Annotated in this window: 97 protein-coding genes, 3 tRNA genes and 2 other RNA genes (1 of these 102 running past the window's edge); 12 read left to right on the plus strand and 90 right to left on the minus strand. The window is 38.9% G+C overall.

Translation table 11 applies throughout. From position 1 onward, the window contains the following. Positions 1-160: 160 nt before the first annotated feature. The 8 genes from ACFW0C_RS04920 to hisS all read right to left on the minus strand — a co-directional run bounded on the left by ACFW0C_RS04920 (position 161) and on the right by hisS (position 9,140). The gene (locus ACFW0C_RS04920) at positions 161-1,084 is read right to left on the minus strand and encodes a dihydroorotate dehydrogenase (protein ID WP_378105902.1); all 924 of its coding nucleotides are present in this window, start codon (positions 1,082-1,084) and stop codon (positions 161-163) included. A gap of 30 nt (positions 1,085-1,114) precedes the next feature. Further along, complete coding sequence (locus ACFW0C_RS04925; RefSeq protein WP_378106128.1) at positions 1,115-2,392, minus strand: dihydroorotase; 1,278 nt, start codon at positions 2,390-2,392, stop codon at positions 1,115-1,117. Continuing rightward, positions 2,367-3,278, minus strand: a complete 912-nt coding sequence (locus ACFW0C_RS04930; protein WP_378105904.1) for an aspartate carbamoyltransferase catalytic subunit — start codon at positions 3,276-3,278, stop codon at positions 2,367-2,369. The genes ACFW0C_RS04925 and ACFW0C_RS04930 overlap by 26 nt, the downstream gene beginning before the upstream one ends. Positions 3,279-3,425: 147 nt before the next feature. After that, a complete protein-coding gene (gene pyrR, locus ACFW0C_RS04935) occupies positions 3,426-3,932 on the minus strand; it encodes a bifunctional pyr operon transcriptional regulator/uracil phosphoribosyltransferase PyrR (RefSeq protein WP_290490206.1) in 507 nt (168 codons plus the stop codon). Positions 3,933-4,210: 278 nt separating this feature from the next. Next, positions 4,211-4,864, minus strand: a complete 654-nt coding sequence (locus ACFW0C_RS04940) for an RDD family protein (protein ID WP_378105905.1) — start codon at positions 4,862-4,864, stop codon at positions 4,211-4,213. Position 4,865: 1 nt separating this feature from the next. Then, positions 4,866-5,891: a signal peptide peptidase SppA gene (gene sppA, locus ACFW0C_RS04945; protein WP_378105906.1), complete on the minus strand. Its 1,026-nt coding sequence runs from the start codon at positions 5,889-5,891 to the stop codon at positions 4,866-4,868. Positions 5,892-6,015: 124 nt separating this feature from the next. Continuing rightward, positions 6,016-7,788, minus strand: coding sequence for an aspartate--tRNA ligase (aspS, locus tag ACFW0C_RS04950; RefSeq protein WP_378106130.1), 1,773 nt, complete (start codon positions 7,786-7,788; stop codon positions 6,016-6,018). 59 nt (positions 7,789-7,847) lie between these two features. Continuing rightward, positions 7,848-9,140, minus strand: a complete 1,293-nt coding sequence (gene hisS, locus ACFW0C_RS04955; RefSeq protein ID WP_378106132.1) for a histidine--tRNA ligase — start codon at positions 9,138-9,140, stop codon at positions 7,848-7,850. A 425-nt stretch (positions 9,141-9,565) separates the two neighbouring features. Here hisS and ACFW0C_RS04960 point away from each other — a divergent pair, with 425 nt between their 5' ends. Further along, complete coding sequence (locus tag ACFW0C_RS04960) at positions 9,566-10,921, plus strand: N-acetylmuramoyl-L-alanine amidase (RefSeq protein WP_378105908.1); 1,356 nt, start codon at positions 9,566-9,568, stop codon at positions 10,919-10,921. A gap of 101 nt (positions 10,922-11,022) precedes the next feature. On the opposite strand, the gene dtd is transcribed toward ACFW0C_RS04960, so the two are convergent. The 5 genes from dtd to ACFW0C_RS04985 form a co-directional block, all read right to left on the minus strand. After that, positions 11,023-11,472 (minus strand): D-aminoacyl-tRNA deacylase, encoded by a 450-nt coding sequence (gene dtd / locus ACFW0C_RS04965; protein WP_378105910.1) that lies wholly within the window; start codon positions 11,470-11,472, stop codon positions 11,023-11,025. Positions 11,473-11,514: 42 nt separating this feature from the next. Then, entirely contained in the window at positions 11,515-13,770 is a 2,256-nt protein-coding gene (locus ACFW0C_RS04970) for a RelA/SpoT family protein (protein WP_378105911.1), read from the minus strand. Positions 13,771-13,880: 110 nt separating this feature from the next. Next, positions 13,881-14,645 carry a 16S rRNA (uracil(1498)-N(3))-methyltransferase gene (locus tag ACFW0C_RS04975; RefSeq protein ID WP_378105913.1) on the minus strand — a complete coding sequence of 255 codons (765 nt, stop codon included), beginning with the start codon at positions 14,643-14,645 and terminating at the stop codon, positions 13,881-13,883. Between the two features lies 1 nt (position 14,646). Beyond that, on the minus strand, positions 14,647-15,606 hold the full coding sequence (prmA, locus tag ACFW0C_RS04980; protein ID WP_378105915.1) for a 50S ribosomal protein L11 methyltransferase: 960 nt from the start codon (positions 15,604-15,606) through the stop codon (positions 14,647-14,649). Then, positions 15,593-16,084: a hypothetical protein gene (locus ACFW0C_RS04985; protein WP_378105918.1), complete on the minus strand. Its 492-nt coding sequence runs from the start codon at positions 16,082-16,084 to the stop codon at positions 15,593-15,595. Before ACFW0C_RS04985 ends, prmA begins: the two co-directional genes overlap by 14 nt. Before the next feature lie 211 nt (positions 16,085-16,295). Between ACFW0C_RS04985 and gpsB the strand changes: the two genes are divergently transcribed. The 3 genes from gpsB to ACFW0C_RS05000 all read left to right on the plus strand — a co-directional run bounded on the left by gpsB (position 16,296) and on the right by ACFW0C_RS05000 (position 18,366). Then, entirely contained in the window at positions 16,296-16,697 is a 402-nt protein-coding gene (gene gpsB, locus ACFW0C_RS04990) for a cell division regulator GpsB (protein ID WP_003142755.1), read from the plus strand. Positions 16,698-16,734: 37 nt separating this feature from the next. Then, positions 16,735-17,096: RNase P RNA component class B (rnpB, locus tag ACFW0C_RS04995), an RNA gene on the plus strand. A 115-nt stretch (positions 17,097-17,211) separates the two neighbouring features. After that, positions 17,212-18,366: a class I SAM-dependent RNA methyltransferase gene (locus tag ACFW0C_RS05000; RefSeq protein WP_378105920.1), complete on the plus strand. Its 1,155-nt coding sequence runs from the start codon at positions 17,212-17,214 to the stop codon at positions 18,364-18,366. 132 nt (positions 18,367-18,498) lie between these two features. Here ACFW0C_RS05000 and ACFW0C_RS05005 read toward each other — a convergent pair whose 3' ends face one another. The 21 genes from ACFW0C_RS05005 to ssrA all read right to left on the minus strand — a co-directional run bounded on the left by ACFW0C_RS05005 (position 18,499) and on the right by ssrA (position 39,813). Continuing rightward, positions 18,499-18,912: a ribonuclease HI family protein gene (locus ACFW0C_RS05005; RefSeq protein ID WP_378105921.1), complete on the minus strand. Its 414-nt coding sequence runs from the start codon at positions 18,910-18,912 to the stop codon at positions 18,499-18,501. A gap of 32 nt (positions 18,913-18,944) precedes the next feature. Next, entirely contained in the window at positions 18,945-19,955 is a 1,011-nt protein-coding gene (locus ACFW0C_RS05010) for a hypothetical protein (protein ID WP_378105923.1), read from the minus strand. 184 nt (positions 19,956-20,139) lie between these two features. Then, entirely contained in the window at positions 20,140-20,970 is an 831-nt protein-coding gene (gene accA / locus ACFW0C_RS05015; protein WP_378106134.1) for a carboxyltransferase subunit alpha, read from the minus strand. 1 nt (position 20,971) lies between these two features. Then, on the minus strand, positions 20,972-21,871 hold the full coding sequence (gene accD / locus ACFW0C_RS05020; RefSeq protein WP_378105926.1) for an acetyl-CoA carboxylase, carboxyltransferase subunit beta: 900 nt from the start codon (positions 21,869-21,871) through the stop codon (positions 20,972-20,974). Between the two features lie 27 nt (positions 21,872-21,898). Further along, positions 21,899-23,269 carry an acetyl-CoA carboxylase biotin carboxylase subunit gene (accC, locus tag ACFW0C_RS05025; RefSeq protein WP_378105928.1) on the minus strand — a complete coding sequence of 457 codons (1,371 nt, stop codon included), beginning with the start codon at positions 23,267-23,269 and terminating at the stop codon, positions 21,899-21,901. Positions 23,270-23,321: 52 nt separating this feature from the next. After that, a complete protein-coding gene (gene fabZ / locus ACFW0C_RS05030; protein WP_003142766.1) occupies positions 23,322-23,795 on the minus strand; it encodes a 3-hydroxyacyl-ACP dehydratase FabZ in 474 nt (157 codons plus the stop codon). 23 nt (positions 23,796-23,818) lie between these two features. Then, the gene (gene accB / locus ACFW0C_RS05035; protein ID WP_378105929.1) at positions 23,819-24,328 is read right to left on the minus strand and encodes an acetyl-CoA carboxylase biotin carboxyl carrier protein; all 510 of its coding nucleotides are present in this window, start codon (positions 24,326-24,328) and stop codon (positions 23,819-23,821) included. A gap of 3 nt (positions 24,329-24,331) precedes the next feature. Then, complete coding sequence (gene fabF, locus ACFW0C_RS05040) at positions 24,332-25,573, minus strand: beta-ketoacyl-ACP synthase II (protein WP_378105931.1); 1,242 nt, start codon at positions 25,571-25,573, stop codon at positions 24,332-24,334. A 12-nt stretch (positions 25,574-25,585) separates the two neighbouring features. Beyond that, positions 25,586-26,332, minus strand: coding sequence for a 3-oxoacyl-[acyl-carrier-protein] reductase (gene fabG, locus ACFW0C_RS05045; RefSeq protein WP_378105933.1), 747 nt, complete (start codon positions 26,330-26,332; stop codon positions 25,586-25,588). A 3-nt stretch (positions 26,333-26,335) separates the two neighbouring features. After that, on the minus strand, positions 26,336-27,268 hold the full coding sequence (fabD, locus tag ACFW0C_RS05050) for an ACP S-malonyltransferase (protein WP_378105935.1): 933 nt from the start codon (positions 27,266-27,268) through the stop codon (positions 26,336-26,338). 79 nt (positions 27,269-27,347) lie between these two features. Beyond that, on the minus strand, positions 27,348-28,304 hold the full coding sequence (gene fabK, locus ACFW0C_RS05055; protein ID WP_378105938.1) for an enoyl-[acyl-carrier-protein] reductase FabK: 957 nt from the start codon (positions 28,302-28,304) through the stop codon (positions 27,348-27,350). A gap of 45 nt (positions 28,305-28,349) precedes the next feature. Further along, entirely contained in the window at positions 28,350-28,574 is a 225-nt protein-coding gene (locus ACFW0C_RS05060) for an acyl carrier protein (RefSeq protein ID WP_003142776.1), read from the minus strand. A 1,084-nt stretch (positions 28,575-29,658) separates the two neighbouring features. Beyond that, entirely contained in the window at positions 29,659-30,003 is a 345-nt protein-coding gene (locus ACFW0C_RS05065; RefSeq protein ID WP_003142778.1) for a hypothetical protein, read from the minus strand. 98 nt (positions 30,004-30,101) lie between these two features. Then, positions 30,102-30,812, minus strand: a complete 711-nt coding sequence (locus ACFW0C_RS05070; RefSeq protein WP_378105940.1) for a DNA alkylation repair protein — start codon at positions 30,810-30,812, stop codon at positions 30,102-30,104. 10 nt (positions 30,813-30,822) lie between these two features. Beyond that, entirely contained in the window at positions 30,823-31,770 is a 948-nt protein-coding gene (locus ACFW0C_RS05075) for a nucleoside hydrolase (protein ID WP_378105943.1), read from the minus strand. 287 nt (positions 31,771-32,057) lie between these two features. After that, positions 32,058-32,387 carry a nucleotide pyrophosphohydrolase gene (locus tag ACFW0C_RS05080; RefSeq protein ID WP_149256478.1) on the minus strand — a complete coding sequence of 110 codons (330 nt, stop codon included), beginning with the start codon at positions 32,385-32,387 and terminating at the stop codon, positions 32,058-32,060. Continuing rightward, a complete protein-coding gene (locus tag ACFW0C_RS05085; RefSeq protein WP_378105945.1) occupies positions 32,380-34,146 on the minus strand; it encodes a DUF2075 domain-containing protein in 1,767 nt (588 codons plus the stop codon). The genes ACFW0C_RS05080 and ACFW0C_RS05085 overlap by 8 nt, the downstream gene beginning before the upstream one ends. Positions 34,147-34,669: 523 nt before the next feature. After that, positions 34,670-38,179, minus strand: coding sequence for a hypothetical protein (locus tag ACFW0C_RS05090; RefSeq protein WP_378105947.1), 3,510 nt, complete (start codon positions 38,177-38,179; stop codon positions 34,670-34,672). A 63-nt stretch (positions 38,180-38,242) separates the two neighbouring features. Then, entirely contained in the window at positions 38,243-38,818 is a 576-nt protein-coding gene (locus ACFW0C_RS05095) for a hypothetical protein (RefSeq protein WP_149256481.1), read from the minus strand. A gap of 294 nt (positions 38,819-39,112) precedes the next feature. Further along, the gene (locus ACFW0C_RS05100) at positions 39,113-39,307 is read right to left on the minus strand and encodes a hypothetical protein (RefSeq protein ID WP_378105950.1); all 195 of its coding nucleotides are present in this window, start codon (positions 39,305-39,307) and stop codon (positions 39,113-39,115) included. A gap of 141 nt (positions 39,308-39,448) precedes the next feature. Beyond that, positions 39,449-39,813: a transfer-messenger RNA gene (gene ssrA, locus ACFW0C_RS05105) on the minus strand. Positions 39,814-39,984: 171 nt separating this feature from the next. Here ssrA and ACFW0C_RS05110 point away from each other — a divergent pair. Further along, positions 39,985-40,209: a CsbD family protein gene (locus ACFW0C_RS05110; RefSeq protein WP_069286054.1), complete on the plus strand. Its 225-nt coding sequence runs from the start codon at positions 39,985-39,987 to the stop codon at positions 40,207-40,209. Between the two features lie 186 nt (positions 40,210-40,395). On the opposite strand, the gene ACFW0C_RS05115 is transcribed toward ACFW0C_RS05110, so the two are convergent. The 12 genes from ACFW0C_RS05115 to opp3b all read right to left on the minus strand — a co-directional run bounded on the left by ACFW0C_RS05115 (position 40,396) and on the right by opp3b (position 53,047). Continuing rightward, the gene (locus ACFW0C_RS05115) at positions 40,396-40,548 is read right to left on the minus strand and encodes a hypothetical protein (protein WP_371430046.1); all 153 of its coding nucleotides are present in this window, start codon (positions 40,546-40,548) and stop codon (positions 40,396-40,398) included. 548 nt (positions 40,549-41,096) lie between these two features. Beyond that, positions 41,097-41,627 (minus strand): NRDE family protein, encoded by a 531-nt coding sequence (locus ACFW0C_RS05120; RefSeq protein WP_378105952.1) that lies wholly within the window; start codon positions 41,625-41,627, stop codon positions 41,097-41,099. Positions 41,628-41,704: 77 nt separating this feature from the next. Further along, positions 41,705-42,433, minus strand: coding sequence for a histidine phosphatase family protein (locus ACFW0C_RS05125; protein WP_378105953.1), 729 nt, complete (start codon positions 42,431-42,433; stop codon positions 41,705-41,707). A gap of 19 nt (positions 42,434-42,452) precedes the next feature. Beyond that, positions 42,453-44,423 carry a fructose-1,6-bisphosphatase gene (locus tag ACFW0C_RS05130; RefSeq protein WP_378106135.1) on the minus strand — a complete coding sequence of 657 codons (1,971 nt, stop codon included), beginning with the start codon at positions 44,421-44,423 and terminating at the stop codon, positions 42,453-42,455. A 241-nt stretch (positions 44,424-44,664) separates the two neighbouring features. After that, positions 44,665-45,138, minus strand: coding sequence for an SsrA-binding protein SmpB (gene smpB / locus ACFW0C_RS05135; RefSeq protein WP_378105955.1), 474 nt, complete (start codon positions 45,136-45,138; stop codon positions 44,665-44,667). A 28-nt stretch (positions 45,139-45,166) separates the two neighbouring features. Next, positions 45,167-47,683: a ribonuclease R gene (gene rnr / locus ACFW0C_RS05140; protein ID WP_378105957.1), complete on the minus strand. Its 2,517-nt coding sequence runs from the start codon at positions 47,681-47,683 to the stop codon at positions 45,167-45,169. A 4-nt stretch (positions 47,684-47,687) separates the two neighbouring features. After that, complete coding sequence (locus ACFW0C_RS05145) at positions 47,688-48,446, minus strand: alpha/beta hydrolase (RefSeq protein WP_378105959.1); 759 nt, start codon at positions 48,444-48,446, stop codon at positions 47,688-47,690. Positions 48,447-48,604: 158 nt separating this feature from the next. Further along, on the minus strand, positions 48,605-48,838 hold the full coding sequence (gene secG / locus ACFW0C_RS05150; RefSeq protein WP_290489741.1) for a preprotein translocase subunit SecG: 234 nt from the start codon (positions 48,836-48,838) through the stop codon (positions 48,605-48,607). 104 nt (positions 48,839-48,942) lie between these two features. Continuing rightward, positions 48,943-49,884, minus strand: coding sequence for an ABC transporter ATP-binding protein (locus ACFW0C_RS05155; RefSeq protein WP_378105962.1), 942 nt, complete (start codon positions 49,882-49,884; stop codon positions 48,943-48,945). Beyond that, positions 49,877-51,046, minus strand: coding sequence for an ABC transporter ATP-binding protein (locus tag ACFW0C_RS05160; protein WP_378105965.1), 1,170 nt, complete (start codon positions 51,044-51,046; stop codon positions 49,877-49,879). Before ACFW0C_RS05160 ends, ACFW0C_RS05155 begins: the two co-directional genes overlap by 8 nt. Positions 51,047-51,060: 14 nt before the next feature. After that, positions 51,061-52,101: an oligopeptide ABC transporter permease gene (opp3C, locus tag ACFW0C_RS05165; RefSeq protein ID WP_290489744.1), complete on the minus strand. Its 1,041-nt coding sequence runs from the start codon at positions 52,099-52,101 to the stop codon at positions 51,061-51,063. A 1-nt stretch (position 52,102) separates the two neighbouring features. Beyond that, positions 52,103-53,047, minus strand: a complete 945-nt coding sequence (gene opp3b / locus ACFW0C_RS05170; RefSeq protein WP_378105967.1) for an oligopeptide ABC transporter permease — start codon at positions 53,045-53,047, stop codon at positions 52,103-52,105. A gap of 61 nt (positions 53,048-53,108) precedes the next feature. On the opposite strand from opp3b, the gene ACFW0C_RS05175 reads away from it, so the two are divergent. Further along, positions 53,109-53,483, plus strand: coding sequence for a DUF3899 domain-containing protein (locus ACFW0C_RS05175; RefSeq protein ID WP_378105969.1), 375 nt, complete (start codon positions 53,109-53,111; stop codon positions 53,481-53,483). A gap of 415 nt (positions 53,484-53,898) precedes the next feature. On the opposite strand, the gene ACFW0C_RS05180 is transcribed toward ACFW0C_RS05175, so the two are convergent. From ACFW0C_RS05180 to clpP, 9 genes are all read right to left on the minus strand, one after another. Continuing rightward, entirely contained in the window at positions 53,899-55,572 is a 1,674-nt protein-coding gene (locus tag ACFW0C_RS05180; RefSeq protein ID WP_378105971.1) for a peptide ABC transporter substrate-binding protein, read from the minus strand. Positions 55,573-55,768: 196 nt separating this feature from the next. Next, entirely contained in the window at positions 55,769-57,409 is a 1,641-nt protein-coding gene (locus ACFW0C_RS05185) for a peptide ABC transporter substrate-binding protein (RefSeq protein ID WP_378105973.1), read from the minus strand. A gap of 287 nt (positions 57,410-57,696) precedes the next feature. Next, on the minus strand, positions 57,697-58,998 hold the full coding sequence (gene eno / locus ACFW0C_RS05190) for a phosphopyruvate hydratase (RefSeq protein WP_378105975.1): 1,302 nt from the start codon (positions 58,996-58,998) through the stop codon (positions 57,697-57,699). Positions 58,999-59,090: 92 nt separating this feature from the next. Next, a complete protein-coding gene (gene gpmI, locus ACFW0C_RS05195) occupies positions 59,091-60,623 on the minus strand; it encodes a 2,3-bisphosphoglycerate-independent phosphoglycerate mutase (RefSeq protein ID WP_378105977.1) in 1,533 nt (510 codons plus the stop codon). A gap of 3 nt (positions 60,624-60,626) precedes the next feature. Continuing rightward, a complete protein-coding gene (gene tpiA / locus ACFW0C_RS05200; RefSeq protein ID WP_003143084.1) occupies positions 60,627-61,379 on the minus strand; it encodes a triose-phosphate isomerase in 753 nt (250 codons plus the stop codon). Positions 61,380-61,428: 49 nt separating this feature from the next. Continuing rightward, on the minus strand, positions 61,429-62,622 hold the full coding sequence (locus ACFW0C_RS05205; protein ID WP_378105980.1) for a phosphoglycerate kinase: 1,194 nt from the start codon (positions 62,620-62,622) through the stop codon (positions 61,429-61,431). A 101-nt stretch (positions 62,623-62,723) separates the two neighbouring features. Then, positions 62,724-63,737 carry a type I glyceraldehyde-3-phosphate dehydrogenase gene (gap, locus tag ACFW0C_RS05210; protein ID WP_290489752.1) on the minus strand — a complete coding sequence of 338 codons (1,014 nt, stop codon included), beginning with the start codon at positions 63,735-63,737 and terminating at the stop codon, positions 62,724-62,726. 37 nt (positions 63,738-63,774) lie between these two features. Next, positions 63,775-64,812: a sugar-binding domain-containing protein gene (locus tag ACFW0C_RS05215; protein WP_338191302.1), complete on the minus strand. Its 1,038-nt coding sequence runs from the start codon at positions 64,810-64,812 to the stop codon at positions 63,775-63,777. Between the two features lie 313 nt (positions 64,813-65,125). Further along, a complete protein-coding gene (gene clpP, locus ACFW0C_RS05220) occupies positions 65,126-65,722 on the minus strand; it encodes an ATP-dependent Clp endopeptidase proteolytic subunit ClpP (RefSeq protein ID WP_003140760.1) in 597 nt (198 codons plus the stop codon). Positions 65,723-66,015: 293 nt separating this feature from the next. Between clpP and ACFW0C_RS05225 the strand changes: the two genes are divergently transcribed. Further along, positions 66,016-66,087 (plus strand) — tRNA-Arg (locus tag ACFW0C_RS05225). Positions 66,088-66,289: 202 nt separating this feature from the next. Then, a complete protein-coding gene (locus ACFW0C_RS05230; protein WP_338191303.1) occupies positions 66,290-66,649 on the plus strand; it encodes a DUF1304 domain-containing protein in 360 nt (119 codons plus the stop codon). 226 nt (positions 66,650-66,875) lie between these two features. Here ACFW0C_RS05230 and ACFW0C_RS05235 read toward each other — a convergent pair whose 3' ends face one another. The 16 genes from ACFW0C_RS05235 to ACFW0C_RS05310 form a co-directional block, all read right to left on the minus strand. Further along, positions 66,876-67,700 (minus strand): cell wall hydrolase, encoded by an 825-nt coding sequence (locus tag ACFW0C_RS05235; protein WP_378105984.1) that lies wholly within the window; start codon positions 67,698-67,700, stop codon positions 66,876-66,878. Between the two features lie 439 nt (positions 67,701-68,139). Next, the gene (gene rbfA / locus ACFW0C_RS05240) at positions 68,140-68,535 is read right to left on the minus strand and encodes a 30S ribosome-binding factor RbfA (protein ID WP_378105987.1); all 396 of its coding nucleotides are present in this window, start codon (positions 68,533-68,535) and stop codon (positions 68,140-68,142) included. 12 nt (positions 68,536-68,547) lie between these two features. Further along, positions 68,548-70,809, minus strand: coding sequence for a translation initiation factor IF-2 (gene infB / locus ACFW0C_RS05245; protein ID WP_378105990.1), 2,262 nt, complete (start codon positions 70,807-70,809; stop codon positions 68,548-68,550). An 80-nt stretch (positions 70,810-70,889) separates the two neighbouring features. Then, positions 70,890-71,177, minus strand: coding sequence for a ribosomal L7Ae/L30e/S12e/Gadd45 family protein (locus ACFW0C_RS05250; protein ID WP_290489851.1), 288 nt, complete (start codon positions 71,175-71,177; stop codon positions 70,890-70,892). Beyond that, positions 71,167-71,466: an RNase P modulator RnpM gene (gene rnpM, locus ACFW0C_RS05255; protein WP_003141014.1), complete on the minus strand. Its 300-nt coding sequence runs from the start codon at positions 71,464-71,466 to the stop codon at positions 71,167-71,169. Before rnpM ends, ACFW0C_RS05250 begins: the two co-directional genes overlap by 11 nt. An 18-nt stretch (positions 71,467-71,484) precedes the next feature. Beyond that, a complete protein-coding gene (nusA, locus tag ACFW0C_RS05260; RefSeq protein WP_378105993.1) occupies positions 71,485-72,828 on the minus strand; it encodes a transcription termination factor NusA in 1,344 nt (447 codons plus the stop codon). Positions 72,829-72,858: 30 nt separating this feature from the next. Then, on the minus strand, positions 72,859-73,335 hold the full coding sequence (gene rimP, locus ACFW0C_RS05265; RefSeq protein ID WP_111856981.1) for a ribosome maturation factor RimP: 477 nt from the start codon (positions 73,333-73,335) through the stop codon (positions 72,859-72,861). A gap of 143 nt (positions 73,336-73,478) precedes the next feature. Then, positions 73,479-74,132: a P-II family nitrogen regulator gene (locus tag ACFW0C_RS05270; RefSeq protein WP_378105996.1), complete on the minus strand. Its 654-nt coding sequence runs from the start codon at positions 74,130-74,132 to the stop codon at positions 73,479-73,481. A 12-nt stretch (positions 74,133-74,144) separates the two neighbouring features. After that, on the minus strand, positions 74,145-75,620 hold the full coding sequence (locus tag ACFW0C_RS05275; protein ID WP_378105997.1) for a DUF1538 domain-containing protein: 1,476 nt from the start codon (positions 75,618-75,620) through the stop codon (positions 74,145-74,147). A 226-nt stretch (positions 75,621-75,846) separates the two neighbouring features. Next, on the minus strand, positions 75,847-80,166 hold the full coding sequence (locus ACFW0C_RS05280; RefSeq protein ID WP_378106000.1) for a PolC-type DNA polymerase III: 4,320 nt from the start codon (positions 80,164-80,166) through the stop codon (positions 75,847-75,849). 90 nt (positions 80,167-80,256) lie between these two features. After that, positions 80,257-81,522, minus strand: coding sequence for an RIP metalloprotease RseP (rseP, locus tag ACFW0C_RS05285; RefSeq protein WP_378106002.1), 1,266 nt, complete (start codon positions 81,520-81,522; stop codon positions 80,257-80,259). Positions 81,523-81,569: 47 nt separating this feature from the next. Further along, positions 81,570-82,367: a phosphatidate cytidylyltransferase gene (locus ACFW0C_RS05290; RefSeq protein ID WP_378106005.1), complete on the minus strand. Its 798-nt coding sequence runs from the start codon at positions 82,365-82,367 to the stop codon at positions 81,570-81,572. Between the two features lie 14 nt (positions 82,368-82,381). After that, positions 82,382-83,128 (minus strand): isoprenyl transferase, encoded by a 747-nt coding sequence (locus ACFW0C_RS05295; protein ID WP_378106008.1) that lies wholly within the window; start codon positions 83,126-83,128, stop codon positions 82,382-82,384. Between the two features lie 310 nt (positions 83,129-83,438). Then, positions 83,439-85,340, minus strand: coding sequence for a carbohydrate-binding domain-containing protein (locus tag ACFW0C_RS05300; protein WP_378106010.1), 1,902 nt, complete (start codon positions 85,338-85,340; stop codon positions 83,439-83,441). A gap of 84 nt (positions 85,341-85,424) precedes the next feature. Next, positions 85,425-86,102, minus strand: coding sequence for a DUF4956 domain-containing protein (locus ACFW0C_RS05305; protein ID WP_378106012.1), 678 nt, complete (start codon positions 86,100-86,102; stop codon positions 85,425-85,427). Continuing rightward, a complete protein-coding gene (locus tag ACFW0C_RS05310; RefSeq protein WP_378106014.1) occupies positions 86,092-86,832 on the minus strand; it encodes a polyphosphate polymerase domain-containing protein in 741 nt (246 codons plus the stop codon). Before ACFW0C_RS05310 ends, ACFW0C_RS05305 begins: the two co-directional genes overlap by 11 nt. Before the next feature lie 205 nt (positions 86,833-87,037). On the opposite strand from ACFW0C_RS05310, the gene ACFW0C_RS05315 reads away from it, so the two are divergent. Both ACFW0C_RS05315 and ACFW0C_RS05320 read left to right on the plus strand, forming a co-directional pair. Further along, positions 87,038-87,727 (plus strand): response regulator transcription factor, encoded by a 690-nt coding sequence (locus ACFW0C_RS05315; protein ID WP_378106015.1) that lies wholly within the window; start codon positions 87,038-87,040, stop codon positions 87,725-87,727. 3 nt (positions 87,728-87,730) lie between these two features. Next, on the plus strand, positions 87,731-89,086 hold the full coding sequence (locus ACFW0C_RS05320) for a sensor histidine kinase (RefSeq protein WP_378106016.1): 1,356 nt from the start codon (positions 87,731-87,733) through the stop codon (positions 89,084-89,086). Positions 89,087-89,221: 135 nt separating this feature from the next. Here the strand turns inward: ACFW0C_RS05320 and frr are convergent, their stop codons facing one another. The 19 genes from frr to ACFW0C_RS05415 all read right to left on the minus strand — a co-directional run bounded on the left by frr (position 89,222) and on the right by ACFW0C_RS05415 (position 114,383). Next, complete coding sequence (gene frr, locus ACFW0C_RS05325) at positions 89,222-89,782, minus strand: ribosome recycling factor (RefSeq protein ID WP_378106017.1); 561 nt, start codon at positions 89,780-89,782, stop codon at positions 89,222-89,224. A gap of 13 nt (positions 89,783-89,795) precedes the next feature. Next, the gene (gene pyrH / locus ACFW0C_RS05330; protein WP_016897476.1) at positions 89,796-90,515 is read right to left on the minus strand and encodes a UMP kinase; all 720 of its coding nucleotides are present in this window, start codon (positions 90,513-90,515) and stop codon (positions 89,796-89,798) included. A 119-nt stretch (positions 90,516-90,634) separates the two neighbouring features. Beyond that, positions 90,635-91,513 carry a translation elongation factor Ts gene (tsf, locus tag ACFW0C_RS05335; RefSeq protein ID WP_003141035.1) on the minus strand — a complete coding sequence of 293 codons (879 nt, stop codon included), beginning with the start codon at positions 91,511-91,513 and terminating at the stop codon, positions 90,635-90,637. A 153-nt stretch (positions 91,514-91,666) separates the two neighbouring features. After that, positions 91,667-92,425: a 30S ribosomal protein S2 gene (gene rpsB, locus ACFW0C_RS05340; protein WP_039934631.1), complete on the minus strand. Its 759-nt coding sequence runs from the start codon at positions 92,423-92,425 to the stop codon at positions 91,667-91,669. Positions 92,426-92,621: 196 nt separating this feature from the next. Then, on the minus strand, positions 92,622-95,822 hold the full coding sequence (locus tag ACFW0C_RS05345; RefSeq protein ID WP_378106020.1) for an SNF2-related protein: 3,201 nt from the start codon (positions 95,820-95,822) through the stop codon (positions 92,622-92,624). Between the two features lie 327 nt (positions 95,823-96,149). Next, positions 96,150-96,641 (minus strand): AI-2E family transporter, encoded by a 492-nt coding sequence (locus ACFW0C_RS05350; protein WP_378106023.1) that lies wholly within the window; start codon positions 96,639-96,641, stop codon positions 96,150-96,152. A gap of 61 nt (positions 96,642-96,702) precedes the next feature. Next, the gene (locus tag ACFW0C_RS05355) at positions 96,703-97,368 is read right to left on the minus strand and encodes a lysophospholipid acyltransferase family protein (protein WP_378106025.1); all 666 of its coding nucleotides are present in this window, start codon (positions 97,366-97,368) and stop codon (positions 96,703-96,705) included. After that, positions 97,358-99,169, minus strand: a complete 1,812-nt coding sequence (locus tag ACFW0C_RS05360; protein WP_378106136.1) for an ABC transporter ATP-binding protein — start codon at positions 99,167-99,169, stop codon at positions 97,358-97,360. The genes ACFW0C_RS05355 and ACFW0C_RS05360 overlap by 11 nt, the downstream gene beginning before the upstream one ends. After that, positions 99,156-100,925, minus strand: coding sequence for an ABC transporter ATP-binding protein (locus ACFW0C_RS05365; protein ID WP_378106027.1), 1,770 nt, complete (start codon positions 100,923-100,925; stop codon positions 99,156-99,158). Before ACFW0C_RS05365 ends, ACFW0C_RS05360 begins: the two co-directional genes overlap by 14 nt. Before the next feature lie 173 nt (positions 100,926-101,098). Beyond that, positions 101,099-101,329 carry a YneF family protein gene (locus ACFW0C_RS05370; RefSeq protein ID WP_378106030.1) on the minus strand — a complete coding sequence of 77 codons (231 nt, stop codon included), beginning with the start codon at positions 101,327-101,329 and terminating at the stop codon, positions 101,099-101,101. A 78-nt stretch (positions 101,330-101,407) separates the two neighbouring features. Then, entirely contained in the window at positions 101,408-102,361 is a 954-nt protein-coding gene (locus ACFW0C_RS05375; protein ID WP_378106033.1) for an RluA family pseudouridine synthase, read from the minus strand. Positions 102,362-102,379: 18 nt separating this feature from the next. Further along, the gene (gene lspA / locus ACFW0C_RS05380) at positions 102,380-102,847 is read right to left on the minus strand and encodes a signal peptidase II (protein WP_378106035.1); all 468 of its coding nucleotides are present in this window, start codon (positions 102,845-102,847) and stop codon (positions 102,380-102,382) included. Positions 102,848-102,905: 58 nt separating this feature from the next. After that, positions 102,906-103,568 carry a viroplasmin family protein gene (locus ACFW0C_RS05385; protein WP_378106038.1) on the minus strand — a complete coding sequence of 221 codons (663 nt, stop codon included), beginning with the start codon at positions 103,566-103,568 and terminating at the stop codon, positions 102,906-102,908. Positions 103,569-103,749: 181 nt separating this feature from the next. Further along, positions 103,750-103,820: transfer RNA gene (locus tag ACFW0C_RS05390), tRNA-Gly, on the minus strand. Between the two features lie 58 nt (positions 103,821-103,878). After that, positions 103,879-107,733 (minus strand): helicase-exonuclease AddAB subunit AddA, encoded by a 3,855-nt coding sequence (gene addA, locus ACFW0C_RS05395; RefSeq protein WP_378106041.1) that lies wholly within the window; start codon positions 107,731-107,733, stop codon positions 103,879-103,881. Further along, the gene (locus tag ACFW0C_RS05400) at positions 107,723-111,451 is read right to left on the minus strand and encodes a PD-(D/E)XK nuclease family protein (protein ID WP_378106042.1); all 3,729 of its coding nucleotides are present in this window, start codon (positions 111,449-111,451) and stop codon (positions 107,723-107,725) included. Before ACFW0C_RS05400 ends, addA begins: the two co-directional genes overlap by 11 nt. A gap of 129 nt (positions 111,452-111,580) precedes the next feature. Continuing rightward, positions 111,581-112,837, minus strand: coding sequence for a peptidase T (gene pepT, locus ACFW0C_RS05405; RefSeq protein ID WP_378106044.1), 1,257 nt, complete (start codon positions 112,835-112,837; stop codon positions 111,581-111,583). Positions 112,838-112,850: 13 nt separating this feature from the next. Further along, positions 112,851-113,666 (minus strand): Nif3-like dinuclear metal center hexameric protein, encoded by an 816-nt coding sequence (locus ACFW0C_RS05410; RefSeq protein ID WP_378106047.1) that lies wholly within the window; start codon positions 113,664-113,666, stop codon positions 112,851-112,853. Between the two features lie 12 nt (positions 113,667-113,678). Next, positions 113,679-114,383, minus strand: a complete 705-nt coding sequence (locus ACFW0C_RS05415) for a tRNA (adenine(22)-N(1))-methyltransferase (RefSeq protein ID WP_378106048.1) — start codon at positions 114,381-114,383, stop codon at positions 113,679-113,681. Positions 114,384-114,547: 164 nt separating this feature from the next. Between ACFW0C_RS05415 and ACFW0C_RS05420 the strand changes: the two genes are divergently transcribed. Both ACFW0C_RS05420 and ACFW0C_RS05425 read left to right on the plus strand, forming a co-directional pair. After that, a tRNA-Thr gene (locus tag ACFW0C_RS05420) sits at positions 114,548-114,620 on the plus strand. 496 nt (positions 114,621-115,116) lie between these two features. After that, on the plus strand, positions 115,117-115,343 hold the 5' portion of the coding sequence (locus tag ACFW0C_RS05425) for a DUF924 family protein (protein WP_378106050.1). The gene runs 325 nt beyond the window's last position; 227 of the gene's 552 nt are visible here — the first part of the coding sequence; the start codon lies at positions 115,117-115,119; the stop codon falls past the right edge of the window.

Consider the following 115,343-nt stretch of genomic DNA (forward strand, 5'->3'; position numbering starts at 1 on the left):
TTAACTTTATGATAATGGAGATTCCTCTTTTTTTGTAAAAAAAATATAGAACCAATGACTTTTTTGAAGTCATCAGTCCTATATATTGTAGAGCCTTAGATTTTTGGTCTAACTTTTGGGGGCCTCTACAGTTCCTCATGAGCGCTGTTTTTCAATCTATTTATTGTTTGATCATCATTTTCATTTCTTGTACTAATTTTTCAATAGATTCAATATTTAATTCATCCATGCGTGCTGGTAAACCTTCGATGATTTCCTTGCAGACCATGGGGTTGGCGTAGTTAGCTGAACCAACTTGGACGGCTGTTGCACCAGCGATAATCATTTCTAAAACATCGTCGATAGTTTCAATCCCACCTACCCCAATAATTGGAATATCTACTACTTGAGCAACTTGACGAACCATCCGTAGAGCTACATATTTCACTGAAGCACCAGATAAACCGCCTGTTACGCCACCTAAAATAGGTTGTCTTGTTTCCAAATCAAATGTTTGACCAGTAATCGTATTAATCATGACGATAGCATCTGCACCTGCAGCTTCTACTGCTTTGGCAATCTCCGTAATGTCCGTTACATTTGGTGTTAATTTTACGTATACAGGTAAGTCGGTTGCCGCTTTCACTTGTCTGGTTAAATCTGCAGCTACTTCTGGATTAGTCCCGAATTGTAGACCACCTAATTTAACATTCGGGCAAGAGATATTTAATTCGATAGCTTTAACATTTTCAGGCTGTGATAATGCTCTTGCAGCTTCCACATAGTCTTCTACAGTTGAACCTGCCACACTTTGGATGATAGGCACATCAAATTGGGCTAAATAGGGTAACTTTTCCGCTAAGACGCCTTCAACACCTGGGTTCTTTAAGCCAACTGAATTTAAAATTCGTTCGCCAGAGTGGAAGTAGCGTGGATCTGGATTCCCTTTTCGCACTTCAACCGTTGTCGATTTATCCACTAGAGCCCCTAAGATACTTAAGTCATATTTGTCCGCGAACCCTTCACCGTAGCCGAAACAGCCTGATGCCGGCATAATTGGATTCTTCAATTCTAAACCTGGTAATTTTACACTTAAACGTGACATAATAGCCTCCTTCAATAAGCTTTACTTTGATTATTTTTGCTCGTAAACAACTTCCCCTTGGAAAACGGTCAAGGCACACATACCGTACACTTCTTCACCGTTGAATGGTGTCACTTGTGATTTTGACAAGTAGTCAGCAGGATCAATTGTATAAGCTTGGTCTAAGTCGAAAACGGCAATATCTGCTGGACTGCCAACTGCGAGTACAGCTGGTGTTAACCCGAAAACTGCTGTCGGGGCAGTTGCCATTTTTTCTAATAAAAATGCTAGCGACATTACACCAGTTTTCACAAAATTTGTGTACATGACTGCGAAGGCCGTTTCAATACCCACAATCCCAAATGGTGAATGCATAAAGCCGTTGGCCTTCTCTTCTAAGGTATGGGGGGCGTGGTCAGTTGCGACCATGTCTAAAGTCCCATCTAATAACCCTTCTAATAATGCTGCTTGATCTTCTTCACCGCGTAAAGGTGGGTTCATCTTGTAAGTTGCGTCATCTGAAGGAATATCTAATTCATTTAAGATTAAGTGATGAGGCGCCACTTCGGCTGTCACATGTACACCGCGCGCTTTACCGTCGCGAATGGCAGCAACAGATGCCTTTGTTGACACATGACAAACGTGGTAATGAACGCCAGTTTCTTCTGCTAAATGGATATCACGAGCGATTTGGCTGGATTCAGTTGCATTCAAGATACCAGGTAACCCTAACTCCTTGTTTTTAATCCCTTCATGCATCACGCCACCGAACAATAGACTTTCGTCTTCCGTATGGGCAACGATTGGCTTACCTACTCGGGCCGCTTCTTTCATAGCTAGATACATAGTACCTGCTGTTTGAACCCCAAACCCATCATTGGTAAAGGCAAAGGCTTCTGGCATATGCTCCATGTCAACTAAGTCATCTGATTTTAGGTTACCTGTAATTGGTGCATATTGTAAGACCTCAACAACTGCATCTTGGTCAATCAATTCTTGGATTGCTGTTAATTTTTCTGGTGTATCAGGTGCTGGATTCAAGTTAGGCATGGCCGCAACGCGAGTAAATCCACCGCGTGCTGCTGCCTGACTACCAGTTAAAATGGTTTCTTTATCTTCAAAACCTGGTTGGCGGAAGTGGACGTGCACATCTGTCAATCCTGGTGTGACTAATTTCCCAGCCACATCAATCACTTGGTCCGTATCCGCAACGTCGAAATCTAATTGTGCGCTAACTGCGACAATCTTTTGGCCGTCAATTTTTAAATGAACATCTACTAGTTGGTTATCTTTTGTAACCTGTTTACCATTTGTGATTATTAAGCTCATCATATCTTCCTTTCAATACCCATTCCAAAATTGCAATACGTGCATAAACCCCGTTTGACATTTGTGACACAATCCGACTCTTCTCGCATTCGATCAATTCATCCGCAATCTCAACATCCCGGTTAACTGGCGCCGGGTGCATGATAATGGCATGGTCTTTCATGGTTTGGAATCGTTCACGCGTTAAACCGAATTGTTCATGATAGTCGGCCTTTTCAAAAGGCTTGTCCCCGTTTGGATGGCGTTCCAATTGAACCCTTAGCATCATCACGACATCTGCCGTTTTTACAGCATCGTCAACTGTCATCCACTCACCATATTTTTCATAACGTTTATCAAAGTATTGGTCTGGACCGGCGAAAATGACATTGGCCCCTAGTTTATTCAACATCATCATATTGGAAACTGCTACCCTTGAGTACAGGATATCACCAATAATAGCGATATTTAAGTCTCTAAAGTCACCAAATTCTTCATAAATGGTCATGATATCTAGTAAAGATTGGGATGGATGCTGACCAGCACCTGAACCCGCGTTTACAACTTGGACATCAAGGTTGACCAGTTGGTCCGGATAGTCAGCGTCAGGATGGCGGATAACCACAACGTCGGCCCCAATTGCTTGCATGGTTAAGACTGAGTCGTATAAAGACTCCCCTTTATTGATTGAAGAAGTCGTCACGTCAAAGTTCATCTGATGCATGCCAATTTTGTGTTCAGCCATCTCAAAACTCATTTTGGTTCGCGTTGAATTTTCAAAGAACATATTGACGATTGTCCGGTCACTCTTAAAACTATCCCGTCCATGTTTAAAGTCAGACGCTCGCCTCACTAACACCATAAATTCTTCGTTGGTAAATTGTTCTACAGATAAGAAATGTCGCATTCATATACCTACTTTCATCGAAAAAAGTGCTTGCAGATTTAAGTCTACAAGCACTTCGCTAGGTGAATACACTGGTTCCACAAAAACCAGTTCACATAGAAAAATCACTTGTAGCCTCTCGGACCCACTTAAAGTAATACACTACGTCTATTTAATTAAAACCTCGTCTTTATCATCTACTTCATTTAAAGCCACAACCACATCTTCTTCGCGAGCAGTTGGGATATTTTTACCGACGAAATCTGCACGGATTGGGAATTCTCTATGTCCACGGTCAACTAAAACTGCTAAGGCAATCTCAGCTGGACGACCTAGGTCAACACAAGCATCTAAAGCAGCACGCGTTGTTCGACCAGTGTATAAAACATCATCCACCAAGATGACCTTTTTACCCGTTAAATCTGTCCCATTTTTTGCCACTTGAATAGCTTCTTCTGCGTCATCACGGTAACCATCGATATTGATTTTTTCGACAGGAATAACACCTTCAATTTCTTCAATTTTAGCAGCAAGACGTTCAGCTAAAGGAACTCCTCTCGTTTCAATCCCAACGAGTACTAAATTATCGATTCCTTTATACCTTTCGATAATTTCATGCGATAAACGTGTTAAAGCGCGGCTAATCTCTTTTTCATTCATAATCACTTTTACCATGGTATGACCTCCATTATTTGCTTAAGTAAGAAAAAAGACTACTTCCCTACTTGCGTGCGCAAAAAGAAGTAGTCTTTCCCCGTTCGGTTAAAAACTAGACGTGTCATGCCTTCTTCGCCTCTCTGGACGCAAGTTAAAGGATCTTATTTATTTTTCATTATTATAACGCAACTAACAAAAAAATCAAGCGTTATTCGATGGGTGCGAGAGCGACGTGGTTTTCACTAACCAAAGTGCCACAAAAGGTGTAGCGTTTCAGCTACACCTTTTGTCAATTATTAGATCGCATTTTCTTCAAATAACATGGCAAATTGTCCTAATGAAATGACATTTGTATCTGTAAAGTAATCCATGAAATTTTGACGTTTGTTTGAAAAGACAACCATCAAACCTAAAAATGGCAGCGTCGTTAAAACCACTTTTCCTAAACCTTCACGAAATAAACATGTCATAAAGGATAATTTGTATTGTTTGTTGGTTACAACTTGAAGGCCTAGTAACCCTTTTCCAAGCGTCTGGCCATTGGTCCAGAATGTTGACAAGGTAAAGTAGGCAATTAAGACGAATTGATCGACTAGGAAAGTCACTGCAGCAGGCAAGGTGCTATAAGCGCCTTGTGTCACTGCATTTAAGACACCAGTAACTAGTAAACGTAAGGCATATACCATCAGTAAATCAATTAAGAAGGCAATTAAACGAATCCAGAAACCACCATATAAATTACGAGCATAGCCTGAAGCAATATCTGCTTCTAGGTTACGGCGATAATTTGAAAAGATTTCTTGCGGTGAAGCTTGCAAAGATTTAATTTTGCGTTCATGACGTTTTTCTTTAAATTCTGTTTCTACTGACCCTTCATAAAGACGTTCATTTAGCTTTGGTAATTCAACACTTTTTTGATTATCCTTAGCTTTTTTACGGCGTTTAAACATCTTATTCACCTCCGTACATGTAATAAAATTGAGGTGTTGAGGTATCTTCTAACACCTCTAAAATTTGCGTCATTTCTTCCGCCGTATTGGTGTCTGATTGACCAGTGAATAAATTTTTCTCAGCTAATAATGACATAAAATCAGTCATCCATGAAGTAGCAGATGTAGGTGTATAGTTCACAACAGTAGCTGTTTCCAGATTTTTATCAGCTCTTAAGGCTGCTAAAGCATCTTCCTCATAGCCAATTTGATCAGCTAAGCCATTTTCCACGGCTTGACTTCCTGAATAAATACGACCATCAGCTAACTTTTTCACGTCATCAGTCGACATACCGCGCCCATTCGCTACGATTTCAACAAAACGGTTGTATTTCTCTTGAATGAAAGCATTTAAGACGTCTTTTTCTTCATTAGAAGCGCCTCTAAATGATGAACCCATATCTTTCAATGCGCCTGATTTATAAGTATCCATAGATAACCCATGCTCTTCCATAAAGCCTGAGAAGTTCGGCACTTGCATGATGACACCAATTGAACCGGTAGTTGTTTCACTATCCGTATAGATTTGGTCACCGACCATTGAAATCATATAACCACCAGAAGCAGCCATTTGCCCCATAGAAACATAAATTGGGATTTCACGGCTTTCTTTTAAGTCAAGTAAGGCATTATATAATTCTGTACTTTCATATACCCCACCACCTGGTGAATTGACGGTTAACAAGAGTGCTTGAACGTCATCATTTTCTTTAATTTCTTCAATAGCATCTAGGATACCTTGGTAATCCATCCCTTCAGAAAAAGCACCCGACCCAGAGTTGTCCGCAATCGTTCCATCGACTGCTAACACCGCCACCTGACGGTTTGCATCCCCTGCTTCAATTATATTTTGCGCGCTTGAAAAAGCATTTGATCCTTCAGAAAGCAAATTATTGACATTAGTTTGGCTAGTCAATTGACTACCAAATGCACCCAGTGCGAGGATAATAACAGCAACAATTGCTAATATCCATGATTTTTTACTCATTAACTTAATCCTCCTCCAAATAAAAAGTAAATATATGTCTAAGTATATTCTACCATATGACATATATATACACTTCAAGTTTCCTGTGAATATAAAAAAATGGCCCTGAGGCCATTTTTTTAACTTAATCAAAATCAATTGTAGTGATTGATAATGATAATTCTTCTAATTGTTGTTCTGATACTTGGCTTGGGGCTTCTGTTAGTGGGTCAAATGCACGACCATTTTTAGGGAAGGCAATCACTTCACGGATGTTTTCTTCACCAGCTAATAACATGACTAAACGGTCTAGACCTAAAGCTAATCCGCCGTGTGGTGGGAAACCATAGTCTAAAGCATTTAATAAAAAGCCAAATTGAGAAGTTGCAGATTCTTCTGTAAAGCCTAAAGCTTTGAACATTTGCATTTGCATGTCTTTTTGGTAGATACGTAATGATCCACCCCCGATTTCGTAACCATTTAAAACGATATCGTAAGCTTGTGCGTATACGTCTTCTGGGTTTTCAGCTAATTTATCCACGTCTTCCTCGTTAGGCATAGTGAATGGGTGGTGCATTGCATTGAATCGTTTTGTATCTTCATCATACTCAAGCAATGGCCAGTTTGTTACCCATAGGAAGTTGAATTGGTTTTTGTCCATTAAGTCTAATTCGCGACCGAATTTCAAGCGGATTTCAGATAATGATTGGTTAACTACAGATTCTTTGTCTGCAACGAATACTAAGACATCACCCGTTTCAGCTTGTAAACGGTCCATCAATGGTGCAGGATTGTCTTTAAAGAATTTACCAATAGGACCTGATAAACCTTCGTCAGTCACTTTGATCCAAGCCACTCCTTTAGCACCGTATGTAGATGCAAATGGTGTTAAGTTGTCCAAGTCTTTACGAGAGTAGTTGTCACCAGCACCTTTGATATTGATGGCTTTAACGATGCCACCTTTTTCAATTGCTTGGTTGAATACTTTGAATTCGTATTGGTCAACGATATCAGATATTTCCACTAATTCTAAACCAAAACGAGTATCTGGTTTGTCGTTACCGTAACGTGCCATTGCATCGTCATAAGTAATGATTGGGAAGTTTTCAGTGATATCAATATTTTTAGTACGTTTCACGACTGTTTTCAACATACCTTCTACTAAATCACGAATTTCTTCTTGTGTTAAGAAAGTTGTTTCTAAGTCGATTTGCGTAAATTCTGGTTGACGGTCTCCACGTAAATCTTCATCACGGAAACAACGAACAACTTGGTAGTAACGATCCATACCAGCAGACATCAACAATTGTTTGAATAATTGTGGTGATTGTGGTAATGCATAGAATTCACCTGGATGTACACGAGATGGTACTAAGTAGTCACGCGCACCCTCTGGCGTAGATTTTGTTAAGTAAGGTGTTTCTACTTCGATAAATTCTTGATCATCTAAGTAACGATGGATTGTTGATACTACTTGATGACGTAATTTCATGTTGTTCGCCATTTTTGGACGACGTAAATCTACGTAACGGTACTTCATACGAATTTCATCGTTTACATCAATGTCATCTTCAACCGGGAATGGTGGTGTTTTTGAAATATTTAAGATTGTTAAATCAGAAACCATGACTTCAATGTCACCAGTTTTAATTTTCGGGTTCGCTAATCCTTCACCACGTAACACAACTTCACCAGTTACTTCAATCACGTATTCAGAACGTAAACGTTCAGCTTCAGCAAATTGGTCCCCTAAGTTTTCAACGTTGAATACAGCTTGAACGATACCTTCGCGGTCGCGTAAGTCAACAAAGATTACCCCACCTAGATCGCGACGTTTTTGAACCCATCCTTTTAATGTTACAGTTTGTCCAACAAATTCGTTAGACACATTTCCACAATACACACTACGTTGCATTATATGCAGCTCCTTTTATTTTAAATCTCTTTTATTTCATTTCTCTATTATAAAAATAATTACTATTGGTTTAATTCCTGGTAAATGCTTGCAAAATCATCCGCAAATTTTTCTAGCGGGTAGGCTGCTTCTTTACCAGAGGCCATATGTTTGATAGTAATTTGGTTATTTTGCAATTCAGACTCCCCAATAGTAACAACCAAGTCTGCACCTAGTTTATTGGCATCTTTAAATTGTTTTTTAGGTTTGGCACCAGAGAAGTTTCGGTCAGCTGAAAAACCAGCGTGACGCACGTGTTGCAAGACTTTCATTGCTGCTTCATCCGTACCGTCTCCTATATTCACCACATAGACGTCAAGTTCATGCATGTCCGGTACTTGGACTTCTTGCGCCTTCATCAATAAGATTAAACGCTCGATTCCTAAACCGAAACCAAAGCCTGGAACAGACTCTTTACCATCTGAAATTTCTTGAACGAGACCATCATAGTTACCCCCACCACAAATTGTTGTTTGGGCACCAAAAACTTTATCTTCAGACATGATTTCAAAGATTGTGTCTTTATAGTAGTCTAAACCACGCACCATATTTGGATCGATTTCAAAATCAATACCAAAGGCTGTCAATAAAGATTGCACTTCATTAAATCGTTTAGTTGATTCTTCAGAAAGGTAATCCAAGATTGATGGCGCGTTGGCCACGATTTCGATATCTTTTTTATCTTTTGAATCCAATACACGTAACGGATTTTTATGTAAACGTGTTTTTGAATCTTCAGATAATTCATCCGTAAACGGTGTTAGGTAGTCAATTAGGGCTTGACGGTATGCAAGACGTGAACTTGTGTCCCCTAATGAATTGATCACTAGTTTGATATGTTGGACATTTAGCGCTTTAAATAAGTCCATAGCTAAAGCAATCGTTTCTACATCTTTGGCAGCATTTGCTTCACCAAACACTTCAACACCGATTTGGTGGAATTGGCGTAAACGGCCGCTTTGTGGTCTTTCATAACGGAACATTGGTCCCATATAATAGACTTTATAAGGCTTCACCTGTTCAGGTGCGTATAATTTATTTTCCACATATGCCCGGACGATTGGTGCCGTCCCCTCAGGTTTCAAGGCAATATGACGGTCACCCTTGTCATAAAAATCATACATTTCTTTAGATACTACATCTGTTGTTTCTCCTACACCGCGGGAAAATAATTCATAACTTTCAAACATGGGTGTACGAATCTCAAAATAACGATATTGGTTTAGAATTCTTCTGGCAGTTTCTTCTATATAATGCCATAGATTCATATCTTCAGGTAAGATGTCTGCAGTCCCTTTTGGTCGTTGAATCACAATACCCCTCCTTTAAAAATAAAAATAAAAATAAAAAAAATCGCCCTTACATTCCAACAATAGGAATATAAGGACGAGTTAACTTCGTGGTACCACCTTAATTTCAACAGCTATGGCTGTTGCTTGCCGCGTAACGTGCGTGACGGAATAGCTTTGCACTATTCTCCTCCAGAGTGTTTGCAAATAAATGACATTGAGCATTCTCACCCGTTAGCTCTCTCTAGAAATGTCGACAATTATTCTTGCTCTTTCATTGGATTATTCGTTCCTTATATTATATCAAAACAAAAAAAGTGTCAAGATAGTATATTTTCTAGTTGTTCATTTATCACAAGAAAGGTAAACTGATTTATATCAATGCCAAATTTTAGCAAAAATATTAACTTTTTCTACCGGAATTTCCGGTGAACTACTGAGGTGTACGCGAATTGACAGATCATTCTGAGAACCACTTCCGAGAAAATAAAGTAGTCTATCTACTCTACCTTATTTTTGTAACAGGGATCGTTGGTTTCTCCTCATTACAATTATATCAATACAACAAAGCATCCTATAAAGAACTATCTACCAATGTTGTCAACCTTCGTGAAGGACCTGGGATCACTTATGATATTAAAGACCAACTTGACGGCAGTAATCCTTATCGAATACTTAGACAAGAAAATAATTGGTACTATGTCTTACTAGATAACAATGAAATAGGTTGGATACCCACTTGGTTAGCTGATAACCAAGATATCGATTCCTCTGATTTCATTGCCACAACCTTAGTGGATGATATTCAAATCTACGAAGAAAATACAGAGGACGCAACAGTCTTAACATCTGCAGAAAAGAATTCAAAATACCAAATCTTACACCAAGCGGATGGTTGGGCTCAAATTCAACTTTCTGGTGAAATTGGTTGGGTGAAACAAACAGCAATCGATGTAACACCAGGAACAATTGCCTACGAGGAAGATACCGAAATCACAGAAGAAGAACAATCAACTTTCGATGAATTTCTATCTGATTACAACTTTACTGTCAAGGCAACTGCTGATGGGGTAAATATTCGTAGCGAAGCCAATAAAGACTCTGAAATCTTAGCTAAGGGTACCTTAAACGAACAGTTTGCCTACCTTGGTCAAGAAAATGAATACTACCATGTACGTTCAGTCGATGGTACTGAGGGGTATATCGTTAACTGGTTATCAGAAAGTGATTCAACTGCCATGGCGGATAAAGCAAAAGCAGCGGAAGCAACCAGTACATTAGCTGGCCGTACCATTGTATTAGACCCAGGTCACGGTGGTATCGATCCAGGTGCTATAACAGACGGTTTATATGAAAAAGAAGTCACCTTACAAACTGCCCTAACCGTTAAGGAAAAACTTGAAGCAGCAGGCGTAAATGTGATTTTAACCCGAGATGATGATTCAGATGTTGCTTTAGCTGATATTCCATATACAGCCAACCAAGCAGACGCTGACCTATTGATTTCCTTCCACTATGATGCAATTGAATCAACAGGTGCATCCGGCACAACAGCTTACTACTACGGCGACGATTCCATCCCAGTAGCCCATGAGATTCAAGCCCAATTAATGGAACAATTACCATTAGAATCTAACGGCGTTAAATTCGGTGACTTCCAGGTTATCCGAGAATTAGCTGGCGAAGGTGTCCTACTAGAACTTGGATACATGTCAACACCAAGTGACGTGGCCATATTCAGTCAAGAAGAATACTGGAACCAAGTTGCCGACGCCATTTACAACGCATTAGTGATTTACTATCAATAATTGATTTTTAGTCACTGCTGCCAAAACAAGAAAAATACCGATTGCCGGAAATTCTCTAGCAATCGGTATTTTTTTATGTTTGGTCTATCTTAATCTTCATGCTAACCTTCATCCGAGTCTAATATGATGATAACTGGACCGTCATTGATGAGTGATACCTGCATATCGGCACCAAATTCACCCTCTGCAACCTTTAACCCATATTCATTACGTAATGTTTCATTTAATAATTGATACATTTTATCGCCGTGGTTTGGTTTGGCAGCATCGATAAATGATGGTCGGTTGCCTTTTTTAGTTCTAGCATAAAGGGTAAATTGCGAAATAGATAATATTGCACCAGACACCTGGTCGATGTTCAGGTTCAACTTATCATCCTCGTCAGCGAAAATCCGCATATTTGCAATCTTTCTAGCCATATATGCCACAGTTTCCGCCGTGTCATCATCATGAACGCCGACTAAAAGTACAAACCCTTTACTAATCTCACCGACAACTTTTTCATCAATGGCAACGTTAGCTTGACTAACTCTTTGCACGATAATTCGCATTCAAACCCTCCAATAAATTTTTCATTACGATCAATTCTTACTTTATTCCTTAGCACGGGCAACCGTATAAACATCCGGAATATTCTTCACCCGGTCGATAATCTTATCCAGTTGATTGACGTTTTGAATGACAAAACGAAGTCTCACTTTGACAGAATTATCGTCATGGTTGACGTTACCATTAATATTGGTAACTGATCCAGCAATCGGCGTGATGATCTGTAACACCTCATTCAAGAAGCCAGACCGGTCTTCACCTTCAACCACAATTTCCACTTCATATTGGTTATCCACATTCTTGCTGGCATCTTCCCACTCAACTGGAATCAAGCGGTCTTGTTCGTTCTCAGGGACTTGCACATTCTTACAGTCTCTGCGGTGGACGGAAACCCCTCTCCCTTTAGTGATATAACCCACAATATCGTCTCCTGGTACAGGATTACAACAATGCGCTAGACGGACTAGGAGTGAATCCAAACCTTCAACAATCACACCCGAACTAGATTTAGACGCTTTCCGTCGTACATGACTAGATTGTTTTTGTGTCTTGCTGAGTTTCTTCTGTTCGCCTGATTCTTTCAGGGTCTCTTCAACAGATTCTCGGTTCTTCTCAGCAGCGCGTAATCGGCGTTCTCGTTCAGTTAACCGGTTAGCGACTGCAGTTGATGATAGTTCACCAAAGCCAATCGCCGCGAACAAGTCTTCTTCAGTCGAAAAGTTGAACCGATCTAGGGTTTTACTGATATCTTCTTTTTTGTAAACATCTTTTAATTTGAAACCTAGATTTTCAAGGGTTTCTTCAAGGGCATGACGACCTTGTTCTACCGCTTGGTCACGGTCTTGCAATTTAAAGAATCGCTTGATTCGGTTGCGGGCCCGCGAGGTTTTCACCAAGTTTACCCAGTCACGCGATGGTCCTGCCGAATTTGGTGATGTCAGAATTTCCACGATGTCCCCATTTTTCAATTGGTAGTTCAGAGGCTCAATCTTGCCGTTGACCTTAGCACCAATCGTCTTATTCCCCACTTCTGAGTGAATTGAGTAGGCGAAGTCTAATGGGTAGGAACCCGCTGGTAATTCGGTCACATCGCCAGTTGGGGTGAATACGTATACATTGTCCTGGAAAATGTCTTCTTTCACGCTTTCCATGAAATCTGTTGCATCTTTAGAGTCGTCCTGCAACTCCGCAATTTGGTTAAACCAATCTAGCTGGGCATCTAATGGCGACGCCTCGACCTTTTCATGGTTACCCATTTTATAAGCCCAATGCGCAGCAACCCCGTACTCAGCAACCTCGTGCATTTCGTAGGTTCTAATTTGCACTTCTACTGGACTTGGCTGGTTACCAACTACGGTCGTATGGATTGACTGGTACATGTTGGCTTTTGGCATGGCAATGTAGTCTTTAAACCGGCCTGGTAATGGCTTCCAGTTGGTATGAACAATCCCAAGTACCGCATAACAGTCACGAACAGATTCCACTAAAACCCGAATAGCTTGTAAATCAAAAATCTGGTCGAACTCCTTACCTTGGTCTTTCATCTTCCGGTAAATAGAATAGATGTGTTTAGGCCGGCCGTAAATTTCAAATTTACCAGTAATAGCGCCCTTTACTTGTGATTCTAATTCATCAATAGTCGTTTGTATAAATTCAGCCCGCTCATCGCGTTTTGAATCTACCAACTGAACAATTGAATAATACGATTCTGGATCTATATAGCGAAGCGCTGTATCTTCTAGTTCCCATTTAATCTGGTTCATACCTAAACGATCAGCTAGAGGAGCATATATTTCTAAGGTTTCTGTAGAAATAATCACTTGCTTCTCTGGCTTATGCCATTTTAGGGTCCGCATATTATGCAAACGGTCGGCTAATTTCACCATGATGACCCGTAAATCGTTGGCCATGGCTAACAACATTTTACGGTGGTTCTCAGCTAATTGCTCTTCATGTGATTTATATTTAAATTTCCCTAATTTAGTGACACCATCTACTAGGGTGGCAATTGTTGGTGAGAAGAAGTAGGCGATATCGTCTAATGAGATACCGGTATCCTCCACAACATCATGCAAGAACCCAGTAATAACTGTATCCGGGTCCATTTTCAATTCAGCTAAAATACTTGCTACTTGAACTGGATGGACAAAGTAAGGCTCGCCTGATTTTCTGATCTGCTCTATATGCGCGCGTTCAGCAAAGTCTGCCGCCTTTTGGACATAGTCCACCTTTGCTTCAGACATGTAGCTAGCACATAGGGCTAAAACTTCTGCTTTTGTATAATTCTTTTTATTTGGCATGTTACCACCTACTTTCCTTGAAATAATTTATATGGTTATCATAAATATTTAGATTGTATATTTCTCCTATTTTACCATATAAATGGACTAGAAACCCTATCAAACCTTTCTTAGTCACCTAATAATTCTGTTGCAAATGATAGACTTGATAATAAATATAAGGGTGCTGTTTCAGTCCGTAAAATCCGTGGCCCTAACCCGCACAAGTGCACATGGTCCAACCCATCGCTAAAGGCGGCAATTTCATCTGGATGAATGCCCCCTTCAGGTCCCGTAATGAAGGCAATTCGGTCTTTTGCTTTTAGTAATCCATATGTCTTTGCCAGAAGGGACGCTTCACCCGACTTGGCAACCTCTTCATAAGCCACACAAACTTGGTCAAATTCGCTTAGTCTTTTTTTCACCATGCTGACACTATGCAAGTCTGCGATAGTTGGGACAAAGGTTCTATGTGATTGCTCAGCAGCCTCCTTGGCAATCTTTTTCAAACGATCAATTTTCTTGCCCGCTTTCTTTTGATCCCATTTCGTAACGGAATACCGCATGGCAACTGGCACAATATGACGGGCCCCTAATTCGGTGGCCTTTTGTACGATTAGATCTAGCTTGTCGCCTTTAGGTAGGCCGACAAATAGTGTGGCATCGACAGGGATTTCTTTAATTTCTTCCCGCAATTCAACTAGGCGAAGGACTGCCTTTTTCCCTTCATCAGAAATAAGTTCGCCGATAAATACCTGTTCAGTTTGGGTGACAACAATGACCTGGTCGCCAATCTGCATCCGCATAACGTTGAGCATATGATGGCCGGCGTCCTTGTCCATCTCAATTTGATCATTTAATTGAGCGGTTTCCTCTTCGATAAAATATCTTTGCATCTTAATCTTGTCCTTTGTGGGCTAAAATACCATACCACTCACCCATGTTCATGACGATCTCAACGGTAAAATCATTGGCCGCTAATAAAGCCAACATATCGTCTTTCTTGTCATGGAAAATCCCTGATAAGACTAATTGTCCGTCTGGCTTAAGGTTGCTGTATGCTTGCGGAATAAGAGGCTCTAGGATTTCAAATAGAATATTGGCTGTGATGATATCCACTTGGGTATCGATGTCATTTAGAATATTGTTTTGAGCTACAGAAATAACGTTTTCTACATCATTTAAAGCGAAATTATTGCGAGTAATATCTAAAATTGACCCGTCATAATCATAAGCAGCAACGTCATTAGCGCCTAATTTCTTCGCAGCAATGGCTAAGACACCAGAACCAGTCCCCACATCAATGACATCTTCACCGCCTGTCATAGCAATTTCCAGTAGACGTAATGCCAGTTTGGTGGTTTCATGCGACCCGGTTCCAAAGGCCATACCTGGATCTAAGAATAAAGTGGTTTTCTTCGGATCAGCTACTTGGTCATCTTTCTCCCAAATTGGGACGATATCCATAAAGCGTGACACGTGGATTGGCTCGTAGTAGGACTGCCAAGCTGTTTCCCAGTCCTTATCTTCTAAGGGACTATAGCGGATATCATGGATGACAATTTGTTGGTCCGCTGATAATTCCTTATTGTAGTTTGTTTGGTAAGTTTTGATTTCAGAGATGATATCTTCAATATCTTTATCAGCTGAAAAGTAACCTAAAACAACCGGGTTAACTTCATAAGTTCCTGGTGCTGGTTGGTCGTTCTTTACTGAACCAAAGCCGTCATCTGACCAGTCGATGTAGTCTTGCTCGTCTTTGATGGACACGCCAGCAGAGTCTAAGCCCCACAAAATTTCGGTTAATAGATTTTCACTTTTATTGTCTGTTTCAATGGTTAACTCATACCAAGTCATTCGTATCATCTCCTAAATATAATAAACTGTCATCATAGCGCTTAATGGCTCTTCTTGTTGTGATCATTTGGTCGACTTCTTCTGCTGGCCATTTCAAATCAACCGCCATTCTTTCCCCTTTAATTAATTCTTTAATTTGCAAGCGGGCTTCATATAAAAGATGGCTAATTTCTTGGGCTAAAATATCTAAGTGCCCTTTTTGAAAGTGTTCAGTGTCTTTTGGTTGAATGATAAAAATCCCGTTCTCTGTTTCATTAACACGGTGGTCAGCTGTAAAAATAAACTTCAATTCTAAGTAATCGATGCCTTCTAAAGGTTGGTTATTTTTGTCTAAAAAAGTGATTTCATCACTGGCAACCACTGGCAGATAAGTTTGTAATACCACCTGTTTGGCTACTGATACATAGGATAAGCGCCAAGGAATATCAATGTGGCTATTCTCTAACGTTTCTTCAAGAAAAGTGTATACGGTGTGCATGTGTTGATTCCTCACTTTCGTCTTTTTTAATTATTATAATATACCCACACGAAAATAACTACCGCGCCAATGTTCTGACGGATTCAATTAAGCTATTGCTTTTTGCTGAATTTGATAGAATCTTAAACTATTATTATATTACATTTATTACAAATAATGAAAGCTGTGCTATAATAGAAGTTAGAAATATAAATGATGAGGTGTTATTTAAATGGCCGATCGTAATTTGACGACAAAAGATATTTTACAGAAAGAATTTAAACCTGCTCTTCGTGGATTCAACACAGAGGAAGTAGACGAATTCTTAGACTTAATCATTCGTGACTATGAGTCATATGAAAAAGAAATTGCCTCACTTAAAAATGAGTTAGAGCGTGCAAAACACTCAACCGGTCTAAGTGAAAGTGGCCGCCAAGCTGCTAACCAACGCTCAAAATCTACAACAGTACCTCAATCAAAAGGGACAACCAACTATGACATTCTACGTCGCTTGTCTAAGTTAGAAAAAGCTGTATTCGGTGGCCAAAACGCCAAAGCCGAAAATACAGTAGATGCTAGTGAAGAGAACAAAGGCGATACGAAAGATCATACTATTATTTTTGAAAATAACTAGTCATTTGATCACTTTCGTGTTATCATTAGGAGTTGTAAATTTCAGGTAATCGCGGGTATATACTTATACCTGAGGAAAGTCCATGCTCGCACAAGCTGAAACGCTTGTAGTGTTCGTGTTTAGCGAAAAAATAAGCTAAAGCATTAATTTGACGGCAACAGAACCCACTAAGGTCTTTGGACTATGTGCTAGTAAGTTTGAAAGTGCCACAGAGACGAGTCAACTATGAAAGTAGTTGAATGGAACGCGGTAAACCCCTCGAGCGAGCAACCCAAACATTGGTAGGGGCGCTCTTTGACTGGAAACAAACGGAATAAGAGACTAATTATTTAGTAGACAGATGATTACCGAACCGGTATTAAACCTGTAATATCGGGGAACAGAACATGGCTTATCGAAATTTACAAACAGGCAAAAGGTTGGATTCTTTTCCAACCTTTTTTTATTGAGATGAAATCATGGTAAAATAGACTTAAATATAAGACGAAGCTTTACCACCCAAAAGGAGTACAATATGACAACATATCCACTTATCGCAACAGCTGCCGCAGGGATTGAAGCCCTAGTCGGTAAAGAATTACGTGACATGGGTTACGAGGTCCAAGTAGAAAACGGCCGTGCCCGCTTTGAAGGCAGTCTTGATGACGTAGCCCGCACAAATATCAACTTACGGACTGCGGACCGTATCAAAATCGTCATGGGCGATTTCAAAGCCATCACCTTCGACCAATTATTTGAATCAACTAAGGCCATCCCTTGGGAAGATATTCTACCAATGGACGCAGAATTCCCAGTATCAGGTAAATCAGTCAATTCAAAATTGCATTCTGTTCCTAACGTGCAAAAAATCGTGAAAAAAGCGATCGTTAACCGTCTAAGCGACCACTACCACCGTCGCGGTATGCTACCTGAAACAGGCGCTAAATACCCTATCGAAGTGAGCATCCACAAGGACGAAGCCTTGATTACTATTGATACGTCTGGCTCTTCCCTATTTAAACGCGGTTACCGTACTGAAAAAGGTGGCGCACCACTTAAAGAAAACATGGCTGCAGCCCTAGTTAAATTAACTAACTGGTTTCCTGACAAGCCATTTTACGATCCAACATGTGGTTCAGGTACCCTAGCCATTGAAGCTGCATTAATCGGGAAAAATATCGCCCCAGGGATTAACCGTGCCTTCATTTCTGAAGAATGGGATATCTTCAATAACCGGGAATATTCAAAAGCCCGTGAAGCGGCTAAGGCGGCTATCCGCCATGATACTCAATTAGATATCATGGGATCAGATATTGACCACCGGATGATTGAAATCGCAAAAGCCAATGCAGAAGCAGCTGGTGTCGGCGATCAAATTGAATTCAAGCAAATGCAATTATCCGACTTTACAACGAATAAAGAATACGGGGTAATCGTAGCCAACCCACCATACGGTGAGCGTTTGAATGACGAAGATTATGTGCATAAGTTATACCGACAAATGGGTGACCTTTACCGTCCAATGAAAACTTGGAGTAAATACATCCTGACCTCTGACTTAGCTTTTGAAGAATACTACGGTGAGAAAGCGACTAAGAAACGTAAATTATACAATGGTGCTATCCGTACTGACCTATTCCAATACTGGGGCGCGCGCAAACCTCGCCCGAAAAAAGTAGACACAGAATAAGTTAATTACAATCATAATAAATAAACCAGGTAAACGGCTTTAACCGCCCGCTACCTGGTTTTTTCGTGTCTGCTATTTTAATTTGTATCCAGATTTGTGCGATTGACGGTCTGAATTGATCCCTTAATTAGCCTACTGTTTGCTTAAGTTCTTGGCCTGGTGCATGGCTTGGCGGGCTAAGTTATCCGCCCCTCTATTGTCCTGATCCGGCACCCATTTTAAATTAAACATGGGAAAATGGTCTAGTTTATTTAAAATGATCTTTAACAAACTTTTATAGGGGTCGCGTTTATGAAATCTCTTATTAACCGCATCAAAGACGATCTTAGAGTCTGTTTGACACAGGATCCACTCACTTTCTAGTCCTTCAGCCTGCAATTTTTCTAATAATAATAGCAAGGCACGAAATTCGGCCTCATGATTGTCCATTTCCCCACTTAAAGGGTATTTCTCTTGTTGCTGTTGCCCGTCATGGACAATGACCATACCAACGCCTGCCGGCCCAAATTGCCCGTCCACTGACCCATCTATGGCTATTTTTAACATCCGATCACCCTTTAATCATCCATTAGATCTTCTTATTCAAAACTCGCAAAGTTCTGCATATATTCATAAAACCAATATTGGTAAATATCTTGTACGACTTGATTGTCAATTGCAAGTGGGTCGCCATTTTCCATTAATTGCCCAATGGCTTCTACCATATCCTCTGGATCAATCTGGTTTAAATCATCGACAAATGGGTACATGACGGTGTATATATCATAAATATTCTCCATCAGATAGGCCACGCGATAGGGTTCGTGGATATAAACTTCCTCCACATAGGAAACCAAATCTAAGAAGTGGCTATTGGTTTCAATCTCAAATAAATCACTGAGTGAAATGGTCGTCGTCTCATCGTAGATATTGGTTAAGGTAATTTCTTGGTCCTCGTGTGGATGGTGGAAAATATAAAGCAAAATATCCGATTGGAAGACAAAATCCCGGTCCCGATTTAATAGATTTAACAATTTATCGATGGATACCTTGTCGCTCAATTCCAGCAGATGGTTGACCTGGGCCTTCTCAAGGATAGTCAAGGGTTTATCTCTAGCCACTAACTGGTCGAATAACTTTTGTAGGCCTTGTAAAACCTCCACATTACTAGCATCATCATCTGAAGTCGCCTCAAATTGGGCCAACTTTTCCATCATTTCTGGCACAATGATAATTTGCATAATGGGTGACATTTGACCATGTTGAGGGAGATTCAATTTAACTTGTCCTTGAATAGCTTTTTGCACAAACTGGTAGAAAGACTTCCAGTCAATTTCTGCCTCGACATCAATTAAATCAGGATTAGCCATTACACCTTCCCCATAAAATTCAATCAATAATGAGAAAATATCCACTAAATCATTTTCTAATTCTTCTTCATATAAAACGCCGATGATATAATTTCTAAAATCAACGACACTCTTTCTTTTCTTACGGGCAATCAGCAATAATTTCAGCGATCCACTCATTTCGCCCGCTTTAATAAGCTGAACCGCTTCTTCAATATCTAATTTAAATGATCGTTCAAAATCATTGTCTTGGTTTCTCATTATACGTCCTCTTAAATCTTATTTTCCGTTGGAAATGCAGGCTGTAAACGCCCTTCCTTCTAAGCTTATCTTATCACAATATCATATCCATGAATATTTTTATCCAATAATTTAAAAAAAGAAGGTGCGACCTTAGGCCACACCTTCCTTCAAAAGTGGTCATTATTTTCAAACTGTCAGTTGATTAGAATTGATTAAAGCGTGCTTCTTTGGCAGCGATTAAATCTGCTTTTGACATAGCCAATTGCTGGTCAATTTCTTTCAAGACCATTTCTTTAATCAATTGTGCTTGAACATCGTGATCTAAGGCCTTTTTCCCGTAATGCTCTGGGATAATTTGATCAATGACCTTAAAATCCAACAAGTCAGGCGCCGTGAATTTCATATATTCAGCAGCTTCTGGTACACGACTGGGGTCTTTCCATAAAATCGTTGCAAACCCTTCTGGCGATAAGACTGAATACATGGCATTCTCCATCATCCACACCTTATTTGAGACAGCCAAGGCTAACGCCCCACCAGACCCACCTTCACCCATTAAAATCGTGATAGTTGGTACAGTTAAACCAGCCATTGTTTGCATGGATTCAGCGATTGCTTGTCCAATCCCCCGGTCTTCTGCTTCAACGTCACAGAAGGCGCCTGAAGTATTGACAATGGTAATTACTGGACGGTTGAACTTTTCTGCTTGTTCAAACAAACGAATGGCTTTACGATAACCCTCAGCATGAGGCGATCCAAAGTTACGCTTGATATTTTCTTGAACTGTGTGACCTTTTTCAGTACCAACAATTGTAACTGCGTGGCCATTAATTTGTCCAACACCACCAACAATCGCGCCGTCGTCACCATAACGACGGTCACCATGCATCTCAAAAAAGACGTCACAGATTTTCTTAGCCAATTCAGACGTTGTTAATCGGTTGATATCACGAGAAGCTGTTACCACGTCTGCAGGAATCTTTTGGGTAATTTTCGCATTAGGTTGCTCAACGGTTTTTAATAATTGTTTCATACTAACGCTCAAATCGAGCACCTCCTTTAGCGGCACCGTGCATTTGTAATAGTTCAGCAATCACGATTTTTTGCCGCCAACGTTCAACGATCATATCGATAAAACCGTGTTGCAGTTGGTGTTCTGCCGTTTGGAATCCTTCAGGCAATTGTTGCCTAATCGTCTGTTCAATTACCCGTTTACCAGCGAAACCAATTAAGGCCCCTGGTTCAGCAATGGTAATATCCCCTTCCATAGCAAATGATGCCGTTACACCACCCGTTGTTGGGTCAGTTAATACTGGAATATATAATAAACCGGCCTTAGAATGATTTTGAACAGCGATGGAAATCTTAGCCATTTGCATTAAAGACAGTGTACCTTCTTGCATCCGGGCACCACCAGAAGCCGTAAACAAGACGACTGGCAACTGGTGTTCAGTTGCATAATTGAACAAGTTTTTAATTTTTTCACCTAAACCAGTTCCCATAGACCCCATCATGAAAAATGAGTCCATCACGCCGATGGCAGTACGGTAGCCAAATATCTCGCCCACACCAGTTACGACAGCTTCGTCTAAACCAGTTGTAGCACGGGCTTGTTCTTTCTTTTCTAAATACTTTGGAAAATCAAGAGGATTTTCATTACGATTATCTTTTAGTTGGAACATCTCAACAAAAGTCCCTTTATCCACAACGTTTGCTAACCGCTCACTAGATGAAATCCTAAAGTGGTATTGACAATGCGGACAGATTTTTTCAGCACCCAAGTCATCCGTTAAAATTGTTTGGTGACATTGCGGGCACTTTTGCCACATGCCATCTGGCACAAAGGCTTGGTTATTGGGATCTGTAGGCAAGCTCGATTTCGCTTGATCTTCCTCTGGCATAGGAATATATGCTTTTCTGCGTTTTAATGCCATAATTCATCTACTTTCTTTCGTGCTCATTTATGCTTGATGACTCTTAGCCCATTCAGGTAAGAAGGTAGCCTCTAAGTAATCATTTGTATAATTCCCTTTTACAAAGGCCTCATCAAATAATAGGTCGTACTGGAATTGTTGGTTTGTCGCAACACCCTTAATGGTCATTTCTGATACCGCACGTAACATACGGTTGATGGCTTGCGGTCGATTATCGCCATGCGTAATCAGTTTCGCTACCATAGAATCATAGTAAGGTGGCAACTTGTAGCCGGCATAAATACCAGAATCCACACGAATACCTAAACCACCCGCTGGAAAATGTGCAAAATCAAATGTTCCTGAAGATGGCATAAAGTTTTTCTCTGGCATTTCCGCATTGATCCGGCACTCCAAGGCATGACCAGTAAAGGTAATATCTTTTTGTTCGTAGGCTAAAGGTAAGCCAGAAGCAATGCGTAGCTGTTGAGCCACAATATCAACGCCCGTGACCATCTCCGTTATTGGATGTTCAACCTGAATACGCGTATTCATCTCCATGAAATAGTAATTTTGGTTTGCATCCACTAAAAACTCAATAGTACCAGCAGATTCATAATTTAATTGCTCAGCCGCACGAATCGCTGCTTGGGTAACTTGGGCCCGCGTCTTTTCAGTAATAAAGGGGCTTGGCGTTTCTTCAATCACCTTTTGATGGTTTCGTTGCATTGAACACTCACGTTCACCTAAATGGATGACATTACCGAATTTATCCCCTAAGATTTGAACCTCGATATGGTGGGCCGGGAAAATAACTTTCTCCATGTATAAACGGTCATCACCAAAAGCATTTTTCGCTTCCCGTGATGCTTCATAGTAAGCATCTTGGAAGTGGCTTTCCTCATGTACCATTCGCATCCCTTTACCACCACCACCAGAAGTAGCTTTCAGTAATACAGGGTAACCAACTTTTTTGGCAATCTCCACGCCAGCTTCTGGACTTTCCAGGATACCATCAGAACCTGGTACAGTTTGTACTTTGGCTGCATTCATGGTATCTCTAGCATTTTGCTTGTCACCCATCAAGTCAATTACCTCTGGGCTTGGCCCGATAAACTCGATATTCATTTCCGCACATAATTTAGCAAATTTGCTATTTTCTGCTAAGAAACCAAAACCCGGATGGATAGCTTGCACGTTCGTCACAACAGCTGCAGAAAGGATAGCTTGCATATTCAAATAAGAATCGACTGATTTTGGCCCTCCGATGCAGACTGCTTCATCAGCCAATTTCACATGTAGGGCGTCCTTATCAGCGGTTGAATACACAGCCACTGTTTCGATTCCCAATTCAATACATGTACGAATAATGCGGACGGCAATTTCGCCCCTATTCGCTATTAATACTTTATTAATCATCAAATACCTCGTATTCTATGCCGTTCGCCCTATTTCAGGCTGGACCAGCAAACTAATCGACTTTATCTACGTTAGAAATGATAAAGGTCATTTCAGCTTCTGAACAAACCTCGCCGTATTCATTACGGATTGTCCCTTTACCGATACCCATACGTTTCTTCAATTTCACAATTTCAACTGTGATTTCAAGTACGTCACCAGGTACAACGTTTTTACGGAATTTCACGTTGTTTAAGCCAGCTAAATAAGCGATTTTATTTTTAAAGTCTGGTTGAGACAATAATGGAATTGAGCCCACTTGTGCCATTGTTTCCACTTGTAAAACACCCGGCATAACAGGGTTTCCTGGGAAGTGACCAACGAAGAATTCTTCGTTAATCGTCACGTTTTTACGGGCAACAACTTTTTCACCAGGGATAATTTCATCCACGCGATCCACAAATGAAATTGGGAAACGGTTAGGGATAATTTCTTGCACCTGCATTGCTGTTAAAACAGGTTCTTTACGTTCTGCATATTCAGTCATTTTTTAATACTCCTTAAGTATAATTATTCGCTAACTTCAAATAATGGTTGGCCGAATTCAACAACTTGGCCGTCTTCAACTAAAACGTTCACGACTGTTCCAGAAATATCAGCTGGAATTTCGTTCATTACTTTCATCGCTTCAACGATACAAACAGTTTCGCCTGCTTCAACGCTGTCGCCCACTTTTTTGAAGGCTGGTTGATCAGGGTTCTTGGCTAGATAGACAACACCAACTAAAGGACTGTCTATCGTTTTGCCAGTTGGCGCGGCCGGTGCACTAGGCGCTGCTTCTTCTGTGGCAGGCGCTGTGGTTTCTTGACCAGTCGTCTCTTGGGCTACTCCAGTTGTTGTAGCTTCTGTGTTCGTGATAGCTTGTTGATTAGCGCTTGTGTTTTTAGTGTTTTCAGTTTGTGTTTGGCGTTCTTTAATTTTTGAAATATATAAAGAATCCGCTTGTGTTTGGAATGAAAACTCTTGAATCGTAGAAGAATCAATTTGGCTGATTAAATCTTTAATTTCTTCGTGTTTCAACCCTTATTCACCAACCTTTTTAAAAGCAATAACTGTGTTGTGTCCACCAAAACCTAAAGTGTTGCTGACAACAACATTTACTTCTTGTTCGCGTCCAACATTTGGTACGATATCTAAATCACATAATGGATCTGGATTCTTGTAGCCTAGTGTAGCTGGAATAAATGAGTCTTGGATAGCCATGATACTTGCGATCGCTTCAACCGCACCAGCAGCACCTAGTAAGTGCCCAACTGATGATTTTGTAGAAGAAACTGGAATTTTATAAGCCAATTCTTCACCAAAGGCACGTTTAATCGCAACTGTTTCAGAAGAATCATTTGCTGGGGTACTTGTACCATGGGCATTGATGTATGAAACTTCTTCTTTAGCGATGTTACCTTCTTCTAAAGCGTATAACATCGCTTTCGCTGCACCAGAACCATCTTCCGATGGCGCAGTTAAGTGGTAAGCATCTGAAGTAGAACCATATCCACCGATTTCAGCATAGATTTTAGCGCCACGAGCTTGCGCTGATTCTAAAGATTCTAATACCAAGATACCAGCACCTTCACCCATTACAAAACCATTACGGTCTTTATCGAATGGGATTGAAGCGCGGTCTGGATCAGTTGAATCACTTGTCGCCGTCAGGTTGTCAAAACCTCCTAAACCGATTTCGTTAATCGCACCTTCAGCACCGCCAGCAATCATGATATCTGCATAACCATGTTTGATATAACGGAAAGCTTCCCCAATTGCATTGTTAGCAGATGCACATGCTGTAACCATTGTTAAAGCTGGCCCTTTTAAGCCAAAGTGCATTGAGATGTTGGCAGCACCCATATTAGAGATAGAAACAGGTACGAATAAAGGATTCACACGTTTGATCCCTTTATCTTGCATTTTTAATACACCTTTTTCGATTTCTTGAATACCACCGATACCAGTACCTAGATAAACCCCGATACGATCAACGTCAGCATTTTCTACGTCTAGATTTGCGTCTGCAACAGCTTCGACGGCTGCAGCTACAGCGTACTGACTATATAGATCCATACGTTTCGCTTCTTTACGGTCCATGAAATCTTTTGGATTAAAGTCTTTTACTTCAGCAACTAATTTCGCGTTTAAGTCTTTGGCATCAAATTTTGTGATTGGTCCAAAACCATGCTCTCCAGCTTTTAAATTGGTCCAAAATGTTTTTGCGTCATTTCCGATAGGTGTAATAGCACCCATACCTGTTACGACTACTCTGTTTGTCATATTTATTGCCTCCTAATTCATATACAAGCCACCGTTGACATCAAGCGTTGTACCTGTGATATAGCTTTGGCTAGCTAAGAAGTACACGGCTTCAGCGATGTCCGATGGTTGTCCAAGTTTCTGTAAAGGAATATTTTCCAGCATAGCTGCTTTTGCTTTTTCTGGCATTTCATCTGTCATTTCTGTTTCAATGTAGCCTGGTGCAATGGCATTAACTGTAACACCACGCATACCTAATTCACGCGCAGCAGCCTTCGTTAAACCAAGAATCCCAGCTTTTGAAGCGGCATAGTTTGCTTGACCAACGTTACCCATTTGACCAATCACTGACGCGATATTGATAATGGCACCTTGACGTTGCTTCATCATTAGTTTGCTAGCTGCTTGAATGAAATTGAAAGTCCCTTTTAAGTTAATATCGATCACTGCATCGAAATCCGTTTCTTTCATACGCATTAGTAAAGTATCACGGGTAATGCCAGCGTTATTGACTAATACATCGATGGTTTGGAAATTTGTCTTAATAAAAGTCATGATTTCTTTGGCAAAATCGGCATCTGTCACGTCACCCTTGAAATCTTTCACAGCGACATCCTTGCTTTCTAAAGCCCGGATATGGTCTTCAGTTGAACCCGAACGGGAAACAATGACAATATTGTATCCTTGGTCGGCAAACTTGTGAGCGATGCTTGCCCCAATACCACGGCTACCGCCTGTGACAAGGGCTGTTTTCTTTAATTCTTGTGTATTCTCAGTCATAGCTTATCCTTTCAATCCTGCGATGGTTGCTTGCAGGGTTTCTTCGTCTTCAACTCGGTAAACCTTGATGTCTTTATTAATTTGTTTCATAAATGAAGACAAGGTTTTACCAGGGCCAATTTCAACGACCGTATCTACCCCTTGTTCAATTAAGTATTCAATTGAATCTGACCATTTAACTGGCTTCATCACTTGTTGGATTAACAAGTCTTTTACTTGTCCGTCCTGATGCGCTATAGCTGTCGTATTTGAAATCACTGGCATATTTTGTGGTTTAAAATCAAATTTGTCTAAATAATCAGCTAATTGATCACTTGCTTGTGATAATAATGCAGTATGGAAAGGACCAGAAACATTTAATTCCACCATTTTCTTAACGCCTGCTTGAGTTAACTTAGCGACTGCAGTATCTACTGCTTCAGCGTCACCACCGATTACGATTTGTTTTGGTGTATTATAGTTAGCTGGTGCAACGTATTGACCAGAAGCTTCGCGCACTTGCTGGCAGACATCCTCTATCAACGCACGTTCAGCTTTCATCACGGCGACCATTTTGCCGGCACCTGCAGGCGCAGCTGCTTGCATGAAACGGCCACGATGGCTCACCAAATCAACCGCATCTTCAAAGGACAATACGCCCGCTTCAACAAGGGCAGTGTACTCGCCTAAGCTCAGTCCAGCTAGGTAGTCGGCTGTAATGCCTGCCTCGTTTAAAAGGGATGTAAAGGCTGTTGATACGGTTAAAATAGCGGGTTGTGTGTATTCTGTTTGGTTTAATTGTGTATCCTCTTGAAAGCATAGGTCTTCCATTGAATAGCCTAAAACTTCTGAGGCCTTGTCAAAGTAAGATGCAATCTCAGGATGATGGTTGAGTAAGTCTTGCCCCATCCCTGTATACTGTGCGCCTTGACCAGCGTATAAAAAAGCTATTGCCATGTTCGTCTCCTCTTAATAGAAAAGCAGTGAAATGCACAAACCATCCCACTGCTCACATATGTCAATTTAATTCTCAGCTTTAAAGCCATTCACTTGCTCGAGCAGCAATTGTTTCTTTACATTCCGTCATATATGATTGAATAATTTCTGAAACTGTTTCACGTTTATCAACCAATCCGGCAATTTGGCCGGCCATAAATGAACCAGTGTCTAAATTTCCTTCAACAACAGCTCGACGTAAAGCCCCTGATCCAAGCGCTTCAAGTCTGTCCCAATCAGGATTAGCCTTACTTGCTTCTTCTTTTTCTACTTTAAGATATTCTTTGGTCAATTTGTTCCGTAATACACGGACTGGATGGCCAGTAGATTCACCTGTCAGTACAGTATCAATATCCTTCGCCTTAATAATTCTTTCTTTAAAATTATCATGGGCATTTGATTCGTCTGCAACAACAAAACGTGTCCCTACTTGAATACCTACTGCACCTAACATAAGTGCTGCTGCCATTCCACGACCGTCACCAATACCACCAGCCGCAATGACTGGGATATCCAAAGCTTTTGTAACTTGTGGTAATAAAGCCATAGTAGTTTGTCGACCCACGTGACCACCTGATTCCATCCCCTCAACAATTACGGCATGCACGCCTTCACGTTCCATCCGTTTTGCAAGTCCGACAGAAGCGACCACTGGAATGACTGAAATACCAGCTGCATTGAATCTATCCATATATTTACCTGGAGATCCAGCACCAGTTGTAATTGTCTTCACACCAGATTGACAGATGTAATCCACCACTTCCTCGACATGTTCATTCAACAACATGACATTTACAGCGAATGGTTTATCTGTTAATTGTTGCATCTTTTCAACCTTGGCTTGTACTACGTCTACAGGATCATGTCCAGTACCAATTACACCAAGTCCACCAGCATTGGAAACTGCTGATGCTAAATCCGCATCGGCAACCCAAGCCATAGCACCTTGGATAATTGGGTATTCAACACCTATGCGTTCCCAAAAATCTGTTTTCACTTAAGGATTACTTCCTCTCTTAATCGACTAATTTATAAGCAAAAATTATTTGTTTGCTTCTACGTAGTCAACTAAATCTTGAACAGTGTTAATTTTTTCTTCATCCTCAATTTCGATATCGAATTCATCTTCGATGTCATTGATGATTTGGAATAAGTCTAAAGAGTCAGCGTCAATATCTTCACGAATATTTGTAGTAGCTTTTACTTCGCCAGCCTCTAAGTCTAATTGTTCAGTGATTAATTCTTGGATTTTTTCAAAAGTAGTCATTATTTTATATTCCTCCATAATTTGCGTAATCATATATTTAGGTCACCTATCCCTATAAAAAGGATATCGATTTATGAATACGATAAAATTTAATTTTGTTTGACATCTAATAAAGTCAATAACGAGATATTAAATTATATATATAACTTTGTCAACTAGTTATCGAAACTAGTTTATTCATTTTTAAGAAACAAATTCGTTGTAAGCGTTACAAAACTTGCATTCAAGCCTTTAAGATTATGACAGGCGCTTAAAAACTTGATTTTTTGTGAAACAAAAATTGTATTTTGACTATTTATTCTAATGATTTGATGGTAATCGGATGGTTGCTTGCCCTGGCAAATAAACTGGGATTTTCTTGCTATCATCAGCTTTAAAAATACTGTTATCTATAACGGACAAGAAGATAGAAGATTCTTTCACGCAAAAGTCTAGTTAGCTTTTCTAGTAAAGAACTAAATACGTAAAAAAGCTCTAAGACAAAAAAATGTTTGTCTTAGAGCCTTTAAAATCCCTGTTGTTATTTCAATATTCTCTAGTATATTATTGGTTGCTTACAAGGCAATCAACTGGCCTTATTTAGATGGCAAACAAACTACCTATTGCCTCAAAGGCAAAATGGAGGAAAAGCTGCACCAGAATAATCATCACAACAAATTTTTGTTGCGGATTTTTTGCTAAAAAGATCTTGCTGATAGAATAGATGACCAGTACAGATATACGATATAAAAGCAGTGATATGCTCACTGGCGAAAGGTTGACCTTGTGAATTGGTTACCCATACAGCTGATAAAATGATAAGCAAGATATATGCCAATAACAATAGCGACGTATACATTTTTATTTTGTAGTCAACAATCTTTCCATTTTTTTCCCTCGTAAAAGTTTACCCAGAATTTTGCTAAATTGCTATTTCTATTAGCAAGTCACCTAACTTATAGAAATATAGATAGTAAACAGAAAACTATATATACCCATTGCATCACATATGCGTCATCATTTTAGTGATGGTCATTGGACAAAAAAAAGAAAAAGCCGAGATTTTCACCCCGACTCTCTTTCTTACTATTTATACGTGTATGTATTAGCTAGAAGGCACTTTAACATACTCATCGATGTCTTTAAAATTGACAATTGTTTTTGATTCGCAAATTTCTCGCATCTCTTCATCAGAATAATCCCAATAAATTTTAACAACTGCTGAGTTTGTTAATAATTTTTCAATTCTCCCTACCATGTTGCGTTCACGGAAGGTGAAGCGTATTTCATCTCCTATATCTGGTCGTACAGACTCTTTTACAGTATTAATAACTTCTACTGCCTCATCGTAGGGTAAATCCAGTAATGATGCAATTCTCGACTTACTTGTACCACGACGTAATTCAGTTCCAACTAGTTCTTGCATTTCATCTGTGACTTTAATACTCATATATAGCCTCCTAGTTAACCATGCGCCTTCTAATCACCATTGTACCATATTTTGTATTTTAATAATAATTTAAAGGCTTACCCCGTTGAAAAATCGCATTATATCTGGTTTTTTTCTAAGTAAAAGTATTTTGTGGCCTCGCGCCAGGTTAAGTTAGATAAGTCACTCTCATGGTTTTTTAAGAAATTTTCCACCCAATTTTGGTTGGTTTTCGCATAATCACGCAAGATCCAACCCATCCCCTTATTAATAAAAAATTCATCTGTATGCAAGCAATTTTCACAAGTTTCAGCTAATAAAATAGTATCTGTTTGCCCCTTCATCCCCAGTTGATGGATCATTGAAGTCCGCTTCAACCAGATATTATCCGACGAGCTCCACGCCGCCATTTCCGACTTCAAATCAGGATTCTTATGGACTACATAACCGATTGTTTTAACCAAGGCATCCACCGAATCCCACCACGATTTTTGGACAATCAATGTTTTTAATCTAGGTAAATCATCCGGCTGCAAATATTTCTTCATTTCTTTCAAATAATCACAAACAATATATTGAAATTCTCTTTCGGATAATGACCAAAATTCGCCAACAAAAGCCCAGTCAATGATTGCTTGATTAGGATTTTCCATGAAGCGCAACTTTGCTTCTGCTTTCGCTTCCTTTAGGTAGGGTTTAAAAATATCCCGGCGCGTTTGGCTTTTGATACCAAGAAATGGAAACTGGTTACGTTGGTACTTGGCCATCGGTTCAGCATCATAGCTTGCATGATCATACATTTCTTCAATTAAGTACTGCCAATTCACCATCGAATTCTCCCTATTGAATTTCCGCTAACAAGCTCACCAATTGGTCTTTAAATCCTTGGCTAGAAATCCTCTCTGCAACTCGGCAATTCGGCGCACGTTTGAATTCCTCTTCCCAGTCTACAATGTTATAGCCACGGGCAAATTGACCTTGAGTTTCAACATCCACGTAATATTCAGTCGCTTGAAGCATCAATTCTGGTACCGCAGCAACTGCAACCAATAATGAGTCTGTACAAGTAATCCCGTCGATGCCTCGTTTTGCCAATTCAAATTCACGGACAAACATATTAATATCTAAGAAGAATTTTGAACCTTTCGTATTTAAAGCTTGAATTTCTTCAATATCTTCTTCATACATGACACCAAAGTCTAAAGAAGCATCCCAAGTAACCATAGTCTTCGGTGTAGTCGCATTTAGGACGATACGGGCTGCTTCTGGATCTACATAGAAGTTATATTCTGCAGATACGTTCATGTTCCCGAGACGGTTGTTGACACCACCCATAATCCAAATATGCTTGATATCCTTCATAATTTCTGGGGCTTTCTTAATTGCCATTGCAATATTGGTTAAAGGTGCTAAGGCTAAAATTTCAATCTCTCCTGGATTTGCCTTCACTGTTTCAATAATAAAATCAATGGCATGCCCGTCTTCAACTATTTGCGTTGGTTTAGGGAATACAGCATCGCCCATCCCGTTGCCACCTTGAATCTCCTCCACAGTATCGTGAGTTTCATTTGGCAAGGCCGTCATCGGATTTTGATAACCCTTGTAAACAGGAATCTTATAATCCGGTTGGTAAGTTTCAATTGTCGTTAAGGCATTATCAACCTCTTGGTCAAAAGCCACATTCCCTGCAACAATGGTGATTCCTTCTACCTTAAAGTATTTCATCGCCATCAGAATGGCCGTTGTATCGTCTCCAGCTGTATCTGAATCAATAATTACACGTCTCATGTTAAATCCTCCAATAAGCTTATTTATTTTCATTATAGCCTATCTTGATAGGTGGAGATATAAGAAAGTGATGGTTGTAATTTACAGGGAGATTTTGGGCATAGAAAAAGCCACTCATCTGGGTGGCTTGGTGGTAATTATGATATTTTTGGAAAGATTAATATTAATGGTGTAGGAATATTACAACTTAATCAAGTGGCTAGTCTTTATCAATAACAGTTCTCATTCAAAGAATAATACCTCTAAACAAGTCTTATACTATTAAAAGATATAATGGAACAAATATTTTATAACTCGGTATATTTTTGTTTATTCCCTTTACTCTTTCCTATAGGATACTTTTCATTGTTCTTTTTGAGTTTATTTAAAATAATTTCTTCGATATTTAAATTTAGATTTGAAGACAGCATTATTGAATAAATCAATACATCTGCCAATTCATCTTCAATCTCACTTCGCTTCGTTTGAACCGTTTCCTCACTCGACTTCCATTGGAATAATTCCAACAACTCTGAAGCTTCAAGAGAAATAGAAATAGCTAAATCTTTTTCATTATGAAATTGTCGCCAATCTCTTTCGTCTCTAAATTCGTTAATTATTTTTTCTAATTCATCCAAGTTCAATCTCTCCTCGTTGAGCTTTTAGTAATGCTTCCTGCAATTCAGCATCTACGGCGTATAGATATAAGCCGTGTATCCCTCTAGTCAGAAGAACGTTTAATTCATTTTTTAATAAAAACTCTGCCAAATATTCTTTACTACCATTTTTTAAAGTTCTACGTTGTTTTGCTTTCTTATTCTCACTTTCATCTTTATCAAAGATTATTTTTCCATTTCTCAGTTTAACAGATGGGCCAATTATTACTCCTACATAATTCAAATCAAACCCTTGAACCGTATATGTAGATCCCGCTTCGTTAATTGTATGTGGCTGTTCTGCCCAAGACAAGTTTCTATATTTTACACTCCTGTCGTCGGGCTTTAGTTGATAATTCCAAGGAATTTTAAAATCTCCGTCTTTTACCATCCAATAGTTTTCGTTTTCTGGTTTCCGCTTATCTACATACTCCCAGTCAAATGTAGCCACAATCCTTGATATTCCCTTGTTTTGATCTTTTGATTTTTCTTTTATGGCTTTATGCATTTGATTCGCATCTTCAAATACTTTAATTTCATAGCTTTTTTTATCTTTTGGGATATTTAAAACAGTTTGTTTATCAATTAAATGTCTAATCCAATCAATCGTCTGGTCTTCAGCTTCAATCCGCATTTGATTTGTTAGGAAAATATAGTTATCATTTTCTTTTGACATGGCCTTAATTTTTTCTAGTTCATCTTGTTCCCAATACTGTTCAGTCGTTAAAATCTGATTGACATCAAATACTGCAATAACTACCCTAGCTCTTTCTAATAAATCATGAAGCTGATTTTTTCCTCGATAAGCTTGCTTTCCTTGCGTCCATAGTAAATGTGCCTCATCAACAATCAAAACATCAATGGGCTCATCAGGTGAAACTTTATTAATAAATCGTGTAGGTTTCAGAATTGTTTCAAGTTCTTCATTTGTTGTAAGCCCTAGTTTATCTGCAATTTGCTTATAAACAATTAGTTGTGCATCATGGTTCACCATCATATGCACTTTTAATTCTTTGTTATCTGACAATTCTTCAGCTAATTCTGTTTTCAAATCGTAAAATAAACTGCTCATTAAGACTGTTTTACCTGATCCGGCTTCTCCGGAAACTAAAATAAGTTTTCCTGCTTCATTTTCTTCCAAAGTTTTGACTACTTTACTATAAATTTTCTCTTTTGCATCTATCTGTTCAGGAGTAAGTTTATGGAATGGTGATGCTTTGAATAAAGCAGAGTCTTCAATGATACTTTTTAAAGGAAAGAGCGACTTGTTCTTTTTCCTTAATTCTTGCCAAACTTTTGAAAATATTTCTTCAAAGTATTTTGAAGTAAAATACTTATTCTGTTGATTAGTACGTCTATTGTGAACAACATCAACTTGAGGAACGGTTGATAAATAATGCATTAATTTATTTTCAATATCCAAAGTTAAAGACTTATTAAAGTATTCATGTCCTATTACATACATTAGACGCGACTTGGGATTAGACAAACTTTCTGTATCTTTGTTTATGGGATTTCTGTTTAAATGTTGATTCGTTCGTACTTTTATATTAGATGTCTCACCGACATATACATTATATGTATCATTCTTAGTTTCCTTATTAATGATATATACCGTTGGGTAGTCGATTAAGTATTCCCTATTTTTCTTATTGAAATTTACTGAAGAGTCACTAAAATCTTTCAATCCATCTTCTGTATAATTCATTTCGTAAATAATAGGACTAGGTATTTTCTCCATAGCTCTTCACTCCCTTAGAACTTTCTAATTAATTTATCTAAGATAACTTTAATACATATTAACATAAATATTTACTAATCTTATTTTTCCATTGTCTATATTCATTAACTATTTGCTTAAATAAAACTGCTTTATCTTGTTGGATACAATCAAATCATGTTACTTAGATAGAATCGTCAATAAGCGATGAAATTCTAGATTTTATTATACTTTAGGTTAGTATAGATATCTTAAAGGAGTGAATTTATAAGTTTATCGCTTCAAAATCTTCCATATATCTTTAAATTGCTTACCAAAGTCAATACTTTTTTCTGAATACAAAAGAAAGACTCCCTAACAGCCTTTACAACTGTTAGGAAGCCTTTGTTGAATATTATGGAGGTGAGGGGATTTGAACCCCTTTACCTCAACGTTTAAAGTGATATAGTAATGGTTTGAACCAAATTTTCACGCATACGCCTATGTTTTATAAAATTCTTAATAAATTATTTTACACCTATTTTTCTTGAAATTACATTACTAATTAATTGTTTGTAAAGTAAGTTTCCTTAAATTCATTAAAACTAACCACTTTAAATGGATACTCTTTAAAGAAAGAACGTATATTTTTATTTGTTAAAAAATATTTCTTTATTTTAAAATCTCCTTCCAGGCCAATATTATTTACTATTTTATCAACATTTTCTTCAAAGTAAGTAACTCTTCTTTCAAATTGTTTTGCTTTCGCCTTTTTATTTAAAAAATATTTACCTTGGTCTCCTAAAAAATCTTTCATGGTTTGGCTTAACCGCATATACTTTACTTCAAACAATAATATTTCTTGATCCTCATTATTCACTGCAATTAAATCATAATCTCCAATATTTCGAGGATGATTTCCTTTTGGATCAAGTTTATACAACTCTTTGTCGGTATAAACATCATAAATTGAATCATCAAACAATGATGCTAAATCTATTACTATTTTATGCTCATAATAAGTTTTCCATTTATCAATAGAACTAGTTAGCTTTTCCAAGCCATTATTATAAGGAAGTATAAAATTTGTTATTCCCGTATACCAAGTTTTTTCCAATTCGTAAAGAGTAATTGGGGAAAAAATTAAAAAGCATTTTTTAACCAACACTGGTTGAGCAGAAAGCTTATTTTTTCTTTTTTTCTTTTCCCAAATTGGTATTACACCATTTTCATCAGAGATTTCGTCAACTTTTAAATTAATGAAATCAATAACTTTATAAAAATCTTCCAGTGGAAGATCTGTTTCTTCTAAGAATAAATTAGCAACTGTTTCAATTGGAGCCATTACGACATTACTAGTAACTGTAACATCTTCTAAATCAGCTAAAATAGATATTGTTGAATGAGAATAAAGTTGTGATAATGTTGCAAATAATGACTGCAAGGACACACCAGTATCTTGTAAGAAAGCACTAGATATTTCATTTGATAACATTGTTTTATCATAAGATTGATCTCTAATAGAATAGTCTCCGAAATTGTAGCGGAGAGTTTTTATCAGATTAGCGTCTTTAATATACTTGTTGGTTTCTTCAATCTCTACTACGTAATCTTCTCGAATACCAAGTTGATTCCAACCCGCAGCTCCATAATTGACTGAATCAGACATATTTTGAAAACCAATTATCCATTTTCCATAGGCTATAATGTTATTTAAATCAATATCTGAAGGAATAGACATATCGGATTGATCTTCACGTATTAAATTTTCTTCAATTACATATTCTAAGACTTGTTTATATACTTTAGACTCTTCGCGTAAGTCGATTGCATCGTCGCGAAACTGGTGTAAAGTTTCCTCTTCTAGATGAGTAGTTGAATTAAAAACACTTAATCTCTTTTGGTGTATATCAATTTGAAAAATTATGGAAGAATAAATGTTAAGCAATTTTGTATGCAATTCAAATTTATCAATTTTTTCAATTCTTTGTATGAAGTTTCGACGTATTTCATTTCTAAATTGTTTTATAACACCAAGAATTTCAGTTTCTTCGTAATTTTTGGCTTCTAATCCAATATCTTTTATTATTTGAGCCAAAATTTTTCTAACGAGTTTAAAAGAAGACAATTTCGGTGATTCAAATCTTAAGTGAGTATTAATGTAGTAAGGTACTTCTATTCGACTAATTGATGAAGTTCTTCCATCATCATCAGTTTTTCTAATCTCTAATTCCAACGATTCTTTATTATTAAAACTCACTCCGTTAATGAAGCTTACTAATAAGTCATTTTCAAAAGATTTCGTTTTAGAAAGAACATTGTCACTAGCTATCTTTTCCCAATAAGGATTAATTAATAACTTTTGTATGCTTTTTTCTGAATTTATTATAACTGTACTATTATACTTATTTGTCATTATAGGTACGCCAGTTGCGTATTTGTTCAATATTCTTTCCGATATTAAACTGATCTCTAAGAAATCTTTTTTGAAGAATGAGAGTATTCTCTCTTTGTATTCATCAAAAGCATTTGTAATAATCTCATGAAATGAATCAATCGTTTCAATAGTTTCTTCATCCATATCTTCTAAAATATAATGTAATTCTCTATATATTATTTTTTTTCCGTTAGAAACAAAAATATCAACAGAACCTTCTCCATCTTTTCCTAGCAGTGATAAATCAGCTGTAGTATCTGAAATTACACTCCAACGATGAATATTTGAGAAAGCAAGTCCTGCATTAAAAGGATAGTTTATTAAGTCATTACTATAAAGCTCTACAGTTCGCTCAACTGATTGATATGGTGGAACAAATACTAAATCAGTTGTCACTCCTTCAACTATGACGTTATCTAAGTCTTGCCATGTTTGGAAATAAGATGTTATACCTGACATATTCATAGTTCTTTCAGATATATTTTTATCTTTAAAATATTTGATGAACTCGATTATTTCTTCTATATCTGATGCGAAGTTAATAATTCCCATCATCCCTTTAATATCAATTAGTGCTTCATCTTTAGAAACTAACATGAGTTTCATTATATTAGGTGAAAGTTCAGTATCATCCACTTTTTGAATAATTAAATTAAGGTTACTGTTAAAAGTTATTTCTAGAGCTTTTCTATTAACAGTAGCACCTACAATGGTATTCTTTTCTTGTTTAAAATCAGTTATTAATTTATCTATGAGTTCTGCGTCTAATTCATTAGGTATGAAAATAAGCAAATCATTTTTATGTAATAGTGCAAAAGAATTTTCAATAATAAAATCTTTTTCTTCAGCTTTATTGGTAAAAGCAAGTGAAATGAAAGTTTTTAAACTACGGTTGGTACTTATTTGGTAATTATTCACAAATTGGTTGATGATGGCATTCCAAGAACTATGTTGAATATCATCTATAGTAAGGTTTTGCTCAATTTTTTCTAGAAAACTTTCTTTTAACATGGGTAAAAATATTGGTAGTTCGTTTATTGGTGTGAAAAACTCATATAATTCTTCATTTGAACTTCTAAAATCTCTAAAGAACGAAGCTAACTTTGGATTTTTTAAACTATCATATTCTTTAAATACTGAATTAAAATATTCTTCAGGCGGGCATTCAAATTCATTATTTTGAGGAATTCTCATAGTATACAAATTAGATAAAATATAGTCTTCATAATATAATATTTCTTGCCATATGTCTTTTAGATATTCATCATTTTGAACAATGCTTTCTATAAAAAAACACGCTTCATACGTATCTTCAGAGCCATTACCTAATATAATTTTATGAAATTTTCCTTCTGAGTAAAATTTCACCTCTCCAGTATCGCAATAGAAATTCTCTTGAGCAATAAAAGATTTATTTAACTTTTTTGCAATGATTTTGAATAAATTTTGGAAATCTTTATACGTAATAATTTTATGTGGTCCACTATTTTCTTCATTTTCAATAAATGTTTTATTTAAAGTGTCTGATGCTCCTATGTATTGTCTGTTTGAACCCCATGAAGTTATAGTATATATTGCTTTTCCTAAAGACACAGTTTCATATTGTTCAAAAATGTCTGGTAAGGTTTTATCTTCCATTTATTTAACTCCTAACAATTGAAATTTGACAAGCGTTTTTTTGTATAGCATTCTCGTTATACTTTAAAAATTCTTCCTTATTATTTCTTCAGTGGTCTGGGATAGTACCTGTTGAACAGTACTATTTTTACTAGGTTTAGTTTTAGAAAACCGCATGTCTTTTACTAGATTTTGATTTAAGTTAAATGTATCACTATATTGTTGGATACTATCGTGGTAATTTATTTTGACATTAATATTTTGTTCAGCTTGTTGGGAATCAAATACATCTACTCTCAAAACAGTTGAAAAACTCTGTTTAGGAGCTAGAATAAATGGAACAGACTGAGTAAAAATTTCTCCATCTTTTATTATATTTATTTTTGTATCTAATTCTACTAAATCAATAGTTGCAGGTGTATTCCCAAAGTTTTTAATAACTAAATACTCCTTCGGTGTACTGATTACTTGAGAATATTCAAGGTACACTGCTACAACTGGTCTATTTGCTTCTCTTATAGATTTTTCAGTCAACTTTATAGATTTTTTTGACTGCCATAATGCAATTAAACTAGCTATTATCCCAATAGTAGCAGCAAAAGCTTGAATAACATCTGTTATAGTAATTCCTGTAAGCAATAATCTGAGAGATTCATCCATTGTCACACTCCACCTTTTTCATAGCATAATTATTTCGATTACATTTTACCAAGATTGTTTTTATCGTGAATTTTTTCACTGAGTATCCTAAATTTCTCTAAATCATCATTATAGTCATTTATGATGTTTCAAAAGTTTAGTCTACTATTCTTAGAATCTCGATTTTCCAACGAATATTCATTATAAAACAGTGTGCAATTATATGCAGTTCCGCATATTCCATTCAATTGATTTATCCACTCTGTCATGTGTGCATCCTCGGAGAATCCCAGATTTCCTGCTTCTGTATATAATCTATATATCTTCTTCTAAAGATGATAATACATGAATAAACTCATCCTCAGAGATTTCAGTACTGCTATATCTTGTAAATCCTTCATTTACTCTATTCATCACATTAATTATATCTTTTCCAATCTCTGATCCATTTTGTATTATCTCTTCATCAGACTGATAATATTCTTTAATTATATTCCAATTAGAAAACACTGTAAAATTTATTTAATTGCATAGAATTATCTCTGTTTGACTAAAAATTTACTCTAATTTCACTTTCAACATGTTGAGTGATTAAACTAAAAAAAGACTCCCTAACAGCCTTTACAACTGTTAGGGAGCCTTTTTTGAATATTATGGAGGTGAGGGGATTTGAACCCCTGTCCAAACACTCCGATTATACAACTTTTACCACTATAGTTCATTCTCGGATTCGCGCACTAATGGTGAATAAACAAACCACTTAGATTGCTAGTCTGATTAATCTCTTTTCCTTGCTCCAGACGGAAGCTTAGAACGTAACCTACTATAATAGGACTCGGAACCAACGCATAGGTGACGCCGGGCGAATCTTAGCTAGCTGTTATTAGGCAGCGAAAGCTAAAGTGTTTGTTTCTTGTTTGTCAGTTATATTTAAACTGGTAACGTTGTTGCGAAGCCGTAACCTCCGAGCAGTAGTCATACACCGGGCTATGCCTGTCGAATCCAATAACACCCCCGTAAATGTACTCTTTATAATATCACGAATTATACAAGAATGTCAAAAAATATGAGTCAGTATAATCTGGTTAGATGCTTTTGAGTATTTTATCATTAATAAGGGCTTTCATTTGAGCGTAAACACTTATATGTTATAATGTTTATATAATTTAAAGAAAGAGGATGATATCATGTCAAATGAAAACAAAGGTACTTTCGATAAAATTAAAGGTTCAGTAAATGAAGCAGTCGGTAAAGTTACTGGCGATAAAGAGCAAGAAGGTAAAGGTAAAGCCCAACAAGCTCGTGGTGAAGTAGAAGAAAAAATTAATGATGCAAGAAAATCTTTTGATGATGCCAAAGATGATGTTAATGGTCGCTTAGACGGCTTTACTAACAACGATGACGAAAAATAATTTTACTAGTTATTAGATTGAAAGGTGTGGCTTAATGGCTACATCTTTTTTATTCTTTCTTTTATATAATCTAATTGTTCAAATTTATACTATTTTTGATCAATATATACATCAATCCATTCTCGCTGAATGGCCTTCTTTTCTATATTTATTTGATTTAAACTTCTTCATCATCTACTTCAATATCTACTTTGGCTTTTTCTTTTTGTCAACAGCAGCAGTACACATAGCGACACCAATAGCTATCCCAAATGAGATACCTAAGAATATATTATTCATGGCAAGACCAAATATGAGACCGAATAACACGACAGATAAAATTGCGGTTTTCAGGTCCACTATATCTCCCCTTTTCTATCATGCCTGATTCAATCACCTAAATCTGTTTTTGATCTTATCGTCTTTTGCTTTTCTCTCCGCATAACGTCAGCGCTTGACCAGACCACAAGTCCAGCAGCAATTCCCACAGATACCCAACGCCCTATTTGACCTATGGCTATACCCAACGCAGCTCCGATTGCTACTCCAACACAAACGCTCATGTTCATAACTATCGACTCCATATCATTTCCCCATATATGATTCTTTAATTATATTTTATTGAGGAATTTTGGCAAAATAGTAATGATGTCTCCATATTGGCTTAATTAAGTAAAATTGAATTTTATTTCTATCTCTTCTTGGCTAAGTTCTCTCGTATAACGAACCTCCTTCATGGACAATTGGCCTGATTTATCCAAGGCGATAGCGGTTGTAGAAACTGTCCCAAAGTCTCCTTGGCCTTCGATAAAAATGCCTGATGCCTTTTTGGCCTAGTCTAGGATCAAAAAGCTAGGAAAATCTGTTAAATGAGGATTCGAATCGGTATTTTGAAAGTTTTTTAGTATTTAATTTAAATCAATTTCACCTTGCATTAAATGCGTTAAATCTTTCACCGACTGACTTTTCCGGTAGGCTGACAAATCATCGTAGGTGTTAGATATTGAATGAATACCTGCTGCATAATTAGTCAAGCTATCATCTACATTATTGTACATTTTAAGTTCTATTTTAGGATGAATTCGACCCAATAATAGATGATACCCTTCAAATTGGTTGCTATGTTGTCGTAAATTAGATACATAGTCAATTGCACTGATTTCCGACTCAAGATAGTCCGTAATTAGGAAACCCCGGCTAATTGGGTCAACTACATGGCGGTCTACAAAGGGGTAATTGGTTAAAGCTGCAAATTTCCCCGACTTAGAGAAGGCTAACCAAGTCCCGCCATGTTTCAAGTCACGGCCGCCAATAATGTCAGTAGATTCCGTCCATTCATGAATAGGTAAACTCGCCCTTGAATAAGCTTCATCGCGGTTTGCGGTCAGAACGAAAGGGTATTCAGCATCCGTTTGAATAGAAAAAGTAATTAAACACATAGGTAACCTCTCAATCCTTAAAATAAAAGCATGCCAAAGTAGGCGCACTCGCCTATTTTGTCATGCTTTTTATTGTTTTATGAAATATCTGAATGATCCAAATCTGTTTCTTGGTCATTGATTTCTTTACGGGCAAAGTGATCTGTCTGGTTAAAAGCTTCTAGGTGATATAAACCGTCTTGATATCTAACCACGGACACACTCGCATTATCTAGCATTGAATCAATTTCAAATTGTGGAATTAATTCATGAATCATATTACGGATAGTCATCCCATGACTCACAATTAAAATCGTTTGATCAGTTTCTCTGTGTTTTGTAATCACATCAATCAAACCTAACTCCACTCGCATCCAAAATTCCATAAAGTTTTCAGCATCGTGGTAAGGATCCATTTCTTTGAAGGCATTCAATTCTAAACGAACACTTTCATCTGAAGTTGCGCCAGTATAGGAACCATCTTTACCAGTAGCAATCTCTGTTACTTCATCCCATAACCCTCTTGCGTCTAAACCTTCAAAAGAACCAAAGAAAACTTCTCTAAACTCTGGGCGCTTCTCAATTTCAATACCTTTAGCAGTTGCCTTATTTTCATCTAGAATAAGTTCTGCTGTTTTCACCGTACGTTGTAAATCACTGGTATATACTGCAGAAAACTCAATATCGGCCAATCCACGACCACTGCTACGTACATCCTCTTCTCCGCGTGGCGTTAGTGGTGCATCAGCCCACCCCTGCATACGTCCATAATAGTTTAGATACGTTTCTCCATGACGCATGAAGTAAATCGTCACACCTTTTGACATGAATAAATTCCTCCTCAAATTACACTACTCTGGGTCTTATTGTACCATTTCTATAAGCCTGAAGTAATTTTTTTAACTGGGCAACTTGGTCTTCCAGTTTAACCCCTACATCGGTTTGGCGCACTTGTAATCGTTCTAGCTCTTTATCGATAATTCGGCGTGTAGATACGATATCCGTTTCATGTTCTACTGCATCCTCTATACTTGAAAATGGCTGATGGCTCACTAATAACATACCAAACGAATTGTATAATAAGGTATAACCCGCTAGACCTGTAGTTGGCTGATAGGCTTTTGAAAAACCACCGTCAATCACTAAGAGTTTACCGTCCGCTTTAACTGGGTCTTCACCCTTACGCTCTTTAACCGGTGTATGCCCGTTTACAATATGCCCTCGATCTGGACGAATACCAAACTCGGTTAAAATCAATTCAGCACACTTTTTGTCATTACGTAAAGTATAGTAAATATTTTTGGGCTCATGATGTGTTTCAGCATCGTCGATATAGTAACGCTCAAATGTCGTCATCTTTGTCTTTCCAAATAGAGACGACCCTTCACCTTGCCAGATATACCACATGTAATCCAAATCAGGGTTTTCATCCTCATTTGGTCCTTTAGCAGCAAAAGCTTGACGCATAGACGTTTCAAATTGATCCAACAATTCCCGTCCTGCGTATGAACGTCCGTGAATTTCAACCGCCTTAAATGACATATCTTCATTCATCGGAATACAACCGTGATATAACAGGTTTTCATTGTAGACTTTATACAATGACCCCTTACTATATAGGTAGGCAATATGCTTTTGCAGACGGTCTGAATTTAAGAATCCAGCTTGTAATTTCGCCATCACATATTCTTCATCTTCAGTGAGCTTGAACGGATCTGTTGGGTCTACCGTTGGGAACGTCGTATTCTTCAAGTTATGTTCCTTCCCATCAACGAGTACAGTCCCTTTTTCCAAGTCTAGTTTATCAAGGAATAGGCGGTTATCGGTTTGGAATTCAGGGTGGCGTTTAATGACTTGCGCTTCTAATTTAAATTGAATAATCGTGATTGCCTGCTGCATCTTGGCAATTTGTTTCACTTCTTCTGGAAAATGGTCTACCGTATCGTCAATCTTAGGCATGAATTCTGCGATAGAATCATCGGGGTATGTAGCCTCCGCGAAGGCCACCAAGGGTCTCAGTGAAATACCATAGCCATCCTCGATGATTTCTAAGTTGTCATAACGGGCACAAATCCGTAATACATTGGCGATTAAGACACGTGACCCGGAAGCAGCCCCCATCCAAATGGCGTCATGGTTTCCCCATTGAATATCGATGGATTTCTGAGCAACTAACAAGTCGATAATTTTATCGGGCGACGGGCCACGGTCATAGATGTCCCCTAAAACGTGTAAATGATCGACAACTAGTTCTTGCATCAATTCAGACAAGGCCTCAATTAAACGGTTTGCTGCCCCTAATTCGATCACATTTTGAATAATATTCCAGTAGTAAGACCCCTTGTTGGTCAAGACAGAATCCTTAAATAACAACTCCTCAAGGATGTAAGACATGTCTTTTGGCATCGCCTTACGAACCTTTGAACGAGTGTATTTGGACACAACAAATTGCCCTAACTCCACCATCCTAGAAATTGTTAACGTATAGAATTCATGCTCTTCCTCAATATCTGTAATATCCGCTAATACACGGTCTAGCTTCTCTTCTGGATAGTAGATAAGGGTTGCCAACTGGTTCATTTCATTCGTCGATAAACGGTTTTGGAATACTTCACGAATCTTTTCTTTTATATTCCCCGACCCATTACGTAATACGTGCGAAACAGCATCGTACTCGCCATGGAGGTCGCTAATAAAATGTTCTGTGGCTTTAGGTAATTCCATAATCGCTTCTAGATTAATGATTTCAGTTGTTACTGAGGCAATATCGGGAAATTGCTCAGATAGTAATAATAAATAACGTTTATTGTAGTCCATCACTACTTCACTCACTTTCTTTCAACCATCATATCATTTTTTCAGAAGATAAAAATTGCAATATTTCTATTTCTAACAAATTCATGATATTTTTTCAAAAAATTGGTTATTTTAGCCATTCTTACCTTAACTTTATCATTATATTAGATAATCCAACAACTTGCTATCATTAACTAGTGATAAAATAGCAAAAAAGCATACCCATAAACTTTACAGTTTTTCACATAGGTATGCTTCAAGATTACATTTTCAATGCTCGTTGCGCTTCTCGTTTCATATCTTTCTCTTTTAAAGCACGACGTTTGTCATATTTTTTCTTACCTTCAGCTACACCTAATAACACTTTTGCGTAACCGCGTTTAATGTAAACTTTTAGTGGCACTAAGGTATGACCTTCCCTTTGAGTCTCTTTTAATAACTTATTAATTTCAGCCTTCTTCAATAAAAGTTTACGCGGGCGTAGTGGGTCGTGGTTGAACATGTTCCCCTGCTCAAATTCGGAAATATGGACATTGTACATCCAGACTTCTCCGCGTTCGATTCTTGCGAAACCATCTTTTAAATTCAAGCGTGATTGGCGAACAGATTTAATTTCTGTTCCCGTTAAGACTACGCCACACTCAATTGTATCTAAAATCGTAAAATCATGATTGGCTTTTCGATTACGTGCAACGACGTTATCATCATTTTTCTGCACTTTCTTGCCTTTTGCCATTTAGTCACCTTCTAACTGTTCAAATCTTCTATTTGCGTTTACTTTGACGAATGACAAAGCTCCGTTTTTGATTTGATTTTTTGCTCTTACCATTGCTATTTTGCTTATTATTTTGTCCTTGACCGCCAGTCTTGCCGTTCTGTGGCTTGCTACCAGACTTTTTACTCTTCTGACCTGGTTTACCTGAGAGCTTGTTCTTATTCCCTTTATGAGACTTGCTAGCACCAGATCTGTCATTTCGGCGGTTATCACTATTTGAGTCTTTATCTTGTTGGCGTCTACGGCTTCTATTATTGCCTTTACGGCCCTTATTGTTGCCGCGACCACCTTTACGGTTACCTTGACGTTGTAAACCAGATGATTCACCGTTATCCTCACTCTTCACAATGACAAAATCAATGTCACGTGTATCCGTGTTAACGTCCATCACTTTTACAGTCACTTTGTCCCCAATACGGTAAGTTTTACCAGTATGCTCACCAATCATCACTAAGTGGCTAGCTACAAAGTTATAGTAGTCGTCTTTTAGCATAGAAATATGGACTAAACCTTCAACAGTATTTGGCAATTCAACAAATAAACCAAAACCAGTAACGGAAGAAATGATTCCTTCAAATTCCATGCCGATTTTATCCAACATAAATTCTGTTTTCTTCAAGCTATCCGTTTCACGTTCAGCATCCACACTACGACGTTCCATCTTAGAAGAATGTTCTGCGATATCAGATAACTTCATCTTCATCTTCTCTTGTTTATCTGCATTTGGACGCGCATGGCTTTCATAGAAGTGAATTGAACGGTGGATAATCAAGTCTGGGTAACGACGGATTGGTGATGTGAAGTGGGTGTAATCTTCAGCCGCCAAACCATAATGGCCGATTGGTTCAATATCATATTTAGCTTGCTGCATCGAACGCAGTAACATCATGGATACGACCGGTTGGAAAGTCTCTCCTTCAACCTCGCGCAAGATATTTTGAATATCTTTTGGCCGGATAGAAGATTTTGTCCCTTGTGGCACAATACCAAAGGCCGTCACAAATTCTAGGAAGCGTTGCATTCTGTCTTCATCCGGTTGCTCATGGACACGGTAGATGAAAGGCAATACTTTCTTTGTAAAGTGGCCAGCAACTGTCTCGTTGGCTGATAACATGAATGATTCAATCATCCGCTCTCCAACGCCACGGTCACGTACTTCAATCGCTTTAGGATGACCTTGATCATCAACTATAATTTTCGCTTCACGAGAGTCAAAGTCAATGGCACCACGACTCACACGTTTATTGTATAAAATCTCATGTAAAGCAGCCATATTTTCTAACATGTCAGTGATTTCACTGTATTTTTCCCGTAATTCTGGATCATTATCTGTGATAATGGCATTTACATCTGAATAAGTCATTCGGTAATCAGAGTGGATAATTGACGGATGAATATCATAATCAATAATACCACCGTTATGGTCAATTTCCATGATAGCTGTCATTGTTAAACGGTCCACATTTGGATGTAATGAACAAATACCATTAGATAGACGTTGCGGTAACATTGGGACTACACGGTCTGTTAGATAAACTGACGTCCCGCGTTCATAGGCTTCTTTATCCATTGCTGAATCTTCTGTCACATAATAAGATACGTCAGCAATATGGACGCCTAATTGATAGTTCCCATTTGGTAATTTACTTAATGAGATGGCATCATCCAAGTCTTTTGCATCTGCCCCATCAATTGTAATAGTTAACAGGTCACGATGGTCCTTACGTCCTTTTAAGTCATCATTTGAGATGGTGTCAGGCACTTCATTGGCATGGTCTAACACCTCATTTGGGAATTCATGCGGAATTTCAAACATGTTTAAAATGGCAAGTATATCTACACCCGGCTCATCTTTATGCCCAATTTGTTGGATGACGTTACCCGCAACTGCAAATGGGTGTTGGTCATCTGGATAATCTACTAGTTCGACAACCACAATTTCACCCTCTACTGGATGTAAGCCGTCTGGTTTTACTAAGGCGGTTAAGTTGTCTAAACCATGGTTTTGCGGTTTCACGCTACCAATAAAACCTGTTGACGTTTTATCATTATCATTAAAAGGCGTAAACTCACCTGTAAGGCGTGTCGTATGGCGCACTAATACTTCAGCGATTTCACCTTCAGCTGACTTGTCATTTGAAGGATTGGCGTCTCTGGTGATTTTTACTCGCACTTCATCATTTTGCAAGGCACCATTGGTTTTACCCTTACCGATGAAAATGTCTTTTTCAAGTTCATCAGTTTTGACGAAACCAAAACCACGTGCATTTTGGGTAAATACTCCTGTGTAATTGGCTTTATCTTGTTTGATACTTAAAGTACCTTTACTTGTAATGGCAATGTCTCCAGCTTGCTCTAATTTAGCGATGGTTTTCACCAAATCGGCAAAATCGTCTGCTTGGTCATAAGACAAGGCTTTGCTTAAAGTTTGTGCTGTGTAATTCTCTTCTGAACTTGCCAACTCGGCAAGGATTTCTTTTTTCATATAATTAATTTTTCTACTCACTATTTCACTCCCAATTTAGGTTGGTTAAATATTCTATTACTGTGTCTTCAAATTCGTGGTGGTATTTACCGACTGTGATTACATGCGTTGCTGAATTAAAGGCATTTAAATGTACGGGTGCAGTGGTAATGGCTTCTGCAAACTGCTCACCAGCGGTTGGATCAACTAATTCATCTTGACCAGAAGCTGCAATGTAGAATGGCACTTTCAATTCGTCAAGTCGTGCACTTAAATCACGGTTCACGGCATGTACACCGGTAAGGGTTGTATATAATTGTTGGGCTAATTTGTCGTCCGACTGGTTGATTTCTGCTTCGGTCTTACCAGCTAATTCTTGGACTTTTCGGGCATAGGTCATGAAAGATGTCGGGACATTGGAATCAGTAATAGCTTGATCTGTGACAATAGGTGCATTAAATACGCCACCACCAATTGTCGGATTATTTAAAATCACTGAAGTAGCCACAGTCCCACCTAAAGACAGACCAAATACTGCAATCTGCTTATAGCCTTTTCCAACCATAAAATCATAGGCATCTTGACCGTCTTGTAGCCATGCAGCTGGATTGCCTTCCTTAATTAAATCAAAGACGTCCATAGTGGCATGTCCTGTTAAATGAGGTGCATAAACAGTATAACCTTCACGATTTAACCGACGTCCCAACATTCGCACGTCGTTCGAAGTACCTGTAAAGGCGTGGAAAAGGATTACTGCCCTTTCATCACCTTCAAAGAAAAATGGTTTTGGAATTTTTGCTTGCATGCATATCCACTCTCAATCTTAATATATTAACATCATTTATACATAATGACTTCGCTATTCCATTGTAAGTTTTATTCGCTTTTAAATCAATTAATTGCGTTGCAATCAGCAAACGAAAGGTATAAAAATAGCGGTCCCCTTGCAGAACCGCCCAAATGTTATGAAGATAAGTTTGCTAATAGTAAGGCAATCACCATAAAGGCTACACCTAACATGATTGTAAATCGATTTAAGACAGCTTCAAATCCGCGTGCTTTTTTCTTTTTACCAAACATCGCATCGCCACCACCAGTTAAGTTACTTGCACTATTTCCTTTGGAAGGTTGTGCAACAACTACTAGAATTAGTAGAAAGGCGATAATAATTAGAATGGTTAATAATATATTATACAAAAGATACCCCTCCGTTTTAATGTCCTAGTTATTCTACCATAAGTAAGGTTGACATACAATTATGGGTAAACAAAAAGGCGACCGAAGTCACCTTTTCGATTTGTTTATTCGCCTTGGTTTGCACGCATTTCTTTGTATAGTTCCACTTCACTTGGTGAACAGTATACAAAGTGGTTTGGTGCGATTTCAACCATTGATTCGTCCCCTTTGAAAGGTTCATGGTTGTATGTAATACGTTGGCGGTTGCGTTCGTAAATTGGATCTGGCAATGGAATGGCAGATAAAAGACTCTTCGTATAAGGATGTAAACCATGATAATACAATTCGTCAGCATCAGCAAGTTCCACTATTTTACCCATATACATTACTGCAATACGGTCAGAAATGTATTTCACCATTGAAAGGTCATGGGCAATGAATAGGAATGTTAAGCCAAAGTCCTCTTGTAATTCTTCAAGCAAGTTGACTACTTGGGCTTGAATCGATACGTCGAGGGCCGAAATTGGCTCATCCGCTACAATCATTTTTGGTGCCACTGCAAGTGCACGTGCAATCCCAATACGTTGACGTTGTCCACCTGAGAACTCATGTGGGTAACGGGTAGCATGTTGTGGGTTTAACCCAACTTGCTCTAATAAATCAGCGACTTTCGCTTTACGTTCAGCTTTCGTCTTCACCAATCCGTGTATTTCTAGACCTTCAGCAATAATGTCTTCAACCTTCATACGAGGGTTTAAAGATGCGTACGGATCTTGGAAAATCATTTGGATGTCTTTACGGAAGTCTAGCATATCACGACGGTTTTTCAATGAAGCAATGTCTTTATCTTCAAAAATGATTTCACCTGAAGTTGGTTGGTATAAACGCATAACTGCGCGTCCGGTAGTTGTTTTACCAGAACCAGACTCACCAACTAAACCGAATGTTTCACCTTTGAAAATGTCAAAAGAGATATCGTCAATGGCGCGTACTTCACCTTTTGAGCCTTCATTGAAGTATTGTTTTAAATTTCTAACTTTTAAAATTGGTTCTTGCTCATTAGCCAATTGCGTCATCTCCTTCTTCTGTAGCAATTACACCTTCAGTATCAGCTGATGTAACCACTTCAGTATGCTCATCTAACTCAGCGCGAGGGACACCTTCGTTGTAACCTTCTGGCACGATACCTTTTGATAGGCTTTCGTAGATTTTGTAACGACGTTGAATTTCAGCTGGTGCTTCTACTACTGGTGCATCTGGGTGTAATAACCAAGTTGCAGCCGCGTGTGTTGGCGATATTTGGAACAATGGTGGTTCTTCCTCGTAATCAATTTCCATCGCGTATTCAGAACGTAAGGCAAATGCATCACCTTTTGGCGGGTCCAATAAGTCTGGTGGTGTACCAGGGATTGAAACCAGTTTACCTGAAGTATCTAATGTTGGCATTGAACCGATTAGTCCCCATGTATAAGGATGTTGTGGGTTGAAGAAGATTTCGTCAACATCACCGTATTCAACGATTTTACCAGCGTACATAACAGCAACACGGTCAGCAACGTTTGCAACAACACCTAAGTCATGCGTGATAAAAATGATTGAAGTATCAATTTTATCTTGTAATTCTTTCATTAATTCAAGAATTTGCGCTTGGATGGTTACGTCTAAGGCTGTTGTTGGCTCATCCGCGATTAAGACACGTGGGTTACAAGCCAAGGCAATCGCAATAACGATACGTTGTCGTTGTCCACCTGAGAATTGATGTGGATAGTGATCCATACGCTCGTGTGCTTTTGGAATACCAACTAATTCAAGTAGTTCTTCCGCTCTTGCGTAGGCTTCTTTTTTAGATTTATTTTGGTGTAAGATAATTGGTTCAGCAATTTGCTTACCAATTTTCATAGTTGGGTTTAATGAAGTCATTGGATCTTGGAAGATCATGGCGATATCCTTACCACGAATATCTTGCATCTCTTTTTCAGATTTCTTCAATAAGTCTTCACCGTTAAAAAGGATTTGGCCCCCTTTAACATCCGCGTTATTGGCTAATAAACGCATTACGGTACGAACAGTTACAGATTTACCTGAACCAGACTCACCTACGATTGCTAACGTTTCCCCATGTTTCAAGTCAAAGTTCACTTTACGAATGGCTTGAACATCTCCAGAATACGTTTTGAAATTTATTTCTAAGTCTTTTACTTCTAAAATGTTTCCTGTTTTATTACTCAACTCTGCTCAACTCCTTAATCATTCGTTTTTGGATCTAGAGCATCACGCAAGCCATTTGCTAACATGTTGAATGCAATCATGACGATACAGATTACACCCGCTGGGTACCACATTAAATGAGGCAAGAATCTAAATGTCTTGTACCCATCATTGATTAATGTACCTAGAGAAGCATTTGGTGCTGGAATACCTAAACCGATGAAACTCAAGAACGCTTCGAAGAAAATCGCAGACGGAATTGAGAATACTGTTTGGATAATAATGATACCTGACAAGTTAGGTAAAATGTGACGGAAAGAAATCTTCCATGCTGACTCACCTAAAGAGCGGGCAGCCAAGATGTACTCTTGGTTTTTAATTTTCATTGTTTGTGCACGGATTACACGAGCCATTGAAATCCACTCTGTAATCGCTAATGCGATAATAATTGACATGATACCTGGTTGTAATACTAATAACATTAGGATAACGATAACCAAGTTCGGTACACCTGATAGGATTTCTAAGAAACGCATCATGATGTTGTCAACACGACCACCATTCCAACCTGAGATAATACCGTAAGGTACACCGATAACTAAGTTGAACAAGGCAGCCATCATACCGATAAATAGCGATACACGTGTACCGTATAAGATACGTGATAATAAGTCACGTCCTAAAGCGTCAGTACCTAAGTAGTAGTATACGCCATCTGGCACATTATTAGCAGCGTATTGGTCAATCGCTGATCCGGCCACTTCTGATTTACCATCAAACCAAGCAAAGCTTTCCAATCCAGGAATCTTTGGTGGCAGATTGGCAAAAGCTACGTTTTGTGCATTTGGATCCGCAGGTGCAATCACTGGCGCCAAGATAGCAAGAATGACAACAATGATCAATACCACTAAGGATACAATCGCTACTTTATTTTTCTTTAAACGGCGCCAAGAATCTTGAAGGAAGTTCAACGATTCTCCAGCAATTTGCTCACGTTCAGCGACGTGGTCATGTTGCGTAGCTGGGCGGAATTTGTCAGCTGCAATTGATTTATATGATTGATTGTTCTCAGCCATCTTATTCCCCTCCTTCATTACTTACACGAATACGTGGGTCTACGATTCCGTATAACACATCTACAATTAATAACATTGACACTAACATGAATGAGTATAGAATTGTGATACCCATAATTGTTGGATAGTCATTTGTTTGGATTGATTTAACAAATTGCTCACCAATACCAGGAATTGCGTAGATGTTTTCTACTACCATTGAACCTGTCATCAAGGCAACTGTTAATGGTCCTAATAATGTTAATAATGGAATTAAGGCATTACGTACACCATGTTTGAAAGCTACGGCTGTTTTGCTTAAACCTTTCGCACGTGCTAATTCAATATAGTCTGAATTCAATACGTCGACCATTTCAGTACGGATGAAACGACTCGAATCGGCTAATGGCGAAATGGCCAATGCTAATGTCGGTAAGACTGTTGCTGCAAATGAACCGTTCCATAAAGCGATTGGGAACCAACCTAATTGTACGGCAAATACTAGTTGTAGTAATACCGCGAAAACGAAGTTAGGAATTGAACGACCCAAGATAGCCACGAATGTAGCAGTAGAGTCAATCCAAGTATTCTTGTACATAGCTGAGATAACACCTAGTATGATACCAAATGATGTACCGAACAAGATTGCTTGACCACCCAATTGTAATGACGGTCCAATACGGCTACTTAATAATTGAGTAACTGGTGTATTTGAGAATTGGAAAGATACACCTAAATCCCCTGTAAAAATACCTAACATGTAACGCGCGTATTGGACGATCACTGGATCATTCAAACCATAACGTTCGTTCATAATAATGATTTGTTCCGCAGATAACCGGTCCTCATTTTGGAAAGGTGTACCTGGAAGCAGTTTCATTAAGAAAAATGTAATTGTTGCAATTAGAAATATTGTTAAAAACATATAAAATACTCTTCGAAGTAGATATTTGTAATACGATTTCAAATTGCTTCACCTCCTATATTGTGTTAAATTATTGACATATCTGAAAGGATTTGATCTATCAATGATTTATAAACGTTGGAAAAGCATCCTTTTGCTTTTTGCCACGATACCGTTCATTATATCAATTTTTTTGCAAGAGGGTATCACTTTATTTTACTTGAGCAATTGCTACTTTTACTTGTCAGCGCCCTTTTTAATCCTTGGTTTATTCGGATTAATCTTTAAAGACGGGACTTTTGACCTGTTTCAATACAGTTGGCGCAAGTGGAAACCAAGTGTTTTCTCACAAAATAATTCAAAAAATGACGATGACTCTGAAAGAAATGTACAAACTTTGTCCCAATCAATTGGGAATTGGTATATCGGCTTTCTAAAAATCGGTGGTAGCTTATTAGCAATAAGTTTAATCTTCCTAATCGCCTATTACATTATATAGAATTACCCGGGGTGGACCAAATTATCCGCCCTTTTTATGATATGTTATACTAGTTATCATTACCATGAAACATTATATTCCTAATCATGTTATTTTTCTTACCTAACTTCTAGTAAGCAAAACCCTATCAACCCACCTTCAATTTGGTCTTAATCTGCGGTTGAGGGCTATTTTATTACCCAATTAGTATGATTGGGCTTCATAGGCTAACCGTGCCCTAAAACGCAAATAAATCCATTTGGTGTCATATCTATGATTTTTTATATTCTAGACAATATCTTAGAATTATTCACCAAAAGCAGTACAAATTCTAACACAATTATCATTTAGCGTCAACATTCCTCACATATCATAATAAAAACAACCCGCCAAGGCTTGGCGGGTTGTTTCAATAAGTTTCAAATGTCAGCTGAAATTATTCTGCTGCTGTTTTTGAAGCCCATTTGAATGAAGTTGATGCACCAACTTGGTGGTGAACAACGCCCTCAACTGTTGGTTGCTCTAAGTAAGCACCGTAACGTTGGTACAATGGTGCGATACCAGCTTCTTCTAAGATTAAAGTTTCAGCATCTACTAAATCGCTCCAACGTTTGTCTAAGTCTTCAGTTTCATCTGATGCAGCTTGGATTAACGCATCGTACTCTTCGTTTGAGTAGCCGGAGTTGTTGTTGTTACCATCTGTTACAAATAACTCTAAGTAGTTGATAGGGTCAGCATAGTCAGCGCCCCAACCTGCGATTTGTAAATCGTAGTCTTGACTATTATCAGCTGCTACACGGTTCTTGAACGGAACTGAAACAATTTGAACTTGTAAACCTGGTAAGTTTGTTTGCAATTGTCCTTGGATATATTCAGCTGAACGTTTCGCATTTTCTGTATCATCTACTAATAATTCAAGTGTAATTGAGTCAGTACCTAACTCCTCTAAACCAGCATTGAATGCTTCTTGAGCAGCTTCTACATCATAGTCAACAAATCCTGTACCTTCAGTTGAATCTTCACGGAAGTCTCCATCTGTTGACGGATTGCTTGCTAATCCTTCTGGTACTAAGTAGTCAGCAGGTAGCGAGCCATTTTGTAACACTTGGTCTGCAAATGATTGTTTATCAATCGCTTGTGCGATACCACGACGAATATTTGTATTCGCTAATGGTGTTTCTTCACCGTTACGTTCTTGGTTCATCTTGATATAGAATACTGTCGATTCAGGCGCATTATCCATGTTTGGATCACCTTCACGAGCCGCTACATATTCACCAGATACTGTAGTATAGTCAATCTCACCAGAATCAAATAGATTTAATGCAGTTGAAGTTTCTTTAAGTACTTGGTATTTAACTGTATCTAACTGAACATTATCTGCATCCCAATAGCTATCATTTTTCACTAATGACCAGTTCAAGTTTGTACCATCCCAACCAGATAAGGCAAATGGTCCATTATATAAAACTGTATCTGAGTTTGTTGCATAGCTATCACCTTGTTCTTCTACAAAAGCTTGGTTAAGTGGGTAGAACGGTGCCATTGATAGTAAACCTTCCAAATATGGCACGGGTTTCGCATATGTTACTTCTAATGTTTTTTCATCTACAGCAACAGCACCTAACTCTGAAGGTTCCATTTCGCCAGCGATGATTTTAGTTGCATTTTGGATGATACCGTCCGCTAAGTATGAGTATGGCGCTGCTGTATCAGGATCAACTAAACGTTGCCATGCATATACAAAGTCATTAGCTGTTACAGAGTCCCCATTTGACCATGTAGCATCTTCTTTAATTTTGTATGTGTATACAGAACCGTCTTCAGAAATTTCCGGTTCGCCGTCTAATACACCAGCTTCATATTTACCTTCAGCGTTTTGACGGTATAAACCTTCATTCACGTTGTTCATCATATCAAATGAAACTGTATCTGTAACCATTGTCGTATCCATTGTTGGTAATTCAGAAGTTGTCGTCCAGTTCAATACTTGTTCGCTTTCGCCAGAACCATTTGAACCCGAATTGTCACTTCCATTACCACAGGCCGCTAGCACTAAACCTGATAAACCAATCACTGCAAGTGATTTAAATAAACTTTTTCTTTCCATAAGAACATCCTCCATATTTAAGCAAATCGCTTAATTAGATATTTATTACAACATGGAGACAATTTACTAGATTTTGAATACGTTGTCAATCTTTTCTTCTCATTATTTTCATGAAATATTCATAATACCCTCATAAATAAAGACAACCGTTGATATTATATCAACGGTTGTCTTGTCACTTGTTCAATTATTGTATTTATTCTGCATTATCTAAAGTGGCAGTACGTAAGTCAAATTCGTTACCAACAGATCGGAAAGTAATGCCTTCTAAGTTAGGATTTCTTAATTGTGTTTCTACTTCTTGGTATAGAGGAATCCACGCTGAATCTTCAGTTAATACTTCTTGAGCAGCAACAAAGTTTTCCCAACGTGCTACTGGATCATTGGCATTTTCACCTTTAGCAGCAATAATTTCTGCATCATAATCTTCGTTTGAGTAGTCCCCACGGTTGTAAGGTCCATCGGTTTCAAATAATTCGAAGAAGTTAATACCATCCGCAAAGTCAGCAGCCCAACCTGTGATAACTAAATCGTAATCACGCGCATCTTCTTGGCTTAGACGGTTTTTCTTAGGTACATTTTGCAATGTTAAAGTGACACCTGGTAAGTTATTTGCTATTTGTCCTTGGATATATTCAGCGGTTGTTTTACTTTTCTCGTCATCATCGCCTAATAAGTTCAGTGTTAATGTTTCAACACCTAATTCATCTTGTGCTAATGCCCAAAGTCTACCTGCTTCTTCTGGATCGTATTTATCTTCAATTGCAACTTCCGAAACAAAGTCTTCTTCTGTTTCTGGGTTAAAGATAAAGTTTTCCGGTACAAATGTAGATACCGGGTTTGAACCATCACCGATAACATTAGTTGCTAACTCTTCGTTGTTAATGGCGTAGTCGATCGCTTCACGAAGATTTTTATTTTGAAATACTTCGTTATTATAGTTAAAGGCTACCCAGTAGTTTCTCGCTTTTGCTTGTTGTACGGCGTCTTCATGATTTAGATACTGCTTAGCTAATTCACCTGTTAATAATGAGTTGTCAACATCTCCAGCTTCAAATAAGTTAACATTAGTTGAGACTTCTTTGATAACTTGAACATCTACTTCATCAATGGCAATATCGTCAGCATTGTAGTAGTCGTCATTCTTCACTAATGACCAAGTTAAACCTGTACCGTCCCATTCAGTCATGGTAAATGGACCAGAGAAAACAAGATTATCTGAATCAGTACCGTAAGCATCCCCTACTTCTTCAACAAAAGCTTGGTTTTGTGGGTATAACGGTGTGAAAGCTAATAAGTTTTCAATATATGGAATTGGTGTTTCTAAACGAATTTCTATAGTATAATCGTCCAAAGCTTCAACACCTAAATCTTCAATAGCTTGTTCACCGCTTAAAACACCTTCAGCATTTTCAAATCCTGCTAGTAAGTATGAGTATGGCGCTGCCGTGTCCGGATTAGCTAAACGTTGAATTGCATATACGAAATCGTGCGCTGTAATTTGATCGCCGTTTGACCATGTTGCATCTTCACGCATTTTAATCGTATAAGTTAATCCATCTTCAGAAACCTCAGGCAATGATTCAGCTAAGGCTGGTTGGATTTCATTTACATCATTTTCCCAATATAAACCCTCTTGAACATGTCCAATGTAGTTGGCACTATTCATATCTGTTACTAATACTGAGTCCATTGTAGCAATTTCAGTTGGTGCTACATAATTGACTACTGCACTCGCTTCCCCATTTGCAGCCTCAGTATTCCCTTCATTACTACCACAAGCAGCTAATAAAGCCGCAGTTGCTAGCGTAACCAAAAAACTTTTCTTTATTTTCATAGAAATCTCCCGTTTCTCATACATTTTTAATATAAATATCATTGTATCTCATTATTTTATTATGTCAATAGTATCAATCTAATATTTTTTTCAGAAAAAACGATCATGCACGACTTTGCTAGATTTAATCCATTTTTGTATGTGCAACTTTACCGAAAAGCAGAAGTTGATTACCGCAAAAAAGCACAGATACCGAGATATCTGCGCTAGGATGTTAACTGTCTGAATATTCGAAAGTGTCATTGCGACTTAAATTGGTACAGTAAATTGCCCTAATTTAAGAGAAATTATTTGTTTTCTAAGTTGTAGAAAGCGTTTAATCCTTGGTACTCAGCTAAATCGCCTAATTCATCTTCGATACGTAATAATTGGTTGTATTTCGCCATACGGTCAGTACGTGATAATGAACCAGTTTTGATTTGACCAGCGTTAGTTGCTACAGCGATATCAGAGATTGTTGAATCTTCTGTTTCACCTGAACGGTGAGATACTACAGCTGTGTAGTTAGCGCGTTTAGCCATTTCAATAGCGTTGAAAGTTTCAGTTAAAGTACCGATTTGGTTAACTTTAATTAAGATTGAGTTACCTACGTGGTTAGTAATACCGCGTTCTAAAATTTCAGTGTTTGTTACGAATAAGTCGTCACCAACTAATTGTACTTTTTCACCTAATTTTTCAGTTAATAATGCCCAACCGTCCCAGTCATTTTCGTCCATACCATCTTCGATAGTAATGATTGGGTATTTAGCAACTAATTCTTCTAAGAAAGCAACTTGCTCAGCAGCGTCACGTTTAGCTCCGCCTTCACCTTCGAATTTAGCGTAGTTGTAAACGCCGTCTTCGTAGAATTCTGAAGAAGCACAGTCGAAACCTAAGAACATGTCTTCACCTGGTTTGTAACCAGCAGCTTCGATTGCTTGGATGATAGTTTCAACAGCATCTTCTGTACCGTCGAAGCGAGGAGCGAATCCACCTTCATCACCAACAGCAGTTTCTAAACCACGTTCTGATAAGATTTTTTTCAATGCGTGGAAAGTTTCAGCACCCCAACGTAAAGCTTCTTTGAATGAAGAAGCACCAGCTGGAATAATCATGAATTCTTGGAAAGCGATTGGTGCATCTGAGTGAGAACCACCGTTTACAATGTTCATCATTGGTGTTGGTAATACTTTAGCGTTGAAACCACCTAAGTAGTTGTATAATGGAATGTTTAATTCATCCGCAGCAGCACGTGCAGCAGCAATCGAAACAGCCAAGATAGCGTTAGCACCTAAGTTACCTTTGTTAGCTGTACCATCTAATTCGATCATAGCAGCGTCAATACCGATTTGATCAGTTACGTCAAGTCCGATAATTGCATCAGCGATAGCGTTGTTCACGTTGTTTACAGCGTTTTGAACACCTTTACCTAAGTAACGATCTTTGTCACCGTCACGTAATTCAACGGCTTCGTGTTCACCAGTTGAAGCACCAGATGGAACGATTCCTCGACCAAAACCTCCAGCTTCAGTGTAAACTTCAGCTTCTACAGTTGGGTTACCGCGTGAGTCCAAGACTTCGCGTGCGTAAATATCAGTAATTGCAGACATAATTTCTCTCCTTTAAATTCAAAATAATTTTTAAATTTGTTACGTTCATATTATACCATACCCACCAATTGGTAGGTACAGATATTCCTTGTTTAATGCTTAATTAAGCTTTCACCAGTCATTTCAGCTGGTTGGTCAACGTCTAATAGATCTAACATTGTTGGCGCAACATCAGCTAAACGACCATCAGTGCGTAATTCAATACCTTTTTCAGTGACAATTAATGGCACTGGTACTGTCGTATGCGCTGTATTCGGTGAACCATCTTCATTTAATTCTGTATCCGCGTTTCCGTGGTCAGCAAAGATGATAGCTTTACCGTCTTTAGCTAATAAGGCATCCACAACACGACCTAAACATTCATCAACAGCTTCAATCGCTTTGATTGTGGGTTCTAACATACCAGAGTGACCTACCATGTCTGGGTTGGCAAAGTTTAAGATAATCGCATCTTGACGATCATTTTCAATCTCATCAACTAATGCATCTGTCACTTCGTAAGCAGACATTTCAGGTTTCAAGTCGTAAGTCGCTACTTTAGGTGAGTTAATCAGAATACGTTTTTCGCCTTCGAATTCGTCATTTGCCCCACCATTCATGAAGAATGTAACGTGAGGGTATTTTTCAGTTTCAGCGATACGTAATTGGTTTAAGCCGTTATCTGATAACACTTGGCCAAGAACATTTTTCAATGCGATTGGTTTAAAAGCGATGTCAGCTGGGATTGTATCTTTGTATTTAGTCATAGATACAAATTTCACGTTTGTTGGTACATTTCCACGATCGAAGTTATCCCATTCAGTTGCTGTTACAGCGTCTGAAAGTTGGATAGCACGGTCAGGACGGAAGTTAGCGAAAATGATAGCATCATTATCGGCTACTTGGCCTACTGGCTTGCCGTCAGCATCAACAATAACCGTTGGCTCAACGAATTCATCAGTAACGTCTTTAGCGTAGTTCGCATTTACAACTTCAATTGCATCTTCGCCAGTTTCGCCTTTACCGTTAAACATAACATCATAAGCTTTTTGTACACGTTCCCAACGATTATCACGGTCCATTGCATAGTAACGTCCAGAAATTGAAGCGATTTGACCTAAGTTTTCTTCGGCCATTACTTTTTCAAGTGATTCAATATAACCTGGTGCTGCATGTGGATCAACGTCACGTCCATCTAAGAAAGCATGTAGGTATAATTTTTCAACACCTTTAGCTTTAGCATCTTTAATCAATGCTTCGATATGACGTAAGTGGCTGTGCACCCCACCATCAGATAATAATCCGAAGATGTGTAAAGCGGAATGGTTGTCAGTTACATGAGTGTAAGCACCGTTTAATGCTTCATTCTCAGCAAATTCACCATCTTCAATAGCTTTATCGATTCGAGTTAGGCTTTGGTATACAATACGGCCAGCACCAATATTTGTATGGCCAACTTCAGAGTTACCCATTTGTCCATCAGGTAACCCAACGTCTAACCCAGAAGCTTTCATTGTAGCATGTGGAAATTCATTCCAGTAACGGTCAAAGTTTGGTTTGTTTGCTTGTGCTACAGCATTACCATATGATTCTTCTCTCCAACCGAATCCATCTAAGATAATAATAGCTACGGGTGATTTAGACATGTGTTATTTACCTCCATTTAATAATGCGATGTAAGAAGTAACATCAAGACTAGCTCCTCCTACGAGCGCACCGTCAACGTCCTCTTTTTCAAGCAATTCAGCAATGTTAGCTGGTTTTACAGAACCACCGTATAAAATACGTGTTTGGTCTGCAGCTTCTTTACCAGCAATTTCAAATAATAAATCGCGGATGTGTGCTGACATGTCTTGTGCATCATCAGCAGAAGCTGTTTTACCAGTACCGATTGCCCAGATTGGTTCATAAGCAATTACGGCTTGTGCAACTTGATCAGCAGTTAAACCTTCAAGAGCAGCACGGATTTGTCCACTAACCCACTCTTTTTCTTGGCCAGCTTCACGAGTTTCTAAAGTTTCACCACAGCAAATGATTGGTGTCATGTTGTGGCTGAAAATGCTTGCCGCTTTTTTACGTACATCTTCATCCGTTTCGCCGAACAATTCACGACGTTCTGAGTGACCGATGATAACGTAAGGTACGCCTAAAGCTTCTAAAGCAAGCGGAGAAATTTCACCTGTGAAAGCACCCTCATCTTCAAAGTGGACATTTTGTGCACCAATTTGGATGTCAGTACCTGCTACTTCTTCGATTAATTTTTCAATGTAGATTGCTGGTGGTGCGATTAAAGATTCAGCATCCGTTTGTGGGAAACCTTCTTTAAGTGCAGCAACGAATTCATGAGCTTCAGCAGCTGTTTTGTTCATTTTCCAGTTACCAGCGATTAATGTCTTACGCATATATAAAAAACTCCTTTACGAAAAGTTTTATTCGATTTAATTACGAAAATTATTTGTTCGCGATTGCAGCGATACCAGGCAATTCTTTACCTTCTAAGAATTCTAATGATGCCCCACCACCAGTAGAAATGTGTGTGAATTTATCAGCTAAACCTAATTGGTAGGCAGCTGCAGCTGAGTCCCCACCACCGATGATAGTTGTAGCATCAGTTAAGTTAGCGATAGCTTCACCAACACCGTTAGTACCTTTTGCGAAACTTGGCATTTCGAATACACCCATTGGGCCATTCCAAACAACAGTTTTCGCATCTGCAACTTGTGATGCGTAGTACTCAACAGTCTTAGGACCTACATCAAGTGATTGCCAGTCAGCTGGGATACCGTCGACATCAACAACATCAGTGTTAGCGTCGTTGTCAAACGCGTCAGCTACAACAAAATCTACCGGTAATACTAAACGGTCGCCAGCGCGTTCCATTAAGTCTTTAGCCAATGGAATTTTGTCTTCTTCAAGTAAAGAGCCACCAACTTCGTAACCTTGAGCTTTCATGAAGGTATATGCCATACCACCACCGATTAAGACTTTGTCAGCCTTATTTAGTAATGACTCGATAACTGAAATCTTGTCAGATACTTTTGCACCACCTAAGATTGCAACGAACGGACGTTTTGGTTCGTTAACAGCGTCACCTAAGAATTGGATTTCTTTTTCCATTAAGAAACCAGCAACTGCTTCGATATTGTTTGAGATACCAACATTAGAAGCATGCTCACGGTGAGCAGTACCGAATGCGTCATTAACAAATACGTCGCCTAATGAAGCCCAGTATTTACCTAATTCAGGATCGTTCTTGCTTTCTTTCTTACCGTCTACATCTTCGAAACGAGTATTTTCGAACATCAATACTTCGCCATCTTTAAGGTTAGCGATAGCATCTTCTAATTCTTGACCACGAGTTTGCGCTACAAAAGTAACTTCTTTACCTAATTTTTCAGATAAACGTTCTGCAACTGGGCGTAAAGATTTAGAAGCTTTATCTTCTTCTGTTTTCACTTTACCAAGGTGAGAGAATAATACTAAACGACCACCTTGCTCAAGAATATACTCGATAGTTGGTAATGCTTGAACGATACGGTTGTCATCAGTAATGTTAAGGTCTTTGTCCATTGGAACGTTGAAGTCAGCACGTTCTAAAACAACTTTACCTTTCAAATCGATGTCTTTTACAGTTTTCTTAGCCATTAAAATAGCACTCCTTATCTTAAGTTGTTAACCAATAAAAAAGGGCAGGAAGCGCGAAGCTTCCCGCCCAAATTCAACTGATTTTACTTTTAAACAATTAATTATTGTTTAGCAGCAAAGAATTCGATTAAACGTACGAATTGAGAAACGAAACCAGCTTCGTTGTCGTACCAAGCAACAGTTTTAACTAATTGGCCATCTTCAGATTCGATAACTTTAGTTTGAGTTGCGTCGAAGATTGAACCAGCTGGAACACCAACGATGTCAGAAGATACGATTTCATCAGTGTTGTATAAGAATGATGGGTTAGCGTATTTTTCCATAGCAGCGTTAACTTCTTCAACTGTAACTTTAGTGTTTAATGTTGAGTAGAACTCAGTCATCGAACCAGTTACGATAGGAATACGGATAGCAGTACCGTCAACTTTACCGTTAACTGAAGGAATAACACGACCTACAGCTTTAGCTGCACCAGTAGATGCTGGAATAGCGTTTTCTGCAGCTGCACGTCCGTTACGGAAGTTACCTTTTTTACCGTTAGGTGCATCTTGTAATGATTGTGTAGAAGTGTAAGCATGGATTGTTGACATTAAACCATGTTTGATACCAAATTCTTTTTCTAACACGTTAACTACAGGAGCTAAACAGTTAGTAGTACATGAAGCACCAGAGATAATTGTATCTTCAGAATCGATGATATCTTCATTTACACCGTAAACAATTGTTTTAGTTTCAGCATCAGCAGGAGCTGAGATGATAACTTTTTTAGCACCAGCATTGATGTGTGCTTGAGATTTTTCTTTTGTAGCGTAGAAACCAGTACATTCTAGAACGATATCAACACCTAAGTCACCCCAAGGTAAATCGTTTGCGTCACGTTCAGAGTATACAGTGATTTCTTTACCATCGATAGAAATACCATTTTCAGTAGTTTCGATATCGTGGTTGAAAGTACCATGAGCTGTATCATATTTTAATAGGTAAGCTAAGAATTCGTTGTCTGTTAAATCGTTGATTGCCACGATTTCTACATTTGATTCATTTTCTTCCCAGATACGACGTAAAGTTAAACGACCGATACGACCAAAACCGTTAATTGCTAATTTAATTGCCATACTACAAAATTCCTCCTTAATGGAATACAAAATTATTTTAATGGGATTCCCCATTTAAAACCATATTTGAGGCACCTTGATCAGTTATAATGACTAACTGTTTAGGTGCAAGTTTTGCAAAAGCCTGTATTGCTTCTGCTTTTACACTGCCTCCAGCAATCAGAATTGGCAAGTCAATATCTGCCAAGTCTTCAAGTTGTAGACCAATTCTAGGGATTCGATGTACTATGTTTCCTTCTTTATCAAAGAAACACCCGAACACTTCCCCTACAGCGTGGTTACTCTTAATCTTAGATGAACTTTCTAAATCAAGTCCCCTACGCCTTGCCATAATTTTAGCATTACCAACACTAAAAAGCAAAATGTTAGCCTCTTTTAACCGCTTTAAAGTTGATTGAATCACGGGATCATTCATTAAAGCCATATTTGCCACCTCAGATAAATTCTCGGGAGCATATAAGGAAATATTGTGACCGTGTAACTTTTGCGCTAGAATATCGCTAATTGTATTGGCTTGAGTTGCTGAAGCATCTCCGATCCCACCCCTGGCTGCGACCACAGTAAAGTGTCTGTCAGTAGAAGGTGCTAGTTGAACATGTTCACTCACCTCTAGCATAGTTGAACCACCAGTAACAGCAATCGTATGATTCCCCATTGGTAAATTCTTGTCTAAGTATTTTGAAACTTGTAGACCCATTTCAAATAAAATATGTTGATCCTGGTCGATATCTCCTGAAACAATTCGAGCATCTGCTATGTTGAGCACATCAGCCAAATGTTTTTCTTGTAAGTGAATTTTATTTGTATCACGCCACAAGTCTTGACCTGTAGCAATTGCTCGTTCTCCTTTTGGCGTAATTGTCATACCCGTGGGAGAAGAATCAATGAGACCTTGTTGTTTCAAAACATCCGTGATTGTACGTAGCGGTCGTTCGGTAATTGCTAACTTTTCAGCTAGTCCCTTCCGACCAATCGGACCATCTTTGAAAATCCGCTGTAAGACGGTGATTCTCTCAAAATAGGTCTTCTGAACTTCCGGCACTACTTCAGTAATACTTTTAAATAATTCGTCCATAGTCCCCACTTTCCTAGTACAAAAACGTTGAGTGAAAAAAGACTGGGACTTTTATTGTCCAGGATGTCTTTTTTTGACCACCTTACGGTAAAAAAATTTGATTCCTTCGAATCTCATCTCTTTACATGAGTAATCATACCAATAAATTTATCCGCTTGCAAGCTTTTAGGGGCACTTTTCTCCTATACGGCTATGAAAAGTATTACGCCTTACAAAGAATATATATTTAAGAGTTTATCCACGGTCTATACCGAACCCTTTAAATAAAAAGAAGTAGGTTTTACCCCACTTCTCCAGATTTAAAATCCGTTCATTATTTTTCTAATTCATCATTTTTAGTCATAATTTGATCTAATAAACCATATTCTAACGCTTCTTCTGCTGTTAACCAGTTATCACGGTCTGTATCGCGTTCAATCACTTCTACAGGTTGACCGGTCATTTCAGAGTATAAACGGTTCATTTTTTCTTTTGTTTTCAAGATGTGGCGAGCAGCGATTTCAATTTCAGTAGCTTGTCCTTGAGCGCCACCTAATGGTTGGTGAATTAAGATCTCAGCATTTGGTAAGGCAAAACGTTTACCTTTAGTACCTGCAGCTGCAATAAATGAGCCCATTGATGCTGCCATACCCATTACAATTGTTTGTACATCTGCATGTACGAATTGCATTGTATCGTAGATGGCCATACCAGAAGTGATAGAGCCACCTGGTGAATTGATGTATAGGTAGATATCCTTGTCTGGGTCTTGAGCGTCTAAGAATAATAATTGAGCGATAATTGAGTTGGCTAAATCATCATTAAATTCCCCGCTCAACATAATAATACGATCTTTTAATAAACGAGAGTAGATATCGTAAGCACGTTCACCGCGAGAAGATTGTTCAATAACTGTTGGTACTAAGTTCATTTAAATGTCCTCCTTTTAAACTTGTATATGGCTATTATACCTTTATGGTCAAAATTGGTCAACAAATATAACTTTTTGACTTTCCCCATCATTTTAGCATAGAAGGTTTATTCTGCCCAATAGCTGGCCTTCAAGGGCTTGAAAAATGTAACAACTGTCCATGTTGATACCTAAGATATCATCACTTCTTAAAAACGATTGATACTTTCAGATTCCTATAAAAGCTTGAATTTGACTAAAAACTAGGCTATAATAATTCTGTTATTGTTTTTTACCAAAATATACAATAATTTGCGCCCGTAGTGTAATGGATATCACATAAGATTCCGGTTCTTATAATGGGGGTTCGATTCCCTCCGGGCGTATTCAGATAAAAAATTATTAAGTTGTTGCTATTTATGAGTGACAGCTTTTTTCCCTTACCCTAGAAAATGCTTTAATTTCTTTTTTCAAGTGTTCATGTTAATGCAGCTTAACGTTGCATATATAAATCCTTTGAAAAATCATAAAAATGTTTTATATTTAGAAAACGAAGATTACTTTGTCAGTTAAGAGGAGAGATTGACCATGTCAGTTATAACAACTGTATTAACTTTTTTAGTCGCTTTAGAATTCTTTTATATCATGTATATACAAACGATTACTACCACATCAGTCCAAACAAGTAAAATATTCAATATGGAAAGAAATGAGTTGAAGGGAAAATCATTGAATACCTTATTAAAAAATCAGGGTATATATAATGGTCTCATCGGTCTAGGGCTATTATATGCATTATTTTTTAGTAGTGCCTCTATTGAAATTGTTCGTATGATATTTGTCTACATTATTTTAGTAGCCACATATGGTAGCTTCACTAGTAGTAAAAAAATTATATTGACACAAGGTGGACTATCTATTTTAGCTTTATTCTCAACCTTCCTATAATTGAATGCACAGCGTAATACTTGATAGAATACTTATTTGAACCCTAGTTTAACTGTCTATTTTTTTGCGTCATATGTGAATAAATATTTAGATGGTTTTTCTATTATTGGAACGATGAAACTTCACTAAACAACCCCCTACCCTGTAATATCGATCTTGTAAAAAAATAATAAACAAAAAATCGGGATAGCTCCCGATTTTTTTGTTTATTGTATTTGAATTTAAATTAGAAGAATACGTTTGTCACGCCATCACCTGAGGCACGGAATGATTCAGCTGATGTAGTTACACCGTTAGTTAATACATCGTTAACAGCTTGGTAAGTTTCTTCTGATACAGTAGCGCTAGCTGCCATACCATTTGAAACAACTTCAAATTGACCAGATGCGTTAACTACCGCTGATAATGAAGTACCACCCCAGTTACCTGAGTTTGCACGGTTAAGGATTACAGAGAATACTGCTGCTTTTTCAGAGTAGCTTGGACCAGCTTCAGTTTCTACTACTTGTAATACTTGGTAAGGGATTTCTTCTGCTGCTGAATAAGAAGAAGTTGAAGTTGTTTCTGTTACTTCTTCTGCTTCATATGAAGTTGCTGTTGCTTCTTCAGCTTCATACGCTACAGGTTCAACAGTTGTTTCTTCTGCTACCTCTTCAGTTGCGGTTTTTTCAACTGTTTCTTCTGCTACTTTGTAAGTGTCTTTTTTCTTGTTAGCATCTTCTACTACAACTTCGTCTACTTCACCTTCAGCATTTTTAGTGAATGAAATAGAATTAGATGGGAAGATTAAATCAGCATTTTCAATTTCGTTGATTTGAACTAATGTGTTCACATCTACTCCAGCTGCGTTAGCGATCACTGATAAAGTGTCACCGTATACGACAGTGTATTCAGATGTTGATTCATCAACTGCTTCCATATCCGCTGAAACTTCTTCAACGCTACGCGCTGTCCATTCCGCTGCTTTCGCTTCTTCAGTGTTAAATCCTGCTGTCGCAAATAATGCTGACAATGCAAATGTTGTTCCTAAAATCGTTTTGTTAAATTTCATGTTAAGTAAAACTCCTTGTATGTTTAGCTGTTGCTAAGTTGTTTATTTAGCCACTGTTTCGACTACATGCAATATACTACACGGTGTGGATTCAAAAAGAAACCCTATAAACCCATTCGTTAAGGGGCTTTAAATGGACTGAAATGTTTTGTAATTTTTAATATTTACGTCTCAATTATTACAATTCGCCGCATTCCCAGTCTGACAACATTCTTAGCACTTTCATGGATTCTTGCATATTTTAATAAGTTATATTTATGACATTGTATGTAACAAATTATTTTTGAAAAATGAGTATATTTCACCACGCAAAAGGTCGATATATCAGCATTTCCCCTCCATATTTTCAAGATTCAATATAAAAATCAACCTCACAAACAATAAAAAGGCCCCAAGAATTACAGCATACTTGCTGTACTCCCTGGGGTCTTTCTACATATTAATCGACTAACGTATCTGATTCAGCATCAGACATGCTATCAAAATCATCTTTTTTATTTAATTGTGCTAGCAATTGGTCGATATGGTTACCATATTCAATTGAACGGTCGCGTTCAAAGAATATTTCCGGTGTTTTATAGATATTTAGGCGTTTACCAATTTCAGAACGAATTAAACCACTAGATTTTTCCAAACCTTTTTGCGCTTTTTCACGTTCACTGGCTAATTCACTCAATGTAGTGTAGAAAATAGTTGCTTGTTGTAAATCTCCAGTAACTTCTACATCAGTAATTGTAACACCTTCAACGCGGGGGTCTTTGACAGTCTTTCTCAAGATATCGTTGACGTCGCGAAGGATCTCTTGACTTACACGCTCAGCTCTATATTTTGCCATTGTGCATCACCTCTATTTTTTCTTCACTTCTACCATACGGTATGCTTCAATTTCGTCATCTACTTTAATATCGTTGTAGTTTTCAATTGTAAGACCTAGTTCGAATCCACGAGATACTTCTTTCACATCATCTTTAAAGCGACGTAACGAACCTAATTGACCATCATAGATGACAATTGAATCACGGATGATACGAACTTGTGAGTTACGGTAGATTGTACCATCTAATACGTAACCACCAACAATTGTACCTACTTTAGATACATTGTAAGTTTCACGAACTTGTACAGTACCGGTTACTTCTTCAACGAATTCAGGGTCTAACATACCCGTCATCGCTGATTCTACGTCATTAATTGCATCGTAGATAATGTTGTATAGACGTACTTCTACTTCATCAGCATCTGCTTGTAATTTAGCTTGTGGTGTAGGACGCACGTTGAAACCAATGATTAAGGCTTGTGAAGCTTGACCTAAAGTAATATCACTCTCGTTAATCGCACCAACAGCTTGGTGAACGATGTTTACTTTAACACCTTCAACTTCGATTTTCTTCAAGCTTCCAGCTAAGGCTTCAACAGAACCTTGAACGTCCCCTTTGATAATGACATTAACAGATTTCAATTCGCCTTCTTGTAGCGTTTCGAATAAGTTGTCTAAGGTTACAGCATGGTTTGCTTGACGACGTTCTTGTAAGGCACGGCTCGCACGTTCTTCACCGACGGCACGGGCTGTTTTTTCGTCATCAAAGGCTACAAAGCGGTCACCAGCTTGTGGTGATTCTTGTAAACCAGTGATTTCAACTGGTGTTGATGGGCCAGCTTGCTTGATACGACGACCAGTATCGTTAGTCATAACACGGACACGTCCATGTGTATCACCAACAACGATTGGATCCCCAACACGTAATGTACCTTCTTGGACTAATAATGTCGCAATAGCACCTTTAGATGGGTCAAGACGGGCTTCGATTACAGAACCTAAAGCTAGACGGTTTGGTACAGCTTTATATTCCTCTACATCTGCAACTAATAAAATCATTTCTAGTAAGTCACTTACATTTTGACCGAATTTAGCTGAGATGTTTACGAAGATTGTGTCCCCACCCCACTCTTCAGAAATTAGGCCATATTCAGTTAACTCTTGCATTACACGGTCAGGATTAGCTGTTGGCTTATCGATTTTATTTACTGCAACGATTATCGGTACACCCGCTGCTTTGGCATGGTTAATCGCCTCAACGGTTTGTGGCATTACACCATCATCAGCTGCTACTACAAGTATTACGATATCCGTTACATCAGCACCACGCGCACGCATCGTCGTGAAGGCCGCATGTCCTGGTGTATCTAGGAAAGTGATTAAACGGTCATTTTCACGTACTTGGTAGGCACCAATATGTTGTGTGATACCACCCGCTTCGCCGTCAACAACTTGAGCGTTACGTAAGTAGTCAAGTAAGGTTGTTTTACCATGGTCAACGTGCCCCATGATGGTTACAACCGCTGGACGAGTTTCTAAGTCTTCCTCATCTGCATTCTTAGCTTCTTCAAAGTAATGTTCAAAGTCTGCTTGGTCAACAATAACTTTCTCTTCAGCCTTTACACCATATTCTTCTAGAATTAACTCGATAGCATCTTTATCTAATGCTTGGTTTTGTGTAGCTGGTACACCCATCAAGAATAATTTTTTGATAATCTCCGCTGGCTCACGATGAATTTTTTTAGCGATATCCGCAACAGTCATACCTTCAGTATATTCCACTTTTTCTGGAAGTGGCTTATTCTTTCTTGGTGGTACTGGGTTGCCTTGAGGGCGGTTTTGGTCATTGTTAAAACGACCTTTTTTCCCTTTTTTGCCTTTACCTTTAAATCCGCCATTTTTATTATTAGTGTTGTTTTTAAAATTATTTTTTTGATTATTCATATTCTTATTCTCTTTTGCTGGGTTATTGCGATTTTGCGACTTGTTTTGTTGCTGATCTTGCTTAGCATTTGCTTTAGCAGGTGCTGGTTTATTAGAGCCTTTTTCTGCAGGTTTATTTTCAGCTTTCTTAGCTAGTTGACTTTCAGCTGCTTTCGCTGGCTGTTTATCGTTGTCTTCCTTAACTGCTGATTTATTTGCAAAGCCACTTTTCAGCTTATTTACTTCGTCCTCAGTCATTGATGCCATATGGCTTGAATATTCAAAACCTGCTTGTTCTGCAGCTTTCAATAACTCTTTACTTGATACGCCAATTTCCTTAGCAACTTCGTAGACACGTTTTTTTGACATGTCATCACCTTCCTTATTCTACTAATCTCTCATACTTTTTACTCTCCTATTTGATGTAAAAATATACGTAAAAATCTAAATTATTTTTTAAAGCTTTTCACAAACCCGCGGTCTAAGAAAGCGACTATCGATCTCTTTTTACCTAAGGCAATTGAAATTTCTTCAGTTGTAAACATCTGAACGCATTCAACTTCATAAAAAGCACATTTATTCTCTATGTTTTTCTTGGTTTGTTCGCTGACATCAGTAGCCATGACCACTAAAATAGCCGTCTCTTGCTGGACAGTTTTCATGACAGTTTCAGTACCTGAAACCAGTTTACTAGCTGCTTGTGCCAAACCTAACAAATTCAACTTATTATTGTTCATTTTCAAAAAGCTCTTTTCTGGCTTTTTGATGGGCAACATAAGCTTTCAATTCACTATAAAAATCATCCGGAATGGATACATTTAAGTGTCTATCTAGCATGTGTTTGTCCCAAGCCTTTTGTACGACTTCTGGATCAAGGGATACATATGCACCACGCCCATTTTTCTTACCTGTCGGGTCAATTTCCACGACGCCTTCAGGATTACGAACAATTCTAATTAATTCTTTTTTAGGAAACATTTCATTTGTCACAACACATTTTCGCATAGGAATTTTTCGTTGTTTCATGTTTGATCCCACCTAATCTTAGCCTTCTTCGTTTAAACGCTCTTGTTGGTCTAAATCTTCTTCACCAATTAATGCTTCATCACCAATAATGTCGTTATCTTCGCCTTCAACATCAGCAATTTGCTCTTCAAGTGCTTCTGGACCGACATTACCTTCTTCAAGATCATCGATAGCTAACAAATCTTCTTCATCAACTGAAGTTGAACCTTCTGTCATTGCTTCATAATCTTCAACAGTTTCAATATCTTCAGCTAAAATTGGATCAACGTCTTCGTCAACCAATTCTTTTTCCGCGAAACGCTCTGCATACTCTTTTGTTTGTACATACGCTTCAAAGTCAGCTTCAGATTTAATATCAATCTTGTGGTTTGTTAATTTGGCCGCTAAACGCGCATTTTGGCCACGTTTACCAATAGCTAATGACAAGTGGTTTTCTGGTACGACAACCACACATGACGTTTCACCTGGTACAAAGTGTACAGATAATACATCAGCTGGGTTCAGGGCATTAGAAATGAAGGTTGCCATGTCGTCTGACCATTGAACGATATCCATGTTTTCGCCTTTTAATTCGTCTACAATACGTTGTACACGTGAACCACGAGGGCCAACACAAGTACCTACTGCATCGATATTCGCGTCGTTAGAAACAACTGCTACTTTAGACCGGTCACCAGCTTCACGAGCGATGGCTTTAATTTCAACGGTACCGTCGAAAATCTCAGGTACTTCTTGTTCAAATAGACGCTTCAATAGACTTGGGTGGCTACGAGAAACATAGACTTGTGGCCCTTTAGTCGTATTTTCAACACGTTCTACGTAAACTTGTACACGCTCGTGTGGTTGGAAAGTTTCATTTGGAATTTGACCCTCTGGTGGGATAACAGCTTCGATTTTACCTAGGCTAACGTATACATAACGACGGTCTTGACGCTCAACAATACCAGTCAAAATGTCTTCTTCGTAGTCAATGTATTCGTTGTAGATAATTGAACGTTCAGCTTCACGAACTCGTTGCATAATCACTTGTTTTGCAGTTTGTGCAGCAATTCGACCGAAATCCTTAGGCGTAACTTCAAATTTGATCTTGTCGCCAATTTCATATGCACTGTTTAAGTCGTGAGCATCTTCAAGCGATACTTCAAGTTGTGAGTCCATCACAAGATCAACAACTTCTTTCACTGCGTATACCTCTATACTACCTTTTTTTACGTCAAAGTTTACTTCGACATTTTGCGCTTGCTGGTAGTTACGTTTATAAGCTGAAACTAAAGCCGCTTCTAAAGCTTCCAAAATGACTTCTTTTGAAATGCCCTTTTCATCTTCAAGCGCTTCGAAGGCTCTTAACATTTCTTTACTCATCTAAATTCCCTCTTTCAAAAATGATAAATTTTAAAATTCAATGGCCAATCTGATTAACGATACATTTGATTTTTCTACAGTGACTGCCACTTTACGTGTTTTGTCTTTTGTTTCAACTTCATATGCATCATCTGATACAGAAAGTAGACGGCCTTGAATATTTTTTTGACCATCAATGGCTTGATAGAATGACAAGAATACCCATTCACCGATTGCAGCTTGGACATCGTCATCATTTTTCAATGGACGTTCTGCACCGGGAGAAGATACTTCAAGGTAATAAGCTTGCGGGATTGGGTCTGTTTCTAATTGATCAATAGCTTCAGAAATATGTTCACTGACTGTGACACAATCCTCTATTGCGATGCCACCACCTGGTTTATCCACGTAAATTCTTAGGAACCAAGATTTCCCTTCTTTAACGAATTCGATATCAAACAATATAAAGCCTAAGTCTTCAATAATTGGTTGAACGATTTCTTGCATTTGGTCTGTTACTTTAGCCATATTTCCCCTCGCTTTTCTTATTTTTACCTTATTACCATGAAAAAAGTGAGCGTCACCGCTCACTCCACCACTGTGTTCTTTCTACTCACATAGTATAACATATGCGAGCTTGATCCGCAATAATTGTTGCTATCAAGCGATTTTTACAAGTTCTGAACCAGACCTGTAACTTGGTTAACTGGAATTGAAAAGACAACACCGCTACCTGGCTGATCTAAGTCCATTGTGGTACGAATGCTTTCGGATACCGGATTGACTTTTTCAGATTCAACTACTAACAGAACGATTTCTTTTTCTGGTTGAATTTCAATATTGAATAGTTTAGAGATTTCAGTTGTCCCTGTTCCACGACCGTGAAGAATGGTTGCACCTTTAGCACCTTCTTTACGGGCAGCAGCAACAACATCATCACCTGATTCGCGGTCGACAATTGTTACTAATAATTGATACTCATTCATATTTTCACCTTTTTCTTCAAATGCCCGATTCAATAAACGACTACCACAAACGCTTGATGTATCTGCTGAGAACAGGATACCTAAACCTTTTTTGTCTAATTTCATTTTCTCAGTAATCTTTTCATGAATATCACTTTCGAATTCCTTAGGGGCTAATGTAATCAACAATTCTTTCTTCGATTCATCAAGGCCCATTAAGTTAAGGAATTTATTTGGAATGGTGCCGTCACAAAGAACTAAGGTGCCACCACCGGTTCCATGCTCTTTGGCAGTTTTAAGTACTTTTTGCCCAATACCATGGTTTACAATAGCGAAAAACGCCACTGATTCTACAGTCATCAATTAACCCCCTTATTTATCAATTGCTTTATTATTTTTAACGCGTAGTTTGTAAATTAAACCTAGGATTTGAACCATCAGCACTGGAGTCATTGCCACCATTGCGATGATACCAAAACCATCTACTAACACATCTGCTTGCGGTAAGGTTGCGGCTACACCTTGGGCGAAGGCCAAAATAAAGGTCGCCGTCATCGGACCAGAGGCTACTCCACCAGCATCGAAGGCGATACCCGTGAATAGGTTCGGAACGTAGAAGCTTAATAAGATGGATAAGCCAAATCCTGGCAATAGGAAGTGCCACAGTTCAACACCAGGTACCATAATACGAAGCATTGACATCATTACGGCTAAACCTACACCAATAGACAAGGAGAATAATAACAACTTATTAGGAATATGTCCACCGGTTACATCTTCAACTTGGTCACCAAGTACGTGTACTGCAGGTTCAGCTAATACAACAACTAGCCCCATCACAAGACCAATCCACGGTAGTAAGGATTCATGTTTAGTGGCTAATTCAGTCGCTAAGTAACGCCCCATATCCATAAACCCTTGGTTCACCCCTATTAAGAAGAAGGCTAAACCAATCAAGACATAGACAACCCCAACAGCAATACGGCGTAATTCACCCTTATTGATTCTTCCATAAAAATAAATTGCAATTGCGAATAGGATCAATACTGGAATTAGGGATACAACTGATTCTTGAACAGTATGACCAATATTTGCGATGAACGGACGGATAATCCCTTCAGTATATTGGTAAGCTTCATCAGTGCTTTGGAAAGTTGAACTTTGAAATAGTGACATCATCATCACGGCTAAAATAGGTCCTGTTGACATAGCACCTACTAACCCAAAGGAATCATCTTCTGTCCCTCTACCACCTTTTTTAGCGGAAACACTGGTACTTAAGGCCAATACAAATGGTGTCGTTAAGGCACCAGTCGTTGCACCTGAGGCGTCAAATGACATCGCTAGGAAGGTAGAATCTGCGAAAATTGATAATAAAGTAATAACCGCATAAACGGCTAAGAAGAACCACTTCAAGGCGACATCTTTCATTACCCGGTAAACACCAAGGGCGATCATAACCCCCACACCTATTGATACAACGACAACAATAGTTTGTGACCCTAAAGCGCCACCTGTTGCATCAGAAATTTGTTGGCCCAAAATTAATAGGTCTGGTTCGGCTACGGTAATCGAAAACCCTATAAAGAATGATAATAATAGTACGATTAAATGGGAACTTGAACGAATAATCGAATTACCTAGATAATTCCCAATAGGCGTCATACCAATATCTACTCCGAATAGAAAAATGGTCAGTCCTAGCGTCAATAGAATTGAACCAATGGCGAATCTAGCCATCATATCTCCTGGTACATCAACCAAGGTAAATGCCAGTGCAAATACAAGGATGACGATAGGTAAGACAGAAGAGATGACTTCTTTAAACTTATTCAGCAATAACTGCATAGAATTCCTCCTTTTTAATAAATAGTTTACATGGAAAAAAGCAACAAATAAATTAAACACCGGCGGATGATTTGTTGCGAGTATTGCGGTTAAGCGAACGGATTCACTTAAAAATGATGCACACAAGATTATGTTAACATAATCTGATTGTCACATCAAAAACAACGCTCAAAAAAAAAAAAGCAGGACTGCCCTTCAAATTGAGTGGCGGTCCTGCTTTGCGTTTTTAAAAATCAAATAGTGATAATTGGTTTTGATCTGGCAAACCATCTAATACATGGTTTTCAGTCATATATTCAATCAATGACTTAGAGACTTTACCACGAATTTGCAGGTCTTCTTTTGATAAGAATGGTGATTCCTCACGTGCTGCAACAATGGATTTGGCCACATTTGTACCCAAACCGTCAATGGCTCTAAAAGGTGCAATCAAAGTATTGTCATCTTCAATAATAAATTCAGTTGCATGAGATTTATTGATATCAACCATTTTTAAGGTAAATCCACGTTCCCACATCTCGTTTACAATCTCAAGGACTGTTAACAATTGTTTCTCTTTAGTAGAAGCTTCCATTCCTTTGGCATTAATCTCATTGATTTTAGCCTTAGTCGACTCTTTCCCGTTTGACATAGATACTAGGTCAAAGTCACTCGCCCGTACTGATAAGTAGGCACAATAATACCAAATTGGGTGTTTCACCTTAAACCAAGCTACCCGCATGGCGTTCAATACGTAGGCAGCAGCATGGGCTTTCGGGAACATGTATTTGATTTTTTCACATGAATCCATATACCATTCCGGCACGTCGTATTCACGCATGATGGCCTTGTGTTCTTCTGACAATCCCTTACCTTTACGGACCTTCTCCATTATTTGAAAGGCATCTGATTCAGGCAAGCCACGGTGGATTAAGTAAACCATGATATCATCACGACAACCGATAACTTCACTTAGCGGTAGCCCTTTTTCCCGGACAAGTACTTCGGCATTGCCTAACCAAACGTCTGTACCATGCGATAGTCCAGAGATTTGTAGGAGTTCCGCGAAGGTTGATGGTTTGGTTGCTTCAAGCATTTGTCTAGTGAACCGGGTCCCAAATTCGGGAATCCCTAATGTACCAGTGTTGGAATAGATTTGTTCTTTGGTAACACCTAAAACTTCTGTCCCATTGAATAACTCATATACTTCTGGATCATCAGTTGGAATCTCGGTTGGATTGATGCCGGATAAATCCTGTAATTTACGGATCATGGTCGGGTCATCGTGCCCAAGGATATCTAATTTCAAGACGTTATCATGGATTGAATGGAAATCGAAGTGGGTCGTCTTCCATTCAGATTCCACGTCGTCAGCCGGGAATTGAATTGGCGTAAAGTCATATACATCCATATTCTCAGGGATAACAATGATCCCCCCTGGATGCTGACCGGTTGTCCGTTTTACGCCTGTTGCACCCTTGGCTAAGAATTCCTTCTCTGTTTTACGCAAATTTAAATTCTTGTCTTGGTCGTAACCTAATACGTATCCAAAAGCTGTTTTATCTGCGACCGTACCAATTGTCCCGGCCCGGAAAACGTGGTCGTCACCGAAAAGGACTTTGGTATATGCATGGGCGCGGGCTTGATATTCACCGGAGAAGTTTAAATCGATATCCGGTACCTTGTCCCCTTTAAAACCTAAGAAAGTTTCAAAGGGAATATCTTGTCCGTCTTTATCCAAGTTGGTCCCACACTCAGGACAGGGTTTATCCGGTAAGTCGAACCCTGAACCCACTGAGCCATCAGTAAAGAAATGACTGTAATGGCAATTCGGGCACACATAATGCGGTGCCAGCGGGTTGACTTCCGTAATCCCTGACATAGTCGCTACAAATGAAGACCCAACTGACCCACGGGAACCAACGATATAGCCGTCGTCATTGGATTTCTTCACCAGTTTTTGTGAAATCAAGTAGATAACCGAGAACCCATTGGAGATAATTGATTTCAATTCTTTATCTAAGCGGGCCTCTACGATTTCTGGTAATTCTTTACCGTAGATTTCATGTGCTTTTTCAAATGACATATCTGTCAGTTCTTGTTCCGCCCCTTCAATAGTTGGTGTATACAACTTGTCTTTTAAGGGTTCCACAAACTCGATGCTGTCAGCAATAGCATTGGAATTTTCCACGACAATTTCAAAAGCCTTTTCTTCTCCTAGGAAGGCAAAGTCATGCAACATTTCTTCTGTTGACCGAAAATGGGCTTCAGGGAAGTTTTTAGTCCGGTTAGATTTGATCGAATTAATTAAAATTTCTCGGTACAATTTGTCTTCTTCGTTTAGGTAGTGTACATCTCCAGTTGCAACGACTGGTTTGTTGACCGATTCCCCTATTTCTATCATGTCTTTCATGATTTTTTCGAGTGTTGCTTCGTCTTGAATCAATTCATCTAAAATCAAAGGTTTATACACGCCCTTAGGTTGCAACTCTAGGTAGTCATAGAAGGCAGCCTTTTTCTCAGCTTCTACTTTCCCTTTTTGCATTAAAGCTTCAAATACTTCCCCACCAGCACAAGCTGAACCGACCAACAAGTTTTCTCGGTGACTAGATAAGAGTGACCGAGGAATTCGTGGCACACGGTAGTAATAGTCGATATTTGACGCAGAAACCAATTTGAATAGGTCTTTTAACCCTGTTTGGTTTTTAGCTAGCAAAACGGCATGGAATGGTCGACCTTGCTTGTAGGCGTCCCCCTTACCAACATCTTTGTTTAATTCGTCGTGATAGAAAATTTCATGGTCGGCGGCTGCTTCTTTGATGAAAATCCAGGCTAAGGCACCTGTGGTTTCCGCATCATACACGGCCCGGTGATGTTGTTCCAAGGCAACATTGTAGCGTTTGGCCAAAGTATTCAAACGATGCGATTTTAAATTTGGATGCAAGAACCTTGACATTTCAAGTGTGTCGATCACGGCATTATGTGATTTTTCAAAGCCATGTCGGATGTAGGCTGTATCGATAAAGCCCATATCAAAGCTGGCATTATGGGCAACGAAAATTGCATCCCCAACCCACTCTCTAAAGTCCGTAATAACCTCATTTTCGGTACGGGTATTGGCTAACATGGCATCGGTAATCCCTGTTAAATCAATAATAGTAGCTGAAAGTGGTCGCCCCGGATTAATAAATTCTTCAAAAGTATCAATTACATTCCCGTTCTGCATTTTAACGGCCGCTAATTCAATAATATTGTCGTAAATCGCGGATAATCCCGTGGTCTCCACGTCAAATACGACGTAAGTCGCTTCTTTTAATTCAATGTGGTCAGGGTTATAAGCAATGGGGACGCCATCATCCACGATATTCGCTTCAACACCGTAAATCATTTTCAAACCAGTAGATTTAGCAGCGCCTGAAGCCTCTGGGTAAGCTTGGAGGGTTGCATGGTCAGTGACCGCAATAGCAGTATGACCCCAATCTTTGGCTTGGTTGGTGAAATCTGAAATTGAATTTGTTGCATCCAACATCGACATATTGGTGTGGACATGTAATTCCACCCGTTTTTTATCGGCATTATCTTGTCGTTTGGCCTTAGAAATTTCTTCTAAGTCACGAACGTTTAAAACCAAGTCACGGGCGAAACGGTCATCCATTTGCAAATCACCGCGGACCCGCAACCACATGCCTTTGCGTATGGCATCAAAAATGGCGATATCTTCCTCCGTTCTAGAGAACATTTGGATTAAGAAAGCTGATGTATAATCCGAAATTTTGGCATTTAATATACGACGGCCAGTTTTTAATATTTTAACTTCAACATCGAAAACAACCCCTTCCATAGATACAAAACGTTGTTCTTCAACGTAGGTATTCATGGCTCTTAACTTGTCGTCAACGGGGATATGTTTCCCTAATTGAATTTTATCCACTTTGATTGCTTGACCGTTATTGCCGGTAGCAGCTATTTCTTTTTGTTTTTCAGCTGCTTTTTTGGCCATTTCTTGTTGTTGTTCAGCTAGTTCATTGGCCCTTTCTACAAAGACATCACGCCGATCTTTGGCCGTTTCTTCATCGATAATAATTTCAAAAGGCACCTTAGGAAATCCAACCATTTGGTAATTTTGTTTGATGACTTCAAGATAGTTTTCTTGAATGAGTTGTTTTAATGGTTGGTTGTCCACGCGGATATAGTAGCGGTTATTTTCAAATGAAGGTAATTGCCCTTGGAAAGTGGTTTTAGCAATTCCATTTGAAATACCAGACCGGTTCACTATGATTGGCCAATAATCTAGGACTGCTTGATTTGCTGGTTGGCTTTGGTCAGCTACCTCAATTGAAAAGTCCACTGCCCCAACATGATCAAATCCCTTTTTCAAGTGTTCTTCAAAGGTTAAGAAAGTGGCGGCATCTATACGTGTTGGCAAGCCAATTTTAAACTGCCACAACCGTGATTTGGTATGGACCACGACATTTTCTAACCAACCATTTTTAATAGCCGTGTTTTCATCGGTCCAATGAATTTGTCCTAATAAGGCCTGAAATAGCGCTTCTTTTGATTCTGACATTGACTTATTTCCTTTCCTGTTTAATAACAAAAGGCCATCGCTATGGCCTTCTGACTTACTGTTTTTAATTGGTTTGATGCAATAGATTAATTAGCCAAACATGCGCATAATATCATTCCAGGTAACTGCAATCATTAGCACAATGACAAGCACTGCACCTACGATATTGATCATGCCTTCTGTTTTAGCTTGTAGTGGTTTACCTCGGACCAATTCGATCAGGTTCAAAATTATTTTACCCCCATCTAAAGCTGGTACAGGTAGTAAATTGACAATTCCCAAATTAATACTTAGAGAAGCTAACCATGAAATAATACCTGTCATCCCAAAGGAAACGACTTGCGAGGTAGTTTGGTACATGTAAACTGGTCCACCAAAATTGTTGATGTCAAAGCCAGTTTTAAACATACTACCAATTATAGAGAAAATACCTGTAATCATGGTCCACGCGCTAGTAAAACCAAAAGTAATTTTAGCCATAAATGACGTATCTTGCGCTCTTTGTGCCCCAATTAACCCAATTGTTTCACCTGATTCGGTCTCTGTTGCTTGTGGTGTCACCGGAACTTCTTGTTCTTTACCATCACGGTTGATGGTAAAAGTAAGTGATTGGTCTGGGTTTGATTGGACAATAGCTTGCATATCGTCAAATGATTCGACCGGTTGATCGTCGATTGACAAGATTTGGTCACCCGCCTCTAGTCCTGCTGCTTGAGCTGCAGAATCTTCTTGAACAGCACCGATTTCAGCTTCGTTTGACCAAACACCGCCTTGCATGAAGGCTAGTAGGATGAAAGCTAGAACACCTAGGATAAAGTTGTTCATTGGTCCAGCGAGATTAACGATTAGTCGTTGCCAGATGTTGGCAGATTGGAATTGACGTTCTATTGGCGCGACTTTCACGATTGTTCCGTCAGATTCGACGATGTTTGCTGTTTTTGACACTTGGTAACGGACTTTCTCTTCGCTACCGTAAGGAATACCTTCGATGAACATGTCTTCTTCTAAGTCGGCTGCCCATACTTCTAAGGGTAAGCCAGCAAAATTTTGGCCTTCATTTTCCAAAGAAATGGTGTCTACAATACCGTCTTCGCCTTGTTCAATGACGACTTGCATGCCCTTAGTTAGGGTGTCTGACATTTCTTCTAACCCAGCCATACGGACGTAACCGCCGATTGGCAACATGCGTAGCGTGTATGTCGTTTCTTCAGCTTCGAAATGAAAAATTTTCGGTCCCATACCGATAGAGAATTCGCGAACTAAGATGCCCGCTTTCTTGGCAAAATAGTAATGCCCAAATTCATGGACAATCACGATAACTGAAAAGATAAATATAAATGCAATAATGGTCGTCATAATGCGCTCCTTACTATAATAAAGCTTTATTAAAGCGATGAGTCTGGTTAATATCCTAAGAATGGAATCAAGAAATAGAACGTGGGTAATACCATTAATAGACTGTCAAAACGGTCAAGGAAACCGCCATGACCAGGCATGATATTACCTGAATCTTTGACTTGGTAGGTCCGTTTCAAGGATGATTCTACTAGGTCCCCCATCTGTCCTAAAAAGCCTAAGATAACTGCTAAAATGAAATTGTCGATAATGGATAAACCAAAAATATTGTTGAAATAAAGGACAATACTTGAACAAATAAATGCGCCGATAATGCCCCCTAATGAACCTTCAATGGTTTTATTGGGAGAAACCTTTGGTGCTAGTGGTGTGCGACCAATTTGTCGTCCTACTAGATAGGCAAAGGTGTCGTTACCCCAAATAATGATTAAGACATAAATAACTGGCAAAAGACCCAATAATCTGGTTTCGATTAATAGGTGGAAACCGCGACCTACGTATAGTGCGGCTAAACTAATCACGCCTACCTGCTCAAAATTAATGTCTTCTGGTTTAAATACCATAATGATGAGTAACATGGCCACACCAGCGAAGTAAAGCGTCATATAGTTGATTTCTTGTGGCAGTAGTGCTAGATAATAGGACGGCAGTAGTTGTAACATCATGGTGATTAAACCGATAATCCCCCGCCATGAGGGGAATGGAATTTTTGCCATTTGTAAAATTTCATAGTAAGCAACCATTGCAATAATCGCTACCATCAAGTCAAAAGGACGACCACCTATAAACAAAAGTGGGATAAAAATGGCAAGAGCAACAATAGCGCTGATAACTCTTTGTGTCATGAGAACCCCTCTTCCTATTTGGTATCTATCGCTCCGAATCGACGGTTTCTATGTTGAAATTCGCCAACACATTCCTGCATGATAGCTTCATCAAAATCTGGCCATTTAGTGTCAGTAAACACCATTTCACTATAGGCCAACTGCCATAATAGATAATTTGATAAACGAACTTCCCCGCTTGAACGAATCAATAATTCAGGGTCGGCAAATTCACCTAATTGAGCTGTATATAAGTTATCTGAAATGGTTTGTTCAGAAATATCTTTCACTTTCAAGTCACCATTTGCTACTGATGTGGCAATATTTTGAACGGCTTTGGTGATTTCATCACGTGAGCCATAGTTAAAAGCAATATTCAAAATTAAACCAGTGTTGTCTTTAGTACGATCCATAGCATTTTGAATGTATTTCTTTGTCCCTAGTGGTACTTTATCAAAGTTCCCACTCATGCGAACTTGTACATTATTGTCGATTAAATCAGGTAAGATTTCATCGTTTAATACTTTGGGTAAACCCATTAAATAATTTACTTCGGTAATTGGTCGCTTCCAATTTTCAGTTGAGAAGGCATATGCTGTCAGTACCTTCACGCCCATTTTATGAGCTGCAATGACCACACGTTTTAGGGCTTTTAATCCCTCTGAATGTCCGTCTGTTCGTTTTAATCCGCGAGCTTGTGCCCATCTACCGTTTCCGTCCATGATCACCGCGATGTGATTTGGTACTGGTAATGCTGGATTATAGTTTACTTCTGTCACCATATTGAACCTCCATTTGTAATTCTAGACAATTGTATCAAAAATTTGGAGAAAAACCTATACTTATCCCCTAGCTCAGCAGTTCTTTTAATATGCACAGGCGCCTTTAAAGTATAGGTATGGCTTGATGTAAAAAAGGAAATTTTACTAATAGATAGTCACTGGTAAGTTAACGATTTGGACAGGTAGCAAATAAGCACCCTTTTTTTTAATGCCTTTAACATAATAAGCAAAATTATTCATTTGCTAAATTAAAAGAGGCTAGCCCTTAAGCTAACCTCTCCGGTAATTTTTTCAATAATAACTTAGCTGTTTATTCTGCCGGCCGGCCTGGTTGACCACCCCCCATCATGCCAGTAGCTGTTGCTGTTTCACCTGATGATGTGAGGTTTGTGATTGTATCCGTTACAGAAAGGTCTGCAAGTTCCGTACCATTTGTCACGATACCACCTTCGTATAATCCATTGTTTTCTTCACCATCATTTTCACCACCAGATACTAAGGTATATGTACCTGTAGTTAAGTCTGGACTAGAAATCACTATGTGACTATACGATTTTGTCGGTTTGAAGGAAACCACCACATTTCCTTCTTCATCTAAAAGGCTAATTAATTCATTTGCTTCTTGTGTTGTATCGTAAGTAATACCTAAGGAAACTTGACTACCTTCAGAGGCATTTTGCGCCATATCTGAAGTACCAGCTGCAATTAAAGTACCACCGGTAATATTAAATGTGCTACCGTAGTCTAAACTACCGTTACCGCCGGTTGTTGTCCCGTTTATAATCACGACACCATCAGACATGTCCACCGTACCGTTGGAATCAAGACCGTCACCTTCTGAATCAATAACTAATGTACCACCTGTGATGATCAATTGTTTGGATTCATCTACGTCCATGCCACCTCCCATTTGACCGCCGGCAAAGCTATCTTCGCCAAATGTACCAGTTGTTGTTTCTGTATCAGAACCACCACCAGCATTCAAACCGTCATCTGACGCGACTACAGAAATATCACCACCATCAATTTGAATGACTGACGATTCAATCCCTTCATATGAATCTTGGATTTCAATCAAACCATCTGAAATGATTAAGGTCTCATCCGCGTGCATACCGTCATCACCTGAGGCTATAGTCATATCACCACCAAGAATGGTAATAGCACTATTTGCGTGGATACAATCATCGGCAGTATTTAGATTAATCGTACCAGAAGAAATTTCCACTGTATCGGTTGCTTTCAATCCTTTATAAGATTCGGCGGTATCAATATCAGTTGATGTTGATCCATCTGCTGTTTGAATCGTGATATCAGCGTTTTGAACGGCTAATTTTGTGACTGCTTGAATCCCATCACGTCCTGAATTGATGTTAAAGAACCCCCCATCAATATAGACATTACCAGAATCTACATCTTCTTCATTATTGGCTTGGATACCATCACCTTCTGTTGTGGTTAGGTTGTAAGTACCATCTAAAATAGCTACTGTATCTTTACCTTTTAGGGCATTATTCACTGCAGTCACTTCATACTCACCTGATACCAAAATTAGGTCGTCTTTAGAACGGATACCGTTTGAATAGTTCCCTTCAACGACTAGTTTACCGTCACCGTTGATGACTAAGTCCGCTTTAGAATAGAAAGTAGCATCCGGTTCAGTTTCATCTGTTGCTAGGGTATAAGAAGCTCCGTCTGTTAAGGTATTGGTCGTACCTGAAGCAAGTGTGGTCACGACTTTTTCACCTTCAGTAATATATACGGCTGGACCGTCTTCATTATTGATGGTGACCCCGTCGAAGATTAAGTGTACTTTATCTTCAGCCCCTACTGAAACTTGTAATTGCCCGTCACTTAAACTGCCTTCGATGACGTAAGTACCCGCTTGAGTAATCGTCACTGTTGATCCGTCTACAGTGACCCCATCAACAGCTTCTGTCCCGTCATCAGACAATGTAATGGTTTGTGCTTCCTCGCTATCGTAAGAAGTCTCTAAATCTTCATCTTCATAGCTACCATAGGTGTCCGTGGTGGCATCATTTGACTCATCGCTAACGCTAGAGCTTGCACTTGCTTGTTCGCTGGAGGATGTAGTTGAGTCACTGGTAGATGAGCCTTGTACAATTTGATCACAAGCCCCTAGTAGCAAACCAGCTACTAGTATGGGCATAATGGCCTTTTTCCCCATGCGTTTTTTTATTTTAGATTTCATATGTATGCTCCTTTATGATATGGACTTTTGTGAATTGGATTTTTTTGATAAAAACACTTTAAATAAAAATCTTTCATTTTACTTCTATAAAGTATCTGGCGTTGTGGCAACTTTGCCTAAAACGACTGGCAGATTACCATTTCGAACTCTAACTTCATCGATTAAGGCTTTTTCTACTGTTGGATCTTTCATCAATAAATGGTAACGCAATTCATATAAGCTACCCATTGTAGTTGTACGAACGCTTTCTAAGCTGGCAGTATCCGTATACTTTTCAAAAATATCCTCAAATAAATCCGGGTAATCTAAGTCTTCTGGAATAGTGATTTTTAATTCACGTTTGACATTATTGCCAGATTCACCAAATGGTAATTTATATAAGATAAGGAGTAGAATAGCTACGATAGTGGAGAAAATAATGACATAACCGACGTAACCCATACCGGTCGCTAAACCGATACCCATTGCCCAGAATACTGAGGCAATATCACGGGAACCACCAGGTACTGAACGGAAACGAATGAGTGAGAAGGCCCCTAGGATGGCAACCCCTGTACCTAAGTTTCCGTTAACCAGCATAATAACTGATTGGACTAAAACAGGTAGTACGGCTAACGTAATAATGAAGTTTTTAGAATAGGCATTTTTCACCATGTGAACACCGGCTACTAAAATCCCTGAGACTATGGATACAAGGAAACAGATTAATACTTCGCTAAATACTAATGTTGTGGTATCTCCTGAAAATATACTAGTTAACATGTAATAATTCTTCCTCTCTGTATAAATGACGTTCGTAAGTTTCTGCGTATTTAGAAAAACTTGATTTTCTAATTTGGTACTTGTCTAGCAGGCTGACAAACCATAATGGGTAGGCACCTAAGGCCTTCACTTCCATGAGTACACCCAATTCTGGTGCAACCAGGTCACCTTCATCATTTTCGATGATGCCTAGTTGGTCATTTTGGTAACGAATATTTTGATCAAAGGTTACCCTGAATTCGCCATCTTCATGGTCAAAGAGAGATACGCGGTCATAAGCGATTAATACTTTTGGTGCTAAGGTCTGATTCTTTTTAAATAACCATGTTATCTCTGACTCAATTTGCCTAGAAATTGGCAGATTGTTTTCTCGGGCTTCTTCTGGGAATTCACCGCATTCTAACCATTTTAGATATTCATCATATGACATAGGGATTCGACGTTTATAGACAATTCCGTTAACCTTTTTCTTAATTTCTAAAAAGATTAATGAGTCTTCTCCAGGTACCCCGTATGCACGGATACGAAATTTTTCTTTATATACTGGTTTATCTATCGATCTTTTGATTAAGTTATAATCATCGGTATCAAAGTAGAGGGATAGGATGGTATGTTGTCCGTACTCATCTACTGACATTTCTTTTTGTAGGTCATGGAAGAATTTATGGAAGTCTTCTTGACTCAGGACATATTTAGTTTCCTTGCGTTGAAAAACATTTTTAAGTTTCATGATGTTTCCTCCTCATTTATTAAGGCACTGAGATAAGCTTGTTTACTAGATTATTGCTTACCGCCTCTTGCAATAATGTTAATTTACACGTTCAAGCTTAAAGTTAACTTAAATGGCTTTTACTTTAAAAATTCTTAAGTTTTTTTATTTTTCGGACTAAACATGATAAGCTAATAAAAACTTGCAAAGAAATGAGTGTGACCGCATGATTCAATTGATGATCGTAGAAGACGACAAAATTTTATCAGATAATATTAAAGAAATTTGCTTGGAGCTAGCCCAAGCAACGATTACACAAGTCTATAACGGTGATGATGCTCTATATGAAGCCAGTAGTGAAACTTATGATTTGATTATTCTCGACTTAATGCTCCCTGGTATGAACGGTTATCAGATTTTATCGAAATTGAGAGCTGACCATATCAAAACCCCCGTCCTTATCCTGACCGCAAAAGACGGTTTAGAAGACAAGGTCGAGGGCTTTCAAGTAGGCGCTGATGATTATTTGACTAAGCCCTTTTATAGGGAAGAATTACTGCTACGGATACGTGCCCTACTCAGACGGTCGTTGGGGTTATTCGATGACAATCAACTTAAATATAAGGATTTAACCATTAATTTGGAGAAAAATGCGGTGATGATTGGTCAAGAAACCCTACCTATCATCGGAAAAGAATTGGACCTGCTGATTTATTTGGTTCAAAATAAAAGCATTATCCTGACAAAAGAACAGATTTTCGACCGTATTTGGGGTTTTAATTCAGAAACAGCCATTACAGTGGTTGAAGTGTATATGTCTAATTTACGGAAACATTTGAAGGCCCATCAATTAGATAAATCGATAACTACTATTCGAAATGTAGGTTATATGTTAGCGGGGGCTGAAGAGGCATAGCCTATGTGGAAACGAAATAATAATCACAATACATCCAATTATCAAAAGAAAAGTGCCAATGAAAATCGGTCTATACGACAAAGGTGGCATTATTTTTCCTTGAATGTCATTGCATTTGCTGCTGTCTTTCTAGCGCTTGGCGTAATCACTATACAAATTTTACATGCTACTGCCTATTCGGAAACAGATATTTCACTTAGAAACCTAGTCAGCAATACCCAGATGATTTCAGATGAAATTCAACGTTCGACTGACGACTTTGTTCCTAGGCAAACTGAGGCAAACCACCCTGAAGACCACGGTATAAATCGGTTTAACAGCCAGGTGGTGCTTTGGAGTGCGGATGGGGAAATACTCAACCAAGATGGATTGGGAGACATTTATAGCCAAATCACTAGCCTAGACCTGTCTACTGAAAACTTGGACGAGGTTGAAGAAGTGACAATTACTGATGAAAACCAGGGATACCATTTCCGGACGATTACAAGCAATGCACCTGAAAATACCGGCAATGTTGCCTATATCACAGTGCTTTCAAATACTGACCAGATTGACAACTCAGTTGCCAATTTTCAAAATATTTTAATTATTTCCCTGATTTTCTTCTGGTTGATTTCTATCGGCATCGCCTATTACCTGTCTATAGTAAATATGAAACCCATTTTAAAATCTTGGAAAAAGCAACAAGAGTTCGTTGAGAATGCCTCGCATGAATTACGAACGCCACTAACCATTATTCAAAACAATTTAGACCATTTATTCACTAAGCCACATGCTAAAATTATTGACGAATCTGAGCGCATCGCTCAAGCCTTAAATGAAACACGACGGCTGACGGGTTTAACCACGGACCTTTTGACCATTGCCCGCGGGGATGCGAATGAACAGACTTTAGATTTAACCCTAACGGATATTCAACCCTTTATTAAGCAAACAACCGACCCATTTAGAGATCTTGCTACTTTAGCAGGCAAAGAATTTAATCTCTTTAATAATGGCAAAGCGATTGTAAAAGTCGACCAGAAGAAAATCCACCAAGTCTTGGTCATCTTGTTAGATAATGCCCTGAAATATACTCAAGCAGGTGATACGATCACCGTTGATTCGCACACTAGTAAACGGCACTGGTATATTTATGTCAAAAATACTGGCAGTAACATTGCTGACGAGGATAAGGACCGGATCTTTGAGCGTTTTTATCGAGATTCAACCTCAAGAGCCAGCGAAACATCTGGTTACGGGCTAGGTTTAGCTATCGCTAAACAAATTATCGAAGACCATCAGGGGACAATTACTGTTGAAGATGGTCATCCCCACGGCGTGATTTTTGCCATTCGTTTGCGCAAAAACTACGATTAGCAAGAGTAAACTGGGTACCAGGCTTACAGAAGCAATTACCAAAATTTCCAGTGAAGAGCAAAAAAAGCCAGCAGGTCATCTCAAAATGAGGCCTGCTGGCTTTCCTTGTATTATCGTTTGAATATATTAAAACAATTAAACGTTCATGATTTCGTCTTCTTTATCAGAAGCGATTTTCTCAACGTTTTTAATTGCAGCGTTTGTTAGGTCTTGGATGTCACTTTCATATGAGCGTACGTCATCTTCAGTGATTTCTTTTGCTTTTTCAGCTTTTTTCGTTTCATCAATCGCATCACGACGGATGTTACGGATAGCTACTTTAGCGTCTTCCAAGTCTTTTCCAACTGTTTTACTCAACTCTTTACGACGTTCTTGTGTTAAAGCTGGGATGATCAAACGAATTACAGAACCATCATTTGTAGGTGGAATACCTAAGTCGGATTGTTGTAATGCACGGTCGATATCATTTAAAGAACTTTTATCGTATGGAGAGATTTGTAACATACGAGGCTCTGGAATAGTGATAGTTGCCAATTGACGTAAGTCAGTTGGTACACCGTAGTATTCTACAGTAATGCCGTCTAATAAAGAAGCATTGGCAACTCCAGCACGGATACGTGCAAGCGTACGTGTAAATGCTTCTTCAGATTTCACCATGCGGTCTTTTGTTTCTTTTAGTAAATTATCAATAGCCATAGAAATTTCTCCCTTACCCTTCTATTGTAGTACCAATTTCTTCACCAAGGATAACACGGCGGATATTGCCTTCTTCATTTAGGTTGAATACAACTAAAGGAATATTGTTGTCCATGCTTAATGATGAAGCTGTTGTGTCCATTACTTGTAGATTATTGCTGATGACTTCTAAATGCGATAATTTTTCGTATTTAACAGCAGCGTCGTTCTTACGAGGATCGTCAGAATACACACCGTCTACCCCGTTTTTAGCCATTAAGATAACATCTGCTTCAATTTCTGCAGCACGTAGAGAGGCCGTTGTATCTGTTGAGAAGTAAGGATTACCAGTACCCCCAGCAAAAATAACGACCCGTCCTTTTTCTAAGTGACGCTCAGCACGACGGCGGATATATGGTTCCGCGATTTGACGCATGTCAATTGAAGTTTGTACGCGAGTAGGCACGCCAATGTTTTCCAAAACATCTTGTAAACCTAGCGCATTCATGATTGTCGCTAGCATACCCATGTAGTCTGCTTGTGCACGTTCCATGCCCATTTCTTCACCCGTTTTACCCCGCCAAATGTTACCGCCACCTACGACGATTGAGATTTGTACGCCTAAACGGTGAACTTCTTTGATTTCTTTAGCAATACCCTTCATTGTTTCTGGGTCAATACCGAAACCGTTGTTACCAGATAAAGCCTCACCTGAAAGTTTCAAAACTACACGTTTGTATTTAGGTTCTGTCATTCTATTCTCCTTACTAAAAAGGTTGAGAAAGAAACCTTTCCCAACCTATTTTAAATTCCCTCTTCATTACTTCTCTATTTTAAGCAAATTCAAAAAGTTTATATCGGGATGTTGTTAAATTATTTACCCATTTGAGCAGCAACTTCGCTAGCGAAATCGTCTTGGCGTTTTTCAATACCTTCGCCGACTTCAAAACGGAAGAAACCTTTGATTTCAGCATTGTTTTCTTTTGCAACTTCTGCAACAGTTTTGCTGTCGTCTAATAAGTATTTTTGATCAACTAAGCAGATTTCTGCGAAGAATTTACGTAAACGACCAGTAATCATTTTTTCAACGATTTCTTTTGGTTTACCTTCATTTAATGATTGTTCTGTAAGAACTGCTTTTTCGTGTTCGTAAACTTCAGCAGGTACAGATTCTTCGTTTAAGAATTGAGGTTTCATACCACCGATGTGCATAGATACCATGCTAGCAAATTCAGGGTTGTTTCCGTCAATTAATGTAAGAACAGAAATACGTCCACCTTGGTGAGAGTATAGACCAAATTCTTGGTCATCTGTTTTTGTTAAAGTTTCAAAGCGACGTAATGAGATTTTTTCTCCAATTACAGCAGCTTTTTCTTTAATGTATGTATCTAAGTCTTTACCTTCAACAGTCACATCAGTTAAAGCAGCTTCTACAGTAGCAGGTTTTTGCTCTAAGATAGCTAATGCAACAGTTTCTAATAATTCAACGAATTGATCGTTACGTGCAACGAAGTCAGTTTCAGAGTTAACTTCTACAATTACAGCGTCGTTTCCTTTAGCTACAGCTTTAGTTAAACCTTCAGCAGCAACACGGTCAGCTTTCTTAGCAGCTTTAGCGATACCTTTTTCACGTAGGAAGTCGATAGCTTTGTCCATATCTCCGTCAACTTCAACTAAGGCTTTCTTAGCATCCATCATACCTACACCAGTGCGGTCGCGTAATTCTTTAACTTGTTTTGCAGTAATTGCCATTTAAAATTTTCCTCCTAATTGCATGCATTCTTTAAAAAAAGGCTATCTTAACTAAGAAGGAAAGCCGAATATAGCTTAGACAAACTTAATCAGATAGCCATCTACTGTTTATATTTTACTACTAATTGAAGTAATCTTCAACTATAGCAAAGCTTACTCAGCAACCTCGTCTAAAACTTCGTCACCTTTGAAGTCTTCAACAGTTACATCTTGTTCAGCTTCTTCTTGAGCGCCTTGTTTAGCTTCAAGAATTGCTTCAGCCATACCACCAGTAATCAATTTGATAGCGCGGATAGCGTCATCATTTGAAGGGATTACGTAATCTACTTCATCTGGATCACAGTTAGTGTCAACCATAGCGATAACAGGGATGTTTAATTTGTGTGCTTCTTGGATCGCAATTTTTTCTTTACGAGGGTCAACAACAAACATAACATCTGGAATACGTGGCATATCTTCGATACCGCCTAAGAATTTTTCTAGACGTTCTTTTTCTTTCAATAAGCCAACAACTTCTTTTTTAGGAAGAACGTCAAAAGTACCGTCTACTTCCATTTCTTTAATGTTTTTTAAGTGTTTGATACGTTTTTGGATAGTTTCCCAGTTAGTTAAAGTACCACCTAACCAACGGTGATTTACATAGTATTGACCTGCACGAGTCGCTTCGTCAGCGATTGAATCTTGTGCTTGTTTTTTAGTACCTACGAATAACGCGATACCATCGTTACCTACTAAATCACGCATAGCGTTGTAAGCTTGGTCTACTAACTTAACAGTTTTTTGTAAGTCAATGATGTAAATACCATTACGCTCAGTAAAGATGTATTTATCCATTTTAGGGTTCCAACGACGTGTTTGATGTCCAAAGTGAACACCAGCTTCTAATAATTGTTTCATGCTAATAACTGGCATGTTAAATTCCTCCATTTGGTTTTTATTTTTCCGCCCCTATTTCAAAGACTCGCCACTAGCAAATACTAGCACCACGCGATTCCATCCATAAGGTGTGAAATATGTGTCATTCGACACTCGAATATATTACCATAATCCGCCACCCTTTTCAAGCCATATTTGAAAAAGAGGGACAACTTATGGCCAATATTTTTACTTATAAGGCTTGGCTGACACCAAGGATAAATTTCAGGTCGTCCAAGCTTAGATTTTGACTGCTCGCTTGGTCACCGTCCTCAAATAATTGTTCAAATAGGTAGCGCTTCTCTTCTTGAAGTTCAGCAATACGTTGCTCGATTGTCCCTTCAGTAATAAAGCGAACCACTTCAACATCTTTCTTCTGACCGATCCGGTGAGCACGGCCAATAGCTTGCTCTTCAACCGCAGGGTTCCACCATAAGTCATATAAGAAGATGGTATCTGCACCAGTCAAGTTGATCCCTACCCCACCAGCACGTAATGAAATCAAGAAGACTGATTTATCGCCGGTATTGAATTCGTCTACTTGTTCTTGACGGACTTTTTTATTGGTTTGACCAGTCATCATGTAGTAGTCAATACCCTCTTCAGCAAGGTACTCAGACATCACATCTAACATGCTAGTAAATTGAGAGAATACCAATACTTTACGACCTGATTCGATGGCGCGTTTCAACATGATCTTGAAGTATTCGAACTTACCAGATTGACCAGTGTAGTCATTTTTCACAAGGCGTGGGTGGCAACAAATTTGACGTAAGCGTGTAATACCCGCCAATAATTCCATATGCGTTTGCCCTGCATTCGATGAATCATTATTTAACTGGTCTTGAATTTTCTTCAGGTAAGCTAGGTAAATATTCTTCTGCTCAGGGTCCAACATACTGAATCTATCGGTAACAGTTTTTGTTGGTAACTGTAGGGCTACGTCATTTTTGGTACGACGTAGAACGAATGGACTGGCAATACGAGCTACTTCTCCTACTGACAGTTTTTGGAATTCGTGCTTATTCGGCAATAACCCAGGCACAATAATCTGCATCAAAGCCCAGAATTCATTCAAATTATTCTCCATTGGTGTACCCGATAAACCAATCCGCATAGCCGCTACTTGTTTCTTGACAGATCTATATAGAATCGTGTTGTCATTTTTGATAGCTTGGGCTTCATCTAAGACTAAAATATCCAAATTCACTTTTTGGTAGGCTTCTTGGTCATTTCGGTATGATTGGTATGACGTCAACCAAACATCAATGGTATCATCGTGGCGAATCGCTTCCCGTTCGTCAATCGTCCCATCTACCACGGCCACATTTAAGGTTGGTGTAAACCGCTTAAACTCATGGGCCCAGTTATATAGAACAGATGCTGGCGCCAAGACCAATGACTTTTCATGAGGATTGTTTTCAATATAGTCAAGCACAAAGGAAATCGTTTGAACAGTTTTCCCTAGCCCCATCTCATCCGCTAATAAGCCACCCAATTGGTATTTAGCTAGTCCTCTAAACCATTTCACTGACGTTTCTTGATAGTCAGATAAGGTTGCTTTCAGGTTAGCTGACGGCGTGTAGTCTTTTTCTTTAGCCCGTACAATATCATCGTAGAATTCTTCAAATACCTCATTTCCGTCCACCAATGTTTGGAATCGTAAGGTTTGGAAAATAGGGACCACGTCACCGTTCTGCCAGTCGTTATTAGCGGCAGAAATTTGTTGAAGCATACGCTTCTGTTCGTCATCCATAGTATTTTGCACGTCTATAATCCGACCATCGCGCAAACGAATATAGGCCTCGTTTTCCATAATGGCATTTAAAATACGGTCAACTTCAACAGGCTCAACGTCAGACAATTCAAAATCAACCGATAGGAAACGGCTACCATCACTCGGGGTCATTTTAACGGTAGCATTCACTTTATTGTCGTATACATTGCGTAAGAACTTGCCATATTTGATGTCCCATTGGTCGATAAACAAGCGTGCGAAGTTTTCGATATTGATCATAACGTCGGTCAAGTTATCGAAATGTTGGACAAAGGCCCCCTTCTCCGAACTAAAGCCTAAAGCTTTTAAGGTATTTTCAACCGTCACTTCACCAGAGAAGTCACGGACTAAAACCACATCATCATCTGGTAGAACTTGGTTTTCTGCGTCATCAGAAACTAAGTATTTCCCGTATTGGTATTCAGGGGTGACATATAAATCAGATCCCTCAACATCCAACGTTACATGAACTTGCAAGTCTTCTTGATATAAGTCAAACAATTCTTCTAATTGATCAATTTCGCTATACGCCATCAAAGTCCCACCGAATAAGCTGATAAAATAAATCATTTCTTCAGCTGGCAAGGAAATCTGATATTCGTTTTCTGCAAAGAAGCCCTGTAAAAATCGCAAGTCATCATAGAAATTGCTGTCTTGGGTTGTTTCGTACAAGGTTTCGTCTTGAATGAGTAATCCATATTGGGCTAACCAATTGACTGATTGATCCCAAGTTAATTGGTATAAATCATTGTCTTTTTGCAAGCTAAATACCAAAGCTTTTCCCTTAGAGAATGTTGGTTTAATAGCATTACCATCAAGTTTAAAGCGGATTGAAACCCGGTTATCTGCAAGATAAAGGTCCTTCAAGCGATTTAATTCTTCACTCATCAAATAGAAACGTTGGGTGTTCTTTTTATTTTCTGGTGTATTCATCACTAGTAGCAACCACTTATTACGCAATTGGTAGGCATTCGCTAGTTCGACCATTAGGTCATAAGTGTCTTGACCAAGGGTTGCCGGTGACAACCAAATTTCCTCACGGTCCCGATTAGGTAGAATGTATAAGGTATTTTGGACAACAGCTTGGAAGAATTTATCCATATCTGTTACATAATACAAGTTGTTGACACCCACACGAATACGCAAGTAGGCAATATCCTCATAGGAAATGATATAAGGTCTCACTTCGTCGAATTGAACTTCTAAAGTCACTTTTACTCTACTAGACCGCGGTAAACGTTTCACAGGACTGGTTACTTGACGGTGGCTTAAGTAACCTTCAATGACTTCATTCACTTGTAGTTCCACTTCATCATCTACTTCTGGATAACGTTTCAATTCCTCATTAAATTGGTGAACACGCGTCATGCCCATTTCTCTTAAGAATAGTTCTACTGCAACTGTATGCTCACAGTAGCCTTTCTTTTGAAAGACCTGACACTGACACACATCTTCTTCTTTAGCAGTTCCATCTAAGATCACGGTATACGTGTCATCATCGAGTACTTCTGCACGCCAAACAGTATTTTCTTCATCTGGTACTACTTTAAGCACCCGATTTTCCTTTACCAAAGCGCGTCCTTGCTCGATTATCTTACTTGGAATACTCCACTTCATATCATACACCCCAAAATTCTGAATCTGTCGCTCATTAATTAATTTATTATATCAAACTTCTTAAGAAATTCATATGCTGAGCCACAGGATGTGAGTCAGGGCATAAGGCGAGAGGTATTATTATAGTTAGTGAATAAGCGTTCAGCTATGCTTTTTCCTATCATTATCTTCGAGGCATTAGGCACGGAATTAGCCATGGTTTAATTCCGTGTCTGACTACTCATTCTTTTTTCACCACTTAGGCATGATAGAAAAATTCTCACATGTTTCTGAACGCCCTTTACAAATAAAAAAGAGACCTGCTTTTATACAGATCTCTCGTTTTGATTATTTGTTGTCATAGATTTCCGCGCGTTCGATTTCTTTTACTTGGAAATAGGCTGATATCAAAGGGATAATTAGCCCCGCGACCATGACCCCAAATAAGTTAAAGGCGACGGTACACATTAATGTTACGACTATCGGCAACCAAAAAGGTAGTTTTAAATCTTTACCGATGAGTAGTGGCTGCAAGATTTCGGTCAATAATTCAACACCCAAGTAAATGGCAAATAGCCACCAACCTACATAGGTATCCCCCTGCAACCATTCAATCAGTATCCAAGGAATAAAGACAACCCCTGCACCAATGACTGGTAGTAAGGCCACTAGACTAATCCCCATAGCCATTAGCCAGGCCAATTGAATATCTAGGGCCCAAAAGCCTACACCATAAATAATCACGGTCAAGAATAACAACTTAACTTCTGCGCCCACGTACAATTTAATGTTTTGAATGGTATGCAAGAAAACTTGTTTCCAAAAGGTGGCTTTTGTCATCTTATCATCCTTTCTTAGAAATCTTCCTGCCTATGTAGAACGCATCCTTTGACCGCTAAACTTATTTCTTAGCTTCTTTAGCATCGCGTTTAGCGACTGCACCGGCTAGATCGTAAGTATAATTTGGATCTAGAATACGGTCATTTTCGATGAAAGCATCTTTGATGGCTTGATTGATCGCCTTGTTGTCTTCATCACTTAATCGTTTAACATCCGGCAATTGGATTGGTTTACCAACACGTACTTTGGCACGGTTAGTTGTTTTCCAAGTGAATAAATCACGAATACCAATGGGCCCCTGGTAGGTAACAGGTAAGATTTCTGCCTTACCCATCTTGGCCATTGAAACAGCACCGTCTTTGATTTCATCTGAATAACGAGAGCCAGTTGGGAAAAGCCCAACATATTTCTCGCCTTCTTTGATGGTTCGAACAGCTTGTTTAATGGTTGAGGCGCTAGGATTTTCACGGTCAACTGGAATGATGTTGATGGTTGTGAAGAACCAGGCTAAAAATCTATTGGCTAATAATTCTTTCTTCGCCATAAAGGCTATTTGCTTAGGACGTAATGCCATGGCAATAAAGATTGGATCAAGGATTGAACGGTGAGGGCCAACTACTAGGTAATTGGCTTCTGGGTCGAAGGCCTCATCAATATCAATCTTTGTTGGACCATTAATTAACCGGATAAACCAGGATATTAAAGTCAGTAAAATATTATAAATCATCGGTTTCCCCTTCATCTATATCTTGATGTGCATCCGAATAGGTCTGCAACTGATACATATTATAATATGTGCCACCTTGTGCAATCAAGTCGTCATGGTTTCCGTGCTCGATGATGTGGCCATTTTTAAGGACAATAATTTGGTCTGCATCTTTAATTGTTGATAAACGATGGGCAATGATAATGGTTGTCCGACCTAGTCGCATATTAGCTAAACCAGATTGGATTTTCTGCTCTGTTTCGGTATCGATATTGGCTGTCGCTTCGTCTAATACCAAGATTTTAGGTTCCCGTAAGATTGACCGGGCAAATGATAACAATTGTTTTTGCCCTGTCGAGAATGCTGCCCCGCCTTCAATTACTTTGGCGTGATAGCCGTCATCAAGGGACTCGATAAAGTCATCAGCTTTGACGAATTGGGCTGCAGCCTTGACCATATCAGCAGAATAGTCTCCGTGCAGACGGATATTTTCAGCGATATCCCCGTAGAACATGAAAGAGTCTTGTAAGACTAAGCCGATATCTTCTCTCAGTTGCGTTATCGGGATATCTTTAATAGATTGACCATCAATTAAAATGTCCCCTTGGCTGAATTCATAGAACCGCATCAAGACATTGATAATCGATGATTTACCTGAACCAGTTTGGCCAACAAAAGCCACTGTTTGTCCAGGTTTAATATCGATATTGATATCATGTAGCACTTGTTTTTTCTCGTCATAAGAAAATGATAAGTCTTTAATTTGAATATGCCCTTCAGAGACTTTACCATCTGCGCCTGGATTAGAAACTGGCGCCATTTCCGGATTGTCTAGTAAGGCCAATACCCGCGATCCAGATACCATACCATCTTGGAAGATTGATAGGGAATCCATCATTTGGCCCATCGGTTGGAAAAAGGATTTCGCGTAAGAAGTAAAGGCATATACGACCCCGACATTAATGGCTACCCCTTGCAAGTCTTGGAAACCAAAAATATACAAGACAAGCACCAAGGCGATGGCTTCAAGTAAGTTGATTGCTGGCTGTAATAATAAGGCATTCATTTTGAACATACCTACACGAGCCCTTACATAAGTCTGGTTAACGTCATCGAATTCTTGCATCAAACGGTCTTGTTGACCATAGTTTTGAATGATATTCATTCCAGAAATCGATTCACTTAATTTCGCGTTCAAAGTAGATAAGGCTACCCGCATTCGGCCATAAATAAAAGTCGATTGACGTTGGTAGATATAAATCAAAATCAACATTACCGGTACAAAGCCCATAAATACAAGGGCCAAACCAGCATCTAGGGTAAACATGGCATAAGTAATAGCCACAATATTCAATAAACCGTCAAAGAAGGATAAAAAGACCTGCCAGAACTCTTTAATGGTTTCGGTATCATTTGTCACCCGTGACACCACTGAACCGTTTGGTGTTTGATCAAAATACCGCATACCCAAGTGCACTACTTTTTGATAAATCGTATTTCGCATGTTGGCTACTGTTTTTTCTGCCGTTAATTTGAAGGTAAAGTCTCTAAAGTAATACACCGCTACTTTTAATAGGGTTAAGCCAAAATAAAAGGCTGCGACCTGTATCGTCACTTGTAGGGTTGCTGAATTTGTACCCAACACTTCATCCAAATACCGTTGAATGATAATGGGTAGGTAAGCTGAAATAGCTGCTACAATCGCAGTTGCAACGAAGGATAAGGCAAAGGGTAGCCAATACGGTTTCCCAAAGCCGATAATGCCTTTGAAGATCCGCACTTGGTCAGCTAATGAAAACTTTGTTGGACTAGATTTCTCCATCAGAATCACCACCTTCACTAATTTTTCTTTGTAATTGTTGTTGGTTATAAGTATGGGCATACCAACCCTCTTCATGGACTAATTCGCTATGTTTACCGCGTTCAATAATCGTCCCTTTATCCATGACAATGATTTCTTCTGCATGCATCACTGAAGACAGACGCTGAGCCGCAATAATTGTTGTTTTATTGGCTCGTTCTTGACGTAAATTGGTCAAAATATTTTCTTCCGTTTGCGCGTCTACCGCAGATAAGGAGTCGTCCATAATTAAGTATTCTGGGTCAACCGCTAAGGCACGAGCAATAGCAATCCGTTGTTTTTGACCACCAGATAAGGACACCCCACGTTCCCCAACTTCCGTTTGATAACCTTCGGGGAATTTCATGATGTCTTCGTGAATATCCGCTACTTTGGCGTAGTGAATGACCTCTTCTTCAGATAGGTCTGGATTCCCAAAGCGAATGTTTTCTAAAATCGTATTTGAAAATAGGAAATTCGTTTGTGGTACATAACCGATTGCTGAAGACAGTGTATTTAAACTAAAATCTTTGATATCTTTGCCGTCATAGGTAATTTGGCCTTCGTATTGGTCATAATCACGCATCAGCAACTTGAAAATTGTCGTTTTGCTAGACCCGGTCCGACCAACGACACCAAGCATATTGCCTTCTTCCAAGTGGAAACGCGTATCTGATAATTTCGTCCGCCCGTCATCTGGGTAGGCAAATTCCTGAATGTCAAAATGGATATCCCCTTGAATCGGCGTTGTAATAGGTTGATCAGCTTCAACGATAGCTGGCTGCTCGTCCAACAATTCAGACACCCGGTCCCACGATGCGTTTCCACGCTCAAGCGTATTGACCAGGTGGCCAACCGCAATTAAAGGCCAAGCCATCATAGACAAGTATGAAATGTAGGCAATCAAGTCACCGACTGTGATCCGACCGTTTTGGATAAAGTAAGTCCCAAAGAAGATAGTCAATACATAAGTTAAACCAGTGATAATCTCAATCATTGGCGTGTAAGCTGCATCCGCTTGGTAAACTTTACGGTTCATTTCGACCACTTGGTTGGTTTTTTCAACGAAATCTTGGTAGTAGTCTTCTTCTTCACCGAACGTTTTGATGACTTTCATCCCAGAAACATTTTCTTGGACTTCGTCATTTAAACTAGAGAAGGCTTCAAGCGATTTACGAAACCGCTTGTTAATGATTCGACCCAGAACACGGGCCACCACAATTAGAATAGGGAATGGCAGGATGGTCACTAGTGTTAATTGCCAGTCGATTAAGACAAACATAGAGAACAAGGTCACAACAGAAATGGAGATAGAATCCGTTAAGGTCAGAATTCCCCCACCAGCAACAAATCGCAAGGCCGCTAAGTCGTTTGTGGCATGGGCCATCAAGTCACCCGTCCGATATTTATGGTAAAAAGTGGCATCCATTTTTGTAAAATGACTAAACAAACGATTACGCATAATCGATTCTAGTAAAGTCGAATTGCCAAAAATAATCGTCCGCCAACCGTAACGAAGTACATACATAATAATAGCCAATAATAAAATAAGGCCTGTTTGAGTGATTAATAATTGCCCAGTTAAAGAGCCTGCTGCTAATTGGTCTACCATATTCCCTACAATTCTAGGGGTCATAGCAGATAAAATAGCACAGGTAACCAATGCCGTTATCCCAAAGGCATAGCTCTTCCACCGCAATTTAAAAAACCAACCCAATTTTTTAAAAATTGAAAACATTTCTTCCCTCCTAAATAAATACTCACCTATTATCTACCAAATCTTGACCAATTGCGAAAATTAACACCCACTTGTAGATAAAAATTTGGTTAGACAACGAAACAGCCTCCGCATGCCTTATTAGCTGCGGAGGCTACTGTTGATATTAAGCGCTTGTTGGCGCTTTAATCTCATTATTTCGATTTTTTGCTCGTCTTCCTCATAGATTGTGTGATTTGACGCACACGTTTTTCTGAAGGTTTTTGACCCATTGACATCATCATTGAACGAATCATGTCATCAGAAATTGGTGGATTTTCTTCAAAATAGTTCACCATATATTTACGGGCGATAAAGAATCCCCCAACAGCACCTAAAACAGCTGCGATAATTACGATTAAAATCCAAGCTCCTGTACTTAGCATAGTCTCTACACTCCTCTCATCTGTTTACAAGATAAAATTTTACTAAAGTATCTCCTCTTTTGCAAAGCTTTTCATAAATTATACACCTTTAAATGTCAATTGATGTAATACATCCTGGAAATGATTAGGAAGTGGCGCATCAAAGACCATATGTTCACCTGTGACTGGATGTTCTAATTCTAAGCGGTGTGCATGTAATAATTGGCCGTTTTCACTAAAGAATCGCTCTTTATATTGTCTTGCATACAAGGGATCATCCACAATTGGATGGTTGATAAAGTTAGCATGAACACGAATTTGGTGGGTTCTACCTGTTTCCAATTGGAAGTTGACCAAGGTATACCCAACGTACCGGTGTTTTACCGTGAAATGCGTAACTGCGTGACGACCGGCTTCGTTGGTTTCAAATTTCAACCGGTCTTTTTCATGACGGCGGATTGGTGCATCAATGGTTCCGCCCGCTTCAAAAATTTCCCCATAAACTAAGCCTGAATAAATTCGTGTCATTTGGTGGTTGGCCACTTGTTCAGTTAGATTTTCAAGGGCTGCTTGTGATTTAGCGATCACTAGTAATCCGGTGGTGTCCTTGTCTAATCGATGGACGATACCTGGTCTAAAAGACTCGCGACCAACCGCTAGTTGCGACCCATTTTCCTGCACATGGTATAACAAACCATTCACTAAGGTATTAGTTGGGTGATTCACGGAAGGATGTACGACTAGGTTTGCCGGTTTATTTACCACCAAAATGTCGTCATCTTCAAATACGATATCTAAAGCCATCTTTTCGGCTACTGGTTTAAATTCTTCCGCTTCAGTAGGCACCGGTTTTTCAACTCCGACTATGTCTCCATTAACCAAGGCTTGTGACGCTTTAGCCACCTTGCCATTTACTGTGACCAATTTTTCTTTGATCCATTTTTTGATTGTAGTTCGGCTTTCGTCTGTCAATTGGTTGGTGACGAATTGGTCTAAGCGCAAGCCGTCTTCACCCGTATAAGTATAATTAAATACTGTCTTTTCTTCTGTCAAAATGATACTCCTCACTAGTTACCGGTTCTTTTTTTCCAATTGGTTTTCAGGGGTAATAATCATGTAGACTATCATCATAATGACACCAATGGTTAGGCAAACGTCCGCTACGTTAAATATTGGAAAATCCATAAATGCTAATCGAAACATGTCGATCACGTAGTTTAAATGCAGGCGGTCGATAAAGTTACCCAAGGCTCCTGCAATCATAAAGGAAAGGCCTGTAGCCAGTAGCGGTGCGCCTTTAGCTTCCTTATGAAGCATGTAAACGAGGACAGCCACAACAGCAACTGTAATGATATAAAATAGCCACATTTGCCCTGAGAAGATCCCCCAAGCAGCCCCATCATTTTGGATATAAAAGAAAGAAAGGATACCCGGTATGAAATCTTGCCCTTCATTGACAGCAAAATTGGCCACTGTCCAATACTTCACGATTTGGTCAATACCAACTAAAATTGCAATTAATAGATAATTCAGTAACATAAATCCTCCTGAGCCAATCGGCCGATATTCTTTAAATATATTTTACCATTCTTCTAGCTTATTTATTGGCTAATTTAGCTTGGCGAATCCCGTCTTTAGCTAATTGGTCAGCTTTCTCGTTATATTTGTTGCCTGTATGGGCTGCGACTTTCACGAAGCCGATAGCTAGATCCTTGGCTTGGTCTTGCATATAGTCCTGATATTCCTTGGTATATTCGTTTTTTGCCTGCCAAGATTTTAGGGCCCACTCCGCGATCCCCATATAATCATGGTAAATCACGACATTTTTAGCACCTGATTTTTTCGCAATTTTAACAGCATGCATCGCAGCGATAATTTCACCGGCTACATTCCTCATTTTAGCCAATCCTTCTGTGTTACGACCACCCTTATAAGTTTTGATTGTATTCTGGTATAAGACTACCCCCCCGTAGCCAAAGTAACCAGAACTTTTATCGAAAGAACCGTCTACATAAACGGACATGGTATCAGCATCAACCTGGCCGTTTTTACCATCTATAGTCAGCCAGCGGATTTCTTCCCCTTGACTTGTATTAGACACTGGCTGTGACCCATTACCCATAAAGGCTTCTGCCTCTTCTAGGCTTGTAAATGACTTATAGACTGCACCCGAGAAGCCTTTAACTTGCTTCTGACAGTCAGACCACGTCTTATAGATTCCTGGTGTTTTTCCTTTTTTCACTGCATAAAATTTTGCCATGGTTAGTCAACCACTCGCTTTCTATTATTGTAAATTGATGATATTTTGATATCTATCTGAATTGATTATACTGATTTTCTCTCCTACCTTCTCCAAGGAAATTTTAGCATAAAAAAAGTGAGACCTAAGCCCCACTTCCCTTCACTAGTTTTGAAATACTAACGGTGTTAATCTTTTATTAAGCGGGTGACGAGAATCGAACTCGCGACGATAGCTTGGAAGGCTATGGTTTTACCACTAAACTACACCCGCATGCAAAACTAATACAAGAAATAGTATAGCACCTTTTGTATTACTTTTGCAAGTGTTTTTAGACAAAAAAAGTTTTTAATACATCTAAAGATATAATCATTTTCTGTGTAACCGGTCGTCCCCAGATGGTTTCAAGGGCTTGGGCATATAAATCCATTTGTCCTTGGTAGCGATCTATCAAGGTTTGTTCTTGTTGGCTTTCATTTAGATATGCAATTCGGTCGGTTTTAAAGTCATATAGATAAATTTCATCCGCAAATAAAATAAAACCATCAATTGTCCCGTGGACTAACAAGTCATCATCTGTTGCCATATCCGTAAAGATTTCTGAGCCGGCCATCATAAGAGAGAAGGTTTCTTCTCTATATAAGCGGTCAACTTGTTTCAAAATCAATTGCCCTGCTGCCGAATCGAAGAAAGCAACTAATTTATCTACTTGAATATGGGCCCAAAGTTGCTGATTCAAGATGCCTGCTTTGCACAGGTCATCAAACAGCGCTTTAAAAGTTCCTTCACTTGGTTTAGTCGTTAAGTCCACCTTTTGCATCAATAGATGGGCCGCTGACCCAATGGCTGTTGGTGTCACCGCTTGTTCTTTAGCCAAGAAATTGGGTTGGTCATAATCTTCTTCGGTGTAACGGAAAGTCTTGGTCAATTTGTTTTGATTGTTGACTGACCATGGTTGCAAGTCGTGATCACTTGGATCTTGTAGCATCCGTTTCAATTCCGATACAGATTGGAAGGATGTCGTCTTGGTAGCAGATTGGTAAGCATAATCTAGGTCTGCTGTTGGTAGATGGATGACTTGCTTGTAAGCTTGGGGATTAGTCGCCATTTTGTCATCTGTTAAAATAGCTGCTAAGATTTCTGCTTGGTCAACCTGAATCGATTCATCCACTGCTTGTACCCACTTGTTGCGACCAGCTACCGCCTCTTCACTGGAAACCACCGAAATCCGGAAGTTGGTCTTAGTGTTGGCTAGGTAATCTGGAATATGGACTGATTGGTTGACCTGGTCAAAATCATGGTGGCGCATAAGGGCCGGGCCAATCCAATCAAGTAGACTGTTGGCTTTTATCCGACCTGAAGGCGACAACTGTTCGTCTTTCATCAGAAGTCCTTGCCACTTGCCGATAGTTTGATCGAAGTTTTTAACCATACCCACTAGTACCAATTGCTGTTCAGCACGTGTTAGGGCTACGTACAATTTCCGCATCTCTTCAGCCAACATATCCTTCTTCTCAAATCGCTTGGCCATGATTTCAAACATGTTTGGATACGTGATGTGGCGTGTTCTATCAGACAATTTCACCCCGATACCGATGGCGTCGTTATAAATCACTGAATTTCTAAGGTCTTGGGAGTTAAATCGCTTGGAAATGTTATAGACGTAAACGAGCGGAAACTCTAGTCCTTTTGAATGGTGAATAGTATAAACGTGAACTGCAGATTGGGTATCGTCCCCATGTTTTGGTGCCTGCAAGTCGTTGTCTTTTTCTTGAATTTTCTCCACAAAGCGGATAAATTGGAAAATCCCCTTAAAGGCTGATGCCTCATAATCAGAAGCCAATTTATAAAAGCCGTGCAAATTATTTTGGCGGATCTCACCATTCGGCATCCCACCTACATAATCTAAAAATCCGGTATCTATATAAATTTGCCAGATTAAAGTAGCTAAGGGCTTGTCACGGGCAATATCCCGCCAGGCCAAGTGCCAGTTGTTAAAGGTCCGCAACTTTGTTGCCACACGCTCATCTTGCCCTTCATCCAAAGTCAAATAGGCTTTCATGGCGTCATAGTAGGTTGCCTGTTTGTTGGCTATCCGGATTTTCGCTAAGTCTTGTTCATTTAAACCAATGATTGGGGACCGCAAAATGGCCGCCAAGGGAATATCTTGGTAAGGATTATCAATAAATTTCAAGACATTCAACATGACGCGGATCTCCGTCCGTTGAAAATAATTGGCCGAATCATCTAACAACAAAGGGATTTTATACTGGGCAAAGACGTCCTCTAATTCTGAATGATTACGTCTAGTTGCAACTAGAATAACGATATCATCAAAAGTGATTGGTCGATCCGCCTGCAACTTCTTGTCATAGATCATATGCTGGTTATTGATCTTATCCAAAATAGATTGAGCAATCAATTCTGCTTGCATTTTCGTGCCATTAGAGACGTCATTATCTAAGTCGTCTTGGTCAGTTTCGCTACCTTTACTACTATCTTCCTCATCATATAATAGGATTTCTGTCTGCATTCGGTCAGTTTCTGGATAAGCGGTAAAACCTAATTTAAGGGCTGCATCCTCATCATAAGCAATCTGACCCACTTGCGGATCCATGACCTGACGGAAGATAAAGTTGGTAAAATCAAGGACATCTCCTCTTGAACGGAAGTTTTCCGCTAAGACTATCCGTTGCCCTCCATTACCATCAGCGAATTGATTGAACTTATGGATAAATAAGCCAGGTTCTGCAAAGCGGAACCGGTAAATTGACTGCTTCACGTCCCCTACCATAAACATGTTGGGGTCATCCGGATTCCCTGAAACAGCCTGTAGAATCGCTTCCTGTAAGGCGTTGACGTCTTGGTACTCATCCACCATTACTTCAGTGAATTTGTCCCGGTAATAAGCCTTAGCTTCATTCATAGTATTGGCGTTCTCAATCAAATTTTCACCGTCGCGAGATTCGGTATCATCTAGTTGCTTACTTAAAATTTGGTAGGTAAAGAGTTCGATATCCGAAAAATCTAAAATTCGTTGGTCAAATTTATGGGCAGTCATACGGTCAGTAAAGATTTTTTCGACATTGATAATGGCTTGCCCGAGTTTTTTAGCATCTTGGATAAATTGCCCTTGATAATGTTCATCAAAGGTAAAGTAAGGCATGATATCCTTATCAAAAACATCCTTAATTGTTGCGTCATGGCGATCCTTTAATTGGGTTCGCAATTCGTTTTGGGCATCGTTACCATCTTCAAAATCTTTTTTACTTTTTCTGACAAGGCTTGGAAAGGGAACTGCAACCACTTGCTGGTAGGCCTCTTTATAAGAAGTTTGTACATTCGTTTTTAACTGGTCTAAATAAGCCAACTTTTCTTTGACAGAAGTAGCCATTTTTTCAAAACCAACCGCTTCTGTAACTGGCAGGTCTTCGATATACAACCGAATAGTATTTTCGAGGGCCTCTATTTCACCCAGTAATGCCGGCACCACATAGTCTTTATAAAAAGCGGATTCTCCATATGGGGTATCTTCATCTGGATATTTAGCCACTAAACCATCTAGCCAGTCATTTGGATGCGTGTGGACTCGAGACTTGTTGTATAAATCAAAAATCAATTGGTCAATCTTGTCGTCTTTACGGTCAGAAGCAACATGATTGGCCATGCGTAAATAATCTGCATCTTCTGTCGCTAGCAAATCCTCTTTTAAGGATGCCCAGACATTTTCAAAATGCATCATATTTTCCGTTTCATCAGTTAATAAACGGTAAACCGGGTCTAAATCAATCAAGAAATAATAGCGCTGGATGACTTGCTTACAAAAAGCATCAATGGTTGAAATATTGGCTTGCGGTAATTTAGCAATTTGCTGCAAGTAATGTTGTCGACTATCGGCATCTGATTCTTCGTTGATCATTTCTTGTAAAGCTGATTCCAAACGCTCTTTCATTTCACTGGCTGCTTTTTCGGTAAAAGTCACGACCAGTAACTCATCAACCCCATAGCCACGACGTACCTTTTGCAAGATACGTTGGACGAGGACACTGGTTTTACCAGAACCGGCAGAGGCTGAAACCAGCAAGTTATCCCCTTCTAAATGAATGGCTGCCCATTGATCGGCTGTATAACGAGCATTAGCCTCCGTTTGCAGTGGAATGGTCGTTTGTTTCTGTCTATTCTTCATCTGCTGTTTGGTCCTCCTCTGCTTCATTCTCATCAACTTCAGCATCAATTGCCAACGCTTGGAAAAATTCATCCGGCGACATAGATGGATTTGGGCGATATTTATTGGTATAGTCCGTTGCATCAAACATAGAAACAGACCGGTAAGGCTCAGTCATAGAGGGAATATAAGGGTCGTCTTCAAGTGGATTTAATGCAATATGACCTGACACAATTTGTTCTGCTGTGGTCACAATCTTCTCTTCCACAAAAGCTAATAATTGATCCAACTCATCTTGAGTCAATACCTTAGCCGCCTTAGCAAAATCGCCATCCTTCTTCCGGCTAACCGCGTAAACACTTGATTTACTGCCCGGTTCAAGTCCTTCACTATGCATCCCTTCCAGTAAATCATAGTCAGCTCGCACATAACCCGACAGTTTCAAATCCGCTAAAATCTGGTCTGCAATATTCTTGTCCGTCAAATCTGTTTGCTTTTCAATTTTTACTTGGGGTTGGAAGATCCTTTGGTAGAAAGCGCCAAGTGGCAGGCTTGTTTGTCCATCTTGATTTAACTGGTCTAAAGCCACCTTTAAATAGGTATACAACTGCAATTGTGCCCCAACATAAATTTGGTCAAATTTCACGTCATGAGCTGACGACTTATAATCAACCACTTGAATAAAGTTTTGTGAAAGGTCATTTTCTTCCTGTGATACCGCATCAATTCGGTCAATTTTTCCTCGTAAACGAACTTCTTGTCCATTTGCTAAAGTGAAATGGGTAATCGTCTCTTCTGCATCGTCCTCATTTTGGGTATAGCCAAACCGTTGTTCCGTTTCAATGGTTTCCACGTTAACCGCTTGTCGCTGTTTAATTATATTTTCAACCAGCAACTGAATGGTCCCTGTCATCGATTCCTGCAAATAACTATTGCGGTGGTTGACCTTAAAGACCGTATACTCAGGATAGACATCCGGATCATTTAATTTATCCGTCACATTGCCTAAAATCTCCTTGACCTCTCCGTCAGAGAGATTAGCTAAATCAAAGTTTCTTTGATTGACCTCTTTGAAAAAATGGTCCAGCATTTCATGAAAGTAGTTCCCTGTTTGTAAGGAATCTAATTGGAAGCTAGGTCGCTCTTTTAATTTCAACCCATATTTCAAATAATAAGAAAAGGGGTCTCGGTTATAGAGTTCAAGCTGGGAAACAGATACAGCCAAAATATCACCGTATAAGGACCGTGACAATTCTGGCGTAAGGGGCAATACCGTATTATGGTAAGTCAAACTAGACTGCAACCATGTGAAGAAGTTCTTAGCAGATTGGTTGGATACTACTTGTTGGTATACAGGCCGCCATATCTGGCTTAAACTTTGTTGGCCGTGGGCATCTTGGGCCATTGCTTTTAGTAAATAGCGGACCTGTGAGTGGGCATTTCCGAGTTTTAGCAGAGTTTCTTCTGACGCCTGGTCAGACGGTTGGCGTAGGTACTTGGTATTTATTTTAAAAGCATCTGCAATACGGGCAACCATTGGTGATAAGCCTTCAGTATCCGCGTCACCGTTGTTTATTGGGTAAGAAATATATAGATGGTCAGTGGCAGATAGGAAAGCTAAATAGGCTTTATAGGCCTCATTGTTATTTTTACTATCAGCCGATTGTTTTAAGGCTTGTAAGTCATCTAATTGACTGACCACTAATTGCCGGTCCTCATTCGTTAATAAAGATTTTTCTTCATAGACCACCGGCAAAGCATACTTTGATAGACCCATAAGGAATGTGATTTTCTTTGCTTCTACCTTATTTTCATCAAAAGATCCGATTGTAACAGAATCCATTGTTGGTGGCACCATAGCATAGCCAGCATTTTGAAAGGCCAGATCTAGAATCTTGAAGAAATAATCTAGGTCAAAAGATTCTTCTCCAAATAATTGAACATAGTCATCTAGCATATGGATAAAAGTCTGCCAAGCTTGTTCGTGTTGTCGCGCTTCTTGTAACTGACCAGTTTCTAAATAGTTATCCCGCCATGTCATTAAACTGGTTGGAATGCCGCTATTGGCTAGAAATTGATAAAAGAAAGTAATGGCTTCTTCAGTTGTTTGGTCCTTTTCCCAGTTGGTAAATAAGGGCGACAAGGCCCCCACAACAAAGGATTTTATATGGTTAGCCGTTGCTTCAATGGCAATATCTCGTTTAGTACCAATCTTTTCGCCATCTTCGCCCACTAAAATGTAGGACCAAGTCCGGTCTTTAGACCACCAAAACTGCCCTTCATAACCATTGCGTAAAACCACATTTTCAGTTAGATCAATAGCATCACGAAATTGAATTTGTGCTTGCTTATTTGCTGATAAACCGTCTAGTAAATCATCGGTCAAATTAAAAGCTTGCGCCCCGTATTGGTTGATTTCACCTAAGTCGACTGGCATTAATAGTTCACTTCGCAGTAGGTCAAAAACATCCTGATACCGCCAATTCCCTTGGTAAACCCGGTACAAGCTCATCATCAATCGGTACAGGGGATGTAAGGCCATATCCTCTTGGAAATTAGCGAAATAAGGGATTTCATTGGCTTCAAGAGCTGCTTGCAAGGCATGTTGGTATGTCGGTTCATCTCTGGTTAATATTTGAATATCCTTATAGCGGTAATCCGTATTGGGGTCTGCCACTAGCCGGTAAATTTCATTAGCCACTTGGTCAGCTTCCATATGGGTAGAGGGCAGCTCCCAAATCTCCATAACTTGGTTGACAGCGGCTATTGCTTCATCTGTTTGCGTCACTTGGCCACTTTCAACACGGTTGTCCGTTCTTAAGTAGTTGTCTAAGATTTTAAAACCATCTGCATAGCTAGCACCCTCTTCGGCCAAAATTGGACTAGCAAATGGAATACCTTGCTTTCTAGCAAATTGCATCAGTTGATTATAGGTTTTCCCTGTTACCGTAAATAACTCATACCAATCAGGTGTCCTAAAGTCATAAGGTTTGTCTATATTCAAGACAATTTGCACTTGGGGACAATTTTCAAGGAATGAAACAATAGTCTCAAGTTCCTGAGCGTTGAAATAATCAAAGCCGGTGATAATTATTCTTGTTTTAGATAAATCTTGGTCTGAAATTGCTTGTCTCAGCTGGGCAAAAACGTTTTGTTCTTCCATGGTTAAGCCCACTAAATACTTCTCGTACGCTCCGTATATCGCAGCTAATTCTTTCATCTTCTTGACTTGATTTTGAATCAATGGCTGGTCGCTTGAAACATAGCTAGACAATGAATTTAAAAAAACCTCACTAGTAATTTGACCATTCACCAGCTCCTTAAATAAGTCAGCTAAAGCTTCCACAAAACCAATCTGGTTATATTCACCGCGGTAGACCAGTAGATCATCTTTCATATCAGCTAAAACGCGTCCAATTACCATAATATTCCCGATATCAGAAATATCTCCTACTGATTGGCTATCTTGTTTCTGCAGTAAATACCAAGCCAACCGTTTAAACGATTGCACTTGTAGTCGCATCATGCCAGCATGTTTCTCGTCGTTAGTATGGCCGGCATTCAATTGAACTGCTTTCATTTGACGTAAGACAGACATCTCTAAATCAAATTTCATATTATCATCGGTGATGATAAAAACTTGGTTGTCGATATCTGCTCTTAGATAGGCATCAATGTCTTCATATACAGCCTTTAAGTTATTTTGGGTTGGTGTTTTTAAAATAAACTGTAAATTCATAAGCACTCCTTTTGGTTAAAGCAAATGATTTAAATTGCTAAATATATAAAAGGAGAAGCTGGCACCTTGCAGACGCCAACTTCTTTGTTTGCGGTAAATATATCTACCTTCTTTTATTTAGTTTGACATTTATAGCTGGTTGTAGTCGCCAGCGTCCTCAATGATGGCAAGAATAACTTCAGTTGCTTTCACCATCGTTTGCAGGCTGACATATTCAAAACGACCGTGCATGTTTTCCCCACCCGCAAATAAGTTTGGTGTTGGTAGTCCCATGTAAGTCAATTTAGAACCATCAGTACCACCACGAACTGCAATAATATCAGGTTGGATACCAACAGCAGCAAATGCATTTTCAGCTAAAGTTACTGGACGCATATCTTTTTCAATGATTTCACCCATGTTGTAGTATTGGTCATTTAAAGTCACTGTGGCAATGTCACTACCATAGAAGGCGTTCAGCTTAGCCGCAGCTTCTTGGATTAAAGCCTTACGGTTTTCGAACTGTTGACGGTCATGGTCCCGGATAATGTAAGTTGCTCTAGCACCTTCTACATTCCCTTCCATACCCATTAAATGAAAGAAACCTTCACGCCCTTCTGTATTTTCAGGACGTTCATTTTCTGGTAATTGGTTATGGATATCAATAGCCACTTGTAAGGCATTGATCATTAAATCTTTTGCTGAACCTGGGTGAATGTTCTTACCTGCTACTTCAACCACGGCAGAAGCAGCATTGAATGTTTCAAATTCCAATTCACCTAGTGGGCCACCATCCATAGTGTAGGCAAAGTCGGCCGCAAAACGGTCAACATCAAAACGGTCAGCCCCAACACCAATTTCTTCATCCGGACCAAAAGCCACTTTCACTTCTCCATGTTTAATAGATGGATTGTCGATTAGGTATTTACCAGCAGTAACGATTTCAGCAATACCTGCCTTGTCATCTGCACCAAGTAAAGTTGTCCCATCGGTAGTAATCAAAGTTTGACCGACATATTTGTTTAAAGAATCAAACTCAGCAGGATTCAATTCGTACCCAGAGTCACCTAAAGGAATTACTGAACCATCATAGTTTTCAATGATTTGTGGGCTGATGTTTTCAGCATTAAAATCAGCCGTATCTACATGGGCAAAGAATCCGATTGTTGGGTAGTCTTTGCTGTCATCTGTTGCAGGAATTGTCGCTGTAACGAAAGAGTCTTTTTCATTGTAGAAAACATCTGAAAAACCTAACGTCGTTAATTCTTTGGCTAATTTTTTAGCAAAAGCTACTTGGTTTGGTGATGACGGTACTTGGTCCGCATTCGCCTCGTTTGAACGTGTATTTTCTTTTGCATAAGTTATAAAACGGTTTAATAATTCTTGGTCTTTAATTTGGTAAGTCATTTAGTCTTTCCTCCTATATAAATGTAAATGGATCGGTGTTTAATTGGCTAATAACTACATCAACCTGCCAATTATTTTCATCATTCCATTGTATAAACTTGTCTGTCATCTTGGATTTCACGATTGATTCAAAATGGTGGCCTGGGTCAATCACATTTAAGCCTGCTGCAATCATGTCGTGGCCGGTATGGTAGTAAACATCGCCGGTGATAAAGGTGTCCGCCCCCTTAGCTAGTGCGTCTTCAAAGTAAGATCCCCCATCACCACCCAGGACAGCCACCCGTTTAACTGGTCTATTGCCATCAGCAACGACCATTCTTAAGCCATTAACGCCCGTTTTTGTTTTCACAAATTCACCAAAAAATTCAAGGGTCATCGGTTCGGCTAAATCACCAATGCGTCCAATACCAATCGCTTGGCCAGTCGTTTCATCCGTCGTATGCGCTCGCAATAATTCTACATTTTGGATCTCATATAAATCAGATAACCAGTCATTCATCCCCTCTGGCGCAGCGTCCAAATTGGTATGTGCTGCATATACCCCAATACCTGAACGAATAATTTCCGCATACATCGCTTGTTGTGGATCATCTTCTGTTAGGCGTTTCACCGGTTTAAAAATGGGTGGATGATGGGCAAAAATAAAATCCGCCCCAATTGCCTTAGCTTCTTCAACCACTTCAGGGCGAATATCTAAGGTCACTAAAATCTTGTGAATCTCTTGATCGAGACGGCCAAAATGTAAGCCAGTTGGGTCTCCTTCAACGGCATAAGATTCTGGTGCAAAATTTTGGAATTGCTGGATAAATTCTTTAATTGTGAGTGACAAATCAATGCCTCCTTAAGCTAATTGTGCTTGTATCGCTGCCTTCAATTCTTTATAGCGAGCGATCTTGTTTTCATCGCGATTATTGGCTTGTTCAAGTTGGTCTAATACATAGTTTGTCCGTTTCAATTCTAATTGCCATTTTTCTTGGAAAATGGCTGCATATTTTTCTTTGTTGAATAAGCCAAATAAAATATCATCATTCGTTAATTCCTGTTGTAGATTGTCACGATAATCCGCCACAATCACTTCATAGAACTTGCCATTTTCAGCAATCATCGCTTCATCAACGATCTCATAAGAATGCTTGTTTAACCATTGACGGACCTTGTCTTCTGCCACATTTGGTTGCAGAATCAGACGTGGATTAGTCGCTAATTTGCCGTCGATTAAACCTTGCGTTAAAATATCCACGATTAAAGCCCCACCCATTCCACAAATGGTAATGGTGTCAATTTGGTCTGCTGGTTGAATAACAGCTAACCCGTCGCCAAGTCGCGCTTCAACCATATGACCTAATTCCTGACGGGCAATTTCTTGTTGGGCAGACTGGAAAGGACCTGCTACAACCTCACCCGCAATCGCACTAGTGATTTTATCTTGACTGGCCAAATTCGTTGGTAAGTATGCGTGGTCTGACCCAATATCTGCCAGTCGCGCGCCATCTTTCACAAAAGATGCGACCGATGCTAGTCGGTCTGATAAGTGATTTACATTCATAATTTATCTTCTCCACTCGTTTTCAATACAGAACAATTATAACAAAGATTCAGGTATTTTTTAGGGATTTGCTTCGCAAAATAATAAGATAATTTTCACTTTACAATAAAAAACATTAGGCGTAAAATATTCAATGTTTTAGAAAAGGAAGTTTAGTACTTTTCGCCGAATTAGCTCAGTTGGTAGAGCATCTCATTCGTAATGAGGGGGTCACAAGTTCGATTCTTGCATTCGGCATATAGATATTGATATATGAATAAAAATTAAATATAGTGTTGTTCGGACGTCAATTCAGTCCCTGCCAATACTATTTTTTTCGCTATTTACTTAACCATTTGTAGCTATTAGAAAAATAAAGTTGGTATAGTTTATCATCTGTTGCACCGAAATCATCATCCAATATTTCATCACTTGGTCTTCCAATAATTCATGGTCACTTTAAATAAAGCATGGTCAACTTTTACTTTAAAAGTCATTGTACGACTCCTTATAAAAATCACCGAAGAACTTTTGAATCTACCCTTGTTATTTATTCTTTAATTTAACTCAATATCTAGACATTCATTGAAGTTAATACTATTTATTTGTAATTTTAGAAGTTTTTCCCTCTAAATAGATTGTGCTTTCTGTGATTTTTAATACTTTTTATTATATACTATTGTTGAATGTTCAACAGTTTAGTGATATTTCAAACATCGCGTATGACTATTGATTATGTGAACGGAGGTATTTTATGACAATTGTAGATTTTCAACAAGTGCTCGATTTCTGGTTTGCAGCTGAAAATGCAGACTTGTTGTTCGCAAAAGACGACCACTTTGATGCCGCAATCCGTGCCCAATTTCTGGATACGTGGACGGCGGCCGCTAATAATGAACTTTGGCGGTGGCGTGATGATCCTCATGGACGCTTAGCGGAGATTATCATCCTAGACCAATTTTCCCGCAACCTTTGGCGTGG

This window comes from Aerococcus sp. NPDC058936 (assembly GCF_042741995.1).
In the GTDB taxonomy this organism is placed as follows: domain Bacteria; phylum Bacillota; class Bacilli; order Lactobacillales; family Aerococcaceae; genus Aerococcus.

Bases quoted from the DNA above. Each gene is read 5' to 3' on its own strand.
- ACFW0C_RS04920 (WP_378105902.1), bottom strand. From the start codon at position 1,084: ATGTCACGTTTAAGTGTAAAATTACCAGGTTTAGAATTGAAGAATCCA.
- ACFW0C_RS04925 (WP_378106128.1), bottom strand. From the start codon at position 2,392: ATGAGCTTAATAATCACAAATGGTAAACAGGTTACAAAAGATAACCAA.
- ACFW0C_RS04930 (WP_378105904.1), bottom strand. From the start codon at position 3,278: ATGCGACATTTCTTATCTGTAGAACAATTTACCAACGAAGAATTTATG.
- pyrR (WP_290490206.1), bottom strand. From the start codon at position 3,932: ATGGTAAAAGTGATTATGAATGAAAAAGAGATTAGCCGCGCTTTAACA.
- ACFW0C_RS04940 (WP_378105905.1), bottom strand. From the start codon at position 4,864: ATGTTTAAACGCCGTAAAAAAGCTAAGGATAATCAAAAAAGTGTTGAA.
- sppA (WP_378105906.1), bottom strand. From the start codon at position 5,891: ATGAGTAAAAAATCATGGATATTAGCAATTGTTGCTGTTATTATCCTC.
- dtd (WP_378105910.1), bottom strand. From the start codon at position 11,472: ATGCGAATTATCGTGCAAAGAGTTAGTCAAGCTAACGTTGCCATTGAT.
- ACFW0C_RS04970 (WP_378105911.1), bottom strand. From the start codon at position 13,770: ATGCCAAATAAAAAGAATTATACAAAAGCAGAAGTTTTAGCCCTATGT.
- ACFW0C_RS04975 (WP_378105913.1), bottom strand. From the start codon at position 14,645: ATGCAAAGATATTTTATCGAAGAGGAAACCGCTCAATTAAATGATCAA.
- prmA (WP_378105915.1), bottom strand. From the start codon at position 15,606: ATGACTTGGTATGAGTTAACCATTGAAACAGACAATAAAAGTGAAAAT.
- ACFW0C_RS04985 (WP_378105918.1), bottom strand. From the start codon at position 16,084: ATGCACACCGTATACACTTTTCTTGAAGAAACGTTAGAGAATAGCCAC.
- gpsB (WP_003142755.1), top strand. From the start codon at position 16,296: ATGGCCGATCGTAATTTGACGACAAAAGATATTTTACAGAAAGAATTT.
- ACFW0C_RS05000 (WP_378105920.1), top strand. From the start codon at position 17,212: ATGACAACATATCCACTTATCGCAACAGCTGCCGCAGGGATTGAAGCC.
- ACFW0C_RS05005 (WP_378105921.1), bottom strand. From the start codon at position 18,912: ATGTTAAAAATAGCCATAGATGGGTCAGTGGACGGGCAATTTGGGCCG.
- ACFW0C_RS05010 (WP_378105923.1), bottom strand. From the start codon at position 19,955: ATGAGAAACCAAGACAATGATTTTGAACGATCATTTAAATTAGATATT.
- accA (WP_378106134.1), bottom strand. From the start codon at position 20,970: ATGAAACAATTATTAAAAACCGTTGAGCAACCTAATGCGAAAATTACC.
- accD (WP_378105926.1), bottom strand. From the start codon at position 21,871: ATGGCATTAAAACGCAGAAAAGCATATATTCCTATGCCAGAGGAAGAT.
- accC (WP_378105928.1), bottom strand. From the start codon at position 23,269: ATGATTAATAAAGTATTAATAGCGAATAGGGGCGAAATTGCCGTCCGC.
- fabZ (WP_003142766.1), bottom strand. From the start codon at position 23,795: ATGACTGAATATGCAGAACGTAAAGAACCTGTTTTAACAGCAATGCAG.
- fabF (WP_378105931.1), bottom strand. From the start codon at position 25,573: ATGACAAACAGAGTAGTCGTAACAGGTATGGGTGCTATTACACCTATC.
- fabG (WP_378105933.1), bottom strand. From the start codon at position 26,332: ATGACTGAGAATACACAAGAATTAAAGAAAACAGCCCTTGTCACAGGC.
- fabD (WP_378105935.1), bottom strand. From the start codon at position 27,268: ATGGCAATAGCTTTTTTATACGCTGGTCAAGGCGCACAGTATACAGGG.
- ACFW0C_RS05060 (WP_003142776.1), bottom strand. From the start codon at position 28,574: ATGACTACTTTTGAAAAAATCCAAGAATTAATCACTGAACAATTAGAC.
- ACFW0C_RS05065 (WP_003142778.1), bottom strand. From the start codon at position 30,003: ATGAGTATTAAAGTCACAGATGAAATGCAAGAACTAGTTGGAACTGAA.
- ACFW0C_RS05070 (WP_378105940.1), bottom strand. From the start codon at position 30,812: ATGGTGAATTGGCAGTACTTAATTGAAGAAATGTATGATCATGCAAGC.
- ACFW0C_RS05075 (WP_378105943.1), bottom strand. From the start codon at position 31,770: ATGAGACGTGTAATTATTGATTCAGATACAGCTGGAGACGATACAACG.
- ACFW0C_RS05085 (WP_378105945.1), bottom strand. From the start codon at position 34,146: ATGGAGAAAATACCTAGTCCTATTATTTACGAAATGAATTATACAGAA.
- ACFW0C_RS05090 (WP_378105947.1), bottom strand. From the start codon at position 38,179: ATGGAAGATAAAACCTTACCAGACATTTTTGAACAATATGAAACTGTG.
- ACFW0C_RS05095 (WP_149256481.1), bottom strand. From the start codon at position 38,818: ATGGATGAATCTCTCAGATTATTGCTTACAGGAATTACTATAACAGAT.
- ACFW0C_RS05110 (WP_069286054.1), top strand. From the start codon at position 39,985: ATGTCAAATGAAAACAAAGGTACTTTCGATAAAATTAAAGGTTCAGTA.
- ACFW0C_RS05120 (WP_378105952.1), bottom strand. From the start codon at position 41,627: ATGTGTTTAATTACTTTTTCTATTCAAACGGATGCTGAATACCCTTTC.
- ACFW0C_RS05125 (WP_378105953.1), bottom strand. From the start codon at position 42,433: ATGTCAAAAGGTGTGACGATTTACTTCATGCGTCATGGAGAAACGTAT.
- ACFW0C_RS05130 (WP_378106135.1), bottom strand. From the start codon at position 44,423: ATGGACTACAATAAACGTTATTTATTATTACTATCTGAGCAATTTCCC.
- smpB (WP_378105955.1), bottom strand. From the start codon at position 45,138: ATGGCAAAAGGCAAGAAAGTGCAGAAAAATGATGATAACGTCGTTGCA.
- ACFW0C_RS05145 (WP_378105959.1), bottom strand. From the start codon at position 48,446: ATGCAAGCAAAAATTCCAAAACCATTTTTCTTTGAAGGTGATGAAAGG.
- opp3C (WP_290489744.1), bottom strand. From the start codon at position 52,101: ATGGCTGAGAACAATCAATCATATAAATCAATTGCAGCTGACAAATTC.
- ACFW0C_RS05175 (WP_378105969.1), top strand. From the start codon at position 53,109: ATGATTTATAAACGTTGGAAAAGCATCCTTTTGCTTTTTGCCACGATA.
- ACFW0C_RS05180 (WP_378105971.1), bottom strand. From the start codon at position 55,572: ATGGAAAGAAAAAGTTTATTTAAATCACTTGCAGTGATTGGTTTATCA.
- ACFW0C_RS05185 (WP_378105973.1), bottom strand. From the start codon at position 57,409: ATGAAAATAAAGAAAAGTTTTTTGGTTACGCTAGCAACTGCGGCTTTA.
- eno (WP_378105975.1), bottom strand. From the start codon at position 58,998: ATGTCTGCAATTACTGATATTTACGCACGCGAAGTCTTGGACTCACGC.
- gpmI (WP_378105977.1), bottom strand. From the start codon at position 60,623: ATGTCTAAATCACCCGTAGCTATTATTATCTTAGATGGATTCGGTTGG.
- tpiA (WP_003143084.1), bottom strand. From the start codon at position 61,379: ATGCGTAAGACATTAATCGCTGGTAACTGGAAAATGAACAAAACAGCT.
- ACFW0C_RS05205 (WP_378105980.1), bottom strand. From the start codon at position 62,622: ATGGCTAAGAAAACTGTAAAAGACATCGATTTGAAAGGTAAAGTTGTT.
- gap (WP_290489752.1), bottom strand. From the start codon at position 63,737: ATGGCAATTAAATTAGCAATTAACGGTTTTGGTCGTATCGGTCGTTTA.
- ACFW0C_RS05215 (WP_338191302.1), bottom strand. From the start codon at position 64,812: ATGGACGAATTATTTAAAAGTATTACTGAAGTAGTGCCGGAAGTTCAG.
- clpP (WP_003140760.1), bottom strand. From the start codon at position 65,722: ATGAACTTAGTACCAACAGTTATTGAACAATCTTCTCGCGGTGAACGT.
- ACFW0C_RS05230 (WP_338191303.1), top strand. From the start codon at position 66,290: ATGTCAGTTATAACAACTGTATTAACTTTTTTAGTCGCTTTAGAATTC.
- ACFW0C_RS05235 (WP_378105984.1), bottom strand. From the start codon at position 67,700: ATGAAATTTAACAAAACGATTTTAGGAACAACATTTGCATTGTCAGCA.
- rbfA (WP_378105987.1), bottom strand. From the start codon at position 68,535: ATGGCAAAATATAGAGCTGAGCGTGTAAGTCAAGAGATCCTTCGCGAC.
- infB (WP_378105990.1), bottom strand. From the start codon at position 70,809: ATGTCAAAAAAACGTGTCTACGAAGTTGCTAAGGAAATTGGCGTATCA.
- ACFW0C_RS05250 (WP_290489851.1), bottom strand. From the start codon at position 71,177: ATGAACAATAATAAGTTGAATTTGTTAGGTTTGGCACAAGCAGCTAGT.
- rnpM (WP_003141014.1), bottom strand. From the start codon at position 71,466: ATGAAACAACGAAAAATTCCTATGCGAAAATGTGTTGTGACAAATGAA.
- nusA (WP_378105993.1), bottom strand. From the start codon at position 72,828: ATGAGTAAAGAAATGTTAAGAGCCTTCGAAGCGCTTGAAGATGAAAAG.
- rimP (WP_111856981.1), bottom strand. From the start codon at position 73,335: ATGGCTAAAGTAACAGACCAAATGCAAGAAATCGTTCAACCAATTATT.
- ACFW0C_RS05270 (WP_378105996.1), bottom strand. From the start codon at position 74,132: ATGACTGTAGAATCAGTGGCGTTTTTCGCTATTGTAAACCATGGTATT.
- ACFW0C_RS05275 (WP_378105997.1), bottom strand. From the start codon at position 75,620: ATGCAGTTATTGCTGAATAAGTTTAAAGAAGTCATCTCTTCTGTCTTA.
- ACFW0C_RS05280 (WP_378106000.1), bottom strand. From the start codon at position 80,166: ATGTCAGAATCAAAAGAAGCGCTATTTCAGGCCTTATTAGGACAAATT.
- rseP (WP_378106002.1), bottom strand. From the start codon at position 81,522: ATGACGACCATTATTGCATTTATATTTATCTTTTCAGTTATCGTGATT.
- ACFW0C_RS05290 (WP_378106005.1), bottom strand. From the start codon at position 82,367: ATGACACAAAGAGTTATCAGCGCTATTGTTGCTCTTGCCATTTTTATC.
- ACFW0C_RS05295 (WP_378106008.1), bottom strand. From the start codon at position 83,128: ATGGTGACAGAAGTAAACTATAATCCAGCATTACCAGTACCAAATCAC.
- ACFW0C_RS05300 (WP_378106010.1), bottom strand. From the start codon at position 85,340: ATGAAATCTAAAATAAAAAAACGCATGGGGAAAAAGGCCATTATGCCC.
- ACFW0C_RS05305 (WP_378106012.1), bottom strand. From the start codon at position 86,102: ATGTTAACTAGTATATTTTCAGGAGATACCACAACATTAGTATTTAGC.
- ACFW0C_RS05310 (WP_378106014.1), bottom strand. From the start codon at position 86,832: ATGAAACTTAAAAATGTTTTTCAACGCAAGGAAACTAAATATGTCCTG.
- ACFW0C_RS05315 (WP_378106015.1), top strand. From the start codon at position 87,038: ATGATTCAATTGATGATCGTAGAAGACGACAAAATTTTATCAGATAAT.
- ACFW0C_RS05320 (WP_378106016.1), top strand. From the start codon at position 87,731: ATGTGGAAACGAAATAATAATCACAATACATCCAATTATCAAAAGAAA.
- frr (WP_378106017.1), bottom strand. From the start codon at position 89,782: ATGGCTATTGATAATTTACTAAAAGAAACAAAAGACCGCATGGTGAAA.
- pyrH (WP_016897476.1), bottom strand. From the start codon at position 90,515: ATGACAGAACCTAAATACAAACGTGTAGTTTTGAAACTTTCAGGTGAG.
- tsf (WP_003141035.1), bottom strand. From the start codon at position 91,513: ATGGCAATTACTGCAAAACAAGTTAAAGAATTACGCGACCGCACTGGT.
- rpsB (WP_039934631.1), bottom strand. From the start codon at position 92,425: ATGCCAGTTATTAGCATGAAACAATTATTAGAAGCTGGTGTTCACTTT.
- ACFW0C_RS05345 (WP_378106020.1), bottom strand. From the start codon at position 95,822: ATGAAGTGGAGTATTCCAAGTAAGATAATCGAGCAAGGACGCGCTTTG.
- ACFW0C_RS05350 (WP_378106023.1), bottom strand. From the start codon at position 96,641: ATGACAAAAGCCACCTTTTGGAAACAAGTTTTCTTGCATACCATTCAA.
- ACFW0C_RS05355 (WP_378106025.1), bottom strand. From the start codon at position 97,368: ATGATTTATAATATTTTACTGACTTTAATATCCTGGTTTATCCGGTTA.
- ACFW0C_RS05360 (WP_378106136.1), bottom strand. From the start codon at position 99,169: ATGGAGAAATCTAGTCCAACAAAGTTTTCATTAGCTGACCAAGTGCGG.
- ACFW0C_RS05365 (WP_378106027.1), bottom strand. From the start codon at position 100,925: ATGTTTTCAATTTTTAAAAAATTGGGTTGGTTTTTTAAATTGCGGTGG.
- ACFW0C_RS05370 (WP_378106030.1), bottom strand. From the start codon at position 101,329: ATGCTAAGTACAGGAGCTTGGATTTTAATCGTAATTATCGCAGCTGTT.
- lspA (WP_378106035.1), bottom strand. From the start codon at position 102,847: ATGTTACTGAATTATCTATTAATTGCAATTTTAGTTGGTATTGACCAA.
- ACFW0C_RS05385 (WP_378106038.1), bottom strand. From the start codon at position 103,568: ATGGCAAAATTTTATGCAGTGAAAAAAGGAAAAACACCAGGAATCTAT.
- addA (WP_378106041.1), bottom strand. From the start codon at position 107,733: ATGAAGAATAGACAGAAACAAACGACCATTCCACTGCAAACGGAGGCT.
- ACFW0C_RS05400 (WP_378106042.1), bottom strand. From the start codon at position 111,451: ATGAATTTACAGTTTATTTTAAAAACACCAACCCAAAATAACTTAAAG.
- pepT (WP_378106044.1), bottom strand. From the start codon at position 112,837: ATGACTTACCAAATTAAAGACCAAGAATTATTAAACCGTTTTATAACT.
- ACFW0C_RS05415 (WP_378106048.1), bottom strand. From the start codon at position 114,383: ATGAATGTAAATCACTTATCAGACCGACTAGCATCGGTCGCATCTTTT.